The sequence below is a fragment of the Enterobacter sp. SGAir0187 genome (assembly GCF_002952735.2).
Classification (GTDB): domain Bacteria; phylum Pseudomonadota; class Gammaproteobacteria; order Enterobacterales; family Enterobacteriaceae; genus Enterobacter; species Enterobacter quasiroggenkampii.
In genome coordinates this window covers 3,364,934-3,479,901 of sequence record NZ_CP025034.2, presented here as the reverse complement: position 1 = coordinate 3,479,901, position 114,968 = coordinate 3,364,934, and the positions used below count along the sequence as shown (strand labels likewise).

The window sequence follows — 114,968 nt, the reverse complement described above, 5'->3', positions numbered from 1 at the left end:
ACTCCCCTGCCTGCCGATCGCCAGCGCCTGTCCCTGGCAATTTCCCGCGCAGTATCCCGCACGCTGAAGCTGCTTGCCGAGGGCGAACAGGTGTTGCCAGACCTCTTCTTCCAGCTCTCGCTGGCCGGATTGCAGTAATACGGCCCGCTGCAAGCCGGGTAAAAAGCGCGATGCGCTTATCAGCAACAGGCTGCTTATCGCCGTGGCAATCAGCACTTCTGTCAGTGAGAAACCGCGCTGACTCATCGACATGAACCTTCCTCAGAGACCTGACACATCCTGATGCGTCCTCCATTTGAGACCATAATCAGCCATTCTCCAGCACGGCTTTGAACGCGTATCCGCCCAGCCCATGCCGTATCCCGTAATCCATAGAACCCCAGCGACGGCGTGACCTCGCCGATCGCGACCTCAGGCCAGAGGGGTATCAGCACAAAGGGACTGTCCTTCTCACAGCCTTGCACGGCAGAGCTCGCCAGACAGTCCCGGTCACCCATCCGCTGACGGGTAATTTGATGGTCGCGGTTGTGGCGGTTGGCATGGTTGCGCAGAAACAGCAGGTAATCTCGCACCTGGCTGGCGGTTTGCCACAGCCGCTGCTGCCGTTGCCAGCTGTCCCAGCCGTACAGGCCCGAGGCGCTAAGGATGACGACAAGCGAAACGGCGACCAGCGTTTCGATAAGCGTAAAACCGTTCTCTTTTTTCATACCGGGAGTGTGGCGAAGCGCCGTGAACATGACGAGCGACGGATTATCGTTTTACGAGGCGTCATCCGCAGAATTGGGAGGGTTGCAGCGCGTTGCAGGCTTTCTGGATAGCGCTTCGGGAAACGGGAGAAAGGCGAAAAAAAACCGGCGCTAAACAGCACCGGTTGTGTCAGGCTTTACCGCATCAGATAGCGACAGGCGCTTTAATGCCCGGATGGGGGTCGTAGCCCTCAATCTCGAAATCATCAAAGCGGTAGTCGAAGATGGATGCCGGTTTGCGTTTGATAATCAGCTTCGGCAGCGCACGCGGTTCGCGGGTTAGCTGGAGATGCGTCTGTTCCATATGGTTGCTGTAGAGATGGGTATCCCCACCGGTCCAGACGAAATCACCTACTTCCAGGTCGCACTGCTGCGCCATCATATGAACTAACAGCGCATAGCTGGCAATGTTAAACGGCAGGCCGAGGAACACGTCACAGGAGCGCTGATAGAGCTGGCAGGAGAGCTTTCCATCCGCCACATAGAACTGGAAGAATGCGTGGCACGGTGCCAGCGCCATTTTATCCAGCTCGCTGACGTTCCAGGCGGAAACGATGATGCGGCGCGAATCCGGATCGTTTTTCAGCTGGTTCATCACGGTGGTGATCTGATCAATATGGCGGCCATCAGGCGTGGGCCATGCACGCCACTGCTTGCCGTAAACCGGGCCCAGATTGCCATTTTCATCTGCCCATTCGTCCCAGATTGAGACGTTATTTTCGTGCAGATACGCAACGTTAGTATCGCCTTGCAGGAACCAGAGCAGCTCATGAATGATCGAGCGCAGGTGGCAGCGCTTTGTCGTCACCAGCGGGAAACCTTCTTGCAGATTGAAGCGCATCTGGTGGCCAAAAATGGAGAGCGTACCGGTACCGGTGCGGTCGTTTTTCGGCGTGCCCTCATCGAGCACTTTTTTCATCAGTTCAAGATACTGTTTCATGGTTCCTCAGGAAATCTGTTGCTGTGGACGACGACGATACGCCCAAATCATCATAATGGCTCCCGCGACAATCATCGGAATGGAGAGGATCTGCCCCATGCTGATGTACTGTACCCACTCGCCGGTAAACTGTGCGTCTGGCTGACGGAAGAACTCGACGATAATACGGAATGCACCGTAGCCGATCAGGAACAGGCCGGAAACAGCTCCCATCGGGCGCGGCTTGCGAATAAACAGGTTGAGGATGATAAACAGCACCACGCCTTCCAGCGCCAGCTCATACAGCTGGGACATATGACGCGGCAGCACGCCGTAGGTATCGAAAATGGACTGCCACTCAGGATGCGACGGCAGTAGCGCGATATCTTCTGCGCGGGAGCCCGGGAAGAGCATCGTGTACGGCACGCTCGGGTCGACGCGGCCCCACAGTTCACCGTTGATGAAGTTGCCCAGACGGCCCGCCCCGAGACCAAACGGGATCAGCGGCGCGATAAAATCGGACACCTGGAAGAAGTTGCGTTTGGTGCGTTTGGCAAAAATCACCATCACCAGGATCACCCCAATCAGGCCGCCATGGAAGGACATGCCGCCGTCCCAGACGCGGAACAGATAGAGCGGATCGTTCAGGAATACCGGGAAGTTATAGAACAGCACGTACCCAATACGGCCACCGAGGAACACGCCGAGGAAGCCCGCATACAGCAGGTTTTCAACTTCGTTTTTAGTCCAGCCGCTGCCAGGACGGCTGGCGCGACGGCCAGCAAGCCACATGGCAAAAATGAAGCCCACCAGGTACATCAGACCGTACCAGTGAAGCGAAACAGGTCCTACTGAAAAAATGACCGGATCAAATTCCGGAAAATGCAGATAACCACTGTTCATCTGTCACCACAAGATGTTGTTATTCCGCTGAAAGTGGACAGCGGTAGAAATGCGATTCTGCCGTAAGCAGAGGCTCCAAAGTTGCGAATCATAGCACAAGGCAGGCGCAGAGGATGCGCCCGAGATGTAAAAGATGTGTATAGGGTTTGATGCGTGCTGGTGCCCTCTCCCAGAGGGGTGAGGAATCCCCAGTAATTTTATACCTGAAGCGATGCATGTGACTTCAGGAAAATAAATGGCTTACAGCGATGCCCTGGTCCGGCTGTAAATCGCTGAGGCGTTTCCTGTAGGCCGGGGCGAGGCGCATGGATGCGCCGAGAGGGCGGGCTTTACAGGGATGTTACCTCCGCCCGTCCCCGACAAGCCGGAAGGAATAAGCCGAAGGCACCGCGAAGCGGCGATTTACCGCCGGGAGCCCGGGTCGCCAGGGCGGTGGCGATTGAGCCGCCCTGGCACGTTCACCGGCCATGTCCTTACAGAGTAGCAAGGAACATAAAGTGAACGGAATGACCACTTCAGCCGTATGTTCCCCCTCACCCCAGCCCTCTCCCTCAAGGGAGAGGGGGTTGTCCGTGCAGGTATTATTTTGTGGGGAACCCTCAGCCCAGAGGGAGAGGCAGAAAGATGATTAGCGGCCGCCGCGGATCAGGCCGCCCATACCGCGTCGTTCCATAAACGCCGCGACCTGGTGGCGAACCTCAGCAGCCAGCTGCGCCTCAAGGCTGCGTTCTGCCAGCTCGCGGGCATCATCGATGTCGATATGGCGCAAAAGATACTTCACGCGTGCGACGGCCCGGCCGTTCATTGACAGATGGCGGTACCCCAGACCAATCAGGATCGCAACGCACATGGAATCCCCGGCCATTTCACCACACAGGCGTAAATCAATGCCGTACTGCTCCGCTTCTCGGGCAATCATCGCTAAGGCGCGAATAATCGCCGGATGCAGGCTATCGTAGATACTGGCGACGCGGGTATTGTTACGGTCGACGGCCAGAATATATTGCGTCAGGTCGTTGGTGCCGACAGAGATAAAATCAACGCGGTTTGCCAGCTGCGGCAGCATAAAGACCATCGAAGGCACTTCAAGCATGACCCCAATCCGCGGTTTCGGGATCGCATAGCCGATCATCTCTTCCACTTCACGGCCAGCACGTTCGATCAGTCGCCGGGACTCGTCGATCTCATCAATGCTGGTGACCATCGGAAGTAAGATGCTGAGATTGCCCGTCGCCGCGTTGGCGCGCAGCATCGCGCGCACCTGGATCAGGAAGATCTCCGGCTGATCGAGCGTAATGCGGATCCCACGCCAGCCCAGGCACGGGTTTTCTTCGCTGATCGGCATATAGGGCAGCTGTTTATCCGCCCCGACGTCCAGGGTTCGCAGGGTGACAGGTTTGTCGTTAAACATCTGCAGCATACCCTGATACTGCGCCACCTGCTCCTCTTCAGAGGGGAAACCGCTCTGCAGCATGAACGGGATTTCAGTACGGTACAGGCCAATGCCGTCGATGCGGCTGCCCAGCTTTTCTTCATGCTCAGGGCTTAAACCGGCGTTGAGCATGACTTTGATCCGCTCACCGCTCTTAAGCTGGGCGGGCAGGTTAACCTCATCTTCCGCCAGCTTGCTTAATTCATTCTCTTCGCTGATAAGACGCTGGTATTCCTGGAGCAGAACCGGCTCAGGATCGACCAGCAGCTCACCGCGATAGCCGTCGACCACCAGCGTACGTCGGTGCAGCACCGACGGCTGAATGTCCGCCCCCATAACGGTAGGGATGCCCAGCGCGCGCACCATAATGGCGGCGTGTGAGTTGGCGGCACCATCGCGTACCACCACACCGGCCAGCCTGTCCTGCGGCAGTTCAGCCAGCGTCGTTGCCGAGAGTTCGTCGGCGACCAGAACAAACCGTTTTGGCCAGGCATTCGGGCCCTGAATGGTGTCATCCAGATGGAACAGCAGGCGCTGCCCCAGAGCGCGCAGATCCCCTGCCCGCTCTTTCAGGTAACCGTCGGTCAGCGCCGCAAACTGGTCGGCAAATTTTTCGATGACCTTCTTAACCGCCCACTCCGCGACCGAGCCTTTATCCACCTCCGCAAAAAGCTCGCGACGCAGACGCGCATCGGAGAGCAGGTGCGAATAGAGGTCGAAGATGGCCGCCGTCTCTTTTTGCGCGCCTGCGGCAAAACGCTTGCTGTAACGACGAAACTCATTCGCCGCCTCTTCCAGCGCGGCGGTGAGACGCTCGCGCTCCAGCGCTTCATCAAGCGTTGAGGCTTCGTAAACCTGCTCCATTAACGGCAGCGTGGCGTCCATCCAGCCTTCAGCGATCGCCACGCCTGGCGATGCCGGAAGGGCACGAATGCGCGTATGGCGATACTGACCAAAGAGCGCGGCAAGCTGAGACTGAGAGAGGATAGCCGCCATCTGCGTGGCCAGCGTGACGAGGAAAGACTCCTCGCTTTCGTCGTACTGACGTAGCTCACGCTGCTGGACAACCAGCACGCCGAGCAGCTGACGACGCTGGATAATCGGCACGCCAAGGAAAGCGCGGAAGCGCTCTTCTTTTACGGAGGGGATGTATTTAAAGCTGGGGTGTTTTTGCGCGTCAGCAAGGTTAATGGGTTCAGCCAGTCGCCCAACCAGACCCACGATACCTTCATCAAATGCGAGCGTTACGGTGCGTCCACGTGGTTTTTTCAAACCACGGGTCGCCATCAGGTAATAGCAGCGCCGATCGTGGTCGGCCAGATACACCGAACAGACCTCGGTCTCCATCGCAAGACAGATGTCGGTGACCAGAATATTCAACGCCTCGTTCAGACGCGGCGCGCTGGCCACCTTCTCGACTATTTCTCGCAAGCGGGTGAGCATGATTTGCGTAGCTTAACCTCTTTTACGTCGCCAGGCAGGTGCGCTCTGCGGCTTAGGCGGGATCTCCTGAAGCTGCATCACCACACTTGCAAACTCTTTCATCACCCTACGGTAAACATCGCGCTTAAATGACACGACCTGACGAACAGGATACCAATAGCTCACCCAGCGCCAGCCATCAAACTCCGGCGTACTGCTGGTTTGCATATTGATGTCTGAATCGTTGCCCACCAACTGCAACAGAAACCACTTCTGTTTCTGGCCGATACAAACCGGCTTTGTGTCCCAACGCACCAAACGTTTCGGTAACTTGTAACGCAACCAGTTGCGGGTCGAAGCCAGGATGCGAACATCTTTTCGGCTCAAACCGACCTCTTCAAAAAGCTCCCGGTACATCGCTTGTTCTGGGGACTCTCCCGGATTGATCCCGCCTTGCGGGAACTGCCAGGAGTGTTGACCATATCGACGGGCCCACATCACCTGGCCCTGACGATTACAAATTACTATTCCTACGTTCGGGCGGTAGCCATCGTCATCAATCACCGGACTACCCCAAACTAAACCTTATATATGAATGATTGTTTCACACTACAGGGAGGCGGTAAACCACTCTCTTACAGGCCTGCAACCTAATAACAATTGAATAACTCACAAATAAGTGCTGAGTTATAAACAGATGAGCGACAGCGAAGGGAATTTTATTCACCTTTTCTGTGGATATAGTTGTGAAGAAGTGTCTGATTACCGATGAACAACCTCAACGACCGTCGTACACCCTCTTTTACTCGCATTCATTAACATGATTATATTCATAGAGTTAGATGCATTTACGTAAACAAAAAACTGAATAGCGTGACGATCGTCACACCAGGGATCGTCGTGCTGATGAAAGATCGAACAGCGTCGGTTTTATCCACAGATTGTGCCAATAAGTTAGTCACAATTTGTGTGAAAATTCGATTTTCATCGCACGTCAAGGCTGTAAATGGAAACAGTAGTCAGGGTTATGCCCAGTTATCCCATTTTTCTGTGGATAACATGGTGTAAGATCCTGTTCATTGTCAGTGACCAGATTTGAACAACCGCTTTTTCCACCCAGGCGAAACGATTTCAGACCAATAAAAAAACCTATAAATCATAGAGATGTCATATTGGTACAGAAAAAGTTAAACTCTATCCACAGGGGACAATTTCTTCGTTTATTTTTTAATCAAAAGGTTACCGTCATGCATCCGCTTACACCCTTGGGCTCACCACCGTCCAGCGAGAGCCAGTTGCTACTGCAGGCACAGCGTCTGGCCGGTTTTTCGCTTGGCGAGCTGGCAGCAATGGCCGGGCTTTCGATCCCGAAGGATCTGAAACGGGATAAAGGCTGGATCGGCATGCTGCTGGAGCTATGGCTGGGTGCCAGCGCAGGGAGCAAACCTGAGCAAGATTTTGCAGCCCTTGGCGTGGAGCTAAAAACCATTCCTGTAGACCGCCAGGGCAAGCCGCTTGAGACCACCTTTGTCTGCGTTGCGCCATTAACCGGCAATACCGGCGTAACGTGGGAAACCAGCCACGTTCGTCACAAGCTGAAGCGCGTGTTGTGGGTACCGGTTGAAGGCGAGCGACAGATCCCCCTGGCCGACCGTCGCGTTGGCGCGCCGCTGCTCTGGAGCCCGGACGAGAATGAAGAGCATCAGCTGCGTCTGGACTGGGAGGAGCTGATGGACATGATTGTTCTTGGGCAAGTTGAGCGCATTACCGCCCGACACGGAGAGGTATTACAGCTGCGCCCAAAAGCAGCCAACAGTAAAGCCCTTACCGAGGCCATCGGCGCACAGGGTGAGCCGATACTGACGTTGCCGCGCGGTTTTTATCTCAAAAAGAATTTCACCGGTGCACTACTCGCACGTCATTTCCTGTTGAAAACATAGTTTTTTACTTATTTTGAGAGCTCTCAAACATAATCGACTGCTTTTTAAGATTTTACCGCTTCCTCAAGTCGCCATATCGGGTTAATACTAGATTATGATTTGATACAAGCCAGATGAGGACGATAACGATGAAAAAATGGGCAGTATTAGTGTCAGCAGTCGGTTTAGCGTTTGCCGTATCGGGCTGTAGCAGCGATTACGTCATGGCGACAAAAGATGGTCGAATGATCCTGACCGACGGTAAACCCGAAGTCGACGATGATACCGGCCTGGTCAGCTACCGCGACCAGGAAGGCAATAAAATGCAGATCAATCGCGACGAAGTATCACAAATTATCGAGCGATAATCAGAGAGAGGTCAGTCGCTTGCTGACCTTTTTGATTTTTTTCTTCCCCTTTTGCTTCCCCTCTGCCATGTTTATATTCCTTTGTCGGGTACGCCCTGACGCGGTTTATATGTCTACTGAGGAAGCCGGCTATGCATTATCACCGTATCCCCCACAGCGCACTGGAAATTAGCCAACTGGGGTTGGGCACGATGACATTTGGTGAACAAAACAGCGAAGCCGATGCCCATGCACAACTCGATTATGCCGTCAGCCAGGGCATTAACCTGATTGATGTCGCAGAGATGTACCCTGTTCCGCCCCGTCCGGAAACGCAGGGACTTACCGAAACCTACGTCGGTAACTGGCTGGCAAAACGCGGCAACCGTGAAAAGCTGGTGATTGCCTCCAAAGTCAGCGGCCCCGCGCGCAACAACGATACGGGGATCCGCCCGAACCAGATCCTCGATCGCAAAAATATCCGCGCCGCGCTGGACGCCAGCCTCAAGCGCCTGCAAACCGACTATCTCGACCTGTACCAGGTACACTGGCCGCAACGGCCAACCAACTGCTTTGGCAAGCTCGGGTACAGCTGGAATGAGAGCGCCCCCGCGGTGACGCTGCTGGAAACGCTGGAAGCGCTGACCGAATGCCAGCGCGCGGGAAAAATCCGCTACATTGGCGTGTCTAACGAAACGGCCTTTGGGGTCATGCGCTATCTGCACCTGGCGGATAAGCACGATCTGCCTCGTATCGTGACTATTCAGAACCCGTACAGCCTGCTTAACCGCAGCTATGAAGTGGGTCTGGCCGAAGTGACGCAATATGAAGAAGTGGAACTGCTTGCTTACTCCTGTCTCGGCTTCGGTACGCTGACGGGGAAATACCTGAACGGCGCGAAACCGGCCGGGGCGCGTAACACCCTCTTTAGCCGCTTCACCCGCTACAGCGGCGAGCAGACGCAGAAAGCCGTTGCCGCTTATGTGGATATCGCGAAGCGTCACGGTCTTGACCCTGCGCAGATGGCGCTGGCCTTCGTGCGTCGTCAGCCGTTTGTTGCCAGTACCCTGCTGGGCGCAACCACGATGGAACAGCTGAAAACCAATATTGAGAGTTTCCATCTGAACCTGAGTGAAGAGGTGTTAGCGGAGATTGAAGCGGTGCATCAGGTTTATACGTATCCTGCACCGTAATAAAAGCAAAACGGCAACGCACGTTGCCGTTTTTAGGGTTTGCTCCCTCTCCCTGTGGGAGAGGGCCGGGGTGAGGGCATCAGGCCGCACTTATCAACGGCGACGTTGCCACATCCACAAACCCGCAATCGCAATCGCAAACAGCCCGCCAAACCCGACGCCAATCCCGACCACCGGCACACCCACTTTTACCGCCAGCGAGTAGAGCCCCAGCATTAACAGCATTGCCAGGTTTTCACCCAGGTTTTGTACCGCAATCGCATTGCCTGCCCCGACGGTCTGCTTGCCCCGCTCCTGCAGTAACGCATTCAGCGGCACCACGAAGAAGCCCCCCAGAATACCAATCAGGATGAGGAGGGCATACGCGGGCAATAACGCATGCTGCAGCGAGAAGATAAGCACCACGACGCCAATCAGGATCCCGGCGGGCATGCAGCGTGCAACCGTCTCCAGCGTCACCAGCTTCGCCGCCGCGCCCGCCCCAACCACAATGCCGATGGCCACCATCGCATTAAGATAGGTTGGCGTCGCATTGTCAGTAATGCCCAGCGCCACCGGCACCCACAGGACCAGCAGGAAGCGCAGGGTGACGCCCGCGCCCCAGAACATGCTGGTCCCCATCAGGGAGAAACGCGTTTCACCGTTACGCCACAGCACGCGGCAAGCGGTAAAGAAACTGCCGGTCATCGGTTTAAATCGCCAGGACTGGCCCGGGCGAGCCGCAGGCAGCTTCGGAATAAACAGGTTCGCCACGACCGCCCCACCATACACCACCGCACACACGCTCAGGGCCGCCAGCACATGCCAGTCGGCCAGCACGCCGCCCGCAACGGAGCCAATCAGGATAGCGGCAATAGTGGATGACTCCATCAGACCATTGGCTTTGACCAGCTTATCACCGGTGGTCAGCTCGCCGAGAATGCCGTACTTCGCCGGGGAGTAGGCGGCAGCACCGATGCCCACCAGCGTGTAGCCAATAAACGGATTAAAGCCAAAGCAAATGCTGGCAGCACCCAGCAGCTTGAGGCCGTTGGCAAACATCATTACCCGGCCTTTCGGGAAGCTGTCCGCCACCTGCCCCACAAATGGAGCAAAAATAATGTAAGCGCCCACAAACACCATCTGCAGGATCGGCTGACTCCAGTCGGGGTAAAACTCGGCTTTCAGCAGCGCCAGCGTGGCAAACAGCAGCGCGTTATCACCGAACGCAGAGAGAAACTGCGCGGCGATTACGGCCATCATGCCTTTCGATCTGAGGGATGTGTTAGTGTGTACTGACTCACGCATTTTGCTGTTCCGCCTCTTCAACCATGCCTTTCAGGGTCACGAAATCGGGTTTTCCGCTCCCCAGTACCGGGAGCTGTTTCAGGTAGCGAATATCGCGCGGCACGGCCAGTTCAGGAATACCGTGTTCACGCGCATAGCTCAGTAACCTGTCGCGCTTCAGCTCACCGTCGGTCGTAAACAGCACCAGCGCCTCGCCTTTGCTGGCATCGCTCTTCACGACCGTGGCGTGCATCTTCTCGGCTGACACGGCCGTCGCCAGTTGCTCCACCATTTCCAGAGAGACCATTTCACCGGCGATTTTGGCGAAGCGTTTCGCGCGCCCCTGAATCTGTACAAAGCCCTGTTCATCGAAACGGACGATATCCCCGGTGTCGTACCAGCCGGTTTCAACCTCGCCGTTGACATTTTCCGCCGTCGGCGCTTCCAGCACGCCCGGGTTTTCCACGCGCAGATACCCGTTCATCACGTTTGGCCCTTTCAGCTGCAGACGGCCCCCGTCCTCAATGCCCGGCACCGCCAGCAGACGCGCGTCCATCCCCGGCAGAATTCGGCCAACCGTGCCCGGTTTCGCCGCCATCGGCACGTTAATCGAGACCACGGGCGCACACTCGGTCACGCCATAGCCTTCGAGGATGCGCAGGCCAAACTTGTCCTGCCAGATCTGGCGCGTGCTCTCCTGCAATTTTTCCGCGCCAGCCACCACATACCGCACGCGATAAAAATCATACGGATTGGCGAAGCGCGCATAGTTCCCCAGGAAGGTTGAGGTCCCGAACAGAACGGTACAGTTACGGTCATACACCAGCTCCGGCACAATGCGGTAATGCAGCGGGCTCGGGTAGAGGAACACTTCTGCGCCGGTCAGGAGCGGCGTGAACAGCCCCACCGTCAGGCCAAAGGAGTGGAACAGCGGCAGCGCCGACATAAAGCGGTCGTTCGCGGTAAAGTCGGCGATGCTTTTAATTTGCTCAACGTTCGCCAGAATGCTCTTGTGGCTGTGGACGACGCCTTTCGGGTTGCCCTCAGATCCCGACGTGAAGAGGATAATGGCGTCATCTTCCGGCTGCTGTTTGACCTGCGCCAGACGCGGCACCAGCAGATGCGCAAAAATCCACAGCTTGTCGCCAGTGGTCACGTCCGCTTTCAAGTCCTCCAGGAAGACCCAGCGCACCTGGGTGAGCTGCTCGGGAAGGTGCCAGAGCTTGCCTTTGTCCAGAAACTGACGGGAGGTAAAGACGGTATTAATCTGAGCGGCAGTAATGGCGCTGGTCAGCCCCTTCACGCCCGCCGTGTAGTTCATCATCGCCGGGATCCGGCCCCGGGAAACCGCGCCGAAAATCACCGCCGCGCTGATGCCCGCGTTAGGCAGCATCAGGCCAATCTTTTCGCCTTTTTTGCTGTACTTCTCCAGAATACGGCCCACAAACAGGGTCTTGGTCAGCAGTTTGCGATAAGTATCCGGGGTAAAGTTGATGTCTTCGATGCAGTTTTTCTTCGCGCCATAGCGGTACTGTGCGGAAAGCAGGGATTCGTACAGCGTTTCGCGCGGGCGCACGGCCATACGCGCTTCCATCATAATCTGATGCAGCATTTCCCCGGCGATTTTACGGCGATCGCGGGCACGCGGCGCGTCGGGCATCGGTAACGACGTTGGCGGCAGGATATGCAGCGTGATTTTGGGGAACAGACGCTGCTTCACCAGCCCCTTGAGACGGCTGAAATGGGTCAGCTCCGCGCCTTCAATACGCAGCGGCACCACGGTTGCTTTTGACTTCGCCGCGACAAACCCCGCGCCGTCGTAGATTTTCATCAGCGAACCGGTCACGGAGATACGCCCTTCCGGGAAAATGACCACCGGGCGCCCCTGCTCGACCAGGCGTACCAGATGTTTAATCATCATCGGTTTTGTCGGGTCGAGCGGGACAAAATCAATCAACGGCGTGAGCCAGCGCATGTACCACTGCTGGCTGATGGAGGTATACACCGCAAACACCGGGCGCACGGGCAAAAACAGCGCCAGCAGAATGCCGTCTATAAAGGAAACATGGTTTGGTGTGATAAGAACGCGTTCGCCGCGAAGCGCCCGGGCATCGCCAGTGACGCGGATGCGAAAGAGAATACGGAACAGTGTACGGAAGAACCCAAATAGCATCTCAACTCCCTTTGCCAGCCAGTGTGGAGGGTCGATAGTAAATGGTGGCAGATTACACGAGAAGTGATACGGGAGCGACAGCAAAAGTGGAGGCGAAAAAAAACCTGCGCATCCGCGCAGGTTGGTGCAAGAGATGAGTACGAAACCGTACTAAGAATTCTCACCAATCAATACCTCTGGGATCTCAACTGTATCAATCTCATTAACATCCTCGCCATCGGACAATCGCAACAGCCTGAGGCAAAGTGTAACCAAAGGTTCAGATTGACATTCTTCAGACATGACTGCGCGTGTAACGATTACACCGCCAGGGGTGTGCTGCGTCACGTTTGTGGAGAGCGGAAATCCGCTCCCCTTGAATGCGCGCCGCTTTTCCGCAACACTATTTGGTGTGTAAACGCTTACCCCCAATAAGAAGGTAATGAATGGCGACAATAAAGGATGTGGCCCGTCTGGCAGGTGTGTCGGTGGCAACCGTCTCCCGTGTGATTAACGACTCCCCAAAAGCCAGTGACGCATCACGCCAGGCGGTACAAAGCGCCATGGAATCCCTGAACTATCATCCCAATGCCAATGCCCGCGCGCTCGCCCAGCAGTCCACAGAAACCATCGGGCTGGTGGTGGGGGATGTTTCCGATCCCTTTTTCGGCGCCATGGTGAAAGCGGTTGAACAGGTGTCTTATCAGACAGGCAATTTTTTGCTGATCGGCAATGGCTATCATAACGAACAAAAGGAACGCCAGGCCATTGAACAGCTGATCCGCCACCGCTGCGCGGCGCTGGTGGTTCACGCCAAAATGATCCCGGATGCCGAACTGATTCACCTGATGAAGCAGATGCCCGGAATGGTGATTATCAACCGAATCATTCCCGGCTTTGAGAAACGCTGTGTGGCCCTCGACGACCGCTACGGCGCCTGGCTTGCCACGCGGCACCTGATTCAGCAGGGCCATACCCGGATTGGCTATCTCTGTTCCAATCACCCGATTTCCGATGCGGAGGATCGCCTGCAGGGCTACTACGACGCCCTGCGTGAAAATGGGCTGCCGTGTAATGACCGTCTGGTGGCCTACGGCGAACCGGATGAGAGCGGCGGTGAACAGGCCATGACCGAGCTGCTGGGTCGCGGACGGAATTTCACGGCGGTTGCCAGCTATAACGACTCCATGGCCGCAGGGGCGATGGGGGTGTTGAATGACAACGGGATTGAGGTACCGGCCAAAATTTCGCTGATTGGCTTCGACGACGTGCTGGTCTCCCGCTACGTTCGCCCGCGGCTGACCACCGTGCGCTACCCTATCATCACCATGGCAACGCAGGCCGCCGAGCTGGCACTCGCGCTGGCTGAACAGCGTCAGCCGCCGGAAATAACGCATCTGTTTAGCCCGACGCTGGTCCGTCGTCACTCCGTTGCGTCGCCTGCAGAAGCGCAGAGCGAATAACGGTAGAGATGCACCCGCGAGTTGGGGTATTCCAGCCCATCACCGATATACTGCCAGCCGTAACGTTCGTAGAAGTCGCGGCAGGCAGACCAGAGATGGAGTTCCTCATACCCGGACTGCGCGGCGTAAGCGATAACATGCCGCTGAAGTTCTCCCGCCAGCCCCTTGCCTCGCGCCGCGTCGTCAACGTACAGCGCCGCCAGCCACGGACAGAGATCCTGTCGGGTGATCAAATCGCAGCGCCAGAGCCCCACCGTACCAAGAAGCTTTTCGTCCTCAACGGCAATAAACGTCAGCGGTAATGCCCCCGGCGTCTGGCTGTGCTCAACAATACTGTGGAAAAACTCCCGGGGAAGCCCTTCGCCAAAGGCCTGCCAGATCCAGTCGGTAACCTGCTCAGCATACTGCGGTGCATCGTAGAGCGGGAGGATAACTGTCTTTTTCACGTTTCACCTGCGTATTTTCATTAATGGGCTGGCCTGACACCTCCAGCTCGATTGGCGATTATTTTACCAGAGTCAGACTATTTAGTTTGACTTCAGGCAGGCCTGACGAATCGTTACCAAAAAGCGTGATCGTGGCGGAATTTTTGCGCTTCCCGCATCGCTTATACGGCGTAAGCTCTGTGTTAAACTGCAGATCATTACGTGGAAGCAGGAATGTAGAATGGCAACAATGCTGGATGTCTCACTGCGCGCGGGCGTGTCGAAGGCCACGGTATCGCGCGTGCTGAACGGCACGGGTCAGGTTAAAGAGAGTACGCGTCAGCAGGTGTTTGCTGCGATGGAAGAGCTGGGCTATCGGCCGAACTTTCTCGCACGCTCGCTGGCTAACCAGACCAGCAACAGCATTGGTCTGGTCGTCTCGACCTTCGACGGCTTTTACTTTGGCCGCCTTCTCCAGCAGGCGTCGCGGCAGACGGAAACCCACGGGAAACAGCTGATCGTCACCGACGGTCACGACGCGCCGGAACAGGAAGAACAGGCGGTGCAGATGCTGGCCGATCGCCAGTGCGATGCCATCGTGCTTTATACGCGCTATATGAGCGAAAAAGCGATCATCAAACTGATGAACACCGTAAAAACACCGCTGGTGGTCATTAACCGTGAAGTGAGCCAGGCGCCGGATCGCTGCGTGTTCTTCGAACAGCAGGATGCCGCATTTAAGGCTGTGGATTATCTGATCGAACAGGGGCATCGGGAGATCGCCTGTATCACCGTCCCGATCCATACCCCAACCGGAAAAGCGAGGCTGATGGGCTATCGCAAGGCGCTGGAAAAGCACGGCATCCGTCTGGACGAACGTCGGATTAAGTACGGCGATGCGGGAATGACCGGGGGATATGAGCTGTGCAAGGAATTGATTGCCGACGGTGTATCGTTTAGCGCCCTGTTTGCCTGTAACGACGATATGGCGCTGGGCGCGTCCAAAGCGTTACACCAGGCGGGGCTTAAAATCCCGCTGGATATTTCACTGTTCGGCTTTGACGATGCCCCTAGCGCGAAATGGCTGGAGCCTGCACTCTCATCGGTTTATCTGCCCATCGACAATATGATTGTCACCGCCATCGATCAGGCGATCCGGCTGGCAAGAAACCAGCCGGTCGATGCCATCCCGCCGTTTACCGGCACGCTGGTCTTACGCGATTCGGTCACCACCGGGCCCTACTTTACTCAGATGAGTTCTAAAGCCAGCAGTTCCTGAATGGTCTGGCGACGGCGGATCAGCCGCGCCTTGCCGTTATCAAACAGCACTTCCGGCAGCAGCGGGCGGCTATTGTAGTTAGAGGACATAGACGCCCCGTAGGCACCGGTGTCGTGCAGCACAAGATAATCACCCGGTTTGACCTCTGGCAGCGCGCGGGTTTCTACTTTACCGCCCTCCTGCTGGGTAAACACGTCACCCGATTCGCACAGCGGCCCCGCAACGACCGTCTCAACGCGCGGCGCCTGCGTTAAATCGCGGCCGTCGGCAGCCAGGGCGGTAATGTGGTGATAGCTACCGTACATGGACGGACGCATCAGGTCGTTAAAGCCCGCGTCAATCAGTACGAAATGGCGAGACCCCATCTCCTTCACGCTGCGCACCTGCGAAACCAGCACACCGGCTTCCGCCACCAGGAAACGGCCCGGCTCAATTTCCAGTTTTACCGCGTGGCCAAGATGCGCTGCGATTTGATCGCGCGCGGCGCTCCACAGACCGTAATAGTGATCGGTATCGATCGCCTCTTCCCCTTCGCGATAAGGAATGGAGAGACCGCCGCCCGCAGAGATCGCCTCCAGATCCTGACCGAAGTCGACAACCTGACGCACCATCGCGCCGCACACCTGTTCCAGGTGGCCGTAATCCACCCCAGAGCCAATGTGCATATGAATGCCCACCAGCTTCAGGCTGTAGCGCTGTAATACCTCCAGCGCGGCAGGCATGTCGGCATACCAGATTCCGTGCTTGCTGTTTTCGCCGCCGGTATTGGTTTTTTGGCTGTGGCCATGACCAAAGCCCGGGTTCACACGCAGCCAGACGCGATGGCCGGGAGAAACCTGACCCAGCTGCTCCAGCATATCCACAGAACCGGCATTCACCGGGATTTGCAGCTCGTGAACGCGTGCCAGCGTCGCATCGTCGATCACATCGGCGGTAAAGACGATCGCCTCGCCGTCGGCTTTCGGATCGTATCCGGCCGCCAGCGCGCGCTCGATTTCGCCGAGTGAAACGGAGTCCACCTTCACACCCTGCTCGCGCATCAGGCGCAGAATATGAATATTGGAGCAGGCCTTCTGGGCAAAACGCACCACGTCGAACTGATGCAGGGCGGCGATCTTCTCGCGGACGATCTGCGCGTCGTAGACCCACACCGGGCAGCCAAACTCGGCAGGCAGGCGCAGCAGGTTGTCGGCGTTCAAATCGGTATCAGTCTGGTTCAGCGGGCGTGGCATGGTCTTCTCCGGATAAATGCGTTTTGATGATTACGCCACAGCGCAAAGAGAATAAAAAATATCGTTTTATCGCGAGTCTATGCAAAAATGATATGGAAACGTCTCTGCTTTCAGGTGCCCTATGCCCGCCGTCAATTTACGCCATATCGAGATTTTCCACGCTGTGATGACTACCGGTAATCTCACCGAAGCGGCACAGATGCTGCATACCTCGCAGCCGACGGTAAGCCGCGAGCTGGCCCGCTTCGAGAAAGTGCTGGGGCTGAAGCTGTTCGAACGCACCCGGGGCAGGCTTCACCCGACGGTACAGGGGTTACGTCTGTTTGAGGAAGTCCAGCGCTCCTGGTACGGGCTGGACAGAATAGTGAGTGCCGCGGAAAGCCTGCGCGAGTTTCGCCAGGGCGAGCTGTCGATCGTCTGCCTGCCCGTGTTTTCGCAATCCTTTTTGCCGATGCTGCTGCAGCCCTTTCTGGCCCGCTACCCGGAGGTCAGCCTCACCATCGTGCCGCAGGAGTCTCCCCTGCTTGAAGAGTGGCTTTCGGCGCAGCGTCACGATTTAGGCCTGACTGAAACCCTCTCCACGCCAGCGGGAACGGCGCGCACGGAATTGATCTCATTAGATGAAGTGTGCGTTTTGCCCGCCAGGCATCGGCTTGCCGGTAAGGCGGTGCTCACGCCGGAGGATTTTCACGGGGAAAACTACATTAGCCTGTCGCAGACCGACAGCTACAGACAGCTGCTGGATACGCTGTTTGCCGAGCATCAGGTCAAACGGCGAATGGTGGTGGAAACGCACAGCGCGGCGTCGATTTGCGCAATGGTGCGGGCGGGCGTGGGCGTCGCGGTGGTTAACCCGCTCACGGCGCTGGACTATGCCGGAAGCGGGATCGTCACCCGCCGTTTTAGCGTATCCGTCCCGTTCACCGTGAGCCTGATCCGCCCCCTTCACCGCCCGGCTTCCGCGCTAGTGGAGGCTTTTACAGAACACATGATTGAGCATGCACGTCAGGTGGCGCTTCGCTTGCCTGACCTGCAGGATCCATTATGACAACATAAACACCACGGCATCCGCAGCATGGATAGCGGTGGTATCAAATACCGGGAGAGGGCTTCGCTCAACGGGTACCAGCAAACCGATCTCCGTGCAGCCAAAGATCACCCCTTCGGCTCCCTGCTGCGCGAGTTTTTCGATGACGCTGACGTAGAAGGCGCGAGAGCTTTCGCTGAAGGTGCCGAGACAGAGCTCGTCAAAGATAATCTGATTAATGCGCGCCCGGTCTTCTTCTTCCGGGATCAGGCTTTCGATCCCAAACTCGCTGCGTAAGCGCCCGCGGTAGAAATCCTGCTCCATGGTGTAGCGTGTGCCCAGCAGCGCTACGCGGCGCATCCCGGATACCGCAATTGCACGCCCGGTCGCGTCAGCAATATGCAGGAACGGCAGCGAGCAGCGGTTCTCAATATGCGATGCCACTTTGTGCATGGTATTGGTACACAGCACTATCCCCTCGGCGCCGGCCCGCTCAAGCCCGAGCGCCGCCTGGACCAGGATCTCCCCGGCTTTATCCCACTCGCCGCTCGACTGGCAGGCTTCGATTTCATGGAAATCCACGCTATGTAGCAGCAGACTTGCGGAGTGCAGACCGCCCAGACGCTGCTTCACCCCTTCGTTAATCAGGCGATAATAAGGAATTGTCGATTCCCAGCTCATCCCCCCTAACAGGCCGATCGTTTTCATCATCCCTCCTTATCTTCGCTCTCTTTTTGTAACACAACCGATGCACATAAAAAAAGGCGCTTTAATCAGCGCCTTTTTGAACTGCGGGGTTTATTCCGTCACCGGTTCGGGGAGCGGGTTACGGCTGAGCATCGCCTCGCGCAGCAAAACGCTGCCGCAGGCAAACAGTCCACCCAGGAGCGCCGCCAGAACGACAATCAGAGCCTTGCCCGGGCCATCCTTTTTCACCGGCATGGAAGGAGAGAGCTGATACATGAATGGCTCAAGCTTAACGTCTGCAAAGGAGAGCTTTTTCAGCTGCGCGAGATGGTATTCCCGGTTCTGGAAATCCGCATTCAGCTCGGTCACGTCCCTGAGGTTTTTTTCAATCTGCAGCTTTTGCGCGATGCCGTCAGCACCGAGCGAAACGGAATAGTCCGGATCGTCTTTTACCGCCTGCCCGTTGCTGTAGACCGGCTTCTTAATGCCTGCGGCATTCGCCACTTCCAGGGAATAATTCAGTCGCTGCAGGTTGGTATTGTGAACATTGGTCAGACGAACACGATCCAGTTCCAGCTGCTGCTCAACAACGTTCGTTTTCAGGGCGATTTGGTTGCGGATATTCTGCACCGTCTCTTTTTCAACAATAGCCGCGATATAATCGATGTATCCCGACAGGACGGCTTGCGCATCGGCTGCCGTCGGCGCAGTAAAGCTTAACGTCCAGGAAACGTAAGGCGCTTTATCCGCGTCTTTTCCCTGAGCGTCATTTGCCGCTTTCATTCGGTCCGAGATGTTCACTATCGCCCGATGAAGCTCAAGCGGATCCACCTCGGCCTCTTTAAGTTGCGCCATCACGTAAGGGGAAGATTTCAGGTACTCCTCGAGCAACGACTGCGACTGAAACTTTTTAATAAACAGGTCAAAGACTTCCGGGCGGGTAATCTGCGCGTCTACGTCAAGCACCTGAAGTGCCACCAGCATCTGACGCAGGGGGTTCCACTGCGATTGTTCCGCCTGGGTGATCACCGCTTTACTGGTCCACTTCTGCGGCAGTAAAAATGAAATGGCGAGACCAATCAGTGCAAACGCGAAAGTAACCGCGACGATGCGTTTTTTCGCCGCGAGAAGAACCCCTAATAGGCCTAAAAGATCTATCTCTTTAGCGTGAATAGCCGGGGGGGCATAATGGGGGAAATCAAGATCGCTATTTTTTTTGATATCTATCTCAGACATATGAATTATTTTTAGGATGCCCTGCATCTTTGCTCAAACGTTAGAGGTGGCCCGATGATACAGCACATTAAGAATTATCCTAAGTTCAATTCTTATGATTTAACTCTCCCCTGCCAAAATTGGTAGACAATTTCACTGCGTAATTATTCTGGTTAAGCGCCACCTTTGCCCTTTCGGCATACTTTGTAAGCGCTTAAACTTAAAGGGGCACTACGTTTACTCGCCGATGTTCCGCAGTTTCTCCCCGGCCATCAGCTTGCGCTCGATATGTTCCAGCGTCACGCCTTTAGTTTCCGGGATCAGCCAGAACGTGATGCCAATAAAGGCTACGTTCAGCGCCGTATAGAGCCAGAACGTTCCCGCGGCGCCAATCGCGTCCAGCAGCGTCAGGAAGGTCGCACCGATGATCATGTTCGACACCCAGTTGGTGGTCGTGGAGCAGGTGATGCCAAAGTCACGGCATTTAAGCGGCTGGATTTCGGAGCACAGGATCCACACTACCGGCGCGGCGCTCATCGCGTAGCCTGCGATACACATCATGGTCATTCCGACAGAAAGCCAGGAAAGTCCGCTGGAGGCCGTGCCGTTATCAAACTGCATCAGGCAGTAGCCGAGGATCAGCGTGCCGAGCGCCATCACGCTGAAGCCAATTTTCAGCGCCGGTTTGCGGCCGGCTTTGTCCACGGTGAACACGGCAATAAAGGTGGCGAACATGAAGGTCAGCCCGACCACCAGGGTCGCAATCATCTGCTGCTCCGTGGTGGTGAACCCGGCCATTTTGAATATGCGCGGCGCGTAGTACATGATGATGTTCATGCCGGTGAACTGCTGCATCGCCTGCAGCAACATGCCGAGGAAGACCGCCCGGCGCACGTTGCGATTGATCTTAAACAACGCCCAGCCCCCCTGCTTCAGCTTCAGGCTTTCGCGGATCTCGTTCAGTTCTTCGCGGGCTTTTTCGGAGGTATCGCGCAGCATACGCAGCACCTCTTCTGCTTCCACGTGGCGCCCTTTTTGCGCCAGCCAGCGCGGGCTGTTCGGCAGGAAAATCACTAAGACAATCAGCACCACCGCTGGCAGCGCCAGCACGCCGAGCATTGCGCGCCAGTTGCCGCTGTAGCTGAAGTACGTGTCAGACAGGAACGCCAGCACAATACCCAGCGTGACCATAAGCTGATACATGCTGATCATTTTCCCGCGCACGTTCTCACTCGCCATTTCGGAGAGATAAAGCGGTGCCGTATAGGAGGCAATCCCCACCGCCACGCCCAGCAGCACGCGGGAAAGCAGTAGAACCTCAACGTTTGCGGCAAACGCGGAGCCAATGGAGCCAGCGACAAACAGAATCGCCCCGGCCATCAGGCTGTATTTGCGCCCCAGACGAAACGAGAGCCAGCCGTTAAACAGCGCGCCGATGGCCGCGCCGAGCATCATGCTGCTCACCACCCACTCCTGCAGGCGGCTGCTCAGGGTAAAGTGATCGGTAATAAACGGTAATGCACCGGCAATGACGCCAATATCCAGTCCAAATAACAGGCCCGCCACGGCAGCGGCAATGGAGACAAACTGATTCATGCGCCGGGTATCGCGCAGCGCAGCGGGCATTAGGGTAGAGTCATTTATAGATGTCATATTTTTCCTGCCTCAACAGCAAAATTCGTTAAATGAAATTACGAGATAGTGAAGAAAAGTGTCAGGCGGGAATTCGTGAAGATATGGATTATTTCGCTATGGCATCACGATCTGTGATGGACATTACAATTTCAACTAATGCTGAAATCACACCGTTTTTTATTAATTACCTAATATTTAAGCAATAAAAATGTGATACGTATCATTTATGAATTTTCTGTATGGATTTTTCATCTTATGTCATATGGATAATGGCAATTTTTAGCCAAAAAAACCTCCACCCGAGGGCAGAGGTTCGTCATGCAGGTAGAGTTAACGTGCCAGCCAGCCGCCATCGACCGCCACGGTGTAGCCGTTGATATAGTCCGATGCCGACGAGGCCAGAAAGACCACCGGCCCCATCAGATCGCGCGGAAGCCCCCAGCGCCCCGCCGGAATGCGGTCGAGGATTTCCGCGCTACGCTGCTCGTCTGCACGCAGCTGCTGGGTGTTATTGGTCGCCATGTAACCCGGCGCAATGGCATTCACATTAATATTATGCTTCGCCCATTCGTTCGCCAGCAGGCGGGTCACGCCCATCACGGCGCTTTTGGACGCGGTGTAAGACGGCACGCGGATACCGCCCTGGAATGAGAGCATGGAGGCAATATTCACGATCTTGCCGCCGTTCCCCTGGGCGATAAAGTGCTTTGCCGCCGCCTGGGACATGAAAAATACGCTCTTGATGTTCAAATCCATCACGTCATCCCAGTCGCGTTCACTGAAGTTGATCGCATCTTCACGGCGAATCAGCCCGGCGTTGTTGACCAGAATGTCGATATGGCCGAATTCCGCCACCGCGCGATCCAGCAGTTCAGGAATGGCATCGATTTTACGCAGGTCGGCGGTCAGGCTCAGGAAACGGCGACCCAGCGCCGTCACGCGTTCGATGGTTTCCGTCGGTTCAACGATATTAATCCCGACGATATCGCAGCCCGCTTCTGCCAGGCCTAACGCCATCCCCTGACCCAGCCCGGTATCACATCCGGAAACCACCGCCACTTTCCCCTGCAGAGAGAATGCATCCAGAATCATGTTTATTCCTTACTCTTTCAGAGCCTGTCACTCACAGGCAGGTTTATGCTTCACCGCCCGCAACTAGCGCAGATCGCTGACCGCAACATGGTCCATATCATCAAAGACCTGGTTTTCGCCCACCATTCCCCAGATAAAGGTGTAGGCTTTTGTCCCAACGCCGGAGTGAATAGACCAGCTCGGCGAAATCACCGCCTGCTCGTTGTGCATCACGATATGGCGCGTTTCCTGCGGCTGTCCCATCATGTGGAACACACAGGCGTCCTCATCCATGTTGAAGTAGAAGTAGACTTCCATGCGGCGCTCGTGGGTATGGCACGGCATGGTGTTCCACAGATTCCCCGGCGCAAGCTCGGTCAACCCCATGCTGAGCTGACAGGTCTCCAGCACGTCCGGCACGAAGTATTTATTGATGGTGCGGCGGTTGCTGGTGAGGTTGTCGCCCAGCGTCACGGGCGCGACGTCTGCCGTGGTCACTTTTTTGGTTGGACAGGTGGTGTGAGCCGGCGCACAGTTGTAGTAAAACTTCGCAGGCTTGCTGGCGTCGATGCTGGCAAAGACCACGTCTTTCGCCCCTTTACCCACGTACAGTGCCTCGCGATGGCCAATCTCATAGCACTGTCCGTCCACGGTGATGGTGCCCGGCCCGCCAATGTTAATCACCCCCAGCTCGCGACGCTCGAGGAAATAATTTACGCCCAGCTGTTTACCGACCTCGCCGCCCACGGAGACGGTTTTCGTGACGGGCATAATGCCGCCCACAATAATGCGGTCGATATGGCTGTAAACCATGGTGTACCTGTCGGCCTCGAATATCTGCTCGACTAAAAATGCCTTGCGCAGCCCCTGAGTATCCAGCGTTTTGGCGTGCGCGCTGTGGATGCTTTCTCTGACGTCCACGGTAACCTCCAGATGTGGTCATGCCCGAAGGCGGGAAGTAAAACGAAACAGCGTTCCGTTTTTCATAATAAGCACATACTATCGGCATAAAGTGAGCTTTTCAATTACATTTAAAACAACGTTTCATTTTTTATTTTTGTTTATAACGGAAATGATGTTCGGATCACAATTAAACCGACGGGAGAAAAAGGGCACAAAAAACCTCCCGGAGGAGGTTTTCTCAATGAGGAAAAGTTAGCGTTCGATGGCCAGCGCCACCCCTTGCCCGCCGCCGATACAGAGCGTGGCAATCCCTTTGCGGGCATTGCGCTTTTTCATTTCGTGGACCAGCGAAACCAGGATCCGGCAGCCGGACGCCCCGATCGGATGCCCCAGCGCGATCGCCCCACCGTTCACGTTAACCCGCAGCGGATCCCACTCCAGCATTTTTCCGACGGAGATCGCCTGCGCAGCATAGGCTTCGTTCACTTCGATCAGATCCACATCAGAAAGCTGCCATCCCGCACGCTCCAGACAGCGACGGGTGGCGTAGACCGGCGCGATCCCCATTAGCGCAGGATCAACCCCCACGCTGGCAAATGCCTTAATGCGGGCCAGCACGGGAAGATCGAGTTCGAGGGCTTTGCTTTCGCTCATCATCATGACGGCGGCAGCGCCGTCGTTAATGGAAGAGGCGTTTCCCGCCGTCACCGAACCCTGCATTTCAAAAGCAGGATTCAGCCTGGCCAGCCCTTCAGCGCTGGCGTCGGTGCGCGGCTGTTCATCGGTATCCACAACCATCACCTCGCCGTTCTGACGCAGCGCGCTGACCGGGACAATTTCGTCGCGAAAACGACCGGAATCAATCGCCGCACGCGCTTTTTGCTGCGAGCTCAGGGCATAAGCGTCCTGCACCTCACGGCTGATACCGTACTCGCGCGCCAGATTTTCCGCCGTCACGCCCATATGATAGTCATTGAAGGCATCCCACAGGCCGTCATGCACCAGGCTGTCGAGCAGCTGACTGTTGCCCAGCTGTGCGCCGGTGCGGCTGTCGGTCAACACGTGCGGCGCACGGCTCATATTCTCCTGCCCGCCCGCAATGATCACGTCCGCTTCACCACACTGAATGGCCTGCGTCGCGAGATGCAGCGCTTTTAATCCTGAACCACAGACGTCGTTGATGGTGATAGCGGAGACGGTATTGGGCAGCCCGCCCTTCAGCGCCGCCTGACGCGCAGGGTTTTGCCCGGCACCGGCCGTGAGGACCTGTCCCAGAATCACCTCGTCAACTTCATGTGCTGCGATCCCGCTACGTTCCACGAGCGCTTTCACCACCACGCTCCCCAGGTCAACCGCCGAGTGACGCGCAAGCGCTCCCTGAAAACAGCCGATAGCTGTACGCAACGCACCCACTATTACGACATCTTTCATCACGACCTCTGTGTTAAATGACATGACGATAGTAGAGGATTGTTACTGGCAATTATCTTAATTGTTTAAAAATAGTGAGTTTAATCACAAGGATCAGCGTGCATCCTGCAGATACTGCCGCAGCCAGCTTCCGGCAACGCCGGGAGGGGATCGTTTATTCCACAGCAGATCGATGCCGATCGCCCGCGGCCAGCCGGGAACATTGAGCTGTACCAGGGATTTCGCGGCGGCAAATTCCTCCACCAGCGCGCACGGCAAGACGCACCAGCCAAATCCCTGTACCGCCATACTCAAGAGTAACAGGTAATTCGGGGCTGACCAGACGGGCCCGCGCGCGATCTCCGCCTCGCGCTCAAGATAGGTGCTCAGCCGCAGCTCTCGCCAGCCGTGCAGCTCGTCACGCTGAACGTCATGTTGTCCGGCGAGCGGATGCGTGGTCGCGACATAGATCGCCATGCGGGTCTGCATCGGCAGCCGGATAGCGCCGATATCCGTAGGATAACCGTCTCGCGCCTCGGTAAGGCCAATCTGCGCGCGCTCCTTTTGCAGGAGATCGATCACGTCCTCCTCCTCGCCAATCAGACATTCGAATTCCGTATGGGGAAAGCGCGCGTCAAACTGTTTCATCATCTCTTCCAGCACGTCCGGGTTGAGGGTATCAGAAAGGACAAACGTCAGACGCGCCTCCGTTTGCGCCGATAGCGACACCGCCAGCTCATCCAGCCGCGTGCTGGCGGCGAGAATAGCCTGCACATAGCCCAGCACCTGTTCCCCCTGGGCCGTTAACACCGGCTGGCGTGCCGAGCGGTCAAACAGCTCGAAGCCCAGGTCGGCTTCAAAATGGGCAATGGACGTGCTGACCGTCGACTGGCTTTTACGCAGCCGGCGTGCGGCCGCAGAGAAAGAGCCTGCCGCAACGGTCTCGACATATGCGGTAAGGGCTTCGGGTGAATAGCGCATAACCTATCTACTTTAGCGATGGATACTATCTTTAATATATCAGCTTTAGCGATGAAAATAGGCCACATCACCGCCCATACCGGCGAATTAACGAGGTCTATCGCTATGCAACATCAGGATGCACTCCAACGTAAACTGCCGGAGCGGATCTTTCATGCTGTCTGTTTTGAAGGGATTGCGACGGCGATCCTCGCCCCTACGGCGGCGTGGCTCATGCAGCGTTCCGTGGTGGAAATGGGGGGGTTGACCATTATTCTGGCGACCACCGCCATGCTGTGGAACATTATTTATAACTTCGGCTTCGACCGTTTCTGGCCCGTTCAGCGCGTCAAACGTACGGCAAAAGTGCGTGCGCTGCATGCGCTGGGGTTCGAATGCGGGTTTATTGTGATTGGCGTATCGATTGTCGCCGCCGTGCTGGGCGTCACCCTGCTGCAGGCATTCACGCTGGAAATAGGTTTCTTCCTGTTCTTCCTGCCGTACACCCTATTCTATAACTGGGTGTACGATTGCCTTCGCGAGAAATTTCTTAAGCGCCGCCAGCAACGACGCGCCCTGGCAGGCTAAACGCCTTCTGGCCGGACGCCCGTTCCGGCCGGACGTCTTCGAAGCAACTGCGCTCTTAAGGCATAACTATGGTAAATTGCACGCCATTCTGATGGTTTGATAGTTGATACGTTGCTCTAATGTCGAAAATTTGGTCAAAAGATGAGACTCTCTGGAGTTTCGCTCTCTACGGCACGGCCGTGGGCGCAGGAACGCTCTTCCTGCCCATTCAGCTGGGCTCCGCAGGCGCAATCGTCCTGTTTATTACCGCCCTCGTGGCCTATCCCTTAACCTACTGGCCGCACAAAGCGCTGGCGCAATTTATCCTCTCGTCGAAAACAAAAGGCAACGAAGGGATCACCGGCGCCGTTTCGCACTATTACGGCCGGAAGATCGGCAACCTGATCACCACGCTCTATTTCATCGCCTTCTTTGTGGTGGTGCAGATTTATGCGGTGGCCATCACCAACTCGTTAACCGAGCAACTGGGAAAACACCTGACGGTAGATACCGCCGTTCGCGTGCTGGTCAGCCTGGGCGTGGTGCTGGTCCTGAATCTGATCTTCCTGATGGGACGGCATATCACGATAAAAGTGATGGGCTTCCTGGTGTTTCCGCTGATTGCCTATTTCCTGTTTGTCTCGCTCTACCTGATCGGCAGCTGGCAGCCCTCGCTGCTGACCAGCCAGATGGCCGTCGATCGCCACACGCTGCACCAGGTCTGGATTTCGATTCCGGTGATGGTATTTGCGTTCAGCCATACCCCGATTATCTCCACGTTTGCCGTTGACCGTCGCGAGAAATTTGGCGACGGCGCCATGGATAAATGCAAGAAAATCATGAAGGTGGCGTACCTGATTATCTGCCTGAGCGTGCTGTTCTTTGTCTTCAGCTGCCTGCTCTCTATTCCGCCGTCGTACATTGTGGCCGCCAAAGAGGAAGGGGTGACGATCCTGTCCGCGCTGTCGATGATGCCCTCTTCACCGGCGTGGCTGGGCATTTCCGGGATTGTCGTGGCGATAATTGCGATGTCGAAATCGTTCCTCGGCACCTATTTTGGGGTGATTGAAGGGGCGACGGAGATCGTGAAGTCGTCGCTGAATCAGGTGGGGGTGAAAAAGAGCCGCGCCTTTAACCGCGCGATTTCCATTATGGGGGTGTCGTTAATCACCTTTGCCGTTTGCTGCATTAACCCGAACGCCATTTCGATGATTTACGCCATCAGCGGCCCACTTATCGCCATGATCCTGTTTATCATGCCGACGCTGTCGACGTATCTGATCCCCTCCCTGAAACCGTACCGCTCCATTGGCAACCTGCTGACGCTGATCGTCGGGGTGCTGTGCGTGTCGGTGATGTTTGTCGGCTAATTCCCCTTTGATGCCCGGCGCTCTGCCGGGCATGTCATTCAGTCTCGTCCCGTAACGTCCAGCGGAAAAGGTCTGTCCTGCACCACCGTTTTCATGACAAGTGTTGAGCGAAGATGCTGCACGCCGGGCATGGCGGAGAGCTTATCGTCGTAAAGCTTCTGGAAAGCGGAAAGATCGCGGGTCACGACGTGCATCAGATAATCGGGATCGCCAAACAGGCGCTGGGCCAGCACGATCTGCGGGATCTCTTCCACCGCCGCTTCAAACGCGCTGACCGCCTTGCGGTCACCCTCTTTCAGCGTCGCGAACACTATCGCCAGGAAATTAAATCCCATTTTGGCGGGGTCGAGGCTGGCACGGTATCCCGTTATGGCCCCGCTTTGCTCCAGCGCCCGCACGCGGCGATGGCACGGCGAGAGGCTCAGATTCACCCGCTCAGCCAGCTCGGTAAGCGACAGACGGCCGTCAGACTGCAGCTCAGCAAGAATTTTTCTATCAGTGCTATCCATGTGGAAGATTTTCTCATTTTCACCGTGTTATGAGCATAACATTGAAAGCCTATTTCGCAGGGTTAGCGATATTCTTTTTCGCAACGTATAACGCACTGCGGGAGTATTTCAGGACGATGGAAATGAGTATTGTGGCCGGCTTTTGGGTGGTTTCGTTTCTGCTCATCATGACCCCGGGAGCCGACTGGGCCTACGCTATTAGCGCCGGGATCAACGGCCGCCGCGTGGTCCCGGCGGTCATGGGGCTTATGTCCGGGCATCTGCTAGTCACGCTCATTGTCGTGGCTGGCGTGGGGGTCGTGATTGCTCAACATCCTCTGGCGTTAGCCGGGCTGACCGTGGCAGGAGCCCTGTATCTCCTGTGGCTTGGCATAACGCTATTGCATCACCCGGCCGCACCGGAAAAGGCCACCCAGCATGCGGGTAACTGGACGCAGTGGGCGGTGAAAGGACTCTGCATTAGCGGCCTTAACCCGAAAGTGTTTTTGCTGTTCCTGGCCCTGCTCCCGCAGTTTACAGACCCGACCGGAAGCTGGTCGATAGCGATGCAGATGTCTGCGCTTGGGATGATGCACCTTATCACCTGTACCCTGGTCTATCTGCTGGTGGGGTATGGTTCGAAAGCGGTGCTGGCGACCCGGCCACAGGCGGCCCGTCTGGTGAGCAGGGCATCGGGAGGGTTGATGGTGCTGATAGCGCTGGTATTGCTGTTTGAGCAGGTGAGATAACTGTCTTTTTTGCCGGGTGGCGCTGCGCTTACCCGGCCTACATTTCACAACGATATCAATTAATTGCACAATTTATTGTAGGCCCGTGCAAGCGTAGCGCCGCCGGGCGAAACTCACAAATCGCACGTTGTCAGCAGTCTGAAATAACACCGGCCATCGCAGGTGTGAGTTACGCCCGAATATCGTCATATTCCCGCGTTTTATCAAACTCATGCTTCGCGAACGGGCACAGCGGAATAATTTTGCGGTTCTCACCGCGCATCTTCTCCACCACTTTCGCCACCAGCTGTTTACCGACGCCCTGCCCTTTCAGGCTCTCATCCACATCGGTGTGCTCGATAATGCTCAGGTGCTCGCCAGTCGGCACGAAGACAATCTCCGCGACCTGGTTGCCGTTCGCATCATTCACGTAAAACTTGTTATGGCCTTCCAGAATATCCATGGTTCCTCGCTTATTTTTGGCGATACTTGAGCGCACCGCTCGGGCAGGTATCAATCACGCGGACAACCGTTTCAACGTCCACTTCATCGGGAATAATCCACGGTTTACGTTTCAGATTAAACAGCTTTGCGCTGCCACGCACGCAGTTACCGGAGTGTTTGCAGATCCCGGTGTTGAAGTAAACGTCAATTTTCTCGCCGGTATAGGCCCGGTAACCCGCATCCAGTAGCTCTTTATCCATGACATTGCCTCTGTAATTATTATCGTGCTGAATGAAGAATAGCCTGACGGGATCCTGATGGCTATAACGCCGAAAACGAAAAGCCAGGTCACAACTCTTTTCTTGCCAGATTGCGTCCGCTATTTGCCCATGTCAGGCTCGGCAAATGTCACTTTTACATAACATTCGCAGGTTGAATGAAACGCAGACTCTCTTTTCAGGTAAAGCTGTTTTTAGCGCTGGTGTGCTTCTCCTGCCTGCTGTTAGTTCTGCTGGGAACGATCCTGTTTCATTTTATTGACCGGCAGCTCCATCACGATCTCGGCCAGCGCGCCCGGGTGCAGGCCAGCCAGATCGCGCTGATGCCGGGTCTGGCGGCCATGGTCGCGGCCAGAGATATCCCCGGCATCGCCCGGTTAATTCAGCCGCTGCGCGCCGAAAGCGATGCCAGCTACATTGTGATTGGCGATACCGAGGAACAGCACCTCTATCATTCGGAATCCCCGGAGCGGATTAATTTACCGATGATCGGCGGAGATAATGCGGAGGTATTAAAGGGCAAAACCATTATTTCCGTGCGCCAGGGCGGGATTGGGGTTTCACTGCGCAGCAAAGCGCCGATCTTTAACGCACAGCACCAGGTGATTGGTATTGTCTCGGTCGGCTATCTGACCTCCTATATTGCCAATATTAATGCCCGCATTCTCTGGCAGTCCGGGCTGTACGGCGCGGCTCTTCTGCTGCTGCTGTTTATGTTCTCCTGGCTGTTTACCCGCAATCTCAAAAAACAGATGTTCCGACTGGAGCCAAAAGATATCGCTCAGCTGGTTTTGCAGCAGCGCGCGCTATTAGAAGCCATGTATGAGGGGGTATTTGCCGTCAATGAAGAGAAGCAGCTGATTTTAATTAACCGCGCCGCACGAGAAATGCTGGATATTCGGCAAAGTGAGAAAGAACTTATCGGCAAACCGCTGGAAGACGTTCTGCAGACGTCGCCGGGGTTTTTATCCCAGCGCTACGTCTCGGTGAGCGCTGGCCGCCACGACCAGATTGCCGTGCTGAACCAGCGCGAGGTGATCGTCAACCGGGTGGCGATTGAGGTCGAACCCGGCGTTGAAAGCGGCTGGGTCTACAGCTTTCGCGACAAAAATGACATCAACACCCTCAGCAGCCAGCTCAGTCAGATCAAGCGCTATGCCGATAACCTGCGCATTATGCGCCACGAGCAGTTGAACTGGACCGCGACGCTGGTGGGCTTGCTGCAGATGAAACACTATGACGAAGCGATTCGTTACATCCAGGTGCAGTCCGAAGGCGCGCAGCGGGTGCTGGACTTTGTTTCCGCCCGTTTTTCCTCTCCCGCGCTGTGTGGTTTGCTGTTAGGAAAATACGTCAGCGCGCGCGAAAAAGGCATCGAATTGCTGTTTGACCCCGCCTGCCAGCTCACCCGCATGCCTGCCACGCTCAACGAAACGGAGCTGATGTCCATTATTGGTAACCTGCTGGATAACGCGGTGGACGCGACCCTTAAGGCTCCGGTCCCCGCGCCGGTGGAACTCTACATTTCTGACCGTAACCAGGAGTTGCTGATCGAGGTGGCCGACCGGGGCTGCGGGGTGGAGGATGCGATGAAGCCGCATATTTTCCGTCAGGGATTCAGCAGCAAACCGGAACGTGAAAACGACATTGTGGGCACCGAGCACGGTATTGGCCTGTATTTGGTGGCAGGATATATCGATAAGGCTGGCGGCAGCATTGAGATTGCCGACAACACGCCACAAGGGACTATTTTTTCTGTGTTTATTCCGAATGGGCTAAAGCATGACCCGAGCACTTGATGTTGTGATCGTTGAAGATGAGCCGCACCTGGCGGAGCTGCATCGCGAGTATATCGAGCAGAATTTTCATTTACGCGTGGTGGGCATCGCCGCGTCGATTGAGCAGGCATGCCGCCTGATTCGTCAGCATCAGCCGCGGCTTATCCTGCTGGACAACTATCTTCCGGACGGTAAAGGCGTGGAGCTCATCGATAACCCGCTGCTGAAAAGCTACGAATGCTCGGTGATCTTCATCACCGCCGCCAGCGATATGCAAACCTGCAGCCACGCCATGCGCAGCGGCGCGTTTGACTACCTCATCAAGCCCGTCTTTTTCCAGCGCCTGCACGCTTCGCTGGAGCGGTTTATGCGCTTCATCCACACGGTGCAGCAGGTGAAGGTGGTCGACCAGCATGCACTGGATCGCCTGTTTCATCTGCCTGCCGCGGAAGCCTCCGTTACGCCGTCCACAAAGGGCATTGAGCCCCAGACGCTGGAGCGGATTAAACGCCTGTTCGCCGAGCATCCCGACAGTGCGATGTCGGTTGAGGAGGTGGTGGAAAACGTGGGGATCAGCAAAACCACGGGGCGCCGCTATCTTGAATACTGCGTGGAGAGCGGGTTAATCAGCGTTGAAATGCTGTACGGCAATATTGGTCATCCTCGCCGGTTATACCGCAAAGCCCCCGATAAACCGTGATCCGCAACCGTTCGTTGGTTAACGTTCGCGGATTTTATGGTGTTAATTGCTGAAACGACGGCGACAATCACACTTCGGAATCATTGCCCTCGCCTCCCTATTGTCGGAGGCGCGCTTTACGCTATGTTGACAATTAGTTCCTCAAATGTAACTAAAAGGTTAACTATAATGTCGAACACGTTCCGAATTTCTCTGCTTACCGCTACCGTCCTGTTCTCTGCTTCTGCACTGCCTGCCCTGCCGCAGGGTTATCCTGCTGAGTATCAAAAAGTGGTTGATGCCGCCACGAAAGAGGGCAAGGTTGTCATCTATTCCACCACCGACATCAAAGCTGCCGGGCCGCTGATCCAGGGCTTCGAAAAAACCTATCCGGGCATTAAAGTCGAATACAACGACATGAACAGCACCGAGCTGTACAACCGTTTCATTAGCGAACAGGCTTCCGGCGGCGTGAGCGGCGACGTGGTCTGGAGCTCCTCGATGGACACCGGCCTGAAGCTCGCCACCGACTACGCCATGGAGTACAAATCTCCGGAGCAAAGCCAACTGCCGAAATGGGCGGTCTGGAAAGATAAGGCCTACGGCACCACCTATGAGCCGGTGGTCTTTATCTACAACAAGCGCCTGATCCCGGCCGGTGACGTGCCGGATTCTCACGCCGCACTGGCGAAGCTTATCGCCAGCCAGACGGACAAATTCAAGAACAAAGTCACCACCTACGATATCGAAAAATCGGGTCTGGGCTTTATGCTCTCGGTGCAGGATCACAACGCCGATCCAAACTACTTTAAGACCCTGGCCGACGTCGCCAAAGGTGGCCTGTCGGTGCAGTCGTCTACCGGCACCATGATGGAGCGCGTCTCCTCCGGTGAAAACCTGATCGGCTTCAACATCCTCGGTTCCTACGCGGAAGCGCGTGCGAAGAACGATCCGTCGCTCGGCATTGCCTATCCAAAAGATTACACCCTGGTGCTGTCCCGCGTGTCGTTCATCAGCCAGCAATCGCAAAACAGCAATGCCGCGAAGCTGTGGCTGGACTACGTGCTCTCTGAACAAGGGCAAAATATTCTGGCCAATCAGGCGGACATCCCCTCCATTCGTAACGATATCGAAGGCAAGAATGATATCGACGGCCTGACCAAAATCCTCGGCAACGCGCTGAAGCCGATCCCGGTTGATGAAACGCTGCTGGAATACCTGCAGCCGAAAAAACGCCTCGAGTACATCAAAGAGTGGCGTACCGCCGCCGGTAAATAAGCGTCTGAGCGCGGCGCTGGCCGCCGCGCTCCCCTATCGACTGAGTTCGTTTTTCTGGGCTGCAATACCAGGGATACCCCATGAATACATTACGCAGAAAGTGGCAAAGCCTGCCGCGAGGCATCGTCGTGCTGATAACCGCCCTGGTTATCTACACACCGCTGTCGTTTATCGTGATCCAGAGCTTCCTGTCCGCGCCGTTCTTTTCGCCGTCAAAAGAGTGGAGCTTTGAATCATTTGATTTTATTTTCACCGACCCCGATTTTTATAAGGCCCTGAAAAGCGGTTTTATTCTGGCTTTCGGGCTGGTCTTTATCTCTATCCCGCTGGGCGGCGTGCTGGCGTTTCTGATGGTGCGTACCGACCTGCCCGGTCGCCGGCTGATTGAGCCGCTGATCCTGGTCCCGATTTTCGTTTCACCGATGGTGCTGGGCTTCGGCTACGTGGTGGCCGCCGGTCCGGTGGGCTTTCTCTCCCAGTGGGCAGAGGCGCTGATTGGCTTCGTGCCGTGGAACATCTACGATATGTCGAGCATTGTGGTCATCGCCGGCCTGACGCACGTCCCACACGCCTATCTGTATATCTCGTCAGCGCTGCGCAGCGTGGGCTCCGACGTGGAAGAAGCCGCGCGCACCGCGGGCGCGTCGCCCTGGCAGGTGATGACCTCCGTCAGCCTGCCGATGGTACGCCCGTCCATTCTGTACGCCACCGTGCTGCTGTTCTTCCTCGGGCTGGAAGTGTTCGGCCTGATGCTGGTCCTCGGCGACCCGGAAGGCAACATGGTGCTGGCGACCTATCTCTATAAGCTGACGAACAAGATGGGTACCCCATCCTATAACCTGATGGCGGCGGTTGCCGTGGTGCTGATCTGCATCACCATCCCGCTGGTAATGCTCCAGCGTCGCCTGATGCGCACCGCCAACCGCTTCGTCACCATGAAGGGCAAGGCCTCGCAGGCCCGCGCGCTACCGCTGGGTAAATGGCGCTGGGTGGCTGGCGGAGTGATTGCCTTCTGGCTCACCGTCACCATCGGCGTTCCGCTGCTCGGCGTGGTGCTGCGCGCGTTTATCTCCAACTGGGGCGTGGGCGTTTCGCTGTGGGACGAGCTTTCTCTGAACACCTTCCGCACCATCTGGGCGCAGCCCAACCTGCTGCGCGCCATCGTCAACTCCATGGCGATTGGCGTCATTGGCGGCGCGCTGGCCGTGGTGTGCTACCTGTTTGTCGGCATTGCCATGCACCGTAAGCCGGATAACACCACGCGTTTCCTGGACTACAGCGTGCTGGTGCCGCGCGCCGTGCCTGGCCTGCTGGCGGGTCTGGCGTTCCTGTGGGTGTTCCTGTTCCTGCCGATGTGGCTGGATAACTCGCTGAAATCAGGCTGGCTTTCCGGGTTTGCCTGGACCGACTGGATGCGCGAAAACGTCATCGTCTGGCTGCGTTCGCTGCGAAGCACTATTTTCAGCGTCTGGCTGGCCTATACCGTGGTGTGGATGGCTTACGGGCTGAGGCTTATCTCTTCCACGCTGCTGCAGGTGGGGCCTGAGCTTGAAGAAGCGGCGCGCAGCACCGGGGCGACGCGCGGGCAGATCACCCGCCACGTCACCATTCCGCTCTCCCGCTACGGTCTGATCGGTTCGTGGCTGCTGATGTTCCTGATCTTTGAACGCGAATACTCAACGGGTGTGTATCTGCTTTCGCCCGGCACGGAGACCATCGGCTCGATGCTGGTTTCACTCTGGGCCGCGGGTGCCATTGATATCGTGGCGGCGCTCTCTTTCATTAACATCCTGCTTGTCGTAGTAGGTCTGGGCATTGCCCTTCGTTTCGGAGTGAAAATACATGATTGAATTAGCGGTTGACGATCTGCACTTAACCTACGGCGACAATCCTGTTTTAAAAGGTGTCTCCATGAACCTGAAGCGCGGCGAAGTGGTCTCCCTGTTAGGCCCCTCCGGCAGCGGCAAAACCACCCTGCTCCGCGCCGTCGCGGGTCTGGAAAAACCGACCCAGGGCTCGATTGTGATTGGCAACAATAAAGTTTACGACGGCACGCCGCGCAGTGAGATCCCGGCGGAAGAGCGTAACCTGGGGCTGGTATTCCAGTCCTATGCCCTGTGGCCGCACAAAACCGTGTTTGAGAACGTGGCCTATCCGCTCAAGCTGCGCAAAGTGCCGGCCAAAGAGATCCAGCAGCGCGTGCAGGACGTGCTGGACCAGCTAGGTCTGGGCCATCTTGGCAAACGTCACCCGCATCAGCTCTCCGGTGGGCAGCAGCAGCGCGTGGCGATTGGCCGTGCGTTGGTGTACAACCCGCCGGTGATTTTGCTGGACGAGCCGCTCTCTAACCTCGACGCCAAGCTGCGCGAAGAGGCCCGCGTGTTCCTGCGCGAGCTGATTATCAAGCTCGGGCTGTCCGCACTGATGGTGACGCACGACCAGAACGAAGCGATGTCCATTTCCGATCGTATCCTGCTGCTTAACAACGGCAAAATTGAGCAACAGGGTACGCCGCAGGAGATGTACGGCTCGCCGAAAACGCTGTTTACCGCCGAGTTTATGGGCAGCAACAACCGCCTGCACGGCAAGGTCACCGAAGTGCGCGACGGCAGAGCGCGTATCGAAGGCAAAGGCTGGGTGCTGTGGGGCCAGGCCGGTGAAGGGGTGCAGAGCGGTAAAGAAGCCACGGCGGTGATCCGCGTCGAGCGCGTGGCGGTGGTCGAGGGGCCAGGGGAAAATCAGCTTGAGCTGCCGCTGCTCACCAGCATGTACCTCGGCGACCACTGGGAATACCTGTTCCGCACGGTGGGGGATGATTTTGTCATTCGTGCGTATGGGCATGAGGTTCGGGATCCGCAGCACTGCCATCTTTCGCTGCCGGAGAAGCATGTGTGGGTGTTCCCGAAAGGGTGAGGGTGAGTGTGAGAGGAAAAGGCTGCGGGATGCGGCCTTTTTACATTAGAAATGTATTTAGTTTAACTTAACTCAAACTCAATAAAATATAACACATTGAATTTGACACACTTATTTACCACCCGTTTTCCCTGTCGGTACAATTTTCTTATGAATTTGTATAACAACATGTGGAAAAGAAAAATGGCTATTCCAGCTTACCTATGGCTTAAAGATGATGGCGTTTCGCCAGTGATGCACGACACCAAAGATCCGACCAAAGAGAAGCATACCCACCTTGAGTGCGTAGAACTTCGTTATGAAAAAATCACATGGAAATACTGCGATGGTAACGTGCAGTTCACCGATGCATGGAATGAGAGAGCGCAAGCGTGAGATACCCAACATTAGCGGCATCACCTCACCCGCCGTTTGATGTGTCCTCTTTCGCCCCGCCAGGCGTGAATATCGTCAGTAATATGATGATGGCTCGCTTTCATCGTGGCCCGTCAGCCCTCACCTATGCATGGTTTTATCAGCAGGTAAGAGGGCATGGACCATGGGATTACAAACAGCGCGATAGACAGTTCGAGAGTTTTGGAAACTTCCATTACGGGGCTGTTGGTCACGCTGCGGGGATTCCCGACGAAGTATTACTTAGGGGCGCAGGATGGGCGCAAAGTCGCGCAGGAACAACTGATGCGGCTTTTGGTAATTGGTATGGCTCAACGCCTTACGGCGATGATCCTAATGACCAATATTGGATAAGAGCGGGTATCGACTATGCAAAACGCACAGGTTTTTAAGAGACGGTATCTTCTTCTGATACCGTTGATTGTTATCGCCTTTGGGGTTTACAACATGCTGCACTTCTCACCACTTGAGCAAGAGATTATCAAGAAGGTGAAAGTAAACAACCAGGCTAATCTATTCATCACGGAAGCGAGTGCAGGCGCCACCACAGGCTTTTCCTACCGTTTCTATTTGTATGATGCTAACAAAGACGATAAATCATTTATTAAGAGTCTGAAGGACGATGACGAGCCTTTCATGATCACTACGGACAAAAACGCATTGAGGAAAGTCGAAAATGATGCGATCTATCTGTCAGTGAAGGGAACCATCTACACCTTTCACAACCAGGCGGCTTATAGAGTGCATGATTCAATCTACTCAGTACCTGTCTACCTCACAGCCATACCTTTCTAAGAGCATAGCCAGCTTTCACGCTGGTGTGACGCAGTGGCAACACCAGGATATTTTAAGCAGGAGGATGTAAACTGGGAGAATAAAGAGACGGCCCCCCACGGGGGCGGGTTGTGAAAGTATTTCCTGTTGTCTTCGACCTTATTGCACTTAAAATGACCAGACACATTTTGGGATGGAGTCTTTAATGGATATTGCGCTGCTCAACAGGGGCTGGAACAGAACATGGTCAGATACCATGGTAAATCTGGAAGCCCGGAAACTCGTCGAAACTGCAAATCGGCTATCAGCATTCTATTTGCAAGATGGGATAACACGTATCAAGTTTGTCGAAGAGATAAGGCAGGTCGTAGAGAAAGAATTTGAAACTGCACGACGGGCCAAAACCGATGAAGAATGCATTTCATGCATCAAAAATCTGCGTGCCGAAACAGATAATCTGCAAGAACAAGAACGCTTGTTAAGAACCAGAGCCGCCCAACTTTATGCAAAGGTCGAGTTTGTCAGGGAAAACAATAAAATCGTCGGATACGTGATTTCGGCAATTCATATAGTGGTATCTGGAGCAGCATTATTTGGTGGGATGGTTATGATGTCCACTATGACCCCTGTTGGAGTTCTTGCAGGAGCAGTTTTATTTGTTGATGGTATTAACGGTATAACAAAAGAAGCAAGCCATCTTCGCTATGGTGAACAATCCAAATCGGAAGGAATTTTTGCTGATGGCGCAATGGAGACCGCACAATTTATGGGGTTTAGCCCAAAAAGTGGATTAGCTCTTTATAATACGGTGACTCTGGGGGCGAGTGTCTATAGTATCTTCGGCTTAGCAAGGAAACCCGGAGCCTGGCGATTATTCCGTTGGCTGCCGCGTGATTACTACCGAAAAGTTGACACAATGAGCAAGCCTAAGCTAACGATGAAAATCGCTGGATATGGTGTTAAAGCGAAAGTCATTTTTGATCTTCTGGCTACTGATTACAGTACTAATTAAGATTTGTTCGCTCTACAGAATCGCCAGGATTTATAAGCAAGTACAGGCGGTTGTATAAAAATTGCAACCGCTGCGCCACAAGAAAGGCCAATAGCACCAGAGAAAACACTCTGATCAGATGCGAACATCACAAGAAAAATGAATACAGCAAGGCAACCGGATACAACCCACACGGCAAGAATAAATCGCCTGGCCAGGTCCCTGATTGCATTCCCCAACGTTCCACCATAGCTTTCAACGTTGTTCTTTATCTTCTTCAAATCCGATGGTGTAAAGCCAGAACTCAACAAAGCCTCATCAGTAACATCCATATTGTCCTCTCCGCATTTCTTAACTGGCAATGGCACACATAATCATAGAGATGAACTTTACAGTAATCCACATGATGTTTGTGCAATGTATCAGATTTCAGGCAATAGAAGCCATAAAGCCCCGTTAGTGGTACAAGCAACAAGCGGAGCATAGCGACTGCATCAGGCCAACCTGGTTGGTTTCGCTTTGCGAAAGTCACCAGTAACCAAATCAGATTGTCAGAGGGAGCCCACCTTATCAGGGTGCTCGTGTACCTTTCGGAGCGTGAGCGAAGCGCTGGAAGGGCCTGCATATCATGTGCAGGTACGTTTACCACTATACACCTGTTTACGCAGCCACAAGGCCGCACATCGGGCTTAAATGCGTATGATCAATCTGTTCGGGAGTTATGCCAGGTATGCGGCTTTTTGTTCGTTGTTTTGCTGTCGCGGTAAGAACCTGAACCACCGCCAGCGTGATGATATGCTCCCTTGTACCACAGACCAATCACGCGACAGGTGCGGGCGTAGAACAATGGGTAGTTTAAGTTGTACCTGCTAAAGCGGGGCAACGTAACTAACTGCTAAATCATAACTTATTGATTTTTCAGGAGATTGGAGCGGGCGAAGGGAATCGAACCCTCGTATAGAGCTTGGGAAGCTCTCGTTCTACCATTGAACTACGCCCGCGTTGAGGTGCGTAAGGCATTATAGACCTTACGCACCTTCATACAAGTCTCTTCACAACTAACCGGCGATTAAATAATCACTTAGCACTTCGGTTTGCTGCCGGGCGCAGGAAGATAGCGCTGCGGATCGATGGCCGTCGCCTTATAGCGAATCTGGAAATGCAGCTTCACTGAATCCGTACCGGTGCTGCCCATGGTGGCAATCTTCTGCCCGGCTTTGACGTTCTGCCCGTTGTTGACCAGCATCGTGTCGTTGTGCGCATAGGCCGTGATGTAGTCTTCGCCATGCTTAATCATGATCAGGTTACCATAGCCGCGCAGCTGGTTACCGACGTAAACCACCTTCCCGGCACCGGAGGCATAAACCGGCGTACCGCGCGCAGCGGCGATATCAATACCCTTGTTGCCACCTTCAGAGAGTGAGTAAGGGGCGACCACTTTACCGCTGGCAGGCCAAATCCAGCAGCGCTGTCCAACTGGCGGCCATGACGATTGCGGCACCTGATAGGACGGCGTCACTTTGGCGGTTTTGCCTTTCGAAGAGGATTTTTTGCCCGAGGACGATCCGCCGCTAACCTTCAGCTGCTGCCCCACCTCGATGGTGTAGGGCGGAGAAAGGTTATTCAGACGCGCCAGATCCTTCACGCTGGTCCCCGTTGCGCGCGAAATCCGGTACAGGGTGTCCCCGCGTTTGACGGTGTAGACCGAACCGGAATAGCTTCCCGTATCCGAAGATTTGCTCCCTGAACAGCCCGCCAGTAATAACGTCAGCGTCAGGCAAAAAATAGCGGTAAGGGGTTTTCTCGTCAGGCTTCCTGCAAACAAAACAGATCCTCGGTCAGCGTGAATGGCGCACTATGATAACAGCCAAAACGAACAGGGGTCATGCCCTTTTCCGCTCTACGAGCCAAACCGTTCGTATAAGAATGCAGTATAATGCTTCGGCTGATGGTGCTGAACCACTCGGCAATTTGGCACTGGAGCATCAATGAGTATTCAAGAACACGTTATTTTGGTAAACGACCAGGGAATGGTGATTGGCACTCAGGAAAAATATGCCGCTCACACGTTACATACCCCGCTGCATCTGGCGTTCTCTTCCTGGCTTTTTAACGCAAAAGGCGAATGTCTGATCACCCGACGCGCCTTAAGCAAAAAAGCCTGGCCCGGCGTCTGGACCAACTCCGTGTGCGGCCACCCGCAGTCGGGTGAAGAGACAGTCCAGGCGATAATCCGCCGCTGCCGCTTTGAAGTGGGCGCGGAGCTGACCGATATCACCGCCGTCGCCCCTGAATTTCGCTATCGGGAAACCGACCCGTCCGGGATCGTGGAAAACGAAATTTGCCCGGTATTCGCCGCCCGCATCACCAATGACGTGACGATAAACGAAGATGAAGTGATGGACTATCAGTGGGTTGAGCTGGACGTGCTATTCCGTGCGCTGGATGCGACGCCCTGGGCCTTTAGCCCGTGGATGGTCATGGAAGCGACAACCGCCCGCGAAAAACTCAAAGCCTTCGCGGCGCAATAAAAAAGCCCCTTTCGGGGCTTTTTTTACATCTTAACGCCTTACTTCACCGGGCGCATCGCCGGGAACAAGATCACGTCACGGATGGTGTGGCTGTTGGTGAACAGCATCACCATACGGTCGATACCAATCCCCAGACCCGCCGTTGGTGGCAGGCCGTGCTCCAGCGCGGTCACGTAGTCTTCGTCGAAGAACATCGCTTCGTCGTCGCCTGCCGCTTTTGCATCAACCTGATCCTGGAAGCGCTGAGCCTGGTCTTCTGCATCGTTCAGCTCGCTAAAGCCGTTGCCGATTTCACGGCCGCCGATGAAGAATTCGAAGCGGTCAGTGATTTCAGGGTTCTGGTCATTACGACGCGCCAGCGGAGAGACTTCAGCCGGGTACTCGGTAATGAAGGTCGGCTGAATCAGGTGCGCTTCGGCCACTTCTTCGAAGATCTCAGTCACGATACGGCCCAGACCCCAGCTCTTCTCAACCTTGATGCCGATGCTTTCGGCGATCGCTTTCGCAGAATCGAAGTTATCCAGATCGGCCATGTTAGTTTCCGGACGGTACTTCTTGATTGCTTCGCGCATGGTCAGTTTTTCGAACGGCTTGCCGAAGTCGAAGACTTCTTCACCGTAAGGAACCTGCGTGGTGCCCAGAATATCCTGCGCCAGCGTACGGAACAGGGATTCGGTCAGCTCGATCAGATCTTTGTAATCCGCATACGCCATATAGAGTTCCATCATGGTGAACTCTGGGTTATGACGAACGGAGATCCCTTCGTTACGGAAGTTACGGTTGATTTCGAACACGCGGTCAAAACCACCAACCACCAGACGCTTCAGGTACAGTTCCGGCGCGATACGCAGGTACATGTCCAGGTCCAGGGCGTTGTGATGGGTGATGAACGGACGCGCAGACGCGCCGCCAGGGATCACCTGCATCATCGGGGTTTCCACTTCCATAAAGTCGCGGTTGACCATGAACTGGCGGATACCGGCCATGATCTGGGAGCGAATTTTGAAGGTCTTGCGGGATTCATCGTTAGAGATGAGATCCAGGTAGCGCTGACGGTAGCGCGCTTCCTGATCCTGCAGGCCGTGGAATTTGTCCGGGAGCGGGCGCAGGGCTTTGGTCAGCAGACGCAGCTCGGTGCAGTGGATAGACAGTTCACCGGTCTTGGTTTTGAACAGTTTACCTTTCGCGCCCAGGATATCGCCCAGGTCCCACTTCTTGAACTGCTCGTTGTAGATGCCTTCCGGCAGATCGTCACGGGAAACGTACAGCTGGATACGGCCGCCAACGTCCTGCAGGGTCACGAAGGAGGCTTTACCCATGATACGACGGGTCATCATGCGGCCCGCAACGGCCACTTCAACGTTCAGCGCTTCCAGCTCTTCGTTCTCTTTCGCGTCGAAGTCAGCGTGCAGTTGGTCTGAGGTGTGGTCACGACGAAAATCGTTCGGGAACGGCACGCCCTGCTCGCGCAGCGCTGCCAGCTTCTCGCGACGGGTTTTCAGTTCGTTGTTAAGATCGACTACCGCGTCAGCGCCCTGTGCTTGTTGTTCAGACATGTTGGTTCCTCATAACCCTGCTTTCAAACTTGCTTCGATAAATTGGTCCAGGCTGCCGTCCAGCACCGCCTGCGTGTTGCGGGTTTCAACCCCGGTACGCAGGTCTTTGATGCGGGAGTCATCAAGGACGTAAGAACGGATCTGGCTGCCCCAGCCGATGTCAGACTTGTTGTCTTCCATCGCCTGTTTCTCAGCATTTTTCTTCTGCATCTCCAGCTCATAAAGCTTCGCTTTCATCTGCTTCATGGCCTGGTCTTTGTTCTTATGCTGGGAACGGTCGTTCTGGCATTGCGTTACCAGCCCGGTTGGAATGTGGGTAATACGCACCGCCGATTCCGTACGGTTAACGTGCTGACCACCCGCGCCGGATGCGCGGTAAACATCAATACGCAGGTCCGCCGGGTTAATTTCGATATCGATATCTTCATCAACTTCCGGGTAAACGAACGCGGAGCTGAAGGAGGTATGACGACGGCCGCCGGAGTCGAACGGACTCTTACGCACCAGACGGTGAACGCCGGTTTCAGTGCGCAGCCAGCCGTAGGCGTAATCACCGATGATCTTGATGGTGACAGATTTAATACCGGCCACTTCACCTTCAGACTCTTCGATAATTTCAGTTTTGAAGCCGCGCGCTTCTGCCCAACGCAGGTACATGCGCATCAGCATGCTGGCCCAGTCCTGCGCTTCGGTACCGCCAGAACCTGCCTGAATATCGAGATAGCAGTCAGCGCTGTCGTATTCGCCGGAGAACATGCGACGGAATTCAAGCTGCGCCAGCTTCTCTTCCAGCACGTCGAGTTCTGCTACGGCTTCGTTAAAGGTTTCTTCGTCGTCGGCTTCGACGGCCAGCTCCAGCAAACCGGAAACATCTTCCAGCCCCTGGGCCATTTGATCCAGCGTATCTACGATAGCTTCGAGAGAGGAACGCTCTTTACCCAGCGCCTGTGCGCGTTCAGGTTCGTTCCAGACGTCCGGCTGTTCCAGCTCGGCGTTTACTTCTTCAAGACGCTCTTTCTTGGCATCGTAGTCAAAGATACCCCCTAAGAACGTCAGAGCGCTCCGTGAGGTCCTGAATACGGTTTTTTACCGGATTAATTTCAAACATGGTCTGTTTTCTTTTATGGACTTGTCAAAATGCGGTGATAAGAGCGGGATTGTACCGAATCCACGCCCTTTTTTATAGAGATTACTGCCGCTAAATTGGCCAGATATTGTCGATGATGATCTGAAGGGTGCGGTTACCGCGAAACTCGTTGATGTCCAGTTTGTACGCCAGCTCGACCTCGCGTACGCCGTTGTCCGGCCATACCGCCGTGTCAACGTTAAAGGCAATGCCGTCCAGCAGCGGGCCGCCGCCGACCGGTTCAACCATCACCTTCAGATGACGCTCGCCGACGATGCGCTGCTGCAGCAGGCGGAAACGGCCGTCGAACAGCGGCTCCGGGAACATCTGCCCCCATGGACCGGCATCGCGGAGCATTTGCGCCACGTCCATCGTCATCTCAAGCGGTGAAAGCTCGCCATCGGACACCACTTCACCCTGCAGCAGTGCCGGGTCAATCCAGTCGGTGACCAGCTCTCCGAAGAGGCGCTGGAACTCGTCGAATTTCGCCTCTTCCAGCGACAGGCCTGCCGCCATCGCATGGCCGCCGAACTTGATCATCAGGCCCGGATACAGCGTATCGAGACGTTCCAGCGCGTCGCGCATGTGCAGCCCCTGAATCGAGCGGCCAGAGCCTTTCAGCGTGCCGTCGCCCGCGGGTGCGAACGCGATCACCGGACGGTGGAAGCGCTCTTTGATGCGCGACGCCAGAATGCCGACCACGCCCTGATGCCACTCGGGATGGTACATCGCCAGGCCGCCCGGCAGCGTATCGCCGCTGCGTTCAAGCTTTTCACACAGGGTCAGCGCTTCGGCCTGCATCCCCTGCTCAATCTCTTTACGTGTCTGGTTCAGGGCGTCCAGCTCGTTGGCCAGCACGCGCGCTTCACCGATGTTGTCGCATAGCAGCAGCGCGACGCCGACGGACATATCGTCCAGTCTTCCTGCCGCGTTCAGGCGCGGCCCAAGGGCAAAGCCCAAATCGCTTGCCGCCAGCTTGAGCGGGTCGCGGTTGGCGATTTCAAGCAGCGCCTTGATCCCAGGACGGCACTTGCCCGCGCGAATGCGGCTTAGGCCCTGCCAGGTCAAAATGCGGTTATTGGTGTCGAGCGGGACCACGTCAGCGACGGTACCCAGTGCCACCAGATCGAGATATTCGGCCAGGTTTGGTACGGCAATACCGCGGGATTCGAACCAGCCCTTGTCGCGTAACAGGGTACGCAACGCCAACATCAGATAAAACGCCACGCCTACGCCCGCGAGGGATTTCGACGGAAAATCACAGTCGCGCAGGTTGGGGTTAATAATCGCCTCGGCGGCAGGCAGCGTTTCACCGGGGAGATGGTGATCGGTAACCAGCACCGGGATCCCCAGCGCGTGGGCATGATCAACCCCCGCATGGGAAGAGATCCCGTTATCGACGGTCATGATCATCTGCGCACCGCGGGCGTGGGCCTGATCGACCACTTCCGGGCTGAGTCCGTAGCCGTCTTCAAAACGGTTCGGCACCAGATACGTGACGTTATCGCAGCCCAGCGCGCGCAGGCTGAGCACGCTCAGCGCGGTGCTGGTGGCGCCGTCGGCGTCGAAATCCCCTACTACCACAATACGCGTGTTCTCACGCAGCGCGTTGCAGAGCATTTCAGTGGCTTTTTCGATGCCGTTCAGCTGCTGCCAGGGCAGCATCCCTTTCACGCTGCGTTCAAGATCTTCAGCGCGACGCACGCCGCGGCTGGCGTAGAGGCGCTTCAGCAGCGGCGGGAGATCGTCCGGTAAATCAACCGGTTCAACCGCCTCGCGGCGGCGCAATTTTATCGGGGCTTTCACGCGGATTATTTACCACTAACCTGTTTCTGGTGCGCGTCGAGGAACTCTTTCATCTCTTTTGGTCCCTGATAACCCGGAACGACATACCCGTTGCTCAGGACAATCGCTGGCGTACCGCTCACGCCAAACTGCACGCCCAGCGCGTAGTGGTTAGCAATGTCGATATCGCAGGAGGCTGGCTTAACCTCTTTTCCGCTCATCGCATCATCAAAGGCTTTGTTGCGGTCTTTCGCACACCAGATGGCCTTCATGTCCTGCTCTGGCTGGCTCTGTACGCCCGCGCGCGGGAAGGCCAGATAGCGCACGGTAATACCCAGCGCGTTGTAATCTTTCATCTCTTCATGCAGCTTGTGGCAGTAGCCGCAGGTGATGTCGGTGAAGACGGTAATGACGTGTTTTTCCTGCGCCGCCTTATAAACGATCATCTCTTTTTCGAGCGCGTTCAGGTTTTTCATCAGCAGCTGGTTGGTGACGTTCACCGGCTGCGCGCCGCTCACGTCGTACATTGGCCCCTGAATAATGTGTTTACCGTCTTCGGTGACGTACAGCACGCCGCTGTTGGTCAGTACCGTTTTCATTCCGGCGACCGGTGCTGGCTGAATATCGCTGCTGGTGACGCCAAGCTTAGCGAGCGATTGTTTGATAGCGGCGTCGTCCGCATGGGCGAAACCGGTAAAGGAGGCTGCCAGCAGGGTGAACAGCGCGAAACTCTTTTTCATAGTTGATCCTGTTACAATTCGTCGGCACTCACGCACGAGGGTGGTGCTGTTGGTGTAGCTGCCGCAGGCGTTCCGTCGCGACATGGGTGTAAATTTGCGTCGTGGAAAGATCGCTATGTCCCAGCAGCATCTGCACCACGCGTAAATCCGCGCCGTGGTTGAGCAGATGCGTCGCGAAGGCATGACGCAATACGTGCGGCGAAAGCTTTTCACTGTCGATACCGGCCAGTGTGGCGTAATGTTTAATGCGATGCCAGAACGTTTGCCGCGTCATCTGCTGTGCGCGCTGGCTCGGAAACAGAACGTCGATAGACGCGCCGTTGAGCAGCCACGGGCGACCGTGCTCCAGATACGTTTCCAGCCAGTAAACCGCCTCTTCGCCCAGCGGAACCAGCCTTTCCTTGTTTCCTTTACCGATGACGCGCACCACGCCCTGACGCAGGCTGATGTCGCTCATCGTCAGGCCAACCAGTTCCGAAACGCGCAGGCCGGTAGCATACAATAGCTCAAGCATGGCTTTATCGCGTAACTCCAGCGGCAGGTCAACTGCCGGTGACTGTAATAATCTCTCAACTTGTGCTTCGCTGAGATCTTTCGGCAGCCGCTGCGGAAGTTTTGGGGATGCCAGCAGCGCGCTGGGATCGTCTTCGCGGATCTTCTCACGGTAGAGATGCTGGAACAGCCGACGCATGGCGCTGAGCAAGCGCGCAGAACTGGTCGCTTTGTAGCCCCCTTCTACACGTTCACCGAGCAGCGCCTGCAGGTCGTCGCTTTGCGCGCTCGCCAGCGAGAGCTGCCGACGGGCCAGCCACTCCACCAGCATGGTAAGATCGCGCCGATAGGCACTGAGCGTATTCTCGGCCAGATTTTTTTCCAGCCACAGCGCGTCGAGAAACTGTTCAACGAGTGCGAGATCCTTTTCCACATCAGCCCCTTTGATTCTGCAGTCAGGTCATTATGCCTGATTGTGACCGGTTTCTGGTACACTACGCGCAAAGTCAACGCAAGAATTGAGATAGTTACGCGATGAATATTGGTCTGTTCTATGGTTCCAGCACCTGCTACACCGAAATGGCGGCAGAGAAAATTCGCGACATCATTGGCCCGGAACTGGTGACGTTGCATAACCTGAAAGATGACGCGGTCGCGCTGATGGAACAGTACGATGTGCTGATCCTGGGCATCCCAACCTGGGACTTTGGTGAGATACAGGAAGACTGGGAAGCCATCTGGGATCAACTCGATTCAGTCAATCTCGACGGCAAGATTGTTGCCATGTACGGGATGGGAGATCAGCTGGGTTACGGGGAGTGGTTCCTGGACGCGCTCGGCATGCTGCACGACAAGCTGGCGCCGAAAGGGGTGTCGTTCATCGGCTACTGGCCAACCGAAGGTTACGAGTTCACCAGTAAAAAACCGATTATTGCCGACGGCGAGCTGTTTGTTGGGCTCGCGCTGGATGAAACCAACCAGTACGATCTTAGCGATGAACGTCTGCAAACCTGGTGCGAGCAGATTCTGGGCGAAATGGCAGAAAAGTTTAGCTAACGCGCATTACCCCTGCGTCGTCTGTTGCAACAGCATCCGGCGCAGGTCTCGCCACTCGGCAGCATCCATACTGTCAGCCGCCAGCCAAAGATGCTGGCAACGCCCGCCGTCCACCTTGCGTAACCGTAACATCATGCCGCAGTTGAGCATCCAGGGCATACCGAGAATATCCCACTCTTTTCCCTGCCAGCGCAGGCGGGAATCCATCAGTAACTTGATCTCTCCCTGACGGGCATTAATGCGACGCTGGCTGCGTACGCTGTCAAAAACAACAAACGAAAGTAATAGCAGCCACAGCGGCGTATAGCTGAGCGGCCACGGCATGAGTAAAACGATGGCCGCAACCAGCCCGTGGAGCAACAAAGACATCCACTGCGAGCGCCACGAGACGCGAAGATCAGATTGCCACAGGACCACGTTCCCGATTCCGTGTTTGAATTAATTGCACCATCCGTTGCAACTCGGTGTCGGCGGGTTTGCCGTGGTTCATCAGCCAGTTGAATAAATCCGGATCGTCAGACTCAAGCAGGCGAACAAACAGACGCTTATCATCGTCGCTTAAGGTGTCATACTCATATTCGAAGAAAGGCATGATGGAAATATCAAGTTCACGCATGCCGCGACGGCACGCCCAGTGAATACGGGCCTTGTTGTTAATATCCATGTTCAGTTTCCTGCATTACGTTTGGCACAGTCGGTACCCCATTCAGTGTTCTTTATTTCTCTACGGGGACACCAGCTAGTGTAACGTGTTTTTGAGCGTTTCATTACTGGAATATTGCGATCGACGAGCAGGCTTCCAGAATAATCCCTACAAAGACAGCGGATTACATTATTTTGCGTGGTATTACGCACAACCGATTTATGGCACAAATGGCCTGTTGAAAGCGCTTGCATTGCCTGCAGGCTCTTTTACCATTAGGCATTATCAAAGCGTTAAGCAATTCAGGATATCGTTATGGCCTTTACACCATTTTCTCCTCGCCAGCCCGCCGCCTCTGCGCGTCTGCCGCTGACGCTTATTTCTCTTGATGACTGGGCGCTGGCGACGCTCACCGGTGCCGACGCCGAAAAATATCTGCAGGGCCAGGTGACCGCCGACGTCAGTCAGATGACCGAACACCAGCACCTGCTGGCCGCCCATTGCGATCCAAAAGGCAAAATGTGGAGCAACCTGCGTCTGTTCCGCCGTCAGGACGGTTTTGCCTTTATTGAGCGCCGCAGCCTGCGTGACGCCCAGCTCAAAGAGCTGAAAAAATACGCGGTCTTCTCCAAAGTCACTATCGCCCCGGACGACGAACATGTCCTGCTGGGTGTGGCTGGCTTCCAGGCGCGTGCGGCGCTGAAAAATCTGTTCAGCGAACTGCCGGATGCTGAAAAGCAGCTCGTCAGCGAAGGCGCCACCTCTATCCTGTGGTTTGAACACCCGGCAGAGCGTTTTCTGTTAGTTACGGATGCGGCAGCTGCCGAACGCGTCACCGAGGCGCTGCGCGGCGAAGCGCAGCTTAACAACAGCCAGCAGTGGCTGGCGCTGAACATCGAAGCGGGTCTGCCGATCATTGACGCCGCAAACAGCGCGCAGTTTATTCCTCAGGCCACGAACCTGCAGGCGCTGGGCGGCATCAGCTTTAAAAAAGGCTGCTACACCGGCCAGGAGATGGTCGCACGTGCGAAATTCCGCGGGGCAAACAAACGCGCGCTATGGACACTCGCGGGCCATGCCAGCCGCGTACCTGAAGCAGGGGAAGATTTAGAGCTGAAGATGGGTGAAAACTGGCGCCGTACCGGCACCGTATTAGCCGCCGTACAGCTGGATGATGGACGTCTTCTGGTGCAGGCCGTTATGAACAACGACATGGAAGCGGACAGCGTGTTCCGCGTGCGTGACGATGTGAACACGCTGAGCATCGAGCCTCTGCCGTATTCACTGGAAGAGTGATGCTGTACCGCCCGGTGGCGCTGCGCTTACCGGGCCTACAAATCCCGTAGGTCGGGTAAGGCGAATCCGCCACCCGACAAAAAACTACGCCTGCCCCACGTACAAATAAATCGCCAAAAAGTGGCACACGCTGCCGCCCAGCACAAAGCCGTGCCAGATGGCATGGTTGTATGGAATGCGCTTGCAGACGTAAAAAATGACGCCGAGCGAATACACCACGCCGCCTAAGGCCAGAAGCGTGACGCCCCCTATCGACAGTTTGATTGCCAGCTGGTACACCACGATCAGCGACAGCCAGCCCATGGTCAGATAGGTGACCAGCGACAGCACCTTAAACCGGTGCGCGATGGTCAGTTTAAACAGGATCCCGAGCAGCGCCAGGCTCCAGATAACAATCATCAGGCCGCGCGACAGCGGTGAGTTGAGCCCCACCAGCAGAAACGGCGTGTAGGTGCCTGCAATAAGAAGGTAGATAGCGCAGTGGTCAAACTTCTTGAGCCACATCTTTGCCCGCTGATGCGGGATCGCGTGATACAGCGTCGAGGCCAGAAACAGCAGGATCATGCTCCCGCCATACAGGCTGTAGCTGGTAATAGCCATTGCGCTGGCATTGGCATCGACCGCCTGCACCAGCAATAACACTAAACCGACAATCCCAAACACCAGGCCAATGCCGTGGCTGATGCTGTTGGCTATTTCCTCAGCCAGCGAATATCCCTGTGCGATTAATGGTCTACTCACCATACAAAACTCCGGGAAAACAAAAGATGATTATTCATCGCATCACTATGCTAACTGAGAATGATTCCAGTGAACACCTGTTAGCTAAAATAATTTCACTTCAGGATTTATACCTAAAAATCATAGGCATAAATGAATTTTTCACCTAACATTTGTTCACATTAAAATTTAACCATTAAGAATCAAGAGCATAAAAATGGATCCTGCCGTCTGGCCGCATGTTATGATGGATAGATGAGGTCTGAATAAGAGTTATACCATTGTGAGTATGTTTACCCACTCCGCCATTGCCAGTCTCAATAACCTGGAGATGATGGTCTACAACTATGTCATTAAAAACCGTGACAAAGTCATGTACATGACCATCCGCGAGCTGGCGGATGCGGCGGATGTCTCGACGACCACTATCCTGCGCTTTTGCCGCAAGCTTAACTGCGAAGGCTACTCGGAGTTTCGCGTACGCTTTAAGCTTTATCTTGAACAGAACGAGCCCCAGCAGGCGAATTTCGGCGCCAGCGAAATAATCAGCTTCTTTAAAAGCGTAAATAATGAAGAGTTCGATGCGTTACTAGATGATGCGGTCGATATTATTTTATCGTCGGAACGCATTATATTTGTCGGCGCAGGAACGTCAGGCTCGCTGGCAAAATATGGCGCACGTTTCTTTTCTAATATCGGAAAATTCAGTAACCATATTGATGACCCTTATTTCCCGGTCACCAATGACATGGCGAAAAATGCGCTGGCGATTGTGCTCTCCGTCTCGGGTGAGACCGAGGAGATCCTGCGCTTCGCCAGCCAGTTTAGCCTGCATCACTGCAAGGTGCTCTCCATTACCAGCCACGAGCACTCGCGTCTCGCAAAACTGGCGGACTTTAATCTCTCCTGGCACGTTCCCCAGACGCGTATTGCGGGCGTCTACGATATCACCACGCAAATTCCCGTCATCTATATTCTGGAATCTCTCGGCCGTAAGCTGGCGAAGAAACTTGCAGAATAAAACACCCTGTTTTTTTGATGTGACAAATCACATTATGCACACCTTGTTATATCGTGACATTTAATTTCGCTTTGCTAGACTCGATGCCAATAAGCCATTTATTGAGAATAGCAGCGATGAAAAAACTGACCTTACCAAAAGATTTTTTATGGGGTGGCGCGGTTGCCGCTCACCAGGTTGAAGGCGGCTGGAACAAAGGCGGCAAAGGGCCAAGCATTTGCGACGTATTAACCGGCGGCGCACACGGCGTGCCGCGCGAAATCACGCAGGACGTGGTGCCGGGGAAATATTATCCCAATCATGAGGCGATTGATTTCCACGGCCATTACAAAGAAGACATCAAGCTGTTTGCCGAGATGGGCTTCAAGTGTTTCCGCACCTCTATTGCCTGGACGCGTATCTTCCCGAACGGTGATGAAACGCAGCCAAACGAAGAAGGGCTGAAGTTTTACGACGACATGTTCGATGAGCTGCTGAAATACAACATCGAACCGGTAATCACCCTCTCCCACTTCGAAATGCCGCTGCACCTGGTGAAGGAGTACGGTAGCTGGACCAACCGTAAAGTGGTCGATTTCTTTGTGCGCTTCGCGGAAGTGGTCTTTGAGCGCTACAAAAACAAGGTCAAATACTGGATGACCTTCAACGAAATCAACAACCAGCGTAACTGGCGCGCGCCGCTGTTCGGCTACTGCTGCTCGGGCGTGGTCTACACCGAACATGAAAATCCGGAAGAGACCATGTATCAGGTCCTGCACCACCAGTTTGTGGCCAGTGCCCTGGCGGTGAAAGCCGCGCGCCGCATCAACCCGGAGATGAAAGTCGGCTGCATGCTGGCGATGGTGGCGCTCTATCCGTTCTCCTGCAAACCGGAAGACGTGATGTTCGCCCAGGAATCCATGCGCGAGCGCTATGTCTTTACCGACGTACAACTGCGGGGTTACTACCCGTCCTACGTGCTGAACGAATGGGAGCGTCGTGGCTTCTCCATTAAAATGGAAGCGGATGACGAGCAGATCCTGCGTGAAGGCACCTGCGACTACCTGGGCTTCAGCTATTACATGACCAACGCGGTGAAAGCGGAAGGCGGTACCGGCGATGCCATTTCCGGTTTCGAAGGCAGCGTGCCAAACCCGCACGTGAAGGCCTCCGACTGGGGCTGGCAGATTGACCCGGTAGGCCTGCGCTATTCCCTGTGCGAACTGTACGAGCGTTACCAGAAACCGCTGTTTATCGTGGAAAACGGCTTCGGCGCCTACGACAAGGTGGAAGAAGACGGCAGCATTAACGATGACTATCGCATCGACTACCTGCGTGCCCACGTGGAAGAGATGATCAAGGCCGTCACCCACGATGGCGTGGATCTGATGGGCTATACGCCATGGGGCTGTATCGACTGCGTGTCGTTCACCACCGGCCAGTACAGCAAACGCTACGGCTTTATCTACGTGAACAAGCACGACGACGGTACGGGCGACATGTCGCGTTCCCGTAAGAAGAGCTTCGAGTGGTATAAAGGCGTGATTGCCAGCAACGGCGAGAAACTTTAACGCCGTAACGCCGGGCGGCGCTACGCTTGCACCGGCCTACGATTGATCCCCTCTCCCCTTTGGGGAGAGGGTTAGGGTGAGGGGTTTACTTCCCGCCCGCCAGCTCTATAAAACTCCCCGTCACGTACGACGCCTTTTCGCTCAGCAGCCAGACAATCGCCTGGGCGACCTCTTCCGGCTGGCCGCCGCGCTGCATCGGCAGTAACGATTTTACGCGATCCACTCGCCCCGGCTCTCCGCCGGAAGCATGGATATCGGTATAGATCAGACCCGGCCGGACGCAGTTAACGCGAATGCCCTGCGCTGCGACCTCCAGCGATAAACCCGTTGTCAGCGAATCCACCGCCCCCTTGGACGCGGCGTAATCCACATATTCACCCGGCGCGCCCAGACGGGACGCCGCGGAAGAGACATTTACTATCGCCCCGCCCTTGCCGCCATGTTTGAAGGACATGCGTTTTACCGCTTCCCGACAGCAGAGGAAGTAGCCCGTGACGTTGGTCGCCAGGACACGGTTAATGCGCTCGGCGGAGAGATTCTCGATGGTGGATTGCTCAAACAGGATCCCCGCATTATTGACCAGCGCGGTCAGCGGCTCGCCTTCGCGATCGAGACTGTTAAACATCGCCAGCACCTGAGCTTCATCGCTGATGTCTGCACGTACAGCAAAGGCTTGCCCCCCCGCATCCACAATCTGCCTGATGACGTCCTGCGCGGCGTTAATGTTGTGATGATAGTTCACCGCCACGGTGTAGCCTTCGCGAGCCAGCTGCAGCGCGGTGGCTTTCCCGATGCCGCGGCTGGCGCCGGTGACCAGTGCAATGCCCATTTTCTTCTCCCAATAAAAAAGCCGGGTGGCGGCTTCGCCTTACCCGGCCTACGTTACTACATCAGCACTATTACTGGTATTCGCTCATCGGTACGCAGGAGCAGAACAGGTTACGGTCGCCGTAGACGTCATCGAGACGCTTCACGGTCGGCCAGTACTTGTTCGTCACACCTGCCGGGAAGACCGCCAGCTCGCGGGAATAACCGTGGTTCCACTCTGCCACAATCTCGTGCTGGGTGTGCGGGGCGTTAACCAGCGGGTTATCTTCCAGCGTCCACTCACCGTCCTGCACGCGGTCGATCTCCATGCGGATGGCCAGCATCGCGTCAATAAAGCGGTCCAGCTCGGCTTTGCTTTCGGACTCCGTTGGCTCCACCATCAGCGTACCCGCTACCGGGAACGACATGGTAGGCGCGTGGAAGCCGTAGTCGATCAGACGCTTGGCGATGTCCAGCTCGCTAATGCCAGTCTGCTCTTTCAGCGGACGAATATCGAGGATGCACTCATGCGCCACGCGACCGTCGCGGCCGGTATAGAGCACCGGGAAGGCAGACTTCAGGCGCGTCGCAATATAGTTGGCGTTCAGAATGGCCACCTGGCTCGCCTGCTTCAGCCCTTCCGCGCCCATCATGCGGATATACATCCAGCTGATTGGCAGGATAGAGGCGCTACCGAACGGTGCCGCAGAGACCGCGCCCTGACGGGTCAGCATGCCTTCAATCTGAACCACGCTGTGGCCTGGCACAAACGGCGCCAGGTGCGCTTTCACGCCGATAGGCCCCATGCCCGGGCCGCCACCGCCGTGCGGAATACAGAAGGTTTTGTGCAGGTTGAGGTGCGATACGTCCGCGCCGATAAAGCCCGGCGAGGTAATGCCCACCTGCGCGTTCATGTTTGCGCCGTCGAGGTAAACCTGACCGCCAAACTGGTGCACCACGTCGCACACTTCACGGATGGTCTCTTCGTACACGCCGTGGGTGGACGGATAGGTCACCATGATGCAGGAGAGTCTGTCACCCGCCTGCTCGGCTTTCGCGCGCAGGTCAGCCAGGTCGATGTTGCCGTTCTTATCGCACGCCACCACCACCACTTCCATGCCCGCCATCTGGGCAGAGGCCGGGTTGGTGCCGTGGGCGGAGCTTGGGATAAGGCAGATATCGCGATGGCCTTCGTTGCGGCTTTCGTGATAGTGACGGATTGCCAGCAGGCCCGCATATTCGCCCTGCGCGCCGGAGTTCGGCTGCATGCAGAGCGCGTCGTAACCGGTCAGCTTCACCAGCCAGTCGGAAAGCTGGTTGATCATCACGTGATAACCTTCCGCCTGCTCCGGCGGGCAGAAGGGGTGCAGCTCGGAGAATTCAGGCCAGGTGATCGGGATCATCTCTGCCGCGGCGTTCAGCTTCATGGTGCAGGATCCCAGCGGGATCATCGCCTGGTTCAGCGCCAGATCCTTGCGCTCCAGAGAGTGCATGTAACGCATCATCTCGGTTTCGCTGTGGTAGCGATTAAAGACCGGGTGCGTCAGGATGGCGTCGTTACGCAGCATGCTGTCCTGAATGGAGCGGCTGTCGAGCGCAACTTCTTTGTCGAGCGCATCAATGTCCAGACCGTGCGCGTCACCCAGCAGCACGCTGAACAGGTTCAGGATATCATCGCGGGTGGTGCTTTCATCCAGCGTAATGCCGACGGCGTTGTGGATGTCGCTGCGCAGGTTGATTTCTGCTGCATTCGCGCGCGCCAGCACGGCGGCTTTGTCCGCCACGTCCACGCACAGGGTGTCGAAGTAGTGCGCGTGGCGCAGCTTGAGGCCCTTCTGCTGCAGGCCGCAGGCCAGAATATCGGCCAGGCGGTGAATGCGGCTGGCAATGCGCTTCAGGCCAGCCGGACCGTGGAATACCGCATACAGGCTGGCGATGTTTGCCAGCAGTACCTGGGAAGTACAGATGTTGGAGTTCGCTTTCTCGCGGCGGATATGCTGCTCGCGGGTCTGCATCGCCATGCGCAGCGCGGTATTACCGGCAGCATCTTTTGACACGCCAATGATACGGCCTGGCATGGAGCGTTTGAATTCATCTTTCGCGCCGAAGAACGCCGCGTGCGGGCCGCCGTAGCCCATCGGCACGCCAAAGCGCTGCGCAGAGCCGAAGACAATATCCGCGCCCTGTTTGCCCGGTGCCGTCAGCAGCACCAGCGCCATAAAATCAGCGGCAACGCTAACGATGACCTTGCGGGACTTCAGCTCGCCAATCAGCGCGCCGTAGTCGTGCACTTCACCGGTGGTACCGACCTGCTGCAGCAGCACGCCGAAGACGTCCTGGTGATCCAGCACTTTGTCTGCGTCATCGACAATCACGTCGAAGCCGAAGGTTTCAGCGCGGGTGCGCACCACGTCCAGCGTCTGGGGATGCACGTCCGCCGCGACGAAGAAGCGGTTGGCATTTTTCAGCTTGCTCACGCGCTTCGCCATCGCCATCGCTTCGGCGGCGGCGGTCGCTTCATCCAGCAGCGAAGCGGAGGCGATGTCCATCCCGGTCAGATCCAGCGTCACCTGCTGGAAATTCAGCAGCGCTTCCAGACGGCCCTGAGACACTTCTGGCTGATACGGAGTGTAAGCGGTGTACCAGCCCGGGTTTTCCAGCATGTTGCGCAGGATAACCGGCGGCAACTGCACGTTGGTGTAGCCCATGCCAATGTAAGACTTATAGCGCTTGTTGAGGCCTGCGATAGCCTTCAGCTCCGCCAGCGCGGCGAATTCCGTGGTGGCTTCCCCCACCTGAGGCGGCGTGGCAAGCTGGATGTCTTTTGGCACAATCTGGCCGATCAGTGCGTTTAATGAATCCGCGCCAACTGTCTTCAGCATCTCCTGCTGTTGCTGAGCATCCGGCCCAATGTGACGTTCAATGAAGGCGCCACGGTTTTCAAGCTGGCTTAAAGTCTGTGTCATGAGCGATGGTTCCTGAAACGTGCAGTGAATCGTAGTTATCTGTAACGCTGTTGCCCGGTGGCGCTAACGCTTACCGGGCCTACGTTGACCTGTAGGCCGGATAAGCGCAGCGCCATCCGGCACAACGTTATTCGTCTTCCAGTAGTGCTTCGTATGCGGTCGCATCCAGCAGCGCGGCAACCTGCGCTTCATCGCTGGCTTTGATCTTGAAGATCCAGCCGCCTTCATACGGCTCGCTGTTCACCAGCTCTGGCGAATCGCTCAGCGCGTCGTTGACGGCAACGATTTCGCCGCTCACAGGGGCGTAGATATCAGAAGCCGCTTTTACGGACTCCGCTACGGCACAGTCGTCGCCCGCGCTAACGGTCGTGCCCACGTCAGGCAGGTCAACAAACACCATGTCGCCCAGCAGCTCTTGCGCGTGCTCGGTGATCCCTACAGTGTAAGTGCCGTCCGCCTCTTTGCGCAGCCACTCGTGTTCTTTGCTGTATTTCAGTTCTGCTGGCACATTGCTCATTGAAGTTCTCCTGATAAAAATGATTAGGCGACCGGCTTACCGGCGCGAACAAAAATCGGTTTGGTCACGTTGACCGGCATTTCGCGGTTGCGGATTTGCACCACCGCCGTTTCGCCAATGCCTGCCGGCACGCGTGCCAGTGCAATACTGTAGCCCAGCGTCGGTGAGAAGGTTCCGCTGGTGATCACGCCTTCGCGAGGATTGCCGTCAGCATCGGTAAAACGCACCGGCAGCTCGCCGCGCAGTACGCCTTTTTCCTTCATCACCAGGCCAACCAGCTGTTCAGTGCCCTTCTCACGCTGCATCTCCAGCGCTTCACGGCCAATAAAATCACGGTCAGCCGGTTCCCACGCGATGGTCCAGCCCATGTTGGCGGCCAGCGGAGAGACACCTTCATCCATCTCCTGACCGTAGAGGTTCATGCCCGCTTCCAGACGCAGCGTATCGCGCGCGCCCAGACCCGCAGGCTTCACGCCCGCTTCCACCAGCGCACGCCAGAAATCAGCGGCCTTCTCGTTTGGCATCGCAATTTCGTAGCCCGCTTCACCGGTGTAGCCGGTGGTGGCGATAAACAGATCGCCCGCCTGCACGCCAAAGAACGGCTTCATGCCAGCGGTGGCGTTGCGCTGCTCGTCGTTAAACAGAGAGGCGGCTTTCGCCTGCGCGTTTGGTCCCTGCACGGCGATCAGCGACAGATCGTCACGGACGGTGATGTCGATGGCATAAGGTTCGGCGTGTTGGGTGATCCAGGAGAGGTCTTTTTCGCGGGTGGCGGAGTTTACAACGAGGCGGAAGAAATCTTCAGTGAAGTAATAGACGATAAGGTCATCAATCACGCCGCCCGAGGCATTCAGCATGCCGGTATAGAGCGCTTTACCCGGCGTCTTCAGTTTGGCGACGTCGTTTGCCAGCAGATAACGCAAAAACTCCCGGGTGCGGCTACCGCGCAGATCGACAATTGTCATATGGGACACGTCGAACATACCGGCATCGGTGCGCACCGCGTGGTGCTCATCAATCTGCGAGCCGTAGTGCAGCGGCATCATCCAGCCATGGAAGTCCACCATGCGGGCGCCGCATAACACGTGTTGTTCGTACAAAGGAGTCTGTTGAGCCATCTTGTCCTCGTTGAAAAATTCACCGTGAAACCCGGTATCGGCCCCGCGTTCGGGCACCGACGCAAACGTTCTCTTTTACCTGAACTTACCACCGAAACCGGCGGTTAACCATAAGGCAAAACAGGTCATCACATTAGCTTATGACCAAAAAACGCTGGAAAGCCTACAGAGTTATTCACTGGAAAAATGCGATTAACCCCGCACAAAATTAACAATGATCTAACAGGATTTAGCACATGGTGATATTTCGTGCGGAAAAACGGGCCGATTTTCCGCATCGTAAAAAACACGACATTAGTTAATCTAATGCGAAAAATGACGTGGAATTAGATTATTTCAAACGAGGGAATTTCCCCGGCGCAGAGGCCGGGAAAATAAAGTGTGACGGGGATCTAAGTTAGCGCAGCCAGTCAGGGAGGTCGTTAAGACCCATCGCCTGGCGGAGAAGTTGAGGTTTGACGCCAGGAAGCGTATCGGCCAGTTTAAGACCGATATCGCGCAGCAGTTTTTTCGCCGGATTTGCCCCGGCAAACAGCTCGCGGAAGCCCTGCATGCCCGCCAGCATCATCGCCGCACTGTGTTTGCGGCTGCGCTCGTAGCGACGCAGATAGAGATGCTGGCCGATGTCTTTGCCTTCACGATGCAGGCGACGCAACTCCTCGACCAGCTCCGCCGCGTCCATAAAGCCAAGGTTCACGCCCTGCCCGGCCAGCGGATGAATGGTGTGTGCTGCATCGCCCACCAGCGCCAGACGGTGCGCCGCAAACTGACGCGCGTAGCGGCCGGTTAACGGGAACACCTGTCGCTCGCTTTCAAGCGTGCACAGGCCAAGGCGGTTATCAAAGGCCACGCACAGCGCCTGGTTAAAGGCGTCCGGCGTTGCCTCCTGCATCTGCCGGGCTTTGTCCGGCACCAGGGACCAGACAATCGAGCACAGGTGCGGATCGGAAAGCGGCAGGAACGCCAGTATGCCGTCGTTGTGGAAAATCTGGCGCGCCACGCCGCCGTGCGGCTCTTCGGTGCGGATCGTCGCCACCAGCGCGTGATGACGATAGTCCCAGAAGGTCAGCGGAATATCGGCTTTATTACGCAGCCAGGAATTGGCACCATCAGCACCGACCACCAGGCGCGCGGTCAGCATGTCGCTGCTTTGTAAGGTGATAAACGCCTCGTTTTCGCCCCACGCCACCTGCTGGATCTGCGCAGGCGCAATCAGGGTCACGTCGCTGCACTGCTGTGCTTTCTGCCACAGCGCGTGGTGGATCACCGCGTTTTCAACGATGTGGCCCAGATGGCTATAGCCCATGCTTTCATCATCAAAAGCAATATGACCAAAGCTGTCTTTATCCCACACTTCCATGCCGTGATAGCAACTGGCTCGGTTCGCCACAATATCTGACCAGACGCCAAGGTGCGTCAGCAGCTTTTCGCTGGCCGCATTAATGGCCGAGACGCGGAGTTCCGGCGGCGCATCCGGGGCAACGGGCTGAGGCTGCTTTTGCTCCAGCACCGCCACGCGCAGGCCGCTGCCCTGTAATCCGCAGGCCAATGCCAGTCCAACCATTCCGCCGCCAACGATGGCGACATCAACATTTTGCACGGTGATAACTCCTTAACGCGCAACCCAACCCAGGGTCCGCTGCGCCAGCACGTCACGTGCCGGAATGAATAGTTCCATCGCCATCAGCCCAAGGTTGCGACCCGCAACCAGCGGTGCCCAGCGATTGGCAAAAAGATGGACCAGGCCATCGGTCACACCGATGGTGGCCTCTTTATCCGCCTGACGGCGCTTCTGGTAATGACTCAGCACCGAATACGCCCCGCAGTCTTTTTGCTCGCCCCACGCCTGCGACAGTGATTCGGCCAGGCTCATGACGTCACGTAAGCCAAGGTTAAAGCCTTGCCCCGCGATGGGATGCAGCGTTTGCGCGGCGTTACCGACAAGCGCCAGACGATGGGAGATGGACTGAGTTGCCGTGGTCAGCGAAAGCGGATAGACCGTCCGCTTGCCGGCGTGGGTAATACGCCCCAGCCGCCAGCCAAAGGCTTTCTGCAGCTCGGTACAAAAACGTTCGTCGGACCAGGCCTTCACCTCTTCAGCCTTATCCTGCGGATGACACCAGACCAGGGAACAGCGCCCGTCCGACATCGGCAGCATCGCCAGCGGGCCATGCTGCGTAAAGCGCTCAAAGGCCCTGCCGTTGTGGTCAGCTGCGGTAGAGACGTTCGCAATGACCGCCACCTGGCCGTAAGGCTGCTGGCGCCACTCCACGCCACACTGGGTGCCGAGCGACGAGCGCGAACCGTCCGCGGCAACCAGAAGCTGGCCTTCAAGGACGGTGCCGTTTTCCAGCGTCACGCTGACTGACGCGTCACTTCGGCTCACGCTGGCCACGCGCGCGGGACAATGCAGCGTAACGCCCGGCGCGTCCTGGAGCAGGCGGAACAGGCGCAATCCGACGTCGTGCAGCTCAACAACCTGACCCAGGGCATCAATTCGGTAATCCTGCGCGTCCAGCGTGACAAAGCCTGCATGGCCGCGATCGCTGACGTGAACGGTCCCGATCGCCGTAGCGCGGTCGGCAATCGCCTGCCAGATCCCAATACGGGAAAGCTGCTGGCAGGTGCCCTGTGCCAGCGCGATGGCGCGGGCATCAAACCCGGGGTGGTTGGACGCCTCCGGCGCAACGGCTTCCACCAGGTGCACCGGAAGCTGCCCCTGCGTCAAATGCGAAATGGCCAGCGCCAGCGTGGCCCCGGTCATGCCGCCGCCAACGATAATCACGCTCATGCGTGCGCCGCTGCCATCAGCGCCTCGATATCGTCAGCGTTTTTCACGACGCTGGCGGTCAGGTTTTCGTTACCGGTCTCGGTAATCACGATGTCATCTTCAATACGAATACCAATCCCGCGGTACGCTTCAGGCACGTCGGCATCCGGCGCGATATACAGACCCGGCTCCACGGTTAACACCATGCCCGGCTCCAGCACGCGCGAACGGTCGGTGCCGTAGGCGCCAACGTCATGCACGTCCAGCCCCAGCCAGTGGCTCAGGCCGTGCATAAAGTACGGTCGATGCGCATTTTCAGCAATCAGGGTGTCGACATCCCCTTTCAGGATACCGAGCCTGACCAGACCGGTAATCATGATGCGCACCACTTCGCCGGTCACTTCCTGGATGGAGGTACCTGGACGATACAGCCTGAGCGCCGTCTCAAGGGATTCGAGAACAATGTCGTAAATCGCGCGCTGTGCCGGCGAGAATTTACCGTTCACCGGGAAGGTCCGGGTGATGTCCCCCGCATAGCCCTGATATTCGCAACCGGCGTCAATCAGCACCAGATCGCCGTCGCGCAGCGCGCTTTCGTTTTCGGTGTAGTGCAGAATGCAGCCGTTTTCCCCGCCGCCGACAATGGTGTTGTAGGAGGGATAGCGCGCGCCGTGGCGGTTAAATTCGTGGTGAATTTCACCTTCCAGCTGGTATTCGAACATCCCGGGGCGGCATTTCTCCATCGCGCGAGTGTGCGCCAGCGCGCTGATTTCGCCCGCGCGGCGCATCACGTTCAGCTCTTCTTCAGACTTGAACAGGCGCATCTCATGCACCACCGGACGCCAGTCCGTCAGCGTGGCCGGTGCGGACAGGTTCTGCCGCGAGCCTTTGCGCAGCTTATCCAGCGCGGTGAAGACAATCTCATCGGCGTAAGCATATTCGCCCTGCGCGTGATAGAGCACGTCGAGGCCGTTAAGCAGTTGGTAGAGCTGCTGGTTGATTTCGCTAAACGCCAGCGCACGGTCAACGCCCAGCTTTTCAGGTGCGGCTTCTTGCCCCAGGCGGCGACCAAACCAGATTTCGGCCGTCAGATCGCGCACGCGGTTGAAAATCACGCTGTGGTTGTGGGTGTCATTGCTTTTAATCAGCACCAGTACCGCTTCCGGCTCGTTAAATCCGGTGAAGTACCAGAAGTCGCTGCTCTGGCGATAGGGATATTCGCTGTCGGCGCTGCGCGTCACTTCGGGCGCGGCAAAAATCAGCGCGGCGCTGCCCGGCTGCATTTTTGTCAGCAGCGCCTGACGGCGGCGCGAATACTCTTGACTCGAGATAACCATGACACCCTCCTGTGCGTTATTTTTCTTAATGTAAGGTTGGCTTGCGGACTTCCGGCGCAGTCGGCTGTGAGCGCGTAAAGTTGTCGTGGCACAGCAGTGCCGCCACGCGCACGTACTCGATGATCTCTTCGAGAGACATTTCCAGCTCTTCCTGGTCTTCGTCTTCATCGTAGCCAAGCTGGGCGATGTTGCGCAGATCGTCGATCGCTTCACCCGCTTCGCCGGTGACTTTATCCAGTTTAGGCTGCGTGACGCCCAGACCCAGCAGATAGTGATTTACCCACCCCGCCAGCGCATCGGCGCGATCAAACACGCTTACGTCGTCGCCTTCAGGCAGATAAAGCTGAAAAAGGAAGCCATCGTCTTCCAGCGAATCACTGATGGCGGCATGCATTTTACGCAGCGCTTCCGCCAGCTCGTGACCAAACGCCAGCCCTTCATTCGTGAGGTCGTGGATCAGCGGCTGCCATGAGCTGTCGCTGTTTCCGCCGCACAGCATGCCACTGATCAGACCGTGCATTTCGGCAGGGGTTAAACCGACTCCCTGCTGGTTCAGTAACTGGTTTAAATCCTTGTAACCAGGCATTTCGTTCTGTATAGACATGCGCATTCGTCATCATTGGGGGGAAGTTTCATGATATGCTACCACTTTGGACCCTGGTGATACCAGAAAAGGGCTTGTATCTTCACATCAGGGTAGCTATAGTGTCGCCCCTTCGCAGCCCCCGGGGCATCAGGCGAAGGCAGCGCAGTCAATCAGCAGGAAGGTGGCATGTCTGCACAACCCGTCGATCTCCAGATTTTTGGCCGTTCACTGCGAGTGAATTGTCCGCCTGAACAAAGGGATGCTTTGAATCAGGCTGCGGACGATTTGAATCAGCGGTTGCAAGATCTAAAAGAACGCACTAGAGTCACAAATACTGAGCAGCTGGTTTTCATCGCCGCGTTGAACATCAGCTATGAACTGACTCAGGAAAAAGCGAAGACCCGCGACTACGCGGCAAGCATGGAGCAGCGCATTAAAATGCTCCAGCAGACCATAGAACAGGCATTGCTTGATCAAGGTCGCAATCCCGAAAGACCGGGACCCAAGTTTGAATAACACTTCTCAGTTGACTATGGTAGAGTAACTGTGAAGACAAAATTTCTCTGAGATGTTCGCAAGCGGGCCAGTCCCCTGAGCCGATATTTCATACCACAAGAATGTGGCGCTCCATGGTTGGTGAGCATGCTCGGTCCGTCCGAGAAGCCTTAAAACTATGACGACACATTCACCTTGAACCAAGGGTTCAAGGGTTACAGCCTGCGGCGGCATCTCGGAGATTCCCTCTCTTTTCTTCTACCGACTACCATGACTCAATTCCCTGAAGTTTCGGCTTCACGCCAGGACATTCGTCAGCTCATTCGTCAACGCCGTCGTGCGTTAACCCCCGTTCAGCAAGCGCATTTTGCCCAGCAGGCCGCCGCCCGTATGATGGCGTATCCCCCTGTCGTGATGGCGCGCACGGTTGCCCTGTTTCTGTCATTTGATGGAGAACTGGATACCCAACCGCTGATAGAGCAACTCTGGCGCGCCGGGAAGAAGGTATACCTGCCGGTGCTGCACCCGTTCAGTGAAGGCAATCTGCTGTTTTTGCACTATCACCCGCACAGCGAGCTGGTAGTGAATCGTCTGAAAATCACCGAACCGAAACTCGACGTGCGCGACGTGCTGCCTCTGTCACAGCTGGATGTGCTGATTACGCCGTTGGTCGCGTTTGATGAGCAGGGACAGCGCCTGGGAATGGGCGGTGGTTTTTACGACCGGACGCTGCAAAACTGGCAGCAGTATGGGTTGCAGCCGGTGGGCTACGCGCATGATTGCCAGGGCGTGGAGGCGTTGCCGGTAGAAAAATGGGATGTGCCGTTACCGGCGGTGGTGACGCCCAGTAAAACGTGGCTTTGGTAGAATAAAGCCGGGTGGCGGCTACGCCTTACCCGGCCTACATAAATCCTCGAAAGTTGTAGGTCGGGTAAGCGTAAGCGCCACCCGACACACAGACCGCACGACCGTTGTAGGTCGGGTAAGGCGTAGCCGTCACCCGACACCACAGACCGCACCATCAGTACAGCAGACGCGCGCGAATCGTCCCCGGAATGGCCTTCATGCTCAGCAGCGCTTTCTCGGCCACATCGTCATCCGCTTCGATATCAATGACCACATAGCCCATCTGCGAGTTGGTCTGCAGATACTGCGCGGCAATGTTAACGCCCTGCTCGGCAAAGATCTGGTTAATCGCGGTCAGCACGCCTGGACGGTTTTCGTGGATGTGCAGCAGACGACGACCACCGTGCAGCGGCAGAGACACTTCCGGGAAGTTCACGGCAGAGAGCGTAGAACCGTTGTCGGAGTATTTGCTCAGCTTACCCGCCACTTCCAGACCGATATTCTCCTGCGCTTCCTGGGTAGAACCGCCGATGTGTGGCGTCAGGATCACGTTGTCGAACTCGCACAGCGGAGAGGTAAACGGATCGCTGTTGGTCGCAGGCTCCGTCGGGAAAACGTCGATGGCGGCGCCCGCCAGGTGCTTACGCTTCAGCGCATCGCACAGCGCAGGGATATCGACAACCGTACCGCGCGCGGCGTTAATCAGCAGTGAACCCGGCTTCATCAACGCCAGCTCTTCTGCACCCATCATGTTTTTGGTGGACGCATTTTCCGGCACGTGCAGACTCACCACGTCACTCATGTTCAGCAGGTCAGACAGGTGTTGAACCTGGGTGGCATTGCCCAGCGGCAGCTTGCTTTCGATATCGTAAAAATAGACATGCATACCGAGAGATTCAGCCAGAATCCCCAGCTGGGTACCGATGTGGCCATAGCCGATGATACCCAGTTTTTTCCCACGGGCTTCGTAGGAGCCCGCCGCCAGTTTGTTCCAGACGCCACGGTGTGCTTTGGCGTTAGCCTCCGGAATGCCGCGCAGAAGCAACAGCAGTTCGCCAATGACCAGTTCCGCCACGGAACGGGTGTTGGAGAACGGGGCGTTGAAGACAGGAATACCGCGTTTCGCGGCAGCATTCAGGTCAACCTGGTTGGTACCGATGCAGAAGCAGCCGATAGCCACCAGCTTTTCCGCCGCGGCAATCACATCTTCAGTCAGGTGAGTACGGGATCGCAGGCCAATGAAGTGGGCATCACGGATGGACGCTTTCAGCTCTTCGGTATCGAGCGCGCCTTTGTGAAATTCGATGTTGGTGTAACCTGCCGCACGAAGGCTATCGATTGCTTTTTGATGCACGCCCTCGACCAGCAGGAATTTAATCTTGTCTTTCTCCAGTGATACCTTTGCCATTTACCCGACCCTGTTTTTGTCTGAACTGATGTTGTGCTGGATATAAATCCGCTGTAGCCAACATATCAAAAAAAACTATTGCAGCAATATGAACGTTTGCGTCGGCACGCTGAAGGAAAGTCATACAGCGCAAAATGGCAGAGGAAAATGCTATGGAAATTTACAAACGCGGAAGGATCGGCAAAAGAGGCATAAAAACGTGACACAAGTCACCGAATTTAGCGTATCAAAAATTTTTTAGCGGGGGGAGGACTCCCCCCGTCAGATCATTTTACGATGGTTTTCACGCCGTCAGCGGTGCCGATCAGCGCCACATCCGCGCCACGGTTGGCGAATAGCCCTACAGTCACGACGCCAGGAATGGCGTTGATGGCATTTTCCAGCGCAATCGCGTCGAGAATTTCCAGACCGTGAACGTCGAGGATCACGTTACCGTTGTCGGTCACTACGCCCTGACGATATTCCGGGCGACCGCCCAGCTTCACCAGCTGACGGGCAACCGCGCTGCGGGCCATCGGGATCACTTCAACCGGCAGCGGGAAATTCCCCAGAATGTCCACCTGCTTGGAGGCGTCCGCGATGCAGATAAACTTGTCCGCAACGGAGGCGATGATTTTTTCACGCGTCAGCGCCGCGCCGCCGCCTTTGATCATCTGCATGTGGCCGTTGATTTCATCCGCACCATCAACGTAAATCCCCAGACGATCCACTTCGTTGAGATCGAAAACGGTAATGCCGAGGCTTTTCAGCTTTTCCGTGGAAGCATCAGAGCTGGAAACCGCGCCCTCGATCTGCCCCTTCATCGTGCCCAGCGCATCGATAAAGTGTGCCGCGGTTGATCCCGTACCGACACCGACAATGGTACCCGGCTGTACGTACTGGAGAGCGGCCCATCCTACTGCTTTTTTCAGTTCATCCTGCGTCATGATCGTTTTGCCTGTGGTGTGAAAACTCAGGGCGCATTATAGAACACGTCGAATGGAATTCGTCTGCCACAAAGGGAAAATTGTGTCATAGTGCAGAATAAGCAAAATTAAGGAGCCAGCCAGAGCAATGAAACGTCCGGACTACAGAACACTACAGGCACTTGATGCAGTTATTCGTGAACGAGGTTTTGAGCGCGCGGCGCAAAAGCTTTGCATCACGCAGTCCGCCGTCTCTCAGCGTATCAAACAGCTTGAAAATATGTTCGGCCAGCCGCTGCTGGTACGTACCGTACCGCCACGTCCAACCGAGCAAGGACAAAAGCTCCTCGCCCTGCTGCGCCAGGTTGAACTGCTGGAAGACGAGTGGCTGGGTGACGAACAAACGGGTTCTACGCCGCTGCTGCTCTCTCTGGCGGTCAACGCCGATAGTCTGGCAACCTGGCTGCTGCCGGCCCTGGCGCCGGTCCTCGCGGACTCCCCTATCCGCCTGAATTTGCAGGTTGAAGACGAAACCCGCACCCAGGAGCGCCTGCGTCGCGGTGAAGTGGTTGGAGCGGTCAGTATCCAGCCTCAGGCGCTGCCAAGCTGTCTTGTTGATCAGTTAGGCGCCCTGGACTACCTGTTCGTGGGTTCAAAAGCCTTTGCCGAACGCTACTTCCCCAACGGGGTGACCCGCGCGGCGCTGCTGAAAGCCCCTGCCGTGGCCTTCGACCATCTGGACGATATGCATCAGGCGTTCCTGCAGCAAAACTTCGATCTGCCGCCGGGCAGCGTGCCGTGTCATATCGTTAACTCGTCTGAAGCCTTCGTGCAGCTTGCGCGCCAGGGCACCACCTGCTGCATGATCCCGCATCTGCAGATTGAGAAAGAGTTGAAAAGCGGTGAGCTGATTGACCTGACGCCGGGGCTGTATCAGCGCCGGATGCTTTACTGGCACCGTTTTGCGCCGGAAAGCCGGATGATGCGCAACGTCACTGACGCGCTGCTGGCGTACGGGCACAAGGTGTTGAGACAGGATTAAAAAATAAGCCGGGTGGCGGCTACGCCTTACCCGGCCTGCTGATTATTGCGCAGGTTTCGGCTGTGCTGCAACAGGTTCAAGCTGGAACACCACATCCACCTGATCGTCGAACTGAATGGTTGGCTGCTCGTAAGTTTCCTGAGCGGACACCGGGGCGGCATCAGCCTTCATCATACGAACCATCGGGCTTGGTTGGTAGTTAGAGACGTGGTAACGCACGCTGTAAACCGGACCGAGCTTGCTCTTAAAGCCAGAAGCCAGCTGTTCCGCCTGGTGAATGGCATCATCAATCGCCGCTTTACGCGCTTCGTCTTTGTATTTCTCCGGTTGCGCAACGCCCAGCGACACGGAACGAATTTCGTTCAGACCCGCCTTCAGCGCACCGTCCAGCAGCGAGTTAAGCTTATCCAGCTGACGTACGGTCACTTCAACGGTACGCACGGCACGGTAGCCTTTCAGGATGCTTTTGCCATTCTGGTAGTCGTAATCGGGTTGAGTACGCAGGTTTGCAGAGTTGATATCTTTTTTACCGACACCGTTCTGCTCGAGGAAAGAGAGGTATTGCGCAACGCGATCGTCAGCCTGCTTCTTGGCCGTCGCCGCATCTTTCGCCGCCACATTCACCTCAATTGCCAGGGTTGCAACATCGGGTACCGCGTCCACGCTTGCGGTGCCTGACGTGACGATGTGCGGGCCATCCGGCAATTCGCTTGCCTGCACCGACACCGCACCGAAACTCACTAATGCCGCCAGGGCCATCACTTTAAACTTCACTGTCATTCCTCCATGTTGCGAAGAGTGCCCCAATAACAGGGCGCATGCCAGCAAGCTTAGCGGGTCTTGTTCAGTTGTCCATAAGACAAGGATTAGTTGAACAATTCCTGGACATGATGAATCCCCTCTTTCGCCAGCTGGAAAGCGATAAACCACATCACCAGGCCGACCAGGGTATTAATGATGCGCTGGGCTTTGGCCGTACGCAGGCGGGGCGCCAGCCATGCCGCCAGAATGGCGAGACCGAAGAACCAGAGGAACGAGGCGCTGACCGTACCGAGCGCAAACCAGCGTTTCGGTTCAACGTCCAGTTGACCGCCCAGGCTGCCCAGCACGACGAAGGTGTCGAGATAGACATGAGGGTTTAGCCAGGTCACCGCCAGCATGGTGACGATAATCTTCCAGCGGCCCTGCTTCATGACCTCCGCGCTCGCCAGCTCGAGGTTGCTGCTCATCGCCGTTTTCAGGGCGCCGAATCCGTACCAGAGCAGAAACGTCACGCCGCCCCAGGTGACCAGCGCCAGCAGCCACGGAGACTGCATCAGCAGCGCGCTGCCGCCAAAAATCCCGGCGCAGATCAGCAGTAAATCGCTTACCGCGCACAGCAGGGCAATCATCAGATGGTACTGGCGGCGGATGCCCTGATTCATCACGAACGCATTTTGCGGGCCGAGCGGAAGGATCATGGCCGCACCTAAGGCAAGCCCTTGAAAATAATAAGATAGCATGACGATTTTCTCGCAGCGTTGTTCTGGAAGCCGACTATACTGCGCGAATCACATAAGAGGAAATGGATAATATTAATTGGGTATTAGCGGAGCTTATGAAATTAAAGCCCGGTGGCGCTAGCGCTTACCGGGCCTACGGGTGACGTTATTCTGCTTCTTTGACTTTTTTGACGTTTACGTCCATCTGCGGGTACGGGAAGCTGATGCCGTTGGCGTCGAAGTCGCACTTAATGCGTTCCAGCACGTCCCAGTACACGTTTTGCAGATCGCTGCTTTTGCTCCAGATACGCACCACAAAGTTAATGGAGGAAGCGCCAAGTTCATTCAGGCGAACCGTCTGCTCTTTGTCTTTCAGGATACGATCGTCTGAAGCAATGATGTTGGTAATCAGCGACTTCACCTGATCGATGTCGGAGTCGTATGCCACGCTGATAATCAGTTCGTTACGACGCACCGGCTCACGGGAGAAGTTGATGATGTTGCCCGCGATAATTTTCCCGTTCGGCACGACCACGATGCGGCCATCGACGGTGCGCATGGTCGTTGAGAAAATTTGTACCTGCAGCACGGTTCCGGCAATGCCGCCAAGGTCAACGTACTCGCCGGAGCGGAACGGACGGAAGGTCACCAGCAGCACGCCTGCCGCCAGGTTTGAAAGCGAGCCCTGCAGCGCCAGACCAATAGCCAGACCAGCGGCACCGAGAACGGCAATAACGGAGGCGGTTTGCACACCCACACGGCCCAGCGCGGCAATCAGCGTAAAGGCGATAATGCCGTAACGCACCAGTGCGGAGAGGAAGTCAGCCACCGTGGCGTCAATGTGACGGGCCAGCATCACGCGGTTAACCGTATTCGATACAATACGCGCCACGATCATCCCGACGATGATGATGGCAATCGCCGCGACGATGTTCACGGCATAGCTCAGCAGCAGGGCCTGGTTGCGCACCAGCCAGTTACCGGCGTTATTGATGCTGTCTACAACATCGAGTTGTTCCATTTATTCTTCCTTTTGTTAAACCAAAACACAAAATCCATCCCCCATGGAGACAGGCAGGTCTGTAAAGGGTAAACAAAAAGCACCGGTTTTGCCAAACAGATCACAAAAGCAGGTCTGGCAGGGTATTGAAAAAGCATAAAAAAAGGCCCGCAAATGCGGGCCTTGTGATGCTGTTAGCAGCTCAAATTACAGAACGTCGATCGCGTTCAGTTCTTTGAAAGCCTGCTCCAGACGGGTCACCATGGACGTCTGCGCTGCGCGCAGCCATACGCGTGGATCGTAGTATTTCTTGTTCGGCTGGTCTTCGCCTTTCGGGTTGCCCAGCTGGCCCTGCAGGTAAGCTTCGTTCGCTTTGTAGTACTGCAGGATACCGTCCCAGGTTGCCCACTGGGTGTCGGTGTCGATGTTCATTTTCACAACGCCGTAGCTTACGGAGTCTTTGATTTCCTGAGCAGAAGAACCGGAACCGCCGTGGAAGACGAAGTTCAGGCTGTTGTGCGGCAGGTTGTGTTTCCTGGAAACGTATTCCTGAGAATCACGCAGGATGGTTGGGGTCAGAACCACGTTGCCTGGTTTGTAAACGCCGTGTACGTTACCGAAGGACGCTGCGATGGTGAAGCGTGGGCTGATTTTGCTCAGCTCGGTGTAAGCGTAATCAACGTCTTCTGGCTGGGTGTACAGTGCAGAAGCGTCCATGTGGCTGTTGTCCACGCCGTCTTCTTCACCACCGGTGCAACCCAGTTCGATTTCCAGGGTCATGTCCATTTTGGCCATGCGCGCCAGGTACTTAGAGCAGATTTCGATGTTTTCGTGCAGTGACTCTTCAGACAGGTCGATCATGTGAGAAGAGAACAGTGGCTTACCGGTTGCCGCGAAGTGTTTTTCACCCGCGTCCAGCAGACCGTCGATCCACGGCAGCAGTTTCTTCGCGCAGTGGTCAGTGTGCAGGATAACTGGAACACCGTAGTGTTCAGCCATCTGGTGAACGTGGTGCGCACCAGAGATAGCGCCCAGGATTGCAGCACCCTGAGGAATGTCAGTTTTCACGCCTTTACCTGCGATGAACGCAGCGCCGCCGTTAGAGAACTGAACGATAACCGGTGCTTTAACTTTAGCAGCAGTTTCCAGTACGGCGTTGATGGAGTCGGTACCCACGCAGTTAACTGCTGGCAGAGCGAAGTTGTTTTCTTTAGCTACCTGGAACACTTTCTGTACGTCATCGCCAGTGATAACGCCAGGTTTTACGAAATCAAAAATTTTAGACATGTTGCTTAGTCCTGTATCTTCGGCCGTTAGAAAAGGTGCGAGCTCTTAAAAGCGCGCTGAAAATTGGGCAGGTTTCCCTGCCCTTGAATGGCTTACTTCTTAGCGCGCTCTTCGAGCATTGCTACTGCTGGCAGTACTTTGCCTTCCACGAATTCGAGGAATGCGCCGCCACCAGTGGAGATGTAGGAGATCTTGTCAGCGATACCGAACAGGTCGATTGCTGCCAGGGTGTCACCACCGCCTGCGATAGAGAACGCTTCGCTGTCTGCGATGGCGTTAGCAACGATTTCAGTCCCTTTGCGGAAGTTCGGGAATTCGAACACGCCAACCGGACCGTTCCACAGGATAGTTTTTGCGTTTTTGAGGATTTCAGCCAGTTTCTGTGCAGAAACGTCGCCCAGATCCAGAATCTGCTCTTCATCTTTGATGTCGTTGACAGACTTCAGAGTCGCGGTTGCGGTTTCGGAGAACTCGGTCGCGACGCGAACGTCAGTTGGAACCGGGATATCACAGGTACCCAGCAGGCGTTTGGCTTCGTCAACCAGGTCTGCTTCGTACAGGGATTTACCCACGTTGTGGCCCTGAGCGGCAACGAAGGTGTTCGCGATACCACCACCAACGATCAGCTGGTCAGCGATTTTAGACAAGGAATCCAGAACGGTCAGTTTGGTAGAAACTTTAGAACCACCAACGATAGCGACCATTGGACGAGCAGGTTCTTTCAGTGCTTTACCCAGCGCTTCCAGTTCGTCAGCCAGCAGAGGACCGGCACACGCTACATCTGCGAATTTACCGATACCGTGGGTTGACGCCTGCGCACGGTGCGCCGTACCGAAGGCATCCATCACGAACACGTCGCACAGTGCAGCATATTTTTTGGACAGGGTTTCGTCGTCTTTCTTTTCGCCTTTGTTGAAGCGAACGTTTTCCAGAACAACCAGTTCACCGGCTGCAACGTCAACGCCGTCCAGGTAATCTTTCACCAGGCGAACCGGGTTGGACAGTTTGTCTTTCAGGTAATTAACCACTGGCAGCAGAGAGAACTCTTCGTTGTACTCGCCTTCAGTTGGACGACCCAGGTGGGAGGTGACCATCACTTTCGCGCCCTGCTTCAGAGCCAGTTCGATGGTTGGCAGAGATGCACGAATACGCGCGTCGCTGGTCACTTTGCCATCTTTAACCGGTACGTTCAGATCGGCACGGATGAAAACGCGTTTACCAGCCAGATCCAGATCGGTCATCTTAATTACAGACATGGTGAATCCTCTCGTTGATTCTTAAAGTTTTGCAGACGCACGATGCGTCTTACCTGAAACCTTGAGCAGCCATTGCTAACGTGGTGTCGAGCATTCGGTTAGCAAAGCCCCATTCGTTATCACACCAGACCAGCGTCTTGATAAGGTGTGCGCCACTGACCCTCGTTTGCGTGCCATCGACGATGGCACTGTGCGGGTCGTGGTTAAAATCCACTGAGACCAACGGTAATTCCGTATAGTCAACTATACCATGAAATGCCCCCTGTGCCGCTTTTTGCAGCAACAGGTTGACTTCACAGGCTTTTACCGGTTTTTTCACTGTTACGCTAAGGTCGATTGCGGTGACGTTGATCGTAGGGACACGCACGGCAATCGCTTCAAAAAGATCATTGAACTGCGGAAAAATTCGGGTAATCCCAGCAGCCAGCTTTGTATCCACCGGAATGATTGACTGGCTCGCCGCACGCGTGCGCCGTAAATCCGGGTGGTAAGCGTCAATGACCTGCTGATCGTGCATGGCGGAGTGAATCGTGGTCACGGTGCCGGACTCAATGCCATACGCATCGTCTAACAGTTTGATGACCGGAATAATGCAGTTGGTGGTACAGGAGGCGTTGGAAACAATGCGGTGTTCGGCCTGCAGCTCATGCTGGTTGACGCCAAACACGACGGTCGCGTCGAGGTCGTTACTGCCGGGATGAGAAAACAGGACTTTTTTCGCGCCGGCAGCCAGATGCGCTTCGCCATGTTCGCGATTGCCATACACACCGGTACAGTCAAGCACCACATCCACACCCAGTTCACGCCAGGGTAGCCCGGAGATGCTGTTCTCATGCAGCACACGAATCGCGTCATCACCCACAAAAAGCTGATCTCTTTCCTGACGCACATCCCAGGTAAAGCGTCCGTGGCTGGTGTCATACTTCAATAAATGCGCCATGCCCGCAGCATCCGCCAGTTCATTGATTGCCACCACGGTTATTTCCGCCCGACGTCCGGATTCATACAAAGCACGAACCACATTACGCCCGATGCGACCGAAGCCATTAATCGCTACGCGTACGGTCATAAATCTCCTGCAAAGCAATCCCTGAGTGTGAGGTGGCTGAAAGAGTAATCCAGCTACGCCCGAAGGGGAATCCTTGCTGTCACAAACTGCGATTGATTGGTCAATTGTCGAACATTTAATCGACTGAAACGCTTCAGCAAGAATAAGCGAATCGGGGAATAAAAGGAATGTCTGTCCAGATGAATAAGCGAGCTATATGACTTGCGTCACATTTTAGGTGGAATAATTTACGGCGAGGTAAAAGCAAAACGGTAACCGAGAGGTTACCGTTTTTAGTGTTTGCACCCTCTCCCAGTGGGAGAGGGCTGGGGTGAGGGCATCAGCCCGCACCGTACAAACAATTACAGCAGTTCTTTCGCTTTCGCGACAACGTTCTCAACGGTGAAGCCGAACTCTTCGAACAGCTGCTCTGCCGGAGCAGACTCACCGAAGGTGGTCATGCCGACGATAGCGCCGTTCAGGCCCACGTATTTGAACCAGTAGTCAGCGATACCCGCTTCCACTGCCACGCGAGCGGAAACCGCTTTAGGCAGTACGGATTCACGGTAAGCGGCATCCTGCTTATCGAATGCGTCGGTAGACGGCATGGAGACCACGCGCGCCTTCACGCCTTCGGCAGTCAGTTTTTCCCACGCTGCCACAGCCAGTTCAACTTCAGAACCGGTAGCGATGAAGATCAGCTCTGGCTGGCCCGCGCAATCTTTCAGCACGTAACCACCGCGAGCGATGTTCGCCAGCTGCTCTGGGGTACGTTCCTGCTGTGCCAGGTTCTGACGGGAGAGGATCAGCGCGGTTGGACCGTCCTGACGCTCAACGCCGTATTTCCACGCCACCGCGGATTCAACCTGGTCACATGGACGCCATGTGCTCATGTTCGGAGTGACGCGCAGGGAAGCCACCTGCTCTACCGGCTGGTGAGTTGGACCATCTTCGCCCAGACCGATGGAGTCGTGGGTGTAGACCATCACCTGACGCTGTTTCATCAGCGCGGCCATACGCACGGCGTTACGTGCATATTCGACGAACATCAGGAAGGTAGAGGTGTACGGCAGGAAACCACCGTGCAGGGAGATACCGTTGGCAATCGCAGTCATACCGAATTCACGTACACCGTAATGGATGTAGTTACCGGCAGTATCTTCGTTGATTGGCTTAGAACCGGACCACAGGGTCAGGTTAGATGGTGCCAGGTCAGCGGAGCCGCCGAGGAATTCAGGCAGCAGAGGACCAAACGCTTCAATGGCATTCTGAGACGCTTTACGGCTCGCGATTTTAGACGGGTTCGCCTGCAGCTTAGCGATGAACTCGTTCGCTTTCGCGTCGAAGTCAGACGGCATGTCACCTTTCATACGACGGGTGAATTCAGCCGCTTCCTGTGGGAACGCTTTCGCGTAAGCCGCGAACTTCTCGTTCCACGCCGCTTCTTTTGCCTGGCCTACTTCTTTTGCATCCCACTGAGCATAGATCTCAGATGGGATTTCAAATGCAGGGTGTTTCCAGCCCAGCGCTTCACGGGTCAGTGCGATTTCCGCGTCGCCCAGCGGTGCGCCGTGGGAGTCGTGCGTACCCGCTTTGTTCGGAGAACCGAAGCCGATGATGGTTTTGCACATCAGCAGGGACGGTTTGTCCGTCACCGCGCGCGCTTCTTCTACTGCACGTTTAATCGAGTCAGCATCGTGACCATCAACGCCACGCACAACATGCCAGCCGTAGGCTTCGAAACGTGCGGCGGTGTCGTCGGTGAACCAGCCTTCAACGTGACCGTCAATGGAGATACCGTTGTCGTCATAGAACGCCACCAGTTTGCCCAGCTTCAGGGTACCTGCCAGGGAGCACACTTCGTGAGAAATGCCTTCCATCATGCAGCCGTCGCCCATGAACGCGTAGGTGAAGTGGTCAACGATGTCGTGGCCAGGACGGTTGAACTGCGCCGCCAGGGTCTTCTCAGCGATCGCCATACCCACAGCGTTAGCAATACCCTGCCCCAGCGGGCCGGTGGTGGTTTCTACGCCAGCGGTGTAGCCCACTTCCGGGTGACCTGGAGTTTTGGAGTGCAGCTGACGGAAGTTTTTCAGCTCTTCGATTGGCAGATCGTAGCCGGTGAGGTGCAGCAGGCTATAGATCAGCATAGAGCCGTGGCCGTTAGACAGTACGAAACGGTCGCGGTCAGCCCATGACGGGTTCTGCGGGTTGTGGTTCAGGAAATCGCGCCACAGGACTTCGGCGATATCAGCCATACCCATAGGGGCCCCTGGGTGGCCGGATTTGGCTTTCTGTACTGCGTCCATGCTCAGCGCACGAATAGCATTAGCAAGCTCTTTACGTGAGGACATTTTAACTCCAGATCGGACTGTTAAAGGCCATGCCCTTGACGACAGCGCGTTTTGGGCTACGCCGGAAAAAAGTGCCAACAATGTAACCCAAGCGGCATGCCATGTACATGGACCATTCTTTTGCAGCTTAAGAAATCTCTGGATCATGCTCGCATGTTGCGCAATCTGCTCGCCCGGCCCTGTTGATATTCCTTATACTTAGCCAGCCCCCGGCTTCGCTGGCGGTATACTTTTAAGATTTTATTCAGATTAACGAGTACGGAAGCAACATCATGAAAATGCGTGCAATAGTGCTGGCCCTGGGTACAACGCTCCTGCTGAGCGGCTGTCAGAATATGGATTCTAACGGTCTGATGACCTCAGGCGCAGAAGCTTTTCAGGCGTATTCCCTGAGCGACGCACAGGTTAAAGCACTGAGCGACCAGTCCTGTAAAGATATGGATGGAAAAGCCACCATTGCCCCGGAAAATAGTACCTACACGCAGCGTCTGAATAAGATTGCTTCCGCGCTGGGCGATAACATCAACGGACAGCCGGTAAACTACAAGGTCTACATGGCGAAGGATGTAAACGCCTTCGCGATGGCAAACGGCTGCATCCGCGTTTACAGCGGGCTGATGGACATGATGAACGACAACGAAGTCGAAGCGGTGATCGGCCATGAAATGGGCCACGTTGCCCTGGGTCACGTGAAGAAAGGAATGCAGGTTGCGCTGGGCACTAACGCGATCCGCGCGGCGGCAGCCTCTGCCGGTGGGATCGTAGGCAGCCTTTCCCAGTCTCAGCTTGGCGACGTCGGTGAAAAACTGGTCAACTCCCAGTTCTCCCAACGCCAGGAATCTGAGGCGGATGACTACTCTTACGATTTGTTGCGCAAACGCGGGATTAACCCATCAGGTTTAGCCACCAGCTTCGAGAAACTGGCAAAGCAGGAAGCAGGACGCCAAAGCTCCATGTTTGACGACCACCCAGCCTCAGAAGAGCGTGCGCAACATATTCGCGATCGTATGGCCGCTGACGGAATCAAATAATGTAAAAGGAGGCATATTTGCCTCCTTTTTTATAGACGAAAGTCGGGTGGCGGCTTCGCCCTACCCGGCTGACAACTTACTCGCCTTTTTTCGCGGCCTGGAGGTAAAGCATTTCCAGCCCCAGAGTTGCCGCTGCCAGCGCCGTGATCTCTGACTGATCATAAGCCGGAGCCACTTCCACCACATCCATACCAACGATGTTCAGATCTTTCAGACCACGAACCAGTTTGATGGCGCGATCGGACGTCAGGCCGCCGATCACAGGGGTTCCGGTACCCGGTGCAAACGCCGGATCCAGGCAGTCAATGTCGAAGGTCAGGTACACAGGCATATCACCGACGATCTGCTTAACCTGAGCCAGAATATCGTCCACACCGCGATCGTTCACCTGGCCCGCATCCAGTACGGTAAAGCCGTTGTCTTTGTCGAATTCAGTACGGATACCAATCTGCACAGAGTGGTTTGGATCGATCAGACCTTCGTTCGGTGCGGTAAAGAACATCGTGCCGTGGTCAAATTCACAGCCGTTCGCGTACGTGTCGGTATGCGCATCAAAGTGTACCAACGCCATTTTACCGAAGTGTTTGGCGTGGGCACGCAGCAGCGGCAGAGTGACAAAGTGGTCACCGCCAAAAGAGAGCATACGCTTACCCGCCGCCAGCAGTTTTTCGGCATGGGCCTGCAGTTTTTCGCTCATATCACGAGCATCACCAAACGCGTAAACCAGGTCACCACAGTCCACCACGTTCAGACGCTCACGCATATCGAAGTTCCACGGGAAGCGGTTATGCTCCCAGGCCAGGTTAGTCGACACCTGACGGATCGCTGCCGGGCCATGACGGCCACCGGCACGACCAGAGGTTGCCATGTCGAACGGAACACCGGTGATCACCCAGTCAGCATTGCTATCGTATGGCTGGAAGTTCATCGGGAGACGTAAAAAACCAAACGCGTTAGATACCAGAGAGTTATCGTACTGATGACCTAAAGTGCTCATGTCCTGACCTCTTTTAAAGTCGATATATTAGATACAGATGAAAAAAAATCCCCTCCGCGTCGTTAAACCCGACGAGGAAGGGATTGATGTCCTTACTGCTTTTGCCTAATGCTAGCTTCTGGAACGTGAAGATTCAAGCTCACTTTTCAAAACATAAATCAATTGCATTTCCGGGTTTTTCGCCCTCAAAGCATTCATCATGCAAATAAAATTCATTTTTATAATTTATTTTTTCTAAAGTCAGGAATTCCGTCGCTTTATATGCGATTAATTTAGCGAAGAAAAACTCAAACCATAGATTTAATAAATGCATCATTTTCAAATTAGGAATTTATTTATGTTTAAGCGATAGCGATGGAGGAGAGGTTCTATATACAATGCAACCCCAAATAACATTATATGGATATTTTTATGAATAAGTTATCTAGGCTGGCAATCCTGGCCATTCTTTCAACCATCGGTAACGCCGCGGCAGCAGAAGATGGCACTATTACCTTTGAAGGCACCATCAGCGACGCAACCTGTACTATTACCGGCGGCGACGCACAGGGCGAATCGTCTTCCCCTGATTTTACCGTTCATTTGCCGTCTATTAGTGCAACCGCACTTGCAACGGATGGACAGCGCGCGGGCGATACACCATTCCATATTACCTTAAGCGGCGCGAATTGTACCAATGGCAAAATTGCCAGCGTATTCTTCGAACTGGCGCAAAGCACTAATATTGATACCACCACCGGTAACCTGAAAAACACCGTAGCTACAGGGTCTGGTGGTGCGGAGAAAGTCCAGGTTGGTTTATTGGATTCGTCAAAAGCGATTATGAACCTCAACACGGCAAACAATAACGCTAAAACCGTTACGGTTTCCGGTAATACGGCTCGTTTTGATTACTGGGCACAATATGTAGCGACGGGCGGTGCATCTACTGCGGGTCAAGTGTCGACCGACGTTGTGTACTCCATTAAATATCAGTAATCGTGCGTCTGGCGGGTTTACCCGCTGAAAGTATCACCTAAAGGATTAGGCCAGATGTTTAAAAAACTTGTTAAATCTTCTGTATTAATTATGACTCTGGCCTTCTCCTTTACGGCCAGTGCAACGATTCAAATTATGACGACCCGCGTGGCATTCAACGCCGGGGAGAAAGAACAAACTATTCGTATTAATAACGTCAGCAAAACGCCCGAACTGGTTCAGGTGTGGCTTTCCAGCACCGATAAGACTGACGGCATCACCAAAGAAGATGTGCCTTTCTTTATCACCCCACCTGCGGCCAGAATTAACGGTCAAAAAGGGAAAATTTTTCGCATATTTCAGACAGAAGGCGCGAGCGCGAAATACCCAAAAGATCGTGAAACGGTGCTGTGGCTAAATGTTCTGGATATTCCGCCGGAAATGTCTGAAGACGCAGATAAAAACCAGCTCAAAATGGCATTCAGAACCCTAATTAAATTTTTCTATCGACCAGTTGGCTTGAAAGGTAATCCGATGAAAGCGGCGGACGATTTAACATGGGAATTGAAAAAAACGACCAAAGGTTATGATGTCGTTGGAAAAAATAATTCGCCCTTCCATGTAAGCATGACGAATGTCTGGCTCAGAAATGCTCAGGGCAAAGATGTCATGATTGATGGCGAGATGATCGCGCCATATAGCACGATGGTGTATCACTTCCCACAGGTTAATGCCGTACAGGGAAAAGGAACATTCCAATACAATTACATTACCGATCTGGGTGCCTATATTAAGCGCACATTTAACTTCTGATTACAAGGATATTGACCAGGACGGTGATATGTTGATGTTTTTCAAAAAAACCAACACTCTATGGGTGGTTAGCGGCTTTGTCATTTCGGTGACAATAGCAACACCAGCAGTTCATGCCAATAATACAGATAAACCGATGACATTTTCTCATGGGTTTATGAAGTATTATGATAGCGGAATCGATTTGACGCAATTTGATGGCGTTGAAAAAATACAGCCGGGTAAATATACGCTTGAGGTTTACAGTAATCTCAAACCTATCGATACCTGGTCCGTCACCTTTTTGGCTGCAAATAATCAGCAGGGATTCAACGCCTGCATGACGCCCGAAATGATCGTCCGCTTTGAGGTCGACACATCAAAACTTCCACCAGACTGGAAGAATAATGCCTGCATTATTCTTCCTGACCTGGTTAAAGGTGCGACGGTTAATTATAACCCGGTTGAAGAACAACTTGATGTCACTATTCCCCAGACGATGCTGCTTAATACGCCTGCGGGTTACGTAAGCCCAGAGTTATGGGATAACGGCGTGCCGGCGTTGATGTCCTCCTATACCCTCAGCGCTACCAGTTCACGCTATCGCCCCACAGAGGATAACTCGAACTACCTCTACAGCAATTTACATAACACCCTCGCGCTGGGGGCGTGGCGCTTTACGACTTACGACAGCCTTAGCTCCGGTAGCGATACTGAAAATACCGGCATACAGCATATCCAGGCCTATGCAGAGCGTGCGATCGCGCCACTGCAATCTCAGATTGTGCTGGGCGATCTAAACACGACCGGTGATTTTTTTGATACTACCGCCCTGCGTGGCGTTCGGCTCGCCACGGACGATCGCATGCTTCCCGACTCCGTACACAACTATGCACCGGTGGTGCGCGGCATCGCCAACAGCAATGCCACGGTGACTATCAAACAGGCAGGCAACACGATCTATGAGAAAGTCGTGCCGCCTGGCGAATTCGCCATCAGCGATCTGTATGCGACCGGCTATAACGGCGATCTTGAGGTCACCGTTAAAGAGACAAACGGCAAAGAGTCTTACTTCGTGGTTCCCTACTCCAGCGTGCCACAACTGTTGCGCGAAGGTTACTCCCGCTACTCTCTGGCCGCCGGTGAAATTCGCGATACCTGGCTGAAAGAGGATCCGAAAGCGGTAGAGGGCACGTTTCAGTATGGCTTATTCAATAACTTTACCGGCTATGTTGGCGGGCAGAGCGCATTCGAAGGTGATTACTCAGCGCTCATGACCGGTTTCGCAATTAACACCCGCCTGGGTGCGATAGGTGTGGACGTGACGCGTTCCTTTACCCGCTTCGAGGGGCAGCCCGAGACCGCCGACTGCGGCACGTTCTGCAATATGAGCCTGCGCATTAGCCTTGCGAAGGCGCTCCCGACAACCGGAACGAACTTCAGCCTGATTGGTTATCGCTATTCCAGCGCGAACTTCTACTCCCTGAGCGATGCGGTCAGCCTGAAGCGTTCAATTGAAACCGATGAGAATGACTATCTCCCGGAACGCTATCGCGAGCGCCTTGAAGCCAACATCAACCAAATGCTTCCCGCTGGTTGGGGAAGCTTCTACGTCAGTGGCTTTGTGGGCAACGTCTGGAATAACGAGCAGGGGCGAAATGAAAAATCGAACTTCGTGCTGGGCTACAACAACCAGTTTGGCACCACGACCTGGGGGATCTCTCTTGGTCGTACCAATAATGACGATGGTGGCCACGAAGATACGTTCTACCTGAACATGAGTATGCCGCTTGGCCACCACTACGAGAAGCAGGCTCGCCTGGGCGCGAACTTTAGCTATAACAGCGATGAAGCCAACTTCCGTACCTCGCTGAACGGCTCCGCAGGGGAACGCTCACAGTTTGGCTTTGGCGGCTATTTCAGTCAGTCCAATACGCCGGAAACCAACTTCGGTATGAATCTCTCTTATACGGGCGAGAGTGCCTCGGGCGGGATGACCTACAGCCAGTCCAGGGACTCCTTTATGGGAGGCGTCAACGTGAACGGCGGCGTAGTGGTGCATGAAGGCGGCATCAACCTGGTACCTACCCTTGCTGACACCATCGGCATCGTTGAAGCAAAAGGAGCAGAAGGTTCCCGTATCTATCCTGATTCCCTGGCCGTTATTAAAGACAACGGCTACGGCATTGTCGGGTATCTGGTGCCTTACAAGTACAACGAGGTTTACGCCGACCCGAAAGGCACCGCGTATACCGTCGAGGTAGACGATACACGTCGAACCATAGTGCCAACCTCCGGCGCGGCAGTGCTGATCAAAATGGACACCCAAGCCCAAAGCCAGAGTTTTGTGCGCTTTGCGCAATCTTCTGGCGAACGGGTTCCGTTTGGTGCGTCAGTGCTGGATGAATCACACAAAGCAATCGGCATGGTCGGGCAAAACGGCGTGGCTATGGTGGAACTTAAGGAAGGCCAAAACGACCTCACCCTCCAATGGCAGAAAAATAAAAAGCCCGCACAGTGCGGTGCGCGTTATTTGAAGCAGAGTGCCGAGGATAAGCAATCCGAGGGAGAGACATTTAAGGCCATTGAAATTACCTGTATCAGTAATGGGGCAAAACCATGAGACGGATCTTCACGGCTGCGCTGATTATATTATCCACGGCGTTTTTCTCTTTAACCTGCAACAGCGCCTATGCCGCGCTGTGCACCCGCACGTCCCCTTTGGCGACGCTGAATATCACGGACGACATCACGCTTAACGTCATTAAGCAGCGTGAAGTTGGCACGGTTTTATGGAGCAAAACCTATCAGGTACCGAACGTCGGCTACAGCTGCGACGAACTCACGCAGTCCTCATGGCATTCGAGCTATACACGAAGCTATATCCAATCGCAGATGGATAATGTCTATAAAACGGAAATTCCGGGCATTGGTATTCGCATGCGTTGGCCCACGCAAAGTTCATCCTCATGGCTGCCAGGTAACTCTGGCTCGCCAACGACGTGTTCAACCGGTTGCGGGGTTAAGAACAGCACGGTGCTGGTGGAGTTTGTTCAGATAGGTTCACTGACTGAAGGTGAAAGCTACATACCAACAGGTATGGTAGCAGAGGCATCTGTGATCCCGACCGCCGATTCGAGCGAAAAATTGCCCATTATGACAATCAACTTTGGTACCGCTATTAAGGTCGTGACGGTCTCATGCTCGATTTATCCCTCGGCGACAAACGTCGATTTGGGCACCTATAACATCGCCGATTTTCAAAACGATGACGCTAAACAGGGCAATAAAAAAGATTTCAGCATCACCGTGGGCTGCCCTTCCACTCAAGACATTGGCATCACCTTCAACTCATTAATTAACACCCCGTTAGGCGCGTTGACCGGAGTTATCGGCGTCGAAAGCGGCGATGGCTATGCAAGTAATTTTGGTATTCGCCTTTTTGAGAAGAACTCAGCTGCGATAACACTGGGTCAGGAGAAGGTCTATACCGCGTCCACGCTCATTAAAAATTATCAGGCACAAATCTATGTTAGCGGAGGGGTCGATCGCACGAGTTCTCTGACACCCGGCAGAGTTGTCGGTGCCGTTCAATACACCGTTGTCATTAAATAACGCTCAGGAAGAGAGTAATGCGTTGTCCATTCAAAACTAAAAATATCCTGTTTTTACTGCCTTTATTGCAGGTCGCTCATGCCGCCACGCTTCCATCCATCCAGAATAAACAGGAGCTCGATAGACTGGAGCGGCAGAGTAATCAGTATTTGATTGAAGAGGCGAAGAGAACGGAAGCGTTGTTGCAGCAACAACGTGCGATGCGGGGCGGAGAAGACGTGTCCGGGCTTCCGGCTGACTCCACGTGGAAGTTTAACGTCGCCAGAATTGAGATCCTCGACGATACGCTTTTCGACGGTTCCCCGCAGCGCGATGAGATCGTTCAGCGTTATCAGGGAAAGGATTTGGGGAAAGCAGACATTTTCACGTTAGTGAAAGAGTTAACGGATTTTTATATTTCCCGTGGCTATGCCACCACCCTTATCAGCATTGACCCCGGCAACATTAAGAGCGGTACGCTTAAGCTTCGTGTGCTGTGGGGAAAGATCAATGACTTTAAGGTTAACGGCCAGGCTCCGGGCTTGCGTGAAAGCACGCGTCTTTTTACGGCCTACCCGTTTGCCAGGGACAAGATCCTGAATATGCAGGATGTCGACCAGATGGTTGAGAACCTGATACGGGTATCGGGGGGGGATAATATTAGCGTTGAACCCTCAATTATTAATGGTTATTCCGATCTTAACCTTATTCATCAGCCTTCATTTCCACTCGACGCTGCGGCGGGGTTAAATAACTCCGGGACCAGGTCAGAAGGCTGGCAGCAATATTATGGCAGCCTGACGGCAAAAAACATTGTCGGATTAAACGACATATTTAATGCGTACTACTCCTGGAACGATCTGAAAAATAATAATGATAAGCAGGACTCCTGGTCGTTTAGCTACAGCGTCCCACTGGGTTATTGGGGTTTTGATACCAGCTATTACAAATCTGAATACGAAAAAGGAATCGATGGCGGATTCGGCATTTACGATTCTGATGGTACGTCCGAACGTGCATCCCTGCGTGTCAGCCGCATGTTGATGCGTGGCGCAACGGGCAAAACCAGCATCTGGATGAAGGTCGAACGCAGGGATAACTACAACGGTATCGAAAACGCACAAATTGACGTTAGCTCAAAAACCTATACCTCGCTGGCGTCGGGCCTGACCTACGTTGGCGCGTTGGGCGGCGGCTGGTTCTATGGCGATCTGAGCGTTACCGCTGCGGTGCCGTGGTTTGGTTCAGCCCGCGACGGAGATAAAGATCTTGAGGGTTTCGATGTTGATTACCTGAAGTACAACGGTATTGCCTCCTGGACGCGTCCACTCTTTAAGTTCGGCAGACTCGGCATGACCTATGAACTAAGCAGCGGTTTTCAGTTCACGCCAGATGTGTTGGTGAGTGATGCCAAAGTCACCATCGGCGATGAATACACCGTTCGTGGTTTCAAAGATGACAACGTGATGAGTGACAGCGGCGCGTGGATTGCAAACAGCCTGCAGTTACCTTTCGATGTTGGCCTGGCCGGTATCTATCAGCTAACACCCTATATAGGCTACGACTTTGGATTTACCAAAGATAACTGCCCTGAAGGCGTAAATACCTGCGACAGCCAATTCATGATGGGTGCATCCGTTGGCATAAAAGCCACTGGCAGCTATTTCTCTTCCTACATTATGGCTGGATGGCCGGTTAAGAAACCAGACTCAATGGAAGAAGAAACCATCGACAACACGGTGGTTTATTACAAAACGGAAATTAATTTCTAATAAAGGGAAGAATTATGAAAACTAAAAAGACACGCAGCACAAATATAACCTCCCACAATTTGCACAACCGGCTCTGTCCATTATACCTGGCGTTAGCCAGCATTTTATCGGGCACCGCAGACGCAGCAACAACGCCCGATACGAGCCAATCGAAAGGCCCCACTATGGGCCAGGCAGCCAACGGTACTCCCGTTATTAATATTGCCGATCCTAATGCGAAAGGCATCTCCATGAATAAATTCAACGAATTTAACGTTGATAAGCAGGGGATGATCTTTAACAACAGTATGCAGGATGGCGTCACAAAAATTGGCGGGTATGCGGTTAAAAACGCCCAGCTGCAGCATGAAGCCAGCGCCATTATCAGCGAAGTGACGGGTGCGAAAGCCTCCTACATTAATGGCACGATGGAGGTCTTTGGTAAAAAGGCCGACGTTATTATTGCTAACGAAAATGGTATCAGCGTTAACGGCGCAACCACCATTAACGCCAACAGCCTGACGCTGAGCACCGGTAAAGTGCAGGCGAAAGACGATGGCACCTATAAACTGGCCGTAGAAAAAGGTGGAGTTTCCATCGCCGGTCAGGGGATCAACACCGACGGACTGAGCTACTTTGACATCGTCAGCCGCAGCGCACAGCTGGAAGGCGAAATCGCCGGTAATGCAGATATCAAAGTACTGGCGGGTCAAAACGATTACGATCTTGCGAGCCGTAGCCACACCGTGCGCAGCAAAGGCGACGGAAAAGGCCCCGCAGTGGCTATCGACGGCAGCGCGCTTGGCTCAATGTACGGCGGCAAGATCCAACTGATCAGCACCGAATCCGGGGCAGGCGTTCGCCATGCCGGTGGCATTATCGCCAGCAGCGACCTGGACATCAACGCGGATGGCGATATTACGCTTGCCAGCCTGTCGAGCGAGAAAAATTTGTCGCTCTCCGGCAAAAATATCACCCTGAATAAGTCCATTACGGGCGTTCAGGCGAAAAACGACATTTTCATGAACGCCCTGGCGGGCATCACGCTGAATAACGACGTTATCGCCTCAACCGGCAAAATCCGAATAGATGCCAGTTCGCTGGTGCAAAATGCTGCCTCGCTGGTAACCAACAACACCACCACCACCGTTCCGGCAATTCAAATTAACGTGGCGGGCCAATATACCCTCAACGGCAAACTACAGGCGCTGGACGCCAGCGGTAAGGTCATCGCAGGCGGCGTGGTGACGCTGAAAAATGGCGATTTCGTCGTGAAGGTCAACGGCGTTGAAGTGCCGTTTGCCTCGCTGATCTCAGATACGCAGGTGACAAGCCACAGCGGTGACGTGCAGATTACCGCAGGCAGCATGAATAACAGCGGCGGTAGCGTACTGGCGAAAAAAGGCACGTTGCAGTTCACCCTGAAAGAGGCCTTCGTTAACAGCGGTTCCGTCAGCGCGACGGGCGATCTGACGATTGCATCCGGCTCACTGAAAAATGACGGCGTGCTTTACGCGTCCAACAACCAGACTCTCCATGTCGGAAACCTGGATAACAACGGCCGCATCTTCGCTGAAAAACGGCTGGTGATGAATGCCAGCGCGCTGAACAACCGTGGAAACATCGGTGCGACCACTGACGCACTACAGGTTACAACGACCGGTAGTTTGACCAACAGCGGCACTCTCGTCGCTGATGCTGCGGCAATCAGCCTGAACGTGGGCGGCGATGTCGACAACAGCGGAAACATCATCAGCAACGAAAAAGATGTCACCCTCAATGCCAACGGTAAAAACATCAAGAACCAGGGCAAAATCGAGGGTCAAAATGTCACTCTGACTGCGTCCAACGCCGACGCAGCGTTTGAAAACAGCGGCACTGTTAACGCCAGACAAAAAACGCAGGTGAAGGCGGCGAAGCTGAATAATAGCGGCGGGACCCTGAGCGCAGCGGGCAATGTCGCGCTGAACGTCAGCAAGCAGTTGAACAACACCCACGGCGGCGAGATCCTGGCAGGCGAAAACCTCACGCTCGACGGTGCACATATGACCGCACTGACCAACGACAACAGCCGGATCCAGGGGAAAAACGTTACCCTGACCAATATGGCCGCGCTCACCAATACGAGCGACGCCGTTCTGCTCGCGAGCGGGGCGCTGGATCTTTCCGGCGCAACAACGCTGACCAACAATGCCTCCGGCATTCAGGCAACGTCCATACTGTTAGATCACATCGGCACGCTGAATAACACCCGCGATGCCACCATTTACAGCAGCGGCAATCTTACCCTGTCCAACATCGACACCCTCAACAACGATGCGTCTCAGCTGGTTGCAGACGGCGCGCTAGCCATGCTGAATATCACAAACGTATCAAACGCCAACAACGCCGCGATGGTCGGCAGCGGCAGTGTGACGATCGGCAATGTGAATACGCTTAACAACAGCAACAGCGCGGTAATTCAGTCTGAGCATACCCTCAGCATGAACAGCGTGGATACGCTGAACAACAGTTCAGACGCAACGATCCTCGCCTCGGGCAACATGACCCTGGACGGTGTGAATACGCTCAACAATGCCTCCGTGATCCTCAGCAACGGTAGCATTACCTTGCAGAACGGCGACACGGTGCACAATAACGGCGTAGTGCAGGCAGGCACCGACCTGATTATCCGCAACATCCGAAACCTGATCAACGAAGGGAGCGACCATGTACTCATGGCCCTGCGTAACCTGACAATCGAGGATGTGGATTCCCTGACCAACTCCAGCCAGGCGACGATCACCGCCAGCATGAACACGGTGCTGAACGCCGTTGGCGTGCTGACCAACCTCTCCGGCGGGGTTATTCAGGCCGTTGATGGCGCATTAGCCATCGCGACAAATTCGCTGATCAACAGCGGCAGCGAAAACGGTTCGGCTTCAACCCTGGTTGCGGGCGGCGACCTCACCGTAACATCAGAGAATGTGACCAACGAGAGCGGCGCGGCCATTGTCTCGACGGATAACAATCTGACGCTGAACGTAGCGAACAACCTTACCAACAGCGACAACGCTGTGCTGGCGGGAGCGAACACGACCTCGCTGAACGTTCAGAATGGTAATTTTAAAAACACCTTAAGCGCCGTGGTTGCGGGCACTAACGTTAACGTTACAACCCAAAATCTGCAAAACAACGCCAATGCCACAATTACAGCCGACCGGGATTTACAGCTTCATCTCGCCAGCCTGGACAACGCGACCGGCGTCATCGAAGCCGGGCGCGATCTGGCGCTAAACGTTAACAACAGCCTGACGTTCGACGACGGCAACAAAGATATCAACGCTGGACGCGCGTTAGAGATCACCACGCACGGCGACTTTACCAATAACACCCAGATGGAAGCGATAGGCGATTTGACCGTTCGCGCGGACGGTAACTTCCTCAACGCAATGTCTATTGTTACGGGTGGCGACCTCAACGTTACCGCGGGCAACATTGCCAACAATGGCGGTAGCCTGTTGTGGACCATGGGCGATATGAACCTTGATGCCCGCAACGGAGAATTTACCAACGGTGTTGGAGGTAACGTGCTCAGCATGGGCGATATTTCCATCATCGCGAAAGAGATTTATAACCAGGCCGGGATTATCCGTGCGGAAAAAGACATCAATCTTGATTCCGAAGTACTGAAGAATGAGAGCACCTATTCCGGGGATGAAGTTGGCGTGACGGGTTCCCAGACGGCTTTTGCTACATACAGCACCATCGAACACACCATGACGAAATCGGATACGACCATTCGTATAGAGATGCCGCTCGTCACTTCTGGACTGATACTACAAGATCTTGCCGAAATCAGTTCTGGCGGCAATATCAACATTAACCAGCGCGACATCTACGAGACGCATGACGTCACCAACGTGGGCGGGCTGATTCAGGCTGCAAAAGACATCACTATTACCGGAAACTTATATAACACGCCCCGGTATGGTGAGCTTTCAATGTATGATTACCTTCAAATTCCTCTCACAGGTCTGAACTACCTGAGATATGACTGGAAAGTCGCATCGTTACACAGAACGGACTGGAGCTTTGATTCGTTATACCAATTCCTTGATTATGAATTTGGAAACGGTAGCCCCGCCTCTCAGGAAGGTGATAACGATCCGGAGAAAGAGGTCTGGTATAACGCCGTTGTGATGATGGGAAATGACGCCACAGTCTTCAACAACATGATGATCAGCATCTTTGGTCAAGCCTGGCAAACCAACAGCTACAGCAATATGCGTTCAATCTGGGCGGGTGCCATCTCTAATGACGGTCAGGCGTTGAAAGACAATAAAACCTACTTTGTTCCCCAGGAGAAAGGCGAAATTACCGCTGGCGGCAACTTCACGCACAACGGCGGCGTACTGGATAACGGGATCAATGATTCGGGTGAAATCAACAGCAACAGCAACGTGAGTGATATCGACGTGGGCGATTACACCGTGGATACGGTTATCGCCGGTTATGATGTCCGGGTCAATACCAAGAAAATTGATGAGCTTGCGATGGGCATTAGTCCAATGCCAACCATTAAGGACATGGTCTCCATTCCAGGGATGTTTGAAGTCTCGACCGAATTCAAGAAAACCACTGAAGCAGAAAAAAATGGCACGGCCTATCCAGGGCCAACCAATAACATCGTCCCGATCTTTGAAACGCGTCCATCAATGATCGATCAGAGCGATTACACCGGTTCGGATTATTTCTTCAATGAGGTGGGCTATGACCCGCAACAACCGGTTAACGTCATTGGCGATAACTATTTCACCTCAGAACTGATCCGCCGGGAAATCAGCAACTCGGTTGGCAGCTTCTTCGCCATTCGTGATGGTCTGGAGGGCGATGTGCTGGTTCAGGCGCTGATGGATAACGCGGGAGTTGCGGCAAAAGACAGCGAACTGGGGCTGGTGGTCGGCCAACCTCTCACCGATGAGCAGCGTAACGGCCTGGATTCCGATATCGTCTGGTACGTGAATCAAACCGTAAACGGTGTAGATGTTTTGGTGCCGGTGGTTTACCTGTGCCCGGAAACGCTTAATCAGATGGAAACCGGTGAAGTTAATGGCGGCACCGCAACCGTGCATGCGGGCGGTGATATGAACGTCGACGCCGATAGCATCAACAACGCCAACGGCGCGATCTCTTCCGGCGGAAACATGACGCTGGTTTCTGATGGCGATATCAATAACATCAGCAACGGCATGAGCGCCGGTATTTCTGCGGGCGGCGACATCAACATGTCCACCACCAGCGGCAATATCAATAACAACGGTGCGTCGATTAAGGCTGATGGCGACGTGAATATGTCTGCCACGCAGGGTGATATCAACATGACCGCAAGCGTGGGCCATGATGAAAGCGGCAAACAGGTGATCCATGCCTTTGAAGACGGTGTCTCTGCGGGTGGTAGCATCAACATGGAGGCGAAAACCATTACCTCTAACGCGTCGGATATCACGGCGGGTAAAGATGTGAGTATGAAGGCCACCGACGGTGACGTTACCTTCAACGACCTGCATGAAATTGATGCCACGCGTGTCATCGATAACGACGTCCGAAATGCGCTGAACTATTCCATGTCCGATACCTCCACAACGACGGGTAAAGCCATCGGCGCTAACGTTACCGCGGGCGGCAACATGAGTATCGACGCGAAAAACGACGTGGTGATGGAAGGCGGTACCTACACTGCCCAAACCGGCAGTATTACCGCTGAAAATGACGTGACAATTAAAACGTCTCAGGATGTTGCGCATGAAGAACAACATTCCTCTACACGCGAGTTTGTCATCGGTGCGGGCGCGAACAGCGGCGGTCAATCGGTTAATACAAGCTACGGCACCATGGACGGCGGTAACACCGAAACGAGCGCCGGAGACTATGTCAGCGCAGGCTCAGAGTCCGCAACATCTGCTATTGGTAAGAATCCGGGGCGTGCGCCGGTAAGCGACACGGCTGGCTTCACGTTTGGCATGAATTCGACCAACGATTCGTCAGTGACCGACAGCAAGAAAAACACCAATGCGGCCATAAACTTCGGTCAGTCCGGAGCGATTGAAGCGGGTAAAACAGCGGATATCGGCGGTGCAGATCTCAGCGCGGGTGACTCTCTGAGCATCAATGCTGAAGATGTCACGACGACTAAATACGAAGATGAGGTGAAAAATACGTCTTCGCATAAAGAGTCTTCATTTGGCATCACGGGTGAAGCCCACAGCACCATTGCAGACACAATTGATAAGACGGGTAACCTGATTGAAAAAGGCACGGAAGGCCAGTCTGCCAATGCCGGAACAACGGCGGCGGAAGTGTTGGGCGATGCCTCCAACCTGCTGCTCAACGACCTGGCAGGCGGTTCCATCACCATTGGCGGCAGTTCGTCCAAAACGCACTCAAACTCCACCTCCACGGCGGAAAACATCAACCACATCAACGCCAATAACGTTTCGATCAACACCAAAAAAGATACCACGTTGAACGGGACTGACATTAGCGGCCAAAACGTTGAAATTAACGCAGGCGGCGATGTGAACATGAATGCGGCGAAATCCACAACCAGCTACAGCACCACCACCGAGGAGCACTCGGCAGGCATTACGGCGGGTGTTGGCGTGGATATGACCGGTGTAAGCGGTGGTGCATCCATCGACTACAGCGGCAGCACCGAAACGGGCACAGGGAATAGCACCAGCTACACCAACAGCACGATCACTGGTGGCAACGTCAAGATTAAGACTGGCGGCGACATGACCATGACCGGTGCCAACATTGAGGCGAATACCGCCAATGTTGACGTAGCGGGCGACATGACCATCAACTCCGTTCAGGACATAGAACATACCGATAACGAGCGAGCTAACTGGGGTGCGTCTGTGGGTGTGGCCGTCTCTGCGAAAGGCGTCATGCCTAGTGGTGCGGTGAACGGCGGCGGTGGCTCCGAAGCATATGACTCGTCAACCACTGCGAAGCAGTCGGGCATTAACACGACCGGACAGCTGGACATAAAAACCGGTGGCGACCTCAACATGACCGGCTCCAACATCGTCTCGCAGGATGGAACAGGTTCCGTCGACGTTGCAGGCAATATCAATTCCAGGACGCTGGAAGATTCCGTTGAGCAGGACGGAATCTACGGCGGCGGCGGCGTGGGTATCGGCGGGCTGCCAGGCAAAAAAGGTGGCATACCGTCAGCTAACATCTACGTTGATACCGTGGACGAGATCCATCGTGACGAAACCCAGAAGTCGACCATCTCCGTGGGCGATGTTACCAGCAAAGGCACCACTGGCGAGATCAACACCAATAAGGACGAAATGTCTGTGGTGACCCGCGACGAAAAAGAAGCGGGTAATAACATCTCCTATACGCTGGCAGATCCAGGATTTGGTAAGAAGAAGAAAGGCAGCTACGACGTAGATACGCCTAACACTAAACATAATACCGGTACCAATAAGCCAAAACCGGCTGACAGCACGAAGCACAAGGAGACCACGCCGTCCAACACCGCTCACAGTGAAGATGTGCCTGCCGTTACGCCGTCGAAAGCCAACGATCTGAAGCCTGCACCGAAACCGGCCGACAGTACGAAGAAGACGGATACCACGCCATCCGACAAAGCACACAAGGAAGACGTGCCTGCGGTTACACCGTCGAAAGCCGACGATCAGAAACCTGCACCGAAACCGGCTGAGAGCACGACGAAGACGGATACCACCCCGTCTGAAACAGCGCACAGCGAAGAGGTGCCTGCCGTTAAGCCGTCAAAAGCCGACGATCTGAAGCCTGCGCCGAAACCGGCTGACAGTACGACGAAGACGGATACCACGCCGTCCGAAACTGCTCACAGCGAAGACGTACCTGCTGTTAAACCGTCTAAAGCGGACGATCTGAAGCCTGCGCCGAAACCGGCTGACAGCACGACGCCGAAGAAAAAATGGGACGTTCCTAATACGAACTACCCAACCCTTTCTCCGGGCTCCGCCACCGGTAAAACCGGTAAGGATATGCCGAAAACGCCTGAACACAGAAAGTGGAACGGTGACATGACCAACGGCGTCGCGCCGTCGAGCAATCCGAAAGGCACCGACGTCAAACTGTCTCCGGGCTCGTCTACCGGTCAGACCGGCATGGACATGCCGAAAACGCCTGAGCACAGAAAGTACAACGGTGACATGACCAACGGCGTCGCGCCGTCGAGCAATCCGAAAGGCACTGACGTCAAACTGTCTCCGGGCTCGTCTACCGGTCAGACCGGCATGGACATGCCGAAAACGCCTGAGCACAAGCAGTGGAATGGTGATATGACCAACGGCGTCGCGCCGTCGAGCAACCCGAAAGGCACCGACGTCAAGCTGTCTCCGGGCTCGTCTACCGGTCAGACCGGCATGGACATGCCGAAAACGCCTGAGCACAAGCAGTGGAATGGTGATATGAGCGCAACGGCACAGCCAAAACAGTGGCTGCCGCTGATGCCTGAAACGCCAATTGATATGTATGCGAAGGTGATTATTGAGTTCAAAAAAGAACAGGTGAGTTAAACCCCAGACCCCGTCGCTCCGGACGGGGATTTTCATGTAGCAATGAAGCAAAAAGGGTCTGACGTTGGTCAGACCCTTTTTTTTACTCAGCAAGCGGAGCGTTATTCGTCTTCGAGGTAAGTATACCCGTACAGTCCCGCCTCAAACTCTTCCAGGAACTGCTGCTGCAGCGCATCGTCCAGACCGGTGTTTTTCACCTGGTCGCGGAACTGGGTCAGCAGCGTTTTCGGATCGAGCTGAACGTATTCCAGCATGTCTGCCACGGTATCCCCTTCGTCAGACAGCTCAACTTCCACGCTGCCGTCAGGGAAGACAAACACGTCAACCGCCTCGGTATCACCAAACAAGTTATGCATGTTGCCGAGGATCTCCTGGTACGCTCCAACCATAAAGAAGCCCAGCATTGGCGGGTTCTCCGGGTCGTACTCCGGCATTGGCATGGTGGTGGCAATACCGTCGCCGTCAACGTAGTGGTCGATTGCGCCGTCAGAGTCACAGGTGATGTCCAGCAGCACCGCGCGACGTTCCGGGGCGTGGTTCAGCCCTTCCAGCGGCAGAACCGGGAACAGCTGGTCGATACCCCATGCATCCGGCATCGACTGGAACAGCGAGAAGTTGACGTAAATTTTATCCGCCATACGTTCCTGCAGCTCGTCGATAATCGGACGGTGCGCACGGTTGCTCGGATCGAGCTGCTTCTGCACTTCATGGCACATGTTCAGATAAAGCTGCTCCGCCCACGCACGCTCCTGCAGGCTGAAGGTGCCTGAAGAGTAGCCGACGTGAATGTCGTGCAGATCCATTTGACTGTCGTGCAGCCATTCGCGCAGAGAGCGACGCGTGCCCGGCTCGTGCATCTCCTGCCAGGTTTCCCACATGCTTTGCAGGGAACGAGGCGCATCATCCTGTGGCGGCGTCGCTTCGGAAATTTCGCTACGCTCAACGCCGATGATGTTAGAGACCAGCACCGTATGGTGCGCGGTCACCGCGCGGCCGGATTCGGTGATCACCGTCGGGTGCGGCAGGCCGTGCTCTTCACAGGCATCGCCGATCGCCCAGATAATGTTGTTCGCGTATTCGTTCAGACCGTAGTTTACCGAGCAGTCTGACTGCGAGCGCGTGCCTTCATAGTCCACGCCCAGGCCGCCGCCCACGTCGAAGCACTGAATATTCACGCCAAGCTTGTGCAGCTCAACGTAGAAACGGGCTGATTCACGCACGCCGGTGGCGATATCGCGAATATTGGCCATCTGCGAACCGAGGTGGAAGTGCAGCAGCTGAATGCTGTCCAGACGACCGCGCTCGCGCAGAATTTCAACCAGCTGCAGAACCTGGTTCGCCGCGAGGCCGAATTTGGATTTTTCACCGCCGGATGATTGCCATTTACCGGAACCCTGAGACGCCAGACGCGCACGCACGCCGAGGCGTGGCACCACGTTAAGACGTTCAGCCTCTTCCAGCACGATCGCGATTTCGGTCATTTTCTCGATAACCAGATAAACCTTGTGGCCCATCTTCTCGCCAATCAGTGCCAGACGAATGTATTCACGGTCTTTATAGCCGTTACAGACGATCACCGAACGGGTCATGCCCGCATGCGCCAGAACCGCCATCAGCTCCGCTTTGGAGCCAGCCTCCAGACCCAGCGGCTCGCCGGAGTGGATCAGGGATTCAATCACGCGGCGGTGCTGGTTCACCTTGATGGGGTAAACCAGGAAGTAGTCGCCTTTATAGCCGTAGGACTCACGCGCGCGCTTGAAGGCGGCGTTAATAGAACGCAGGCGATGTTGCAGGATCTGCGGGAAGCAGAACAGTGCAGGCAAACGCTGGCCCTGAGCTTCACGGGCTTTCACCAGTTTGGCGAGATCCACGCGCGCTTCAGGGACGTCCGGATCCGGGCAGACGCTGATGTGGCCCAGTTCGTTGACGTCGTAGTAGTTATTGCCCCACCAGGCAATATTGTAAGTGCGCAGCATCTTGCTGGCTTCCTCGGAGCTCATCGCAACCTCCTGCATAGAACGTAGTACACCCTGTTCGCCCGCTGACGAAGGCGAAAAAGAAGACATGTCGTCAGACATAGCGAACCTCAACTCTTTGTATTAAGTGTAAAACAGTTGACTACTATCGCAGCGTTATACGGCGATAACAACCCATAAACGGCTCCGTTTCCCAGCAGAGTATGCTGAAATCCAGACCGTGCGACCGGTTTCTTATTCATATCATTGTAAAACACGTATCCGAACTCTGTATGACAAGGTTCGGCGAAACCACGAGAAAACTCTTGTATTAACAAGAGCGCCCTTGTTCAGTTTTCACAAAGCGTGACCGGCCCTGGAATCCTGAGAAGCGCCGAGATGGGTATAACATCGGCAGGTTTGCAGACTAGAAATGCGGGTTGCGGGAATCAAATGCGCGCCAGAACGGCTGCGCTGAATTAGCGGAAAACGATGGTTCATTATCTCGTATCACCTCCACGGCCGCCTCTGCTGAAACGGACCCCAAGCCAAAGCTAAAAGTTCACTGCTTTACCCGGCTGGAAGTGGCGACACGATGAGTTCATCGAGCGCTTATTTTATATGAGCCGCGCGCCGCGTTTTATACCGAGAAGGGGGCTAAAATGCAAAACAAAAATGCGCGTGTTGCCAGCACCGTCAGGAATTTTTGCCAGCAGCAATTTCAACTGAGTGAGAGATGAGTCAAAAAAAACTGGAAATCGGGTGAAGAAGTGACCTAAAATAGCCATCCAGATGTTAATCCATCTATACTGATTAACACTCATACTGCCAGTGTCAAAAACCTGCAGGCCTTGGTAGAATTATCTCCTTTGGCTATTCTACACAGCAGCTTGAGCTAACCAAATTCCTCTTAGGTGAAATAAAACATGGCAAAACACCTGTTTACGTCCGAGTCCGTATCAGAAGGACATCCTGATAAAATTGCTGACCAAATCTCCGATGCGGTGCTGGATGCGATCCTGGCGCAGGATCCTAAAGCGCGCGTAGCGTGCGAAACCTACGTCAAAACTGGCATGGTACTGGTTGGCGGTGAGATCACCACCAGCGCATGGGTTGATATCGAAGAGATCACCCGTAACACGGTGCGTGAGATCGGTTATGTGCATTCTGATATGGGCTTTGATGCCAACTCCTGCGCGGTGCTGAGCGCCATTGGCAAACAGTCTCCAGACATCAACCAGGGCGTTGATCGTGCCGATCCACTGGAACAGGGCGCGGGCGACCAGGGTCTGATGTTTGGCTACGCGACCAACGAAACCGACGTGCTGATGCCAGCCCCGGTCACCTACGCGCACCGTCTGGTACAGCGTCAGGCTGAAGTACGCAAAAACGGCACCCTGCCGTGGCTGCGCCCGGATGCAAAAAGCCAGGTTACCTTCCAGTACGATGACGGCAAAATCGTCGGCATCGATGCGGTGGTACTGTCTACCCAGCATTCCGAAGAGATTGACCAGAAATCCCTGCAAGAAGCCGTGATGGAAGAGATCATCAAGCCGGTTCTGCCGACCGAATGGCTGAGCTCTGCGACCAAATTCTTCATCAACCCAACCGGACGCTTTGTTATCGGCGGTCCAATGGGCGACTGCGGTCTGACCGGACGTAAAATCATCGTTGATACCTACGGCGGCATGGCACGTCACGGCGGCGGTGCATTCTCTGGTAAAGATCCGTCTAAAGTTGACCGCTCTGCGGCGTACGCGGCACGTTATGTTGCGAAAAACATCGTTGCTGCCGGTCTGGCTGACCGCTGTGAAATTCAGGTTTCCTATGCTATCGGCGTGGCTGAGCCAACCTCCATCATGGTGGAAACCTTCGGTACTGAAAAAGTGCCTTCAGAACAGCTGACCCTGCTGGTGCGCGAGTTCTTCGACCTGCGTCCATACGGCCTGATTCAGATGCTGGATCTGCTGCACCCAATCTACAAAGAAACCGCGGCATACGGTCACTTTGGTCGTGAACATTTCCCATGGGAAAAAACCGACAAAGCCGCCCTGCTGCGTGAAGCTGCCGGTCTGAAATAATCGACTGACACGAGCGTTAAACAAGCCAGCCTTAGTGCTGGCTTTTTTTGTGTCGGGTGACGGCTGCGCCTTACCCGACCTACGGGGTACGGAGCTTTTGTAGGCCGGGTAAGGCGCAGCCGCCACCCGGCAATGTTTGGAACCGCTTACACCCCATCCAGTGAACCTCGCTTTCGGAATAATCTCTTTGCGTGATGGCATTTCTTATGCTGTTACATTTCCTTTCGGTTAAGTCTGAAATGTGTTCTTTCGCGATGCATATCACCTCATTTACCTCTATATTTTCAAAGCTTTAATTTTATTTACGGTTGCACGTTAGTGTAACCGATTACACCAATGTGATTAATCTCACATATTTTTACGGGTCACTCACCTACCCTTAACATCAATAAAACTGATAACCCAACTGGAGGGCATAATGCCTGACAATAAAAAACAGGGGCGTACGTCCAACAAGGCGATGACATTCTTCGTCTGTTTCCTCGCCGCCCTGGCAGGATTACTTTTTGGCCTGGATATCGGCGTGATTGCCGGTGCATTACCTTTCATCACTGACGAGTTCCAGATCAGCGCTCACACCCAGGAATGGGTAGTCAGCTCCATGATGTTTGGCGCGGCCGTCGGGGCCGTCGGCAGCGGCTGGCTCTCCTTCAAGCTCGGGCGTAAAAAGAGCCTGATGATCGGCGCAATCCTGTTCGTTGCCGGTTCACTCTTCTCGGCCGCTGCGCCTAACGTTGAGGTTCTGCTGGTTTCCCGCGTGCTGCTCGGCCTTGCCGTGGGCGTGGCGTCCTATACCGCCCCGCTCTACCTGTCTGAAATCGCGCCGGAGAAAATCCGCGGCAGTATGATTTCGATGTACCAGCTGATGATCACCATCGGTATCCTGGGCGCGTACCTCTCCGATACGGCGTTTAGCTACAGCGGCGCATGGCGCTGGATGCTCGGCGTGATCATCATCCCTGCAGTTCTGCTGCTGATTGGCGTCTTCTTCCTGCCGGACAGTCCGCGCTGGTTTGCTGCAAAACGTCGCTTCCACGATGCCGAACGCGTGCTGATGCGCCTGCGCGATACCAGCGCAGAAGCGAAAAACGAGCTGGAAGAGATCCGCGAAAGCCTGAAGGTCAAACAGTCCGGCTGGGCGCTGTTTAAAGAGAACAGCAACTTCCGCCGCGCGGTGTTCCTCGGCGTGCTGCTGCAGGTGATGCAGCAGTTCACGGGGATGAACGTCATCATGTACTACGCGCCAAAAATCTTTGAACTGGCGGGTTATACCAACACCACCGAGCAGATGTGGGGGACCGTCATCGTGGGTCTGACCAACGTGCTGGCGACCTTTATCGCCATCGGTCTGGTGGACCGCTGGGGACGTAAGCCAACCCTGACGCTGGGCTTCCTGGTGATGGCGGCCGGTATGGGCGTCCTCGGTACCATGATGCATGTGGGCATTCACTCCCCAACCGCCCAGTACTTTGCGGTAGGCATGCTGCTGATGTTTATCGTCGGATTTGCGATGAGCGCCGGGCCGCTGATCTGGGTGCTGTGCTCTGAGATCCAGCCGCTGAAAGGGCGTGATTTTGGTATCACCTGCTCTACCGCAACCAACTGGATTGCTAACATGATCGTCGGCGCAACGTTCCTGACCATGCTCAATACTCTGGGTAATGCCAATACCTTCTGGGTCTACGCCGGTCTGAACATCTTCTTTATTGTGCTGACCATCTGGCTGGTTCCAGAAACCAAACACGTGTCTCTGGAACATATTGAACGTAACCTGATGAAAGGTCGTCCTCTGCGCGAAATCGGCGCCCACGACTGATCCTCTTACGGGAGGCGCCTCTTGCGCCTCCCCGCTTCGCGCTTTATGCTCTGCCCCTATGAAAGCACCCCGTCTCCCCATCGCCATTCAGCAGGCCGTTATGCGCAGCCTGCGGGAAAAACTCGCCCAGGCGAACCTGAAACTCGGTCGCAACTACCCTGAACCCAAACTCGTCTACCAGCAGCGTGGCACCTCGGCCGGTACCGCCTGGCTTGAGTCGTATGAGATCCGCCTTAACCCGGTGCTGATGATGGAAAACCAGCAGGCGTTTATCGATGAAGTGGTGCCGCACGAGCTGGCGCATCTGCTGGTGTGGAAACACTTTGGCCGCGTCGCGCCGCATGGAAAAGAGTGGAAGTGGATGATGGAGGCGGTGCTCGGCGTTCCGGCCCGCCGCACGCATCAGTTCGAGCTGGAATCGGTACGCCGCAATACCTTCCCCTACCGCTGTCAGTGCCAGCAGCACCAGCTTACCGTCCGTCGCCATAATCGCGTGGTGCGCGGCGAGGCGACCTACCGCTGCGTCAAATGCGGCGAGCCGCTGGTGGCGGAATAATTATCTGAACTTTCAGGAACTTTCCTGATCTGACTGATTGCATACAGGAACAACATTCGTTACGTTGCGGGCTCGTTTTGACACGGAGTGTAAAATGTCCCGTAATTTTTCTCTTGCGGTCGCCTTTTTGACGACAGCGCTCTCAGGCCACGCCCTGGCCGACGGTATCAACAGTTTCTCTCAGGCCAAAGCGGCCGGTGTTAAGGTCAACGCCGACGTGCCGGGCGATTTCTACTGTGGCTGTAAAATTAACTGGCAGGGTAAAAAAGGGGTCGTTGACCTTGAATCCTGCGGCTACAAGGTGCGTAAAAACGAAAACCGCGCCAGCCGTATTGAATGGGAACATGTCGTTCCGGCATGGCAGTTTGGCCACCAGCGCCAGTGCTGGCAGGATGGCGGACGTAAAAACTGCGCCAAAGACCCGGTTTACCGCCAGATGGAAAGTGATATGCATAACCTGCAGCCTGCCGTGGGTGAGGTGAACGGCGACCGGGGTAACTTCATGTACAGCCAGTGGAACGGTGGCGAAGGCCAGTATGGCCAGTGCGGAATGAAGATTGATTTTAAAGAGAAAGTCGCCGAGCCCCCTGCTCGCGCGCGCGGCAGCATTGCCCGCACCTACTTCTATATGCGCGACCGTTACGATCTCAACCTTTCCCGCCAGCAGACGCAGCTGTTCAACGCCTGGGACAAGCAGTACCCGGTGACGGAGTGGGAATGCCAGCGCGACGAACGTATCGCCAGAGTCCAGGGGAATCACAACCCTTACGTCCAGCGGGCTTGCCAGGCGCAAAAGAGCTAACCTACACTAGCGGCAATTCGCTTACATCGTATGAGACACGGAATTTCTGACTATGCGCATTCCCCGCATTTACCATCCTGAACTGATTACCGCAGGCCGCGAAATCGCCCTGTCTGATGACGCCGCCAACCACGTTGGCCGCGTGCTGCGCATGGGCGCCGGTCAGGCAATACAGCTGTTCGACGGCTCGAACCAGGTTTTCGACGCCGAAATTACGCGGGCAGATAAAAAAAGCGTACATGTGAACGTCCTGCGCGGTGAAGTGGATGACCGGGAATCACCGCTGCACATCCATCTGGGCCAGGTGATGTCGCGCGGCGAGAAAATGGAGTTCACGATCCAGAAATCCATTGAACTGGGTGTAAGCCTCATTACGCCACTTTTTTCTGAGCGCTGTGGCGTTAAACTGGATGCGGAACGTCTGAACAAAAAGATCCAGCAGTGGCAGAAAATTGCCATTGCGGCTTGCGAACAGAGTGGCCGCAACCGGATTCCGGAGATCCGCCCGGCGATGGATCTGGAGGAGTGGTGTGCTGAAGAGGACAGTGGGCTGAAGCTCAATCTTCATCCGCGCGCCAGCGCCAGCATCAATACGCTGCCCCTGCCCGTTGAGCGCGTACGCCTGCTGATTGGCCCCGAAGGCGGCCTGTCGGCGGACGAAATTGCGATGACGGCACGTTACCAGTTTACTGATATTCTGTTGGGACCTCGCGTTCTGCGCACTGAGACAACGGCACTCACGGCCATTACCGCGCTACAGGTACGGTTTGGCGATCTGGGTTGAAGCATTAACGGAGAAGAACATGATCAAGCTCGGCATCGTGATGGACCCCATCGCAAACATTAACATCAAGAAAGATTCCAGCTTCGCCATGCTGCTGGAAGCGCAGCGTCGCGGCTATGAACTCCACTATATGGAGATGAACGATCTTTACCTGATCAACGGTGAAGCCCGCGCCCGCACCCGCATCGTTAACGTCGAGCAGAACTACGACAAATGGTACGCGTTCGGCACCGAGCAGGACATTGCCCTGGCCGATCTCAACGTCATCCTGATGCGTAAAGATCCACCGTTCGACACCGAATACATCTACAGCACCTACATCCTTGAGCGTGCAGAAGAGAAAGGCACGCTGATCGTCAACAAGCCGCAGAGCCTGCGCGACTGCAACGAGAAGCTCTACACCGCCTGGTTCTCTGACCTGACGCCGGAAACCCTGGTGACCCGCAGCAAAGCACAGCTGAAGGAATTCTGGCAGAAGCACGGCGACATCATCATGAAGCCGCTGGACGGCATGGGCGGCGCGTCGATTTTCCGCGTGAAAGAAGGCGATCCGAACATTGGCGTGATTGCCGAAACGCTGACCGAACTGGGCACGCGTTACTGCATGGCACAGAACTATATTCCGGCGATCAAAGACGGCGACAAACGCGTTCTGGTGGTGGATGGCGAACCGGTTCCTTACTGCCTGGCACGTATCCCGCAGGGTGGCGAAACCCGCGGTAACCTGGCGGCCGGTGGCCGCGGCGAGCCGCGCCCGCTGACCGAAAGCGACTGGGAAATTGCCCGCCGCGTTGGCCCGACGCTGAAAGCCAAAGGCCTGATCTTCGTTGGCCTGGATATCATCGGCGATCGTCTGACCGAAGTGAACGTCACCAGCCCGACCTGCATTCGTGAAATTGAAGCGGAATTCCCGATCTCAATTACCGGAATGCTGATGGACGCTATCGAAAAACGTTTACAGAAATAACCTAACAATACTATTAGTGACAGCGCCTGTGTTTGTCCCCATACTGGGCGCTGTCGCTTTTTAAACCAGGAAACAGTACCACTGACAATGAATTTACAGCATCACTTTCTTATTGCCATGCCTGCTCTCCAGGACCCGATTTTTCGCCGCGCCGTGGTTTATATTTGTGAATACAATGAAGACGGCGCGATGGGCATTATCATCAATAAACCGCTGGAAAACCTGCAGGTTGAAGGGATTCTGGACAAGCTGAAAATACCGGCTGAAGCGCGACTGCCGGAAATCCGGCTTGATAAGCCCGTGATGCTGGGTGGACCTCTTGCAGAAGATCGCGGCTTTATCTTGCATACGCCGCCGGTATTCTCTTCCAGCATTCGCATCTCCGACAACACCGTTATCACCACCTCGCGTGACGTGCTCGAAACGCTGGGCACCGCAGAGCAGCCTTCTGAAGTGCTGGTCGCGCTGGGCTATTCGTCGTGGGAGAAAGGCCAGCTTGAGCAAGAGATCCTCGATAACGCCTGGCTCACCGCGCCTGCGGACATGAATATCCTGTTTAAAACCCCTATCGCCGATCGCTGGCGCGATGCGGCGAAGCTGATTGGCATTGATATTCTGACCATGCCAGGTGTAGCGGGGCACGCGTGATGAGCGGAACGCTTCTGGCATTCGATTTTGGCACCAAAAGCATTGGCGTTGCCGTGGGTCAGCGCATCACCGGTACCGCGCGGCCGCTTACGGCCCTGAAGGCCAATGACGGTACGCCGGACTGGAACCTCATTGAGCGTCTGCTCAAAGAGTGGCAGCCGGACGACGTGATTGTTGGGCTGCCGCTGAACATGGACGGCACGGAACAGCCGCTTACCGCCCGGGCACGTAAGTTCGCCAATAAAATCCATGGCCGGTTTGGCGTCTCCGTGAAGCTTCACGACGAGCGTCTTAGCACCGTCGAAGCGCGAGCGGGTCTGTTTGAGCACGGCGGCTTCCGCGCGCTGAACAAAGGCAGCGTGGACTCCGCTTCTGCCGTCATCATCCTCGAAAGCTATTTCGAGCAGGGCTTTTGAACGCAGGGGCCTACAGCCGCCCCTGCGCCCGTCTCTCGGCCAGGCTCTGATCAAAGTTCTGCATTCCTGCCTGCTGACCGGTCTGGATGATGCCGGGCAGTTGCCACGTTTTCCCTTCACGAATCAGATTCGCCGCCGCTGCGGTGTTCACCAGCAGTTCATACAACGCGACGCGCCCGCCCTGTAGATCGGGAAGCAGCTTTTGCGCCAGCACCGCCCGCAGGCTGCCGGCCAGCTGGTTACGCACCGGATCTTTCTCCTGCGCCGGGAACGTATCGACCAGCCGTTCAATCGCCTGCGATGCCCCGCGCGTATGCAGGGTCGCCAGCACCAGATGCCCGGTCTCTGCTGCCGTTAGCGCCAGGCGGATCGTTTCGCTGTCGCGCAGCTCCCCGAGCAAAATCACGTCAGGATCCTGGCGTAAGGCGCTGCGCAGCGCGTCGGCAAATGACGGGCTGTGCTGACCAATCTCCCGCTGCTGGATCAGGCAACGCTCGCTCTGGTAGATAAATTCCACCGGATCTTCGAGCGTGAGGATATGGCCGTCAGTGTGGTGGTTGAGAAAATCGACCATCGCCGCCAGCGTCGTGGATTTACCGCTGCCGGTCGCCCCCGTCACCAGAATCAACCCGGACTCATTGGTTAACAATTCCGGGATGGCCCTCGGCGCACCCAGTGAAGCGAGCTGCGGACAGGTACGCGGCAACAGCCGCAGCGTCACGGAGACACCGCGCATCTGCTTAAAGGCACTGCCGCGCAGGCGCTGGCCTCCCGTCACCGTCGCGGCAAAGTCCACCTGCCCGTTCGCCCACCATGTTCCCTGCTGCTCATCGTTGAGCCACGCTTTTAATAACGCCCCAACGTCGGGAGGCGGAAAGGGAGCAGGCTCAAGTCGGCCTAATCTGCGCCAGCGCGGTGGCGAATCACTGCACAGGTGTAGATCGGAGACGTTATGCTTTACACTAAGGGTCACAATTTCTTCCACATCCATAGACTACTCCTCGGAAAATGAACGACATTGCGCATAACCTGGCACAGGTCCGGGACAAAATCTCAGCCGCTGCAGCGCGTTGCGGCCGGGCTTCAGAAGAAATTACGCTGCTTGCAGTCAGCAAAACCAAGCCTGCGAGCGCCATCGCAGAAGCCATTGACGCAGGCCAGCAGGCCTTTGGTGAAAACTACGTGCAGGAAGGCGTGGATAAAATTCGCTACTTCCAGGAACAGGGGAAGACGAGTCTGCAATGGCACTTTATTGGCCCACTGCAGTCGAACAAAAGCCGTCTGGTGGCAGAGCACTTCGACTGGTGCCATACCATCGACCGTCTGCGTATTGCTACCCGTCTGAATGACCAGCGTCCGGCAGAGATGCCGGCTCTCAACGTGCTGATTCAGGTCAACATCAGTGACGAAAACAGCAAGTCCGGCATTGCGCTGAGCGAGCTGGATGCGCTGGCAGCCGAAGTGGCCGAACTGCCGCGCTTAACCCTGCGTGGTTTGATGGCAATCCCGGCGCCTGAGTCAAGTTATGAAAGGCAGTTTGCCGTGGCACAGCAAATGGCTGTAGCATTTGAGGCGCTTAAAGCGCGCTATCACACGGTAGACACGCTTTCTCTGGGCATGTCGGATGATATGGAAGCCGCCATTGCGGCAGGCAGCACGATGGTGCGCATCGGCACGGCAATTTTCGGTGCGCGCGATTACTCAAAATAATAAGGAAACCTGAGGAACGCCATGAAGACGTTGACTTTCCTGCTCTCAACGGTCATTGAGCTGTACACGATGGCGCTTTTGCTGCGCGTCTGGATGCAGTGGGCCCGCTGTGATTTTTACAATCCGTTCTCGCAGTTTGTCGTGAAAATCACGCAACCTGTTGTCGGACCGCTGCGCCGTATTATCCCGGCCATGGGTCCCATCGACAGCTCGTCTCTGCTGGTGGCGTTTATTCTGAGCATTATCAAAGCGATCGTGCTGTTTATGGTCATCACCTTCCAGCCGATTATCTGGATTGCCGCCGTCCTGATCCTGATTAAAACCATCGGGTCGCTGATCTTCTGGGTGCTGCTGGTGATGGCGATCATGAGCTGGGTAAGCCAGGGGCGCAGTCCAGTGGAATATGCCCTGATCCAGCTGACTGAACCGCTGCTGCGTCCGATTCGCAACCTGTTGCCTTCAATGGGCGGAATCGACTTCTCCCCGATGATCCTGGTGCTGCTGCTGTATGTGGCCAATATGGGGATTGCCGAGCTGTTACAGGCCACGGGCAACATGCTGCTGCCGGGGCTGTGGATGGCGCTATGAGTGCAGTAAGCACCTGCGCTGACGGGCTGGTTTTACGGCTGTATATTCAGCCGAAAGCCAGCCGTGACAATATTGTTGGACTGCATGGCGACGAGTTAAAAGTCGCCATCACCGCCCCGCCGGTTGACGGCCAGGCGAACGCGCATCTGACCAAATATCTGGCAAAACAGTTTCGCGTCGCCAAAAGCCAGGTCATCATTGAAAAAGGCGAACTGGGGCGACATAAACAGGTAAAAATCCTTAATCCGCAATCTATCCCGACGGAAGTCGCGGCTCTGACAGAACAGGACTAAACCATGCAGAAAGTTGTTCTCGCGACCGGCAACGCCGGTAAAGTACGCGAGCTGGCCTCGCTATTAAATGATTTTGGTCTGGACGTGGTCGCCCAGACCGATCTTGGCGTGGAGTCCGCCGAAGAGACGGGGCTGACGTTTATTGAAAACGCGATCATTAAAGCGCGCCACGCTGCGCAGATTACCGGCCTGCCCGCGATTGCTGACGACTCCGGCCTGGCCGTGGATTTTCTCGGCGGTGCGCCGGGGATTTACTCCGCGCGCTATTCCGGCGTTGACGCCACCGACCAGCAGAATCTGGAAAAGCTGCTTGTCGCCCTGAAAGATGTACCGGACGAACAGCGCACCGCGCAGTTCCACTGCGTACTGGTTTATATGCGTCATGCGGAAGACCCGACGCCTATCGTCTGCCACGGCAGTTGGCCGGGCGTGATTACCCGTGAAGCAACTGGCAACGGCGGCTTTGGCTACGACCCGATTTTCTTTGTCCCGACCGAGGGCAAAACCGCTGCGGAACTGACCCGCGAAGAGAAAAGCGCGATCTCCCACCGTGGGCGCGCGCTGAAACTGTTACTGGAAGCACTGCGTAATGGCTAATTTGCCACCTCTGAGTCTTTATATTCACATCCCGTGGTGCGTGCAGAAATGCCCATACTGCGATTTCAACTCGCACGCGCTGAAGGGCGAAGTGCCGCACGATGACTACGTTGCGCATCTGCTGGCCGACCTGGACGCCGATGTACCTTACGCACAGGGACGTGAAGTTAAGACCATTTTCATTGGTGGCGGTACGCCGAGCCTGCTGTCAGGCCCGGCGATGCAAACGCTGCTGGATGGCGTGCGTGCGCGCCTGAACCTGGCAGCGGATGCTGAACTTACGATGGAAGCCAACCCCGGCACCGTTGAGGCCGACCGTTTTGTCGACTATCAGCGCGCGGGCGTTAACCGCATCTCCATCGGCGTGCAGAGCTTTAGCGAGCCGAAACTGAAGCGCCTGGGGCGTATTCACGGCCCGGAAGAGGCGAAGCGCGCGGCACACCTGGCGACCGGGCTTAATCTTCGCAGCTTTAACCTCGATCTGATGCACGGCCTGCCGGATCAGTCGCTGGACGAGGCGCTGGACGACCTGCGTCAGGCAATCGAACTGAACCCGCCGCACCTGTCGTGGTATCAGCTCACCATCGAGCCCAACACCCTGTTTGGCTCGCGTCCGCCGGTGCTGCCGGATGACGACGCGCTGTGGGATATCTTCGAGCAGGGCCACCAGCTGTTAACGGCTGCGGGCTATCAGCAGTATGAAACGTCGGCGTATGCGAAGCCGGGCTACCAGTGTCAGCACAACCTGAACTACTGGCGTTTTGGCGACTATCTCGGGATTGGCTGCGGCGCGCATGGTAAGGTGACTTTCCCGGACGGGCGCATTCTGCGCACCGCCAAAACCCGTCATCCGCGCGGCTATATGGAAGGCCGCTACCTGGAGCGTCAGCACGACGTCGAGGCGGCAGATAAACCGTTTGAGTTCTTTATGAACCGCTTCCGCCTGCTGGAAGCCGCGCCGCGCGCGGAGTTTGCGCTGTTTACCGGCCTGCCGGAATCGGTGATTCGCCCGCAGATCGACGAGGCACTGTCACAGGGATATCTCACGGAATGTGATGATTACTGGCAGATCACCGAGCACGGCAAACTGTTCCTGAACTCCCTTCTTGAGCTGTTCCTCGCCGAAGATTCCTGAAGGCTGATTCAGGATTTTGCATCCCGTTCTGCCGGCTGAGGGAAAGGCTGGCAGAGTGTGGGGATGGAAAAATCAAAACAACTCCGCAAACAAATGACACCCGAAGAATTACGCCTTTGGTATTTGCTCAGAGGTCGTCGTTTCTTCGGGTATAAGTTTCGTCGTCAGATGCCGGTTGGGCCTTATATCGTGGATTTTGCCTGCTTTAAGGCGAAGCTGATTATTGAGCTGGACGGTGGGCAGCATCAGAACAAAGAGAAGTATGATTCTCACCGTACCGAGTTTTTGAATGCGAACGGCTGGGAAGTCGTACGGTTCTGGAATAATGAATTCAGGACTAATGAGGAGGAGGTGCTGATGGCTATTTTGCAACGATTGCAATGCCTGATGCCCTCACCCTAACCCTCTCCCACAGGGAGAGGGAACTGGTTACTCCCTCTCCCTGCGGGAGAGGGCCGGGGTGAGGGGGCCTGCGCGCAGAGGCGTTACTTCAACGTCCCCACCAGCGCCTTCCGGCTGTCTTCCAGCGACACCACGCGTTTACACACGTCTTTGCCGAACTGCTGGAAATCATCTTCCTGGTTTTTCCACTCGTTCTGAATGGAGGTTTGCAGGCCGCCCAGACTGCCCAGCACGCCCTGCAGCGGGTTACCGCCGCCTTTCAGCACCGCTTTGGCACCCATCTCGTTGATGCTGTCCTGCAGGATGCCGCCCATCGCCTGGTTCACCAGCTGCTGCCCGTCGGCACGAACCTGATCAATCGCCTTATAGTGGAACGTCAGGCCGTCGGAGCGCGTCTCGATAATCCGGTTCATCTGCTCTTTAAGCTGCTTGTCCAGCTTCGTCAGGCGGGTGCGCATGTTGCTGCTCTCCCCCACCTCTTTGGTGATGATCTTATCCAGCGCCACGCGGCTCTTTTCGACGCGCGTCAGGGCACCTTCATTAATCCACGGCAGCGCGGTACGCAATTCGGACTGGTAGTCTTTCGCCTGCTCGCGCTGTGCGGCAGTCAGGTTGTACTGCTTGCCGTTATAGGTGACGTTCCCTTCTGGCGTAATTACCAGATTGCCGTTCTCGCCTTTGACCTGCACGGTTTGCGGGCTTAACACCACGTCATCACGCGGGGTGACGCTACATTTATACTCCGCATGGGCGGTGAATCCGGTTGCCAATAAAGCAACTGCCAGCAACGTTTTGCGCATCTTAAACACTCCCTCAGACAAAACGGGCCAGCTAATGCTGGCCCTTGACTGCTTTATTAGTCCCACCAAACGTCGAAAAGTTCGCTGACGCGGACATCTTCGAGCTTGTGGTCCTCAAGCCATTTACGGACCAGAGCCTGATGTTCTTCGGTGCATTTACCCACTTCCTGGGTGCAGATCAGACCTTCCCAGGCCAGATAGCCGCTACCGTCGAAGGCCAGTTTGTTTGGCTCGATCACCTCGTTGATGAATGCATCCACGTCCTGATCGATCTGCTCAACGCTGGTGCCTTCCGGGAAACGCCAGGCAACGGAGAAGCCCACTTCCTGGAATTCTTCGATGTGCATCTTTTTACGCAGACGACGGCTACGATTCTTTGCCATTATTTCACCCTCTCGAACATTAAGTCCCATACACCGTGACCAAGACGATGGCCACGCTGTTCAAATTTCGTTACCGGACGCGATTCCGGACGCGGTACATAGTCGTTGCTCGCAGACTGGTTATTGTAACCGTCCAGCGACGACATCACTTCCAGCATATGTTCCGCATACGGTTCCCAGTCGGTCGCCATATGGAAGACACCGCCCAGCTTCAGCTTGCTTTTCACCAGCTCGGCAAACGGCGCCTGAACGATACGGCGTTTATTATGACGCGCTTTGTGCCACGGGTCAGGGAAAAAGAGCTGAACCATGGTTAAAGAATTGTCAGGAATCATTTTGTGCAGCACTTCCACCGCGTCGTGACACATCACGCGCAGGTTCTCAACGCCCTCTTCATGGGCCGTTGCCAGACACGCACCAACGCCCGGCGAATGCACTTCGATACCAAGGAAGTTCTGCTCCGGGCGCGCTTTCGCCATGGTCACCAGCGAGGCGCCCATACCGAAGCCAATTTCAAGCGTGACCGGCGCGTCGCGGCCAAACAGCTCGGCAAAATCCAGAGGCTGCTCGCTGAACTCAACGCCCATCACCGGCCAGTAGTTGTCCAGCGCGTGTTGCTGACCTTTTGTCAGGCGGCCCTGACGACGGACAAAGCTGCGAATACGGCGCAGCGGGCGGCCGTTTTCATCAAATTCCGGTGAAATGACGTCGTTTTTCATAAAAGAGTTGTCTGCTTGTGAGAATGTTCGGGAAACGGGCATTATCCAAAGTTAAGGCTTCTATGCAAGCATGGGAAAGATCCGGTTTACAGCAGATTGACGCTGTGCTGCAATCTGCGTCCCTGATTATGCGAATCGATGACCATGCAAGCCTCTCAATTTTCAGCCCAGGTGCTGGACTGGTACGACAAATACGGGCGTAAAACCCTGCCCTGGCAAATTGAAAAAACGCCTTACAAAGTATGGCTCTCCGAGGTGATGTTGCAACAAACGCAGGTCACCACGGTAATCCCTTACTTCGAGCGTTTTATGGCGCGCTTCCCGACGGTGACCGATCTGGCCAACGCCCCGCTGGACGAGGTGCTGCACCTGTGGACCGGTCTTGGCTATTACGCCCGCGCGCGTAACCTTCACAAAGCCGCTCAGCAGGTTGCGACGCGCCACAACGGGAAATTCCCGGAAACCTTCGACGAGGTGGCCGATCTCCCCGGCGTGGGACGCTCAACCGCAGGCGCGATTCTCTCCCTGTCTTTAGGCAAGCATTTCCCGATCCTCGACGGCAACGTAAAGCGCGTGCTGGCACGCTGCTATGCCGTTGACGGCTGGCCGGGGAAGAAGGACGTTGAAAAACGCCTGTGGGAAATCAGTGAAGCGGTCACCCCGGCCAACGGCGTCGAGCGCTTCAACCAGGCGATGATGGATCTCGGCGCCATGGTCTGCACGCGCTCAAAACCCAAATGCGAACTCTGCCCGGTGAATAACCTCTGCGTGGCGTATGCCAACCATTCCTGGGCGCAGTATCCGGGCAAGAAGCCCAAACAGACGCTGCCGGAGCGCACCGGCTATATGCTGCTGATGCAGCACGGCGATGAGGTCTTCCTCGCCCAGCGTCCGCCGAGCGGTCTGTGGGGTGGTCTATACTGCTTCCCACAGTTTGAAGATGAAGACTTGCTGCGTGAATGGCTTAAACAGCGTGGGATTGCTGCCGATAACCTGACGCAGCTGACCGCGTTTCGCCACACCTTCAGCCATTTCCACCTGGATATTGTGCCGATGTGGCTTCCCGTGTCGTCATTTGCCTCGTGCATGGATGAAGGCACCGCTCTCTGGTATAACTTAGCGCAACCGCCATCAGTCGGGCTGGCGGCTCCCGTGGAGCGCCTGTTACAGCAATTACGTGCCGGTGCAATGGTTTAGCATCGGTCAAAAAAGAGGAATGAGTATGGCCAGAACGATTTTTTGTACTTTCCTGCAGCGTGATGCTGAAGGCCAGGATTTCCAGCTTTATCCGGGCGAGCTGGGTAAACGCATCTACAATGAAATCTCCAAAGAAGCCTGGGGACAGTGGCAGAAGAAGCAGACCATGCTGATCAACGAGAAGAAACTCAGCATGATGAACCCGGAACACCGCAAGCTGCTGGAGCAGGAGATGGTGAGCTTCCTGTTCGAAGGTAAAGACGTGCACATCGAAGGCTATACGCCACCGGAAAAATAATATCGAGCGGCTGTTGCCGGGTGGCGCTACGCTTACCCGGCCTACTAAACCGTAGGCCCGTGCAAGCGTAGCGCCGCCGGGCAACAGCAACGACCAGGCAAACACAACACGCACTCCCGGAATGATGAAAAAACTTTTAGCGCTAGCCCTTGTTGCGCCGTTGCTGGTCTCGTGTTCGTCAAAAAAAGGCGATGATTACAACGAGGCCTGGATCAAGGATACCAACGGTTTTGACATTTTGATGGGGCAGTTTGCCCATAACATCGAGAATATATGGGGATTTAACGAAGTTCTTATTGCCGGTCCTAAGGACTACGTTAAGTACACCGACGCCTATCTGACCCGTAGCCACATCAACTTTGATGAGGGGACGATCACGATTGAGACCATCGCAGGCACGGACCCTGCGGCTCGACTCCGTCAGGCGATTATTAAAACCCTGCTTATGGGTGACGATCCGGGCTCTATCGATCTCTACTCCGATGCCGACGATATCACCATCTCGAAAGAGCCGTTCCTGTACGGTCAGGTTGTCGATCAGACCGGTCAGCCGATCCGCTGGGAAGGTCGCGCCACGAAATTTGCCGACTACCTGCTGCAGACGCGCCTGAAGAGCCGCTCTAACGGTCTGAAGATTATCTACAGCGTCACCATCAACCTCGTCCCGAACCACCTCGACAAGCGTGCGCATAAGTATCTGGGCATGGTGCGTCAGGCCTCGCGTAAGTACGGCGTGGATGAGTCGCTGATCCTGGCAATTATGCAGACCGAATCCTCGTTTAACCCGTATGCGGTAAGCCGTTCCGACGCCCTGGGGCTGATGCAGGTGGTACAGCACAGCGCCGGAAAAGATGTCTTCCGCGCGCAGGGGAAATCCGGCACGCCGAGCCGCAGCTATCTGTTCGACCCGCAGAGCAACATTGATACCGGTACCGCCTATCTGGCGATGCTGAACAATGTGTACCTCGGCGGTATCGATAACCCAACGTCGCGTCGCTATGCGGTGATCACCGCCTATAACGGCGGCGCGGGCAGCGTGCTGCGCGTCTTCTCGAATGACAAAGTGCAGGCTGCGAACATCATCAACAGCATGGCGCCGGGGGATGTTTACTCCACCCTCACCACCCGCCACCCGTCTGCGGAATCCCGCCGGTACCTGTATAAGGTGAATACGGCGCAGAAAAACTATCGTCGTCGATAATCAACACACCTTCTCCTGCAAGGAGAAGGTGTTCTGCTTTCCCCCACCCATACAAAAATGTTATTTGCATCACAATCCAAACTGCAAATTAATGTGGATTGCATTTTTTTGCGGGAGGTAACAAAACATATCGTTGCCAACTGATAGAATTGCATCAAATAACAACCCTGAATGTTCCTATAACAACATATCTCCCGCTCACTTGTGAGGAAAGTAACATGAACCTTAAGCTGCAGCTTAAAATATTGTCGTTTCTGCAGTTCTGCCTGTGGGGTAGCTGGCTGACTACACTCGGCTCCTATATGTTTGTGACGCTCAAGTTCGATGGTGCGTCAATCGGTGCCGTATACAGCTCGCTCGGTATTGCGGCGGTCTTCATGCCGACGCTGCTGGGGATCGTGGCGGATAAATGGCTAAGCGCCAAATGGCTGTACATGCTTTGCCATCTGGTGGGCGCGGGGACGCTGTTTATGGCAGCCCAGGTGACCACGCCGGGGGCAATGTTCATGGTGATCCTGCTTAACTCGCTGGCCTATATGCCAACGCTTGGGCTGATCAACACCATCTCCTACTACCGCCTGAAATCCGCGGATATGGATATCGTGACCGATTTCCCGCCAATCCGTATCTGGGGCACCATCGGCTTTATCATGGCGATGTGGGGCGTGAGCTTCGCGGGCTTCGAACTGAGCCATATGCAGCTCTATATCGGTGCGGCGCTCTCCGTGCTGCTGGCGATCTTCACCCTGACGCTGCCAACCATTCCGGTGTCTAACCAGCAGAAAAACCAGAGCTGGAGCACCATGCTCGGCCTGGATGCCTTCGCGCTGTTCAAAAACAAACGCATGGCGATCTTCTTTATCTTTTCCATGCTGCTGGGCGCGGAGCTGCAGATCACCAACATGTTCGGCAACACCTTCCTGCACAGCTTCGATAACAATCCGCTGTTCTCCGGCAGCTTTATCGTTGAACATGCGTCGGTGATGATGTCCATCTCTCAGATCTCTGAGACGCTGTTCATCCTGACCATCCCGTTCTTCCTGAGCCGCTACGGCATCAAGAACGTCATGCTGATCAGTATCGCGGCGTGGATGTTGCGCTTCGGTCTGTTCGCCTACGGCGACCCAAGCCCGTTCGGCACCGTGCTGCTGGTGCTGTCGATGATTGTTTACGGCTGCGCCTTCGACTTCTTCAACATCTCCGGTTCGGTGTTTGTGGAAAAAGAAGTGAAGCCTGAAATCCGCGCCAGCGCGCAGGGTATGTTCCTGATGATGACCAACGGCTTCGGCTGTATTCTGGGCGGCGTGGTGAGCGGTAAAGTGGTTGAGATGTACACCACCAACGGCATCACCAACTGGCAGCCGGTGTGGCTGATCTTCGCGGCGTACTCGCTGGTGCTGTTCTTCGCGTTCATCGCGCTGTTCAAGTACAAGCACGTGCGTGAACCGCACGGTGCGCAGCCGATCGCGCATTGATTGTTGTGCCCGGTGGCGCTAACGCTTACCGGGCCTACAAAACCAGACCGTAGGCCGGGTAAGGCGAAGCCGCCACCCGGCTATTTTATTCCAGACAGCACCCACCCTACCGACAGTAAATCCGCGCTACCGCCCGGACTCAGGTTTCGTTCAATCAGTGCGTTATCCATTCTGATCAACGCCTCGCGATCCCAGCCGTTAGCCAGCAGTTCCCGCGCGTAGCCCTGAACGTAGCGCAGCCCTTCCATGCCGCCGCGAGATACCAGATTGCTGTCCTGATTGATGGCCATCAGGCGTAACAGCAGGCCGTGAAGTGAATGTCCATTCCACTGCGCCAGCGCCTTACGCACCGTCACAAAGCCGCTCTCCGCCTCACCGCGCGCGCCGGTTAAGCCGTACTGCTGGAACTGTCGCTCACCCGCCGTCGCCT

Annotated in this window: 107 protein-coding genes, 1 tRNA gene, 1 other RNA gene and 1 pseudogene (2 of these 110 running past the window's edge); 52 read left to right on the top strand and 58 right to left on the bottom strand. The window is 55.3% G+C overall.

Features of this window, described 5'->3' with window-relative positions:
• The 6 genes from CWR52_RS16820 to rppH form a co-directional block, all read right to left on the bottom strand.
• A protein-coding gene (locus tag CWR52_RS16820; RefSeq protein WP_104950189.1) for a prepilin peptidase-dependent protein crosses the window boundary here: on the bottom strand, window positions 1–252 show its beginning. 309 nt of this gene lie to the left of the window's left edge; only the first 252 of its 561 coding nucleotides appear in the window; it begins with the start codon at window positions 250–252; the stop codon falls past the left edge of the window.
• The gene (locus CWR52_RS16815) at window positions 243–707 is read right to left on the bottom strand and encodes a prepilin peptidase-dependent protein (RefSeq protein WP_104950941.1); all 465 of its coding nucleotides are present in this window, start codon (window positions 705–707) and stop codon (window positions 243–245) included. The genes CWR52_RS16820 and CWR52_RS16815 overlap by 10 nt, the downstream gene beginning before the upstream one ends.
• Before the next feature lie 184 nt (window positions 708–891).
• Window positions 892–1,686 (bottom strand): thymidylate synthase, encoded by a 795-nt coding sequence (thyA, locus tag CWR52_RS16810; RefSeq protein WP_104950188.1) that lies wholly within the window; start codon window positions 1,684–1,686, stop codon window positions 892–894.
• 6 nt (window positions 1,687–1,692) lie between these two features.
• Window positions 1,693–2,568 carry a prolipoprotein diacylglyceryl transferase gene (gene lgt / locus CWR52_RS16805; RefSeq protein ID WP_023309046.1) on the bottom strand — a complete coding sequence of 292 codons (876 nt, stop codon included), beginning with the start codon at window positions 2,566–2,568 and terminating at the stop codon, window positions 1,693–1,695.
• Between the two features lie 628 nt (window positions 2,569–3,196).
• The gene (gene ptsP, locus CWR52_RS16795) at window positions 3,197–5,443 is read right to left on the bottom strand and encodes a phosphoenolpyruvate--protein phosphotransferase (RefSeq protein ID WP_069720004.1); all 2,247 of its coding nucleotides are present in this window, start codon (window positions 5,441–5,443) and stop codon (window positions 3,197–3,199) included.
• Window positions 5,444–5,455: 12 nt separating this feature from the next.
• The gene (gene rppH / locus CWR52_RS16790) at window positions 5,456–5,986 is read right to left on the bottom strand and encodes an RNA pyrophosphohydrolase (protein WP_013098553.1); all 531 of its coding nucleotides are present in this window, start codon (window positions 5,984–5,986) and stop codon (window positions 5,456–5,458) included.
• Between the two features lie 683 nt (window positions 5,987–6,669).
• On the opposite strand from rppH, the gene mutH reads away from it, so the two are divergent.
• From mutH to CWR52_RS16775, 3 genes are all read left to right on the top strand, one after another.
• Complete coding sequence (mutH, locus tag CWR52_RS16785) at window positions 6,670–7,362, top strand: DNA mismatch repair endonuclease MutH (RefSeq protein ID WP_104950187.1); 693 nt, start codon at window positions 6,670–6,672, stop codon at window positions 7,360–7,362.
• 128 nt (window positions 7,363–7,490) lie between these two features.
• Window positions 7,491–7,709, top strand: a complete 219-nt coding sequence (locus CWR52_RS16780; protein ID WP_008499668.1) for a YgdI/YgdR family lipoprotein — start codon at window positions 7,491–7,493, stop codon at window positions 7,707–7,709.
• Between the two features lie 131 nt (window positions 7,710–7,840).
• Window positions 7,841–8,881: an NADP(H)-dependent aldo-keto reductase gene (locus CWR52_RS16775; protein WP_023309049.1), complete on the top strand. Its 1,041-nt coding sequence runs from the start codon at window positions 7,841–7,843 to the stop codon at window positions 8,879–8,881.
• Window positions 8,882–8,974: 93 nt separating this feature from the next.
• On the opposite strand, the gene lplT is transcribed toward CWR52_RS16775, so the two are convergent.
• Window positions 8,975–10,168 carry a lysophospholipid transporter LplT gene (gene lplT, locus CWR52_RS16770; RefSeq protein ID WP_104950186.1) on the bottom strand — a complete coding sequence of 398 codons (1,194 nt, stop codon included), beginning with the start codon at window positions 10,166–10,168 and terminating at the stop codon, window positions 8,975–8,977.
• Window positions 10,161–12,320, bottom strand: a complete 2,160-nt coding sequence (gene aas / locus CWR52_RS16765; RefSeq protein ID WP_104950185.1) for a bifunctional acyl-ACP--phospholipid O-acyltransferase/long-chain-fatty-acid--ACP ligase — start codon at window positions 12,318–12,320, stop codon at window positions 10,161–10,163. Before aas ends, lplT begins: the two co-directional genes overlap by 8 nt.
• A 425-nt stretch (window positions 12,321–12,745) precedes the next feature.
• Here aas and galR point away from each other — a divergent pair, with 425 nt between their 5' ends.
• Complete coding sequence (gene galR, locus CWR52_RS16760) at window positions 12,746–13,762, top strand: HTH-type transcriptional regulator GalR (RefSeq protein ID WP_104950184.1); 1,017 nt, start codon at window positions 12,746–12,748, stop codon at window positions 13,760–13,762.
• Here galR and CWR52_RS16755 read toward each other — a convergent pair.
• Window positions 13,723–14,208, bottom strand: a complete 486-nt coding sequence (locus CWR52_RS16755; RefSeq protein ID WP_104950183.1) for a GNAT family N-acetyltransferase — start codon at window positions 14,206–14,208, stop codon at window positions 13,723–13,725. The two genes, galR and CWR52_RS16755, sit on opposite strands and share 40 nt — an antisense overlap.
• 220 nt (window positions 14,209–14,428) lie before the next feature.
• On the opposite strand from CWR52_RS16755, the gene CWR52_RS16750 reads away from it, so the two are divergent.
• On the top strand, window positions 14,429–15,466 hold the full coding sequence (locus CWR52_RS16750) for a LacI family DNA-binding transcriptional regulator (RefSeq protein WP_104950182.1): 1,038 nt from the start codon (window positions 14,429–14,431) through the stop codon (window positions 15,464–15,466).
• Here CWR52_RS16750 and lysA read toward each other — a convergent pair.
• Window positions 15,436–16,698 (bottom strand): diaminopimelate decarboxylase, encoded by a 1,263-nt coding sequence (gene lysA, locus CWR52_RS16745; protein WP_104950181.1) that lies wholly within the window; start codon window positions 16,696–16,698, stop codon window positions 15,436–15,438. The genes CWR52_RS16750 and lysA overlap by 31 nt on opposite strands.
• A 121-nt stretch (window positions 16,699–16,819) precedes the next feature.
• Between lysA and CWR52_RS16740 the strand changes: the two genes are divergently transcribed.
• On the top strand, window positions 16,820–17,746 hold the full coding sequence (locus tag CWR52_RS16740) for a LysR family transcriptional regulator (protein WP_104950180.1): 927 nt from the start codon (window positions 16,820–16,822) through the stop codon (window positions 17,744–17,746).
• Here CWR52_RS16740 and CWR52_RS16735 read toward each other — a convergent pair.
• The 7 genes from CWR52_RS16735 to CWR52_RS16705 all read right to left on the bottom strand — a co-directional run bounded on the left by CWR52_RS16735 (window position 17,741) and on the right by CWR52_RS16705 (window position 25,627).
• Complete coding sequence (locus CWR52_RS16735; RefSeq protein ID WP_104950179.1) at window positions 17,741–18,433, bottom strand: aspartate/glutamate racemase; 693 nt, start codon at window positions 18,431–18,433, stop codon at window positions 17,741–17,743. The genes CWR52_RS16740 and CWR52_RS16735 overlap by 6 nt on opposite strands.
• Window positions 18,434–18,523: 90 nt before the next feature.
• Window positions 18,524–19,648 carry an LPS O-antigen length regulator Wzz(fepE) gene (gene wzz(fepE), locus CWR52_RS16730; RefSeq protein ID WP_104950178.1) on the bottom strand — a complete coding sequence of 375 codons (1,125 nt, stop codon included), beginning with the start codon at window positions 19,646–19,648 and terminating at the stop codon, window positions 18,524–18,526.
• A gap of 216 nt (window positions 19,649–19,864) precedes the next feature.
• Window positions 19,865–21,280 carry an arabinose-proton symporter AraE gene (gene araE, locus CWR52_RS16725; protein WP_104950177.1) on the bottom strand — a complete coding sequence of 472 codons (1,416 nt, stop codon included), beginning with the start codon at window positions 21,278–21,280 and terminating at the stop codon, window positions 19,865–19,867.
• Between the two features lie 312 nt (window positions 21,281–21,592).
• On the bottom strand, window positions 21,593–22,354 hold the full coding sequence (kduD, locus tag CWR52_RS16720; RefSeq protein WP_048224726.1) for a 2-dehydro-3-deoxy-D-gluconate 5-dehydrogenase KduD: 762 nt from the start codon (window positions 22,352–22,354) through the stop codon (window positions 21,593–21,595).
• 63 nt (window positions 22,355–22,417) lie between these two features.
• Window positions 22,418–23,254 carry a 5-dehydro-4-deoxy-D-glucuronate isomerase gene (gene kduI, locus CWR52_RS16715; protein ID WP_045909902.1) on the bottom strand — a complete coding sequence of 279 codons (837 nt, stop codon included), beginning with the start codon at window positions 23,252–23,254 and terminating at the stop codon, window positions 22,418–22,420.
• A gap of 234 nt (window positions 23,255–23,488) precedes the next feature.
• Window positions 23,489–24,667, bottom strand: a complete 1,179-nt coding sequence (locus CWR52_RS16710) for an acetyl-CoA C-acetyltransferase (RefSeq protein WP_045415627.1) — start codon at window positions 24,665–24,667, stop codon at window positions 23,489–23,491.
• Window positions 24,668–24,760: 93 nt separating this feature from the next.
• Window positions 24,761–25,627, bottom strand: coding sequence for a LysR family transcriptional regulator (locus tag CWR52_RS16705; protein WP_104950176.1), 867 nt, complete (start codon window positions 25,625–25,627; stop codon window positions 24,761–24,763).
• A 105-nt stretch (window positions 25,628–25,732) separates the two neighbouring features.
• Here CWR52_RS16705 and CWR52_RS16700 point away from each other — a divergent pair, with 105 nt between their 5' ends.
• Entirely contained in the window at window positions 25,733–26,194 is a 462-nt protein-coding gene (locus tag CWR52_RS16700) for a multidrug/biocide efflux PACE transporter (protein WP_104950175.1), read from the top strand.
• A 119-nt stretch (window positions 26,195–26,313) separates the two neighbouring features.
• Window positions 26,314–27,543, top strand: a complete 1,230-nt coding sequence (locus CWR52_RS16695) for an amino acid permease (RefSeq protein WP_045909904.1) — start codon at window positions 26,314–26,316, stop codon at window positions 27,541–27,543.
• A gap of 38 nt (window positions 27,544–27,581) precedes the next feature.
• Here CWR52_RS16695 and CWR52_RS16690 read toward each other — a convergent pair whose 3' ends face one another.
• Entirely contained in the window at window positions 27,582–28,052 is a 471-nt protein-coding gene (locus CWR52_RS16690) for an Lrp/AsnC family transcriptional regulator (RefSeq protein WP_104950174.1), read from the bottom strand.
• Window positions 28,053–28,168: 116 nt separating this feature from the next.
• Here CWR52_RS16690 and CWR52_RS16685 point away from each other — a divergent pair, with 116 nt between their 5' ends.
• Window positions 28,169–28,780, top strand: a complete 612-nt coding sequence (locus CWR52_RS16685; protein ID WP_104950173.1) for a LysE family translocator — start codon at window positions 28,169–28,171, stop codon at window positions 28,778–28,780.
• A 169-nt stretch (window positions 28,781–28,949) separates the two neighbouring features.
• Here CWR52_RS16685 and CWR52_RS16680 read toward each other — a convergent pair whose 3' ends face one another.
• Window positions 28,950–29,222 (bottom strand): GNAT family N-acetyltransferase, encoded by a 273-nt coding sequence (locus tag CWR52_RS16680; RefSeq protein ID WP_008499687.1) that lies wholly within the window; start codon window positions 29,220–29,222, stop codon window positions 28,950–28,952.
• 10 nt (window positions 29,223–29,232) lie between these two features.
• Complete coding sequence (yjdI, locus tag CWR52_RS16675) at window positions 29,233–29,463, bottom strand: 4Fe-4S mono-cluster protein YjdI (protein WP_008499689.1); 231 nt, start codon at window positions 29,461–29,463, stop codon at window positions 29,233–29,235.
• Window positions 29,464–29,639: 176 nt separating this feature from the next.
• On the opposite strand from yjdI, the gene CWR52_RS16670 reads away from it, so the two are divergent.
• The 9 genes and pseudogenes from CWR52_RS16670 to CWR52_RS16630 all read left to right on the top strand — a co-directional run bounded on the left by CWR52_RS16670 (window position 29,640) and on the right by CWR52_RS16630 (window position 38,308).
• A complete protein-coding gene (locus tag CWR52_RS16670; protein WP_104950172.1) occupies window positions 29,640–31,280 on the top strand; it encodes an ATP-binding protein in 1,641 nt (546 codons plus the stop codon).
• The gene (locus CWR52_RS16665) at window positions 31,264–31,959 is read left to right on the top strand and encodes a response regulator (RefSeq protein WP_032638033.1); all 696 of its coding nucleotides are present in this window, start codon (window positions 31,264–31,266) and stop codon (window positions 31,957–31,959) included. The genes CWR52_RS16670 and CWR52_RS16665 overlap by 17 nt, the downstream gene beginning before the upstream one ends.
• Window positions 31,960–32,127: 168 nt before the next feature.
• Window positions 32,128–33,216 carry an ABC transporter substrate-binding protein gene (locus CWR52_RS16660; RefSeq protein ID WP_104950171.1) on the top strand — a complete coding sequence of 363 codons (1,089 nt, stop codon included), beginning with the start codon at window positions 32,128–32,130 and terminating at the stop codon, window positions 33,214–33,216.
• An 80-nt stretch (window positions 33,217–33,296) separates the two neighbouring features.
• Window positions 33,297–35,066: an ABC transporter permease gene (locus tag CWR52_RS16655; protein ID WP_008499693.1), complete on the top strand. Its 1,770-nt coding sequence runs from the start codon at window positions 33,297–33,299 to the stop codon at window positions 35,064–35,066.
• The gene (locus CWR52_RS16650) at window positions 35,059–36,129 is read left to right on the top strand and encodes an ABC transporter ATP-binding protein (protein ID WP_104950170.1); all 1,071 of its coding nucleotides are present in this window, start codon (window positions 35,059–35,061) and stop codon (window positions 36,127–36,129) included. The genes CWR52_RS16655 and CWR52_RS16650 overlap by 8 nt, the downstream gene beginning before the upstream one ends.
• A gap of 222 nt (window positions 36,130–36,351) precedes the next feature.
• Window positions 36,352–36,504: pseudogene (locus CWR52_RS16645) on the top strand (type VI secretion system tube protein Hcp); the annotation flags it as partial.
• Complete coding sequence (locus CWR52_RS16640; RefSeq protein ID WP_252152166.1) at window positions 36,501–36,914, top strand: polymorphic toxin type 44 domain-containing protein; 414 nt, start codon at window positions 36,501–36,503, stop codon at window positions 36,912–36,914. The pseudogene CWR52_RS16645 and the gene CWR52_RS16640, both read left to right, overlap by 4 nt.
• Window positions 36,892–37,317, top strand: coding sequence for a hypothetical protein (locus CWR52_RS16635; protein ID WP_023617774.1), 426 nt, complete (start codon window positions 36,892–36,894; stop codon window positions 37,315–37,317). The genes CWR52_RS16640 and CWR52_RS16635 overlap by 23 nt, the downstream gene beginning before the upstream one ends.
• A 184-nt stretch (window positions 37,318–37,501) precedes the next feature.
• On the top strand, window positions 37,502–38,308 hold the full coding sequence (locus tag CWR52_RS16630) for a DUF4225 domain-containing protein (protein WP_104950169.1): 807 nt from the start codon (window positions 37,502–37,504) through the stop codon (window positions 38,306–38,308).
• Here CWR52_RS16630 and CWR52_RS16625 read toward each other — a convergent pair.
• From CWR52_RS16625 to actS, 3 genes are all read right to left on the bottom strand, one after another.
• Entirely contained in the window at window positions 38,305–38,619 is a 315-nt protein-coding gene (locus CWR52_RS16625; protein WP_104950168.1) for a hypothetical protein, read from the bottom strand. The genes CWR52_RS16630 and CWR52_RS16625 overlap by 4 nt on opposite strands.
• A 595-nt stretch (window positions 38,620–39,214) precedes the next feature.
• Window positions 39,215–39,288 (bottom strand) — tRNA-Gly (locus CWR52_RS16615).
• Window positions 39,289–39,368: 80 nt separating this feature from the next.
• Window positions 39,369–40,112, bottom strand: coding sequence for an amidase activator ActS (actS, locus tag CWR52_RS16610; protein WP_023294504.1), 744 nt, complete (start codon window positions 40,110–40,112; stop codon window positions 39,369–39,371).
• 163 nt (window positions 40,113–40,275) lie between these two features.
• Between actS and idi the strand changes: the two genes are divergently transcribed.
• On the top strand, window positions 40,276–40,818 hold the full coding sequence (gene idi / locus CWR52_RS16605) for an isopentenyl-diphosphate Delta-isomerase (RefSeq protein ID WP_104950167.1): 543 nt from the start codon (window positions 40,276–40,278) through the stop codon (window positions 40,816–40,818).
• 38 nt (window positions 40,819–40,856) lie between these two features.
• Here the strand turns inward: idi and lysS are convergent, their stop codons facing one another.
• The 5 genes from lysS to xerD all read right to left on the bottom strand — a co-directional run bounded on the left by lysS (window position 40,857) and on the right by xerD (window position 46,950).
• On the bottom strand, window positions 40,857–42,374 hold the full coding sequence (gene lysS, locus CWR52_RS16600; RefSeq protein ID WP_021242046.1) for a lysine--tRNA ligase: 1,518 nt from the start codon (window positions 42,372–42,374) through the stop codon (window positions 40,857–40,859).
• A 9-nt stretch (window positions 42,375–42,383) separates the two neighbouring features.
• Window positions 42,384–43,482, bottom strand: a protein-coding gene (gene prfB, locus CWR52_RS16595; protein ID WP_095908218.1) for a peptide chain release factor 2 whose coding sequence is annotated in 2 segments (ribosomal slippage) — window positions 42,384–43,406 and window positions 43,408–43,482 — 1,098 coding nt in all. Because the reading frame shifts where the segments join, the coding sequence is not laid out codon by codon here.
• A 90-nt stretch (window positions 43,483–43,572) separates the two neighbouring features.
• Window positions 43,573–45,306, bottom strand: a complete 1,734-nt coding sequence (gene recJ, locus CWR52_RS16590; RefSeq protein ID WP_104950166.1) for a single-stranded-DNA-specific exonuclease RecJ — start codon at window positions 45,304–45,306, stop codon at window positions 43,573–43,575.
• A gap of 5 nt (window positions 45,307–45,311) precedes the next feature.
• Window positions 45,312–46,025: a bifunctional protein-disulfide isomerase/oxidoreductase DsbC gene (dsbC, locus tag CWR52_RS16585; RefSeq protein WP_104950165.1), complete on the bottom strand. Its 714-nt coding sequence runs from the start codon at window positions 46,023–46,025 to the stop codon at window positions 45,312–45,314.
• A 28-nt stretch (window positions 46,026–46,053) separates the two neighbouring features.
• Window positions 46,054–46,950 carry a site-specific tyrosine recombinase XerD gene (gene xerD / locus CWR52_RS16580; RefSeq protein ID WP_008499709.1) on the bottom strand — a complete coding sequence of 299 codons (897 nt, stop codon included), beginning with the start codon at window positions 46,948–46,950 and terminating at the stop codon, window positions 46,054–46,056.
• A gap of 101 nt (window positions 46,951–47,051) precedes the next feature.
• Between xerD and fldB the strand changes: the two genes are divergently transcribed.
• Entirely contained in the window at window positions 47,052–47,573 is a 522-nt protein-coding gene (gene fldB / locus CWR52_RS16575; protein WP_025757760.1) for a flavodoxin FldB, read from the top strand.
• A gap of 6 nt (window positions 47,574–47,579) precedes the next feature.
• Here the strand turns inward: fldB and CWR52_RS16570 are convergent, their stop codons facing one another.
• Both CWR52_RS16570 and sdhE read right to left on the bottom strand, forming a co-directional pair.
• Complete coding sequence (locus CWR52_RS16570) at window positions 47,580–47,990, bottom strand: protein YgfX (protein WP_023326024.1); 411 nt, start codon at window positions 47,988–47,990, stop codon at window positions 47,580–47,582.
• Window positions 47,971–48,237 carry an FAD assembly factor SdhE gene (gene sdhE / locus CWR52_RS16565; protein ID WP_006178375.1) on the bottom strand — a complete coding sequence of 89 codons (267 nt, stop codon included), beginning with the start codon at window positions 48,235–48,237 and terminating at the stop codon, window positions 47,971–47,973. The genes CWR52_RS16570 and sdhE overlap by 20 nt, the downstream gene beginning before the upstream one ends.
• A 294-nt stretch (window positions 48,238–48,531) precedes the next feature.
• On the opposite strand from sdhE, the gene ygfZ reads away from it, so the two are divergent.
• Window positions 48,532–49,512 (top strand): tRNA-modifying protein YgfZ, encoded by a 981-nt coding sequence (gene ygfZ, locus CWR52_RS16560; protein WP_104950164.1) that lies wholly within the window; start codon window positions 48,532–48,534, stop codon window positions 49,510–49,512.
• Window positions 49,513–49,596: 84 nt separating this feature from the next.
• Here the strand turns inward: ygfZ and trhA are convergent, their stop codons facing one another.
• Complete coding sequence (gene trhA, locus CWR52_RS16555; protein WP_045335239.1) at window positions 49,597–50,256, bottom strand: PAQR family membrane homeostasis protein TrhA; 660 nt, start codon at window positions 50,254–50,256, stop codon at window positions 49,597–49,599.
• Window positions 50,257–50,521: 265 nt separating this feature from the next.
• On the opposite strand from trhA, the gene CWR52_RS16550 reads away from it, so the two are divergent.
• A complete protein-coding gene (locus tag CWR52_RS16550; protein WP_104950163.1) occupies window positions 50,522–51,253 on the top strand; it encodes a MurR/RpiR family transcriptional regulator in 732 nt (243 codons plus the stop codon).
• Between the two features lie 116 nt (window positions 51,254–51,369).
• Entirely contained in the window at window positions 51,370–52,803 is a 1,434-nt protein-coding gene (gene bglA / locus CWR52_RS16545; protein WP_048029113.1) for a 6-phospho-beta-glucosidase BglA, read from the top strand.
• Window positions 52,804–52,888: 85 nt separating this feature from the next.
• On the opposite strand, the gene CWR52_RS16540 is transcribed toward bglA, so the two are convergent.
• The 8 genes from CWR52_RS16540 to CWR52_RS16505 all read right to left on the bottom strand — a co-directional run bounded on the left by CWR52_RS16540 (window position 52,889) and on the right by CWR52_RS16505 (window position 62,922).
• Window positions 52,889–53,632 carry an SDR family oxidoreductase gene (locus CWR52_RS16540; protein WP_104950162.1) on the bottom strand — a complete coding sequence of 248 codons (744 nt, stop codon included), beginning with the start codon at window positions 53,630–53,632 and terminating at the stop codon, window positions 52,889–52,891.
• A 70-nt stretch (window positions 53,633–53,702) separates the two neighbouring features.
• Window positions 53,703–56,576, bottom strand: coding sequence for an aminomethyl-transferring glycine dehydrogenase (gene gcvP, locus CWR52_RS16535; RefSeq protein WP_104950161.1), 2,874 nt, complete (start codon window positions 56,574–56,576; stop codon window positions 53,703–53,705).
• A gap of 127 nt (window positions 56,577–56,703) precedes the next feature.
• The gene (gene gcvH / locus CWR52_RS16530) at window positions 56,704–57,093 is read right to left on the bottom strand and encodes a glycine cleavage system protein GcvH (RefSeq protein ID WP_006178383.1); all 390 of its coding nucleotides are present in this window, start codon (window positions 57,091–57,093) and stop codon (window positions 56,704–56,706) included.
• Window positions 57,094–57,116: 23 nt separating this feature from the next.
• Window positions 57,117–58,211 (bottom strand): glycine cleavage system aminomethyltransferase GcvT, encoded by a 1,095-nt coding sequence (gcvT, locus tag CWR52_RS16525; RefSeq protein WP_104950940.1) that lies wholly within the window; start codon window positions 58,209–58,211, stop codon window positions 57,117–57,119.
• A 397-nt stretch (window positions 58,212–58,608) separates the two neighbouring features.
• Window positions 58,609–59,811, bottom strand: coding sequence for an FAD-dependent 2-octaprenylphenol hydroxylase (gene ubiI / locus CWR52_RS16520; protein ID WP_104950160.1), 1,203 nt, complete (start codon window positions 59,809–59,811; stop codon window positions 58,609–58,611).
• Between the two features lie 12 nt (window positions 59,812–59,823).
• A complete protein-coding gene (ubiH, locus tag CWR52_RS16515) occupies window positions 59,824–61,002 on the bottom strand; it encodes a 2-octaprenyl-6-methoxyphenyl hydroxylase (RefSeq protein ID WP_104950159.1) in 1,179 nt (392 codons plus the stop codon).
• On the bottom strand, window positions 60,999–62,312 hold the full coding sequence (gene pepP, locus CWR52_RS16510; protein WP_104950939.1) for a Xaa-Pro aminopeptidase: 1,314 nt from the start codon (window positions 62,310–62,312) through the stop codon (window positions 60,999–61,001). The genes ubiH and pepP overlap by 4 nt, the downstream gene beginning before the upstream one ends.
• A 31-nt stretch (window positions 62,313–62,343) precedes the next feature.
• Complete coding sequence (locus CWR52_RS16505; protein ID WP_024906571.1) at window positions 62,344–62,922, bottom strand: YecA family protein; 579 nt, start codon at window positions 62,920–62,922, stop codon at window positions 62,344–62,346.
• A gap of 168 nt (window positions 62,923–63,090) precedes the next feature.
• On the opposite strand from CWR52_RS16505, the gene zapA reads away from it, so the two are divergent.
• From zapA to CWR52_RS16490, 3 genes are all read left to right on the top strand, one after another.
• Window positions 63,091–63,420 (top strand): cell division protein ZapA, encoded by a 330-nt coding sequence (gene zapA, locus CWR52_RS16500; protein WP_006811891.1) that lies wholly within the window; start codon window positions 63,091–63,093, stop codon window positions 63,418–63,420.
• 41 nt (window positions 63,421–63,461) lie between these two features.
• A non-coding RNA gene (gene ssrS / locus CWR52_RS16495) (6S RNA) lies at window positions 63,462–63,645 on the top strand.
• A 24-nt stretch (window positions 63,646–63,669) separates the two neighbouring features.
• The gene (locus tag CWR52_RS16490; protein WP_104950158.1) at window positions 63,670–64,266 is read left to right on the top strand and encodes a 5-formyltetrahydrofolate cyclo-ligase; all 597 of its coding nucleotides are present in this window, start codon (window positions 63,670–63,672) and stop codon (window positions 64,264–64,266) included.
• A gap of 154 nt (window positions 64,267–64,420) precedes the next feature.
• Here the strand turns inward: CWR52_RS16490 and serA are convergent, their stop codons facing one another.
• Together serA and rpiA are read right to left on the bottom strand one after the other, a co-directional pair.
• Window positions 64,421–65,653 carry a phosphoglycerate dehydrogenase gene (gene serA / locus CWR52_RS16485; protein WP_021242062.1) on the bottom strand — a complete coding sequence of 411 codons (1,233 nt, stop codon included), beginning with the start codon at window positions 65,651–65,653 and terminating at the stop codon, window positions 64,421–64,423.
• Window positions 65,654–65,919: 266 nt separating this feature from the next.
• Window positions 65,920–66,579, bottom strand: coding sequence for a ribose-5-phosphate isomerase RpiA (gene rpiA / locus CWR52_RS16480; RefSeq protein ID WP_014885151.1), 660 nt, complete (start codon window positions 66,577–66,579; stop codon window positions 65,920–65,922).
• 127 nt (window positions 66,580–66,706) lie between these two features.
• On the opposite strand from rpiA, the gene argP reads away from it, so the two are divergent.
• Window positions 66,707–67,600, top strand: coding sequence for a DNA-binding transcriptional regulator ArgP (gene argP / locus CWR52_RS16475; protein ID WP_008499727.1), 894 nt, complete (start codon window positions 66,707–66,709; stop codon window positions 67,598–67,600).
• A 42-nt stretch (window positions 67,601–67,642) separates the two neighbouring features.
• Here the strand turns inward: argP and CWR52_RS16470 are convergent, their stop codons facing one another.
• The 7 genes from CWR52_RS16470 to tkt all read right to left on the bottom strand — a co-directional run bounded on the left by CWR52_RS16470 (window position 67,643) and on the right by tkt (window position 76,026).
• The gene (locus CWR52_RS16470; RefSeq protein WP_008499728.1) at window positions 67,643–68,374 is read right to left on the bottom strand and encodes an oxidative stress defense protein; all 732 of its coding nucleotides are present in this window, start codon (window positions 68,372–68,374) and stop codon (window positions 67,643–67,645) included.
• A gap of 92 nt (window positions 68,375–68,466) precedes the next feature.
• Window positions 68,467–69,102: an arginine exporter ArgO gene (gene argO / locus CWR52_RS16465; protein WP_104950157.1), complete on the bottom strand. Its 636-nt coding sequence runs from the start codon at window positions 69,100–69,102 to the stop codon at window positions 68,467–68,469.
• Window positions 69,103–69,247: 145 nt separating this feature from the next.
• Window positions 69,248–70,102: a small-conductance mechanosensitive channel MscS gene (locus tag CWR52_RS16460; RefSeq protein ID WP_104950156.1), complete on the bottom strand. Its 855-nt coding sequence runs from the start codon at window positions 70,100–70,102 to the stop codon at window positions 69,248–69,250.
• A gap of 186 nt (window positions 70,103–70,288) precedes the next feature.
• Window positions 70,289–71,368: a class II fructose-bisphosphate aldolase gene (fbaA, locus tag CWR52_RS16455; RefSeq protein ID WP_063622408.1), complete on the bottom strand. Its 1,080-nt coding sequence runs from the start codon at window positions 71,366–71,368 to the stop codon at window positions 70,289–70,291.
• A 92-nt stretch (window positions 71,369–71,460) separates the two neighbouring features.
• Entirely contained in the window at window positions 71,461–72,624 is a 1,164-nt protein-coding gene (pgk, locus tag CWR52_RS16450) for a phosphoglycerate kinase (protein ID WP_008499732.1), read from the bottom strand.
• Between the two features lie 49 nt (window positions 72,625–72,673).
• A complete protein-coding gene (epd, locus tag CWR52_RS16445; RefSeq protein ID WP_104950155.1) occupies window positions 72,674–73,693 on the bottom strand; it encodes an erythrose-4-phosphate dehydrogenase in 1,020 nt (339 codons plus the stop codon).
• A 341-nt stretch (window positions 73,694–74,034) separates the two neighbouring features.
• A complete protein-coding gene (tkt, locus tag CWR52_RS16440) occupies window positions 74,035–76,026 on the bottom strand; it encodes a transketolase (protein ID WP_104950154.1) in 1,992 nt (663 codons plus the stop codon).
• A gap of 272 nt (window positions 76,027–76,298) precedes the next feature.
• Here tkt and CWR52_RS16435 point away from each other — a divergent pair, with 272 nt between their 5' ends.
• The gene (locus CWR52_RS16435) at window positions 76,299–77,057 is read left to right on the top strand and encodes a M48 family metallopeptidase (protein ID WP_104950153.1); all 759 of its coding nucleotides are present in this window, start codon (window positions 76,299–76,301) and stop codon (window positions 77,055–77,057) included.
• A 76-nt stretch (window positions 77,058–77,133) separates the two neighbouring features.
• On the opposite strand, the gene speB is transcribed toward CWR52_RS16435, so the two are convergent.
• Complete coding sequence (gene speB / locus CWR52_RS16430) at window positions 77,134–78,054, bottom strand: agmatinase (protein WP_104950152.1); 921 nt, start codon at window positions 78,052–78,054, stop codon at window positions 77,134–77,136.
• A 411-nt stretch (window positions 78,055–78,465) separates the two neighbouring features.
• On the opposite strand from speB, the gene CWR52_RS16425 reads away from it, so the two are divergent.
• From CWR52_RS16425 to CWR52_RS16400, 6 genes are all read left to right on the top strand, one after another.
• Window positions 78,466–79,032: a fimbrial protein gene (locus tag CWR52_RS16425; RefSeq protein WP_252152165.1), complete on the top strand. Its 567-nt coding sequence runs from the start codon at window positions 78,466–78,468 to the stop codon at window positions 79,030–79,032.
• Between the two features lie 54 nt (window positions 79,033–79,086).
• Window positions 79,087–79,824: a fimbrial biogenesis chaperone gene (locus CWR52_RS16420; protein ID WP_104950150.1), complete on the top strand. Its 738-nt coding sequence runs from the start codon at window positions 79,087–79,089 to the stop codon at window positions 79,822–79,824.
• Window positions 79,825–80,008: 184 nt separating this feature from the next.
• Window positions 80,009–82,426 carry a fimbria/pilus outer membrane usher protein gene (locus CWR52_RS16415; RefSeq protein ID WP_252152164.1) on the top strand — a complete coding sequence of 806 codons (2,418 nt, stop codon included), beginning with the start codon at window positions 80,009–80,011 and terminating at the stop codon, window positions 82,424–82,426.
• On the top strand, window positions 82,423–83,418 hold the full coding sequence (locus CWR52_RS16410; RefSeq protein WP_104950148.1) for a fimbrial protein: 996 nt from the start codon (window positions 82,423–82,425) through the stop codon (window positions 83,416–83,418). The genes CWR52_RS16415 and CWR52_RS16410 overlap by 4 nt, the downstream gene beginning before the upstream one ends.
• A 17-nt stretch (window positions 83,419–83,435) precedes the next feature.
• Window positions 83,436–85,169, top strand: coding sequence for a ShlB/FhaC/HecB family hemolysin secretion/activation protein (locus CWR52_RS16405; protein ID WP_104950147.1), 1,734 nt, complete (start codon window positions 83,436–83,438; stop codon window positions 85,167–85,169).
• A 164-nt stretch (window positions 85,170–85,333) separates the two neighbouring features.
• Window positions 85,334–93,715, top strand: coding sequence for a hemagglutinin repeat-containing protein (locus CWR52_RS16400; protein WP_252152163.1), 8,382 nt, complete (start codon window positions 85,334–85,336; stop codon window positions 93,713–93,715).
• A gap of 101 nt (window positions 93,716–93,816) precedes the next feature.
• Here the strand turns inward: CWR52_RS16400 and speA are convergent, their stop codons facing one another.
• From speA to CWR52_RS23190, 4 genes are all read right to left on the bottom strand, one after another.
• Window positions 93,817–95,793 (bottom strand): biosynthetic arginine decarboxylase, encoded by a 1,977-nt coding sequence (gene speA, locus CWR52_RS16395; RefSeq protein WP_104950145.1) that lies wholly within the window; start codon window positions 95,791–95,793, stop codon window positions 93,817–93,819.
• 8 nt (window positions 95,794–95,801) lie between these two features.
• The gene (yqgB, locus tag CWR52_RS16390; RefSeq protein ID WP_127312443.1) at window positions 95,802–95,933 is read right to left on the bottom strand and encodes an acid stress response protein YqgB; all 132 of its coding nucleotides are present in this window, start codon (window positions 95,931–95,933) and stop codon (window positions 95,802–95,804) included.
• Window positions 95,934–96,027: 94 nt separating this feature from the next.
• Window positions 96,028–96,171, bottom strand: coding sequence for a hypothetical protein (locus CWR52_RS23650; RefSeq protein WP_418250466.1), 144 nt, complete (start codon window positions 96,169–96,171; stop codon window positions 96,028–96,030).
• A gap of 116 nt (window positions 96,172–96,287) precedes the next feature.
• Window positions 96,288–96,458 (bottom strand): hypothetical protein, encoded by a 171-nt coding sequence (locus CWR52_RS23190; protein ID WP_045371431.1) that lies wholly within the window; start codon window positions 96,456–96,458, stop codon window positions 96,288–96,290.
• Window positions 96,459–96,596: 138 nt separating this feature from the next.
• Here CWR52_RS23190 and metK point away from each other — a divergent pair, with 138 nt between their 5' ends.
• From metK to ruvX, 8 genes are all read left to right on the top strand, one after another.
• Window positions 96,597–97,751 carry a methionine adenosyltransferase gene (gene metK, locus CWR52_RS16380; protein ID WP_014885184.1) on the top strand — a complete coding sequence of 385 codons (1,155 nt, stop codon included), beginning with the start codon at window positions 96,597–96,599 and terminating at the stop codon, window positions 97,749–97,751.
• Window positions 97,752–98,169: 418 nt separating this feature from the next.
• Window positions 98,170–99,567: a galactose/proton symporter gene (gene galP / locus CWR52_RS16375; RefSeq protein ID WP_008499747.1), complete on the top strand. Its 1,398-nt coding sequence runs from the start codon at window positions 98,170–98,172 to the stop codon at window positions 99,565–99,567.
• Between the two features lie 58 nt (window positions 99,568–99,625).
• Window positions 99,626–100,123 (top strand): SprT family zinc-dependent metalloprotease, encoded by a 498-nt coding sequence (locus CWR52_RS16370; protein ID WP_021242073.1) that lies wholly within the window; start codon window positions 99,626–99,628, stop codon window positions 100,121–100,123.
• Between the two features lie 94 nt (window positions 100,124–100,217).
• Complete coding sequence (gene endA, locus CWR52_RS16365) at window positions 100,218–100,925, top strand: deoxyribonuclease I (RefSeq protein WP_021242074.1); 708 nt, start codon at window positions 100,218–100,220, stop codon at window positions 100,923–100,925.
• Between the two features lie 52 nt (window positions 100,926–100,977).
• Window positions 100,978–101,709: a 16S rRNA (uracil(1498)-N(3))-methyltransferase gene (gene rsmE / locus CWR52_RS16360; protein WP_021242075.1), complete on the top strand. Its 732-nt coding sequence runs from the start codon at window positions 100,978–100,980 to the stop codon at window positions 101,707–101,709.
• Window positions 101,710–101,728: 19 nt separating this feature from the next.
• Window positions 101,729–102,676 carry a glutathione synthase gene (gene gshB, locus CWR52_RS16355; RefSeq protein ID WP_104950144.1) on the top strand — a complete coding sequence of 316 codons (948 nt, stop codon included), beginning with the start codon at window positions 101,729–101,731 and terminating at the stop codon, window positions 102,674–102,676.
• An 87-nt stretch (window positions 102,677–102,763) separates the two neighbouring features.
• Window positions 102,764–103,324, top strand: a complete 561-nt coding sequence (locus CWR52_RS16350) for a YqgE/AlgH family protein (RefSeq protein ID WP_008499752.1) — start codon at window positions 102,764–102,766, stop codon at window positions 103,322–103,324.
• A complete protein-coding gene (gene ruvX, locus CWR52_RS16345) occupies window positions 103,324–103,740 on the top strand; it encodes a Holliday junction resolvase RuvX (protein WP_021242076.1) in 417 nt (138 codons plus the stop codon). The genes CWR52_RS16350 and ruvX overlap by 1 nt, the downstream gene beginning before the upstream one ends.
• Before the next feature lie 10 nt (window positions 103,741–103,750).
• Here ruvX and CWR52_RS16340 read toward each other — a convergent pair whose 3' ends face one another.
• Window positions 103,751–104,731, bottom strand: coding sequence for a type IV pilus twitching motility protein PilT (locus tag CWR52_RS16340; protein ID WP_104950143.1), 981 nt, complete (start codon window positions 104,729–104,731; stop codon window positions 103,751–103,753).
• A gap of 17 nt (window positions 104,732–104,748) precedes the next feature.
• Between CWR52_RS16340 and CWR52_RS16335 the strand changes: the two genes are divergently transcribed.
• The 6 genes from CWR52_RS16335 to CWR52_RS16310 all read left to right on the top strand — a co-directional run bounded on the left by CWR52_RS16335 (window position 104,749) and on the right by CWR52_RS16310 (window position 108,465).
• Window positions 104,749–105,450: a YggS family pyridoxal phosphate-dependent enzyme gene (locus tag CWR52_RS16335; protein ID WP_104950142.1), complete on the top strand. Its 702-nt coding sequence runs from the start codon at window positions 104,749–104,751 to the stop codon at window positions 105,448–105,450.
• A 21-nt stretch (window positions 105,451–105,471) separates the two neighbouring features.
• Entirely contained in the window at window positions 105,472–106,038 is a 567-nt protein-coding gene (locus CWR52_RS16330) for a YggT family protein (protein ID WP_104950141.1), read from the top strand.
• Entirely contained in the window at window positions 106,035–106,331 is a 297-nt protein-coding gene (yggU, locus tag CWR52_RS16325) for a DUF167 family protein YggU (RefSeq protein ID WP_045909934.1), read from the top strand. Before CWR52_RS16330 ends, yggU begins: the two co-directional genes overlap by 4 nt.
• Before the next feature lie 3 nt (window positions 106,332–106,334).
• On the top strand, window positions 106,335–106,928 hold the full coding sequence (locus tag CWR52_RS16320) for an XTP/dITP diphosphatase (RefSeq protein WP_104950140.1): 594 nt from the start codon (window positions 106,335–106,337) through the stop codon (window positions 106,926–106,928).
• Entirely contained in the window at window positions 106,921–108,063 is a 1,143-nt protein-coding gene (hemW, locus tag CWR52_RS16315; protein WP_104950139.1) for a radical SAM family heme chaperone HemW, read from the top strand. The genes CWR52_RS16320 and hemW overlap by 8 nt, the downstream gene beginning before the upstream one ends.
• 63 nt (window positions 108,064–108,126) lie before the next feature.
• Window positions 108,127–108,465, top strand: coding sequence for an endonuclease domain-containing protein (locus CWR52_RS16310; RefSeq protein ID WP_104950138.1), 339 nt, complete (start codon window positions 108,127–108,129; stop codon window positions 108,463–108,465).
• 83 nt (window positions 108,466–108,548) lie between these two features.
• On the opposite strand, the gene CWR52_RS16305 is transcribed toward CWR52_RS16310, so the two are convergent.
• The 3 genes from CWR52_RS16305 to trmB are packed head-to-tail and all read right to left on the bottom strand — an operon-like array spanning window position 108,549 to window position 110,367.
• Window positions 108,549–109,265, bottom strand: a complete 717-nt coding sequence (locus tag CWR52_RS16305) for a DUF2884 domain-containing protein (protein WP_104950137.1) — start codon at window positions 109,263–109,265, stop codon at window positions 108,549–108,551.
• Between the two features lie 56 nt (window positions 109,266–109,321).
• On the bottom strand, window positions 109,322–109,648 hold the full coding sequence (locus CWR52_RS16300; protein ID WP_003862421.1) for a YggL family protein: 327 nt from the start codon (window positions 109,646–109,648) through the stop codon (window positions 109,322–109,324).
• Window positions 109,648–110,367 carry a tRNA (guanosine(46)-N7)-methyltransferase TrmB gene (gene trmB / locus CWR52_RS16295; RefSeq protein ID WP_104950136.1) on the bottom strand — a complete coding sequence of 240 codons (720 nt, stop codon included), beginning with the start codon at window positions 110,365–110,367 and terminating at the stop codon, window positions 109,648–109,650. Before trmB ends, CWR52_RS16300 begins: the two co-directional genes overlap by 1 nt.
• A 138-nt stretch (window positions 110,368–110,505) precedes the next feature.
• Between trmB and mutY the strand changes: the two genes are divergently transcribed.
• The 4 genes from mutY to CWR52_RS16275 all read left to right on the top strand — a co-directional run bounded on the left by mutY (window position 110,506) and on the right by CWR52_RS16275 (window position 114,538).
• Complete coding sequence (mutY, locus tag CWR52_RS16290; RefSeq protein ID WP_104950135.1) at window positions 110,506–111,564, top strand: A/G-specific adenine glycosylase; 1,059 nt, start codon at window positions 110,506–110,508, stop codon at window positions 111,562–111,564.
• Between the two features lie 25 nt (window positions 111,565–111,589).
• The gene (locus CWR52_RS16285; protein ID WP_008499765.1) at window positions 111,590–111,862 is read left to right on the top strand and encodes an oxidative damage protection protein; all 273 of its coding nucleotides are present in this window, start codon (window positions 111,590–111,592) and stop codon (window positions 111,860–111,862) included.
• A gap of 124 nt (window positions 111,863–111,986) precedes the next feature.
• Entirely contained in the window at window positions 111,987–113,063 is a 1,077-nt protein-coding gene (gene mltC / locus CWR52_RS16280) for a membrane-bound lytic murein transglycosylase MltC (RefSeq protein WP_014885201.1), read from the top strand.
• 218 nt (window positions 113,064–113,281) lie between these two features.
• Window positions 113,282–114,538 carry a nucleoside permease gene (locus CWR52_RS16275; RefSeq protein ID WP_008499767.1) on the top strand — a complete coding sequence of 419 codons (1,257 nt, stop codon included), beginning with the start codon at window positions 113,282–113,284 and terminating at the stop codon, window positions 114,536–114,538.
• Window positions 114,539–114,618: 80 nt separating this feature from the next.
• Here CWR52_RS16275 and citG read toward each other — a convergent pair whose 3' ends face one another.
• Window positions 114,619–114,968 carry the final stretch of a triphosphoribosyl-dephospho-CoA synthase CitG gene (gene citG / locus CWR52_RS16270; protein WP_104950134.1) on the bottom strand. Its footprint extends 454 nt past the window's final position, so the window shows 350 of its 804 coding nt (coding positions 455–804); its start codon lies beyond the right edge, outside the window; the stop codon is at window positions 114,619–114,621.

What these genes read in the sequence shown, in the direction of transcription:
- CWR52_RS16815 (WP_104950941.1), bottom strand. Translation starts at nt 707, where the DNA reads ATGAAAAAAGAGAACGGTTTTACGCTTATCGAAACGCTGGTCGCCGTT.
- thyA (WP_104950188.1), bottom strand. Translation starts at nt 1,686, where the DNA reads ATGAAACAGTATCTTGAACTGATGAAAAAAGTGCTCGATGAGGGCACG.
- lgt (WP_023309046.1), bottom strand. Translation starts at nt 2,568, where the DNA reads ATGAACAGTGGTTATCTGCATTTTCCGGAATTTGATCCGGTCATTTTT.
- ptsP (WP_069720004.1), bottom strand. Translation starts at nt 5,443, where the DNA reads ATGCTCACCCGCTTGCGAGAAATAGTCGAGAAGGTGGCCAGCGCGCCG.
- mutH (WP_104950187.1), top strand. Translation starts at nt 6,670, where the DNA reads ATGCATCCGCTTACACCCTTGGGCTCACCACCGTCCAGCGAGAGCCAG.
- CWR52_RS16780 (WP_008499668.1), top strand. Translation starts at nt 7,491, where the DNA reads ATGAAAAAATGGGCAGTATTAGTGTCAGCAGTCGGTTTAGCGTTTGCC.
- CWR52_RS16775 (WP_023309049.1), top strand. Translation starts at nt 7,841, where the DNA reads ATGCATTATCACCGTATCCCCCACAGCGCACTGGAAATTAGCCAACTG.
- lplT (WP_104950186.1), bottom strand. Translation starts at nt 10,168, where the DNA reads ATGCGTGAGTCAGTACACACTAACACATCCCTCAGATCGAAAGGCATG.
- aas (WP_104950185.1), bottom strand. Translation starts at nt 12,320, where the DNA reads ATGCTATTTGGGTTCTTCCGTACACTGTTCCGTATTCTCTTTCGCATC.
- galR (WP_104950184.1), top strand. Translation starts at nt 12,746, where the DNA reads ATGGCGACAATAAAGGATGTGGCCCGTCTGGCAGGTGTGTCGGTGGCA.
- CWR52_RS16750 (WP_104950182.1), top strand. Translation starts at nt 14,429, where the DNA reads ATGGCAACAATGCTGGATGTCTCACTGCGCGCGGGCGTGTCGAAGGCC.
- lysA (WP_104950181.1), bottom strand. Translation starts at nt 16,698, where the DNA reads ATGCCACGCCCGCTGAACCAGACTGATACCGATTTGAACGCCGACAAC.
- CWR52_RS16740 (WP_104950180.1), top strand. Translation starts at nt 16,820, where the DNA reads ATGCCCGCCGTCAATTTACGCCATATCGAGATTTTCCACGCTGTGATG.
- CWR52_RS16735 (WP_104950179.1), bottom strand. Translation starts at nt 18,433, where the DNA reads ATGAAAACGATCGGCCTGTTAGGGGGGATGAGCTGGGAATCGACAATT.
- araE (WP_104950177.1), bottom strand. Translation starts at nt 21,280, where the DNA reads ATGACATCTATAAATGACTCTACCCTAATGCCCGCTGCGCTGCGCGAT.
- kduD (WP_048224726.1), bottom strand. Translation starts at nt 22,354, where the DNA reads ATGATTCTGGATGCATTCTCTCTGCAGGGGAAAGTGGCGGTGGTTTCC.
- CWR52_RS16710 (WP_045415627.1), bottom strand. Translation starts at nt 24,667, where the DNA reads ATGAAAGATGTCGTAATAGTGGGTGCGTTGCGTACAGCTATCGGCTGT.
- CWR52_RS16705 (WP_104950176.1), bottom strand. Translation starts at nt 25,627, where the DNA reads ATGCGCTATTCACCCGAAGCCCTTACCGCATATGTCGAGACCGTTGCG.
- CWR52_RS16700 (WP_104950175.1), top strand. Translation starts at nt 25,733, where the DNA reads ATGCAACATCAGGATGCACTCCAACGTAAACTGCCGGAGCGGATCTTT.
- CWR52_RS16695 (WP_045909904.1), top strand. Translation starts at nt 26,314, where the DNA reads ATGTCGAAAATTTGGTCAAAAGATGAGACTCTCTGGAGTTTCGCTCTC.
- CWR52_RS16690 (WP_104950174.1), bottom strand. Translation starts at nt 28,052, where the DNA reads ATGGATAGCACTGATAGAAAAATTCTTGCTGAGCTGCAGTCTGACGGC.
- CWR52_RS16685 (WP_104950173.1), top strand. Translation starts at nt 28,169, where the DNA reads ATGGAAATGAGTATTGTGGCCGGCTTTTGGGTGGTTTCGTTTCTGCTC.
- CWR52_RS16680 (WP_008499687.1), bottom strand. Translation starts at nt 29,222, where the DNA reads ATGGATATTCTGGAAGGCCATAACAAGTTTTACGTGAATGATGCGAAC.
- yjdI (WP_008499689.1), bottom strand. Translation starts at nt 29,463, where the DNA reads ATGGATAAAGAGCTACTGGATGCGGGTTACCGGGCCTATACCGGCGAG.
- CWR52_RS16670 (WP_104950172.1), top strand. Translation starts at nt 29,640, where the DNA reads ATGAAACGCAGACTCTCTTTTCAGGTAAAGCTGTTTTTAGCGCTGGTG.
- CWR52_RS16665 (WP_032638033.1), top strand. Translation starts at nt 31,264, where the DNA reads ATGACCCGAGCACTTGATGTTGTGATCGTTGAAGATGAGCCGCACCTG.
- CWR52_RS16660 (WP_104950171.1), top strand. Translation starts at nt 32,128, where the DNA reads ATGTCGAACACGTTCCGAATTTCTCTGCTTACCGCTACCGTCCTGTTC.
- CWR52_RS16655 (WP_008499693.1), top strand. Translation starts at nt 33,297, where the DNA reads ATGAATACATTACGCAGAAAGTGGCAAAGCCTGCCGCGAGGCATCGTC.
- CWR52_RS16650 (WP_104950170.1), top strand. Translation starts at nt 35,059, where the DNA reads ATGATTGAATTAGCGGTTGACGATCTGCACTTAACCTACGGCGACAAT.
- CWR52_RS16635 (WP_023617774.1), top strand. Translation starts at nt 36,892, where the DNA reads ATGCAAAACGCACAGGTTTTTAAGAGACGGTATCTTCTTCTGATACCG.
- CWR52_RS16630 (WP_104950169.1), top strand. Translation starts at nt 37,502, where the DNA reads ATGGATATTGCGCTGCTCAACAGGGGCTGGAACAGAACATGGTCAGAT.
- CWR52_RS16625 (WP_104950168.1), bottom strand. Translation starts at nt 38,619, where the DNA reads ATGGATGTTACTGATGAGGCTTTGTTGAGTTCTGGCTTTACACCATCG.
- idi (WP_104950167.1), top strand. Translation starts at nt 40,276, where the DNA reads ATGAGTATTCAAGAACACGTTATTTTGGTAAACGACCAGGGAATGGTG.
- lysS (WP_021242046.1), bottom strand. Translation starts at nt 42,374, where the DNA reads ATGTCTGAACAACAAGCACAGGGCGCTGACGCGGTAGTCGATCTTAAC.
- dsbC (WP_104950165.1), bottom strand. Translation starts at nt 46,025, where the DNA reads ATGAAAAAGAGTTTCGCGCTGTTCACCCTGCTGGCAGCCTCCTTTACC.
- fldB (WP_025757760.1), top strand. Translation starts at nt 47,052, where the DNA reads ATGAATATTGGTCTGTTCTATGGTTCCAGCACCTGCTACACCGAAATG.
- sdhE (WP_006178375.1), bottom strand. Translation starts at nt 48,237, where the DNA reads ATGGATATTAACAACAAGGCCCGTATTCACTGGGCGTGCCGTCGCGGC.
- ygfZ (WP_104950164.1), top strand. Translation starts at nt 48,532, where the DNA reads ATGGCCTTTACACCATTTTCTCCTCGCCAGCCCGCCGCCTCTGCGCGT.
- trhA (WP_045335239.1), bottom strand. Translation starts at nt 50,256, where the DNA reads ATGGTGAGTAGACCATTAATCGCACAGGGATATTCGCTGGCTGAGGAA.
- CWR52_RS16550 (WP_104950163.1), top strand. Translation starts at nt 50,522, where the DNA reads ATGTTTACCCACTCCGCCATTGCCAGTCTCAATAACCTGGAGATGATG.
- bglA (WP_048029113.1), top strand. Translation starts at nt 51,370, where the DNA reads ATGAAAAAACTGACCTTACCAAAAGATTTTTTATGGGGTGGCGCGGTT.
- CWR52_RS16540 (WP_104950162.1), bottom strand. Translation starts at nt 53,632, where the DNA reads ATGGGCATTGCACTGGTCACCGGCGCCAGCCGCGGCATCGGGAAAGCC.
- gcvP (WP_104950161.1), bottom strand. Translation starts at nt 56,576, where the DNA reads ATGACACAGACTTTAAGCCAGCTTGAAAACCGTGGCGCCTTCATTGAA.
- gcvH (WP_006178383.1), bottom strand. Translation starts at nt 57,093, where the DNA reads ATGAGCAATGTGCCAGCAGAACTGAAATACAGCAAAGAACACGAGTGG.
- gcvT (WP_104950940.1), bottom strand. Translation starts at nt 58,211, where the DNA reads ATGGCTCAACAGACTCCTTTGTACGAACAACACGTGTTATGCGGCGCC.
- ubiH (WP_104950159.1), bottom strand. Translation starts at nt 61,002, where the DNA reads ATGAGCGTGATTATCGTTGGCGGCGGCATGACCGGGGCCACGCTGGCG.
- CWR52_RS16505 (WP_024906571.1), bottom strand. Translation starts at nt 62,922, where the DNA reads ATGTCTATACAGAACGAAATGCCTGGTTACAAGGATTTAAACCAGTTA.
- zapA (WP_006811891.1), top strand. Translation starts at nt 63,091, where the DNA reads ATGTCTGCACAACCCGTCGATCTCCAGATTTTTGGCCGTTCACTGCGA.
- CWR52_RS16490 (WP_104950158.1), top strand. Translation starts at nt 63,670, where the DNA reads ATGACTCAATTCCCTGAAGTTTCGGCTTCACGCCAGGACATTCGTCAG.
- serA (WP_021242062.1), bottom strand. Translation starts at nt 65,653, where the DNA reads ATGGCAAAGGTATCACTGGAGAAAGACAAGATTAAATTCCTGCTGGTC.
- rpiA (WP_014885151.1), bottom strand. Translation starts at nt 66,579, where the DNA reads ATGACGCAGGATGAACTGAAAAAAGCAGTAGGATGGGCCGCTCTCCAG.
- argP (WP_008499727.1), top strand. Translation starts at nt 66,707, where the DNA reads ATGAAACGTCCGGACTACAGAACACTACAGGCACTTGATGCAGTTATT.
- argO (WP_104950157.1), bottom strand. Translation starts at nt 69,102, where the DNA reads ATGCTATCTTATTATTTTCAAGGGCTTGCCTTAGGTGCGGCCATGATC.
- CWR52_RS16460 (WP_104950156.1), bottom strand. Translation starts at nt 70,102, where the DNA reads ATGGAACAACTCGATGTTGTAGACAGCATCAATAACGCCGGTAACTGG.
- fbaA (WP_063622408.1), bottom strand. Translation starts at nt 71,368, where the DNA reads ATGTCTAAAATTTTTGATTTCGTAAAACCTGGCGTTATCACTGGCGAT.
- pgk (WP_008499732.1), bottom strand. Translation starts at nt 72,624, where the DNA reads ATGTCTGTAATTAAGATGACCGATCTGGATCTGGCTGGTAAACGCGTT.
- epd (WP_104950155.1), bottom strand. Translation starts at nt 73,693, where the DNA reads ATGACCGTACGCGTAGCGATTAATGGCTTCGGTCGCATCGGGCGTAAT.
- tkt (WP_104950154.1), bottom strand. Translation starts at nt 76,026, where the DNA reads ATGTCCTCACGTAAAGAGCTTGCTAATGCTATTCGTGCGCTGAGCATG.
- CWR52_RS16435 (WP_104950153.1), top strand. Translation starts at nt 76,299, where the DNA reads ATGAAAATGCGTGCAATAGTGCTGGCCCTGGGTACAACGCTCCTGCTG.
- speB (WP_104950152.1), bottom strand. Translation starts at nt 78,054, where the DNA reads ATGAGCACTTTAGGTCATCAGTACGATAACTCTCTGGTATCTAACGCG.
- CWR52_RS16425 (WP_252152165.1), top strand. Translation starts at nt 78,466, where the DNA reads ATGAATAAGTTATCTAGGCTGGCAATCCTGGCCATTCTTTCAACCATC.
- CWR52_RS16420 (WP_104950150.1), top strand. Translation starts at nt 79,087, where the DNA reads ATGTTTAAAAAACTTGTTAAATCTTCTGTATTAATTATGACTCTGGCC.
- CWR52_RS16410 (WP_104950148.1), top strand. Translation starts at nt 82,423, where the DNA reads ATGAGACGGATCTTCACGGCTGCGCTGATTATATTATCCACGGCGTTT.
- CWR52_RS16405 (WP_104950147.1), top strand. Translation starts at nt 83,436, where the DNA reads ATGCGTTGTCCATTCAAAACTAAAAATATCCTGTTTTTACTGCCTTTA.
- CWR52_RS16400 (WP_252152163.1), top strand. Translation starts at nt 85,334, where the DNA reads ATGGGCCAGGCAGCCAACGGTACTCCCGTTATTAATATTGCCGATCCT.
- speA (WP_104950145.1), bottom strand. Translation starts at nt 95,793, where the DNA reads ATGTCTGACGACATGTCTTCTTTTTCGCCTTCGTCAGCGGGCGAACAG.
- yqgB (WP_127312443.1), bottom strand. Translation starts at nt 95,933, where the DNA reads ATGAATAAGAAACCGGTCGCACGGTCTGGATTTCAGCATACTCTGCTG.
- CWR52_RS23650 (WP_418250466.1), bottom strand. Translation starts at nt 96,171, where the DNA reads ATGAACCATCGTTTTCCGCTAATTCAGCGCAGCCGTTCTGGCGCGCAT.
- CWR52_RS23190 (WP_045371431.1), bottom strand. Translation starts at nt 96,458, where the DNA reads ATGGCTATTTTAGGTCACTTCTTCACCCGATTTCCAGTTTTTTTTGAC.
- metK (WP_014885184.1), top strand. Translation starts at nt 96,597, where the DNA reads ATGGCAAAACACCTGTTTACGTCCGAGTCCGTATCAGAAGGACATCCT.
- galP (WP_008499747.1), top strand. Translation starts at nt 98,170, where the DNA reads ATGCCTGACAATAAAAAACAGGGGCGTACGTCCAACAAGGCGATGACA.
- CWR52_RS16370 (WP_021242073.1), top strand. Translation starts at nt 99,626, where the DNA reads ATGAAAGCACCCCGTCTCCCCATCGCCATTCAGCAGGCCGTTATGCGC.
- endA (WP_021242074.1), top strand. Translation starts at nt 100,218, where the DNA reads ATGTCCCGTAATTTTTCTCTTGCGGTCGCCTTTTTGACGACAGCGCTC.
- rsmE (WP_021242075.1), top strand. Translation starts at nt 100,978, where the DNA reads ATGCGCATTCCCCGCATTTACCATCCTGAACTGATTACCGCAGGCCGC.
- gshB (WP_104950144.1), top strand. Translation starts at nt 101,729, where the DNA reads ATGATCAAGCTCGGCATCGTGATGGACCCCATCGCAAACATTAACATC.
- CWR52_RS16350 (WP_008499752.1), top strand. Translation starts at nt 102,764, where the DNA reads ATGAATTTACAGCATCACTTTCTTATTGCCATGCCTGCTCTCCAGGAC.
- ruvX (WP_021242076.1), top strand. Translation starts at nt 103,324, where the DNA reads ATGAGCGGAACGCTTCTGGCATTCGATTTTGGCACCAAAAGCATTGGC.
- CWR52_RS16340 (WP_104950143.1), bottom strand. Translation starts at nt 104,731, where the DNA reads ATGGATGTGGAAGAAATTGTGACCCTTAGTGTAAAGCATAACGTCTCC.
- CWR52_RS16335 (WP_104950142.1), top strand. Translation starts at nt 104,749, where the DNA reads ATGAACGACATTGCGCATAACCTGGCACAGGTCCGGGACAAAATCTCA.
- CWR52_RS16330 (WP_104950141.1), top strand. Translation starts at nt 105,472, where the DNA reads ATGAAGACGTTGACTTTCCTGCTCTCAACGGTCATTGAGCTGTACACG.
- yggU (WP_045909934.1), top strand. Translation starts at nt 106,035, where the DNA reads ATGAGTGCAGTAAGCACCTGCGCTGACGGGCTGGTTTTACGGCTGTAT.
- CWR52_RS16320 (WP_104950140.1), top strand. Translation starts at nt 106,335, where the DNA reads ATGCAGAAAGTTGTTCTCGCGACCGGCAACGCCGGTAAAGTACGCGAG.
- hemW (WP_104950139.1), top strand. Translation starts at nt 106,921, where the DNA reads ATGGCTAATTTGCCACCTCTGAGTCTTTATATTCACATCCCGTGGTGC.
- CWR52_RS16310 (WP_104950138.1), top strand. Translation starts at nt 108,127, where the DNA reads ATGGAAAAATCAAAACAACTCCGCAAACAAATGACACCCGAAGAATTA.
- CWR52_RS16305 (WP_104950137.1), bottom strand. Translation starts at nt 109,265, where the DNA reads ATGCGCAAAACGTTGCTGGCAGTTGCTTTATTGGCAACCGGATTCACC.
- CWR52_RS16300 (WP_003862421.1), bottom strand. Translation starts at nt 109,648, where the DNA reads ATGGCAAAGAATCGTAGCCGTCGTCTGCGTAAAAAGATGCACATCGAA.
- trmB (WP_104950136.1), bottom strand. Translation starts at nt 110,367, where the DNA reads ATGAAAAACGACGTCATTTCACCGGAATTTGATGAAAACGGCCGCCCG.
- mutY (WP_104950135.1), top strand. Translation starts at nt 110,506, where the DNA reads ATGACCATGCAAGCCTCTCAATTTTCAGCCCAGGTGCTGGACTGGTAC.
- CWR52_RS16285 (WP_008499765.1), top strand. Translation starts at nt 111,590, where the DNA reads ATGGCCAGAACGATTTTTTGTACTTTCCTGCAGCGTGATGCTGAAGGC.
- mltC (WP_014885201.1), top strand. Translation starts at nt 111,987, where the DNA reads ATGAAAAAACTTTTAGCGCTAGCCCTTGTTGCGCCGTTGCTGGTCTCG.
- CWR52_RS16275 (WP_008499767.1), top strand. Translation starts at nt 113,282, where the DNA reads ATGAACCTTAAGCTGCAGCTTAAAATATTGTCGTTTCTGCAGTTCTGC.